107 protein-coding genes and 1 pseudogene (1 of these 108 running past the window's edge) are annotated in these 111,830 nt (G+C 66.9%); 64 read left to right on the top strand and 44 right to left on the bottom strand.

All coding sequences use genetic code 11. The features are described from left to right. A protein-coding gene (locus AC1DVA_RS06255; protein ID WP_476805379.1) for a sn-glycerol-3-phosphate import ATP-binding protein UgpC crosses the window boundary here: on the top strand, positions 1-790 show its 3' portion. It extends 290 nt beyond the left edge of the window; the window shows 790 of its 1,080 coding nt (coding positions 291-1,080); its start codon lies beyond the left edge, outside the window; the stop codon is at positions 788-790. Positions 791-979: 189 nt separating this feature from the next. On the opposite strand, the gene hemW is transcribed toward AC1DVA_RS06255, so the two are convergent. The 3 genes from hemW to rph form a co-directional block, all read right to left on the bottom strand. Then, positions 980-2,179 carry a radical SAM family heme chaperone HemW gene (gene hemW, locus AC1DVA_RS06250; protein WP_476805378.1) on the bottom strand — a complete coding sequence of 400 codons (1,200 nt, stop codon included), beginning with the start codon at positions 2,177-2,179 and terminating at the stop codon, positions 980-982. Next, positions 2,176-2,823: an RdgB/HAM1 family non-canonical purine NTP pyrophosphatase gene (gene rdgB / locus AC1DVA_RS06245; protein WP_476805377.1), complete on the bottom strand. Its 648-nt coding sequence runs from the start codon at positions 2,821-2,823 to the stop codon at positions 2,176-2,178. The genes hemW and rdgB overlap by 4 nt, the downstream gene beginning before the upstream one ends. Positions 2,824-2,968: 145 nt before the next feature. Beyond that, positions 2,969-3,685: a ribonuclease PH gene (gene rph, locus AC1DVA_RS06240; protein ID WP_265051117.1), complete on the bottom strand. Its 717-nt coding sequence runs from the start codon at positions 3,683-3,685 to the stop codon at positions 2,969-2,971. Between the two features lie 144 nt (positions 3,686-3,829). On the opposite strand from rph, the gene hrcA reads away from it, so the two are divergent. Further along, positions 3,830-4,915, top strand: a complete 1,086-nt coding sequence (hrcA, locus tag AC1DVA_RS06235) for a heat-inducible transcriptional repressor HrcA (protein ID WP_265051118.1) — start codon at positions 3,830-3,832, stop codon at positions 4,913-4,915. A gap of 203 nt (positions 4,916-5,118) precedes the next feature. Further along, positions 5,119-5,367 (top strand): DUF3297 family protein, encoded by a 249-nt coding sequence (locus AC1DVA_RS06230; protein ID WP_265051119.1) that lies wholly within the window; start codon positions 5,119-5,121, stop codon positions 5,365-5,367. 121 nt (positions 5,368-5,488) lie between these two features. Here the strand turns inward: AC1DVA_RS06230 and AC1DVA_RS06225 are convergent, their stop codons facing one another. Beyond that, on the bottom strand, positions 5,489-6,025 hold the full coding sequence (locus AC1DVA_RS06225) for a GNAT family N-acetyltransferase (RefSeq protein ID WP_476805376.1): 537 nt from the start codon (positions 6,023-6,025) through the stop codon (positions 5,489-5,491). Next, positions 6,022-6,573 carry a helix-turn-helix domain-containing protein gene (locus AC1DVA_RS06220; RefSeq protein WP_476805440.1) on the bottom strand — a complete coding sequence of 184 codons (552 nt, stop codon included), beginning with the start codon at positions 6,571-6,573 and terminating at the stop codon, positions 6,022-6,024. The genes AC1DVA_RS06225 and AC1DVA_RS06220 overlap by 4 nt, the downstream gene beginning before the upstream one ends. Positions 6,574-6,873: 300 nt before the next feature. On the opposite strand from AC1DVA_RS06220, the gene lepA reads away from it, so the two are divergent. After that, on the top strand, positions 6,874-8,679 hold the full coding sequence (gene lepA, locus AC1DVA_RS06215) for a translation elongation factor 4 (RefSeq protein WP_476805375.1): 1,806 nt from the start codon (positions 6,874-6,876) through the stop codon (positions 8,677-8,679). Between the two features lie 167 nt (positions 8,680-8,846). On the opposite strand, the gene AC1DVA_RS06210 is transcribed toward lepA, so the two are convergent. Further along, complete coding sequence (locus tag AC1DVA_RS06210; RefSeq protein ID WP_476805374.1) at positions 8,847-9,182, bottom strand: GIY-YIG nuclease family protein; 336 nt, start codon at positions 9,180-9,182, stop codon at positions 8,847-8,849. A gap of 159 nt (positions 9,183-9,341) precedes the next feature. Between AC1DVA_RS06210 and AC1DVA_RS06205 the strand changes: the two are divergent. From AC1DVA_RS06205 to AC1DVA_RS06190, 4 genes and pseudogenes are all read left to right on the top strand, one after another. Continuing rightward, positions 9,342-9,547: pseudogene (locus AC1DVA_RS06205) on the top strand (CsbD family protein). Positions 9,548-9,687: 140 nt separating this feature from the next. After that, positions 9,688-10,434, top strand: coding sequence for an SDR family NAD(P)-dependent oxidoreductase (locus tag AC1DVA_RS06200; RefSeq protein WP_476805373.1), 747 nt, complete (start codon positions 9,688-9,690; stop codon positions 10,432-10,434). Positions 10,435-10,441: 7 nt separating this feature from the next. Next, complete coding sequence (locus tag AC1DVA_RS06195; protein WP_476805372.1) at positions 10,442-11,659, top strand: acyl-CoA dehydrogenase family protein; 1,218 nt, start codon at positions 10,442-10,444, stop codon at positions 11,657-11,659. A 9-nt stretch (positions 11,660-11,668) separates the two neighbouring features. Continuing rightward, a complete protein-coding gene (locus AC1DVA_RS06190; protein ID WP_476805371.1) occupies positions 11,669-12,733 on the top strand; it encodes a phosphotransferase family protein in 1,065 nt (354 codons plus the stop codon). A gap of 71 nt (positions 12,734-12,804) precedes the next feature. Here AC1DVA_RS06190 and eutC read toward each other — a convergent pair whose 3' ends face one another. Together eutC and AC1DVA_RS06180 are read right to left on the bottom strand one after the other, a co-directional pair. Continuing rightward, complete coding sequence (gene eutC, locus AC1DVA_RS06185; RefSeq protein WP_476805370.1) at positions 12,805-13,572, bottom strand: ethanolamine ammonia-lyase subunit EutC; 768 nt, start codon at positions 13,570-13,572, stop codon at positions 12,805-12,807. After that, positions 13,569-14,957 carry an ethanolamine ammonia-lyase subunit EutB gene (locus tag AC1DVA_RS06180; RefSeq protein ID WP_476805369.1) on the bottom strand — a complete coding sequence of 463 codons (1,389 nt, stop codon included), beginning with the start codon at positions 14,955-14,957 and terminating at the stop codon, positions 13,569-13,571. The genes eutC and AC1DVA_RS06180 overlap by 4 nt, the downstream gene beginning before the upstream one ends. A gap of 299 nt (positions 14,958-15,256) precedes the next feature. Between AC1DVA_RS06180 and AC1DVA_RS06175 the strand changes: the two genes are divergently transcribed. From AC1DVA_RS06175 to tam, 5 genes are read left to right on the top strand one after another with little or no spacing between them, the layout of a single operon-like run. Then, complete coding sequence (locus AC1DVA_RS06175; RefSeq protein WP_476805368.1) at positions 15,257-16,390, top strand: ABC transporter substrate-binding protein; 1,134 nt, start codon at positions 15,257-15,259, stop codon at positions 16,388-16,390. Positions 16,391-16,405: 15 nt separating this feature from the next. Continuing rightward, entirely contained in the window at positions 16,406-17,467 is a 1,062-nt protein-coding gene (locus AC1DVA_RS06170) for a FecCD family ABC transporter permease (RefSeq protein WP_476805367.1), read from the top strand. A 2-nt stretch (positions 17,468-17,469) separates the two neighbouring features. Then, positions 17,470-18,255 carry an ABC transporter ATP-binding protein gene (locus tag AC1DVA_RS06165; RefSeq protein ID WP_476805366.1) on the top strand — a complete coding sequence of 262 codons (786 nt, stop codon included), beginning with the start codon at positions 17,470-17,472 and terminating at the stop codon, positions 18,253-18,255. A 3-nt stretch (positions 18,256-18,258) separates the two neighbouring features. After that, the gene (locus tag AC1DVA_RS06160) at positions 18,259-19,038 is read left to right on the top strand and encodes a class I SAM-dependent methyltransferase (protein WP_476805365.1); all 780 of its coding nucleotides are present in this window, start codon (positions 18,259-18,261) and stop codon (positions 19,036-19,038) included. Continuing rightward, positions 19,035-19,820, top strand: coding sequence for a trans-aconitate 2-methyltransferase (tam, locus tag AC1DVA_RS06155; RefSeq protein ID WP_476805364.1), 786 nt, complete (start codon positions 19,035-19,037; stop codon positions 19,818-19,820). The genes AC1DVA_RS06160 and tam overlap by 4 nt, the downstream gene beginning before the upstream one ends. Positions 19,821-19,832: 12 nt before the next feature. On the opposite strand, the gene AC1DVA_RS06150 is transcribed toward tam, so the two are convergent. From AC1DVA_RS06150 to AC1DVA_RS06125, 6 genes are all read right to left on the bottom strand, one after another. Then, a complete protein-coding gene (locus AC1DVA_RS06150; RefSeq protein WP_476805363.1) occupies positions 19,833-20,939 on the bottom strand; it encodes a DUF2218 domain-containing protein in 1,107 nt (368 codons plus the stop codon). 11 nt (positions 20,940-20,950) lie between these two features. Then, entirely contained in the window at positions 20,951-22,069 is a 1,119-nt protein-coding gene (locus AC1DVA_RS06145) for an ABC transporter substrate-binding protein (RefSeq protein ID WP_476805362.1), read from the bottom strand. After that, positions 22,066-22,860 (bottom strand): alpha/beta hydrolase, encoded by a 795-nt coding sequence (locus tag AC1DVA_RS06140; protein ID WP_476805361.1) that lies wholly within the window; start codon positions 22,858-22,860, stop codon positions 22,066-22,068. The genes AC1DVA_RS06145 and AC1DVA_RS06140 overlap by 4 nt, the downstream gene beginning before the upstream one ends. A gap of 50 nt (positions 22,861-22,910) precedes the next feature. Beyond that, on the bottom strand, positions 22,911-25,103 hold the full coding sequence (locus AC1DVA_RS06135) for a TonB-dependent siderophore receptor (RefSeq protein ID WP_476805360.1): 2,193 nt from the start codon (positions 25,101-25,103) through the stop codon (positions 22,911-22,913). A 164-nt stretch (positions 25,104-25,267) separates the two neighbouring features. Then, the gene (locus AC1DVA_RS06130; protein WP_265051139.1) at positions 25,268-26,131 is read right to left on the bottom strand and encodes a helix-turn-helix transcriptional regulator; all 864 of its coding nucleotides are present in this window, start codon (positions 26,129-26,131) and stop codon (positions 25,268-25,270) included. 134 nt (positions 26,132-26,265) lie between these two features. Next, entirely contained in the window at positions 26,266-26,844 is a 579-nt protein-coding gene (locus AC1DVA_RS06125; protein ID WP_265051140.1) for a cupin domain-containing protein, read from the bottom strand. Between the two features lie 326 nt (positions 26,845-27,170). Here AC1DVA_RS06125 and AC1DVA_RS06120 point away from each other — a divergent pair, with 326 nt between their 5' ends. The 7 genes from AC1DVA_RS06120 (at position 27,171) to AC1DVA_RS06090 (ending at position 34,803) form a co-directional block, all read left to right on the top strand. Further along, complete coding sequence (locus tag AC1DVA_RS06120) at positions 27,171-28,817, top strand: amidohydrolase (RefSeq protein ID WP_476805359.1); 1,647 nt, start codon at positions 27,171-27,173, stop codon at positions 28,815-28,817. A 13-nt stretch (positions 28,818-28,830) separates the two neighbouring features. Then, a complete protein-coding gene (locus AC1DVA_RS06115) occupies positions 28,831-29,772 on the top strand; it encodes an ABC transporter permease (protein ID WP_476805358.1) in 942 nt (313 codons plus the stop codon). After that, positions 29,772-30,683, top strand: coding sequence for an ABC transporter permease (locus AC1DVA_RS06110; protein ID WP_265051143.1), 912 nt, complete (start codon positions 29,772-29,774; stop codon positions 30,681-30,683). Before AC1DVA_RS06115 ends, AC1DVA_RS06110 begins: the two co-directional genes overlap by 1 nt. 46 nt (positions 30,684-30,729) lie before the next feature. Next, positions 30,730-32,316, top strand: a complete 1,587-nt coding sequence (locus AC1DVA_RS06105) for an ABC transporter substrate-binding protein (RefSeq protein ID WP_476805357.1) — start codon at positions 30,730-30,732, stop codon at positions 32,314-32,316. Between the two features lie 71 nt (positions 32,317-32,387). Then, positions 32,388-33,821, top strand: coding sequence for an amidohydrolase family protein (locus AC1DVA_RS06100; RefSeq protein WP_476805356.1), 1,434 nt, complete (start codon positions 32,388-32,390; stop codon positions 33,819-33,821). 107 nt (positions 33,822-33,928) lie between these two features. Beyond that, a complete protein-coding gene (locus AC1DVA_RS06095) occupies positions 33,929-34,105 on the top strand; it encodes a hypothetical protein (protein WP_265051146.1) in 177 nt (58 codons plus the stop codon). 101 nt (positions 34,106-34,206) lie between these two features. Continuing rightward, on the top strand, positions 34,207-34,803 hold the full coding sequence (locus AC1DVA_RS06090) for an SCO family protein (protein ID WP_476805355.1): 597 nt from the start codon (positions 34,207-34,209) through the stop codon (positions 34,801-34,803). Here AC1DVA_RS06090 and AC1DVA_RS06085 read toward each other — a convergent pair. From AC1DVA_RS06085 to AC1DVA_RS06075, 3 genes are all read right to left on the bottom strand, one after another. Continuing rightward, positions 34,748-36,661, bottom strand: a complete 1,914-nt coding sequence (locus tag AC1DVA_RS06085; protein WP_476805354.1) for a glycosyltransferase family 2 protein — start codon at positions 36,659-36,661, stop codon at positions 34,748-34,750. The genes AC1DVA_RS06090 and AC1DVA_RS06085 overlap by 56 nt on opposite strands. A gap of 123 nt (positions 36,662-36,784) precedes the next feature. Continuing rightward, a complete protein-coding gene (gene trpB, locus AC1DVA_RS06080; RefSeq protein WP_265051148.1) occupies positions 36,785-38,002 on the bottom strand; it encodes a tryptophan synthase subunit beta in 1,218 nt (405 codons plus the stop codon). After that, positions 37,999-38,682, bottom strand: coding sequence for a phosphoribosylanthranilate isomerase (locus AC1DVA_RS06075; protein ID WP_476805353.1), 684 nt, complete (start codon positions 38,680-38,682; stop codon positions 37,999-38,001). The genes trpB and AC1DVA_RS06075 overlap by 4 nt, the downstream gene beginning before the upstream one ends. A gap of 155 nt (positions 38,683-38,837) precedes the next feature. On the opposite strand from AC1DVA_RS06075, the gene AC1DVA_RS06070 reads away from it, so the two are divergent. The 9 genes from AC1DVA_RS06070 to AC1DVA_RS06030 all read left to right on the top strand — a co-directional run bounded on the left by AC1DVA_RS06070 (position 38,838) and on the right by AC1DVA_RS06030 (position 50,517). After that, positions 38,838-40,082 (top strand): TAXI family TRAP transporter solute-binding subunit, encoded by a 1,245-nt coding sequence (locus tag AC1DVA_RS06070; protein WP_476805352.1) that lies wholly within the window; start codon positions 38,838-38,840, stop codon positions 40,080-40,082. A 153-nt stretch (positions 40,083-40,235) separates the two neighbouring features. Further along, on the top strand, positions 40,236-42,059 hold the full coding sequence (typA, locus tag AC1DVA_RS06065; protein ID WP_476805351.1) for a translational GTPase TypA: 1,824 nt from the start codon (positions 40,236-40,238) through the stop codon (positions 42,057-42,059). A gap of 8 nt (positions 42,060-42,067) precedes the next feature. After that, positions 42,068-42,628 (top strand): ATP-binding protein, encoded by a 561-nt coding sequence (locus AC1DVA_RS06060; RefSeq protein WP_476805350.1) that lies wholly within the window; start codon positions 42,068-42,070, stop codon positions 42,626-42,628. A 118-nt stretch (positions 42,629-42,746) separates the two neighbouring features. Then, positions 42,747-43,685 (top strand): aldo/keto reductase, encoded by a 939-nt coding sequence (locus AC1DVA_RS06055; protein ID WP_476805349.1) that lies wholly within the window; start codon positions 42,747-42,749, stop codon positions 43,683-43,685. Between the two features lie 197 nt (positions 43,686-43,882). Continuing rightward, on the top strand, positions 43,883-46,924 hold the full coding sequence (gene polA / locus AC1DVA_RS06050) for a DNA polymerase I (protein ID WP_476805348.1): 3,042 nt from the start codon (positions 43,883-43,885) through the stop codon (positions 46,922-46,924). 141 nt (positions 46,925-47,065) lie between these two features. Next, entirely contained in the window at positions 47,066-48,142 is a 1,077-nt protein-coding gene (locus AC1DVA_RS06045) for an AI-2E family transporter (RefSeq protein WP_476805347.1), read from the top strand. 117 nt (positions 48,143-48,259) lie between these two features. Further along, positions 48,260-48,619, top strand: coding sequence for a DUF883 C-terminal domain-containing protein (locus AC1DVA_RS06040; RefSeq protein ID WP_265051156.1), 360 nt, complete (start codon positions 48,260-48,262; stop codon positions 48,617-48,619). Between the two features lie 2 nt (positions 48,620-48,621). Continuing rightward, the gene (locus AC1DVA_RS06035) at positions 48,622-49,047 is read left to right on the top strand and encodes a hypothetical protein (RefSeq protein ID WP_476805346.1); all 426 of its coding nucleotides are present in this window, start codon (positions 48,622-48,624) and stop codon (positions 49,045-49,047) included. Between the two features lie 78 nt (positions 49,048-49,125). After that, the gene (locus AC1DVA_RS06030) at positions 49,126-50,517 is read left to right on the top strand and encodes a sensor histidine kinase (protein ID WP_476805345.1); all 1,392 of its coding nucleotides are present in this window, start codon (positions 49,126-49,128) and stop codon (positions 50,515-50,517) included. 11 nt (positions 50,518-50,528) lie between these two features. Here AC1DVA_RS06030 and AC1DVA_RS06025 read toward each other — a convergent pair whose 3' ends face one another. After that, a complete protein-coding gene (locus tag AC1DVA_RS06025; protein ID WP_476805344.1) occupies positions 50,529-50,909 on the bottom strand; it encodes a response regulator in 381 nt (126 codons plus the stop codon). Between the two features lie 164 nt (positions 50,910-51,073). After that, on the bottom strand, positions 51,074-51,505 hold the full coding sequence (locus AC1DVA_RS06020) for a DUF992 domain-containing protein (protein ID WP_265051160.1): 432 nt from the start codon (positions 51,503-51,505) through the stop codon (positions 51,074-51,076). Positions 51,506-51,681: 176 nt separating this feature from the next. Here AC1DVA_RS06020 and AC1DVA_RS06015 point away from each other — a divergent pair, with 176 nt between their 5' ends. Continuing rightward, a complete protein-coding gene (locus AC1DVA_RS06015) occupies positions 51,682-51,915 on the top strand; it encodes a hypothetical protein (protein WP_476805343.1) in 234 nt (77 codons plus the stop codon). A 7-nt stretch (positions 51,916-51,922) separates the two neighbouring features. Here the strand turns inward: AC1DVA_RS06015 and AC1DVA_RS06010 are convergent, their stop codons facing one another. Together AC1DVA_RS06010 and AC1DVA_RS06005 are read right to left on the bottom strand one after the other, a co-directional pair. Beyond that, the gene (locus tag AC1DVA_RS06010) at positions 51,923-52,558 is read right to left on the bottom strand and encodes an extensin-like domain-containing protein (protein WP_476805342.1); all 636 of its coding nucleotides are present in this window, start codon (positions 52,556-52,558) and stop codon (positions 51,923-51,925) included. A gap of 469 nt (positions 52,559-53,027) precedes the next feature. Further along, a complete protein-coding gene (locus AC1DVA_RS06005) occupies positions 53,028-53,822 on the bottom strand; it encodes a response regulator (protein ID WP_476805341.1) in 795 nt (264 codons plus the stop codon). Positions 53,823-54,034: 212 nt separating this feature from the next. Between AC1DVA_RS06005 and AC1DVA_RS06000 the strand changes: the two genes are divergently transcribed. The 3 genes from AC1DVA_RS06000 to AC1DVA_RS05990 are packed head-to-tail and all read left to right on the top strand — an operon-like array spanning position 54,035 to position 56,485. Further along, positions 54,035-54,259, top strand: a complete 225-nt coding sequence (locus AC1DVA_RS06000) for a NepR family anti-sigma factor (protein ID WP_265051163.1) — start codon at positions 54,035-54,037, stop codon at positions 54,257-54,259. Continuing rightward, positions 54,246-54,833, top strand: a complete 588-nt coding sequence (locus AC1DVA_RS05995) for a sigma-70 family RNA polymerase sigma factor (RefSeq protein ID WP_265051164.1) — start codon at positions 54,246-54,248, stop codon at positions 54,831-54,833. The genes AC1DVA_RS06000 and AC1DVA_RS05995 overlap by 14 nt, the downstream gene beginning before the upstream one ends. Continuing rightward, the gene (locus AC1DVA_RS05990; RefSeq protein WP_476805340.1) at positions 54,833-56,485 is read left to right on the top strand and encodes a sensor histidine kinase; all 1,653 of its coding nucleotides are present in this window, start codon (positions 54,833-54,835) and stop codon (positions 56,483-56,485) included. Before AC1DVA_RS05995 ends, AC1DVA_RS05990 begins: the two co-directional genes overlap by 1 nt. 3 nt (positions 56,486-56,488) lie before the next feature. Here AC1DVA_RS05990 and AC1DVA_RS05985 read toward each other — a convergent pair whose 3' ends face one another. Both AC1DVA_RS05985 and AC1DVA_RS05980 read right to left on the bottom strand, forming a co-directional pair. Next, positions 56,489-57,370 carry a transglutaminase family protein gene (locus tag AC1DVA_RS05985; protein WP_476805339.1) on the bottom strand — a complete coding sequence of 294 codons (882 nt, stop codon included), beginning with the start codon at positions 57,368-57,370 and terminating at the stop codon, positions 56,489-56,491. A gap of 136 nt (positions 57,371-57,506) precedes the next feature. Next, on the bottom strand, positions 57,507-57,788 hold the full coding sequence (locus AC1DVA_RS05980; RefSeq protein WP_476805338.1) for a hypothetical protein: 282 nt from the start codon (positions 57,786-57,788) through the stop codon (positions 57,507-57,509). Positions 57,789-57,952: 164 nt separating this feature from the next. Between AC1DVA_RS05980 and AC1DVA_RS05975 the strand changes: the two genes are divergently transcribed. The 4 genes from AC1DVA_RS05975 to AC1DVA_RS05960 all read left to right on the top strand — a co-directional run bounded on the left by AC1DVA_RS05975 (position 57,953) and on the right by AC1DVA_RS05960 (position 61,986). Then, a complete protein-coding gene (locus AC1DVA_RS05975; RefSeq protein WP_476805337.1) occupies positions 57,953-58,708 on the top strand; it encodes a Crp/Fnr family transcriptional regulator in 756 nt (251 codons plus the stop codon). 228 nt (positions 58,709-58,936) lie between these two features. Then, complete coding sequence (locus AC1DVA_RS05970; RefSeq protein WP_476805336.1) at positions 58,937-59,632, top strand: class I SAM-dependent methyltransferase; 696 nt, start codon at positions 58,937-58,939, stop codon at positions 59,630-59,632. 145 nt (positions 59,633-59,777) lie between these two features. Next, complete coding sequence (locus AC1DVA_RS05965; protein ID WP_476805335.1) at positions 59,778-60,968, top strand: diguanylate cyclase domain-containing protein; 1,191 nt, start codon at positions 59,778-59,780, stop codon at positions 60,966-60,968. A gap of 88 nt (positions 60,969-61,056) precedes the next feature. Next, positions 61,057-61,986 carry a glutaminase gene (locus tag AC1DVA_RS05960; RefSeq protein WP_476805334.1) on the top strand — a complete coding sequence of 310 codons (930 nt, stop codon included), beginning with the start codon at positions 61,057-61,059 and terminating at the stop codon, positions 61,984-61,986. A 146-nt stretch (positions 61,987-62,132) separates the two neighbouring features. Here the strand turns inward: AC1DVA_RS05960 and AC1DVA_RS05955 are convergent, their stop codons facing one another. The 3 genes from AC1DVA_RS05955 to AC1DVA_RS05945 all read right to left on the bottom strand — a co-directional run bounded on the left by AC1DVA_RS05955 (position 62,133) and on the right by AC1DVA_RS05945 (position 65,772). Next, on the bottom strand, positions 62,133-63,755 hold the full coding sequence (locus AC1DVA_RS05955) for an ABC-F family ATP-binding cassette domain-containing protein (protein WP_476805333.1): 1,623 nt from the start codon (positions 63,753-63,755) through the stop codon (positions 62,133-62,135). Positions 63,756-63,984: 229 nt separating this feature from the next. After that, complete coding sequence (ybaK, locus tag AC1DVA_RS05950; RefSeq protein WP_476805332.1) at positions 63,985-64,461, bottom strand: Cys-tRNA(Pro) deacylase; 477 nt, start codon at positions 64,459-64,461, stop codon at positions 63,985-63,987. Between the two features lie 141 nt (positions 64,462-64,602). After that, entirely contained in the window at positions 64,603-65,772 is a 1,170-nt protein-coding gene (locus AC1DVA_RS05945; protein WP_476805331.1) for a SphA family protein, read from the bottom strand. 29 nt (positions 65,773-65,801) lie between these two features. Between AC1DVA_RS05945 and AC1DVA_RS05940 the strand changes: the two genes are divergently transcribed. The 16 genes from AC1DVA_RS05940 (at position 65,802) to AC1DVA_RS05865 (ending at position 79,419) form a co-directional block, all read left to right on the top strand. Beyond that, the gene (locus AC1DVA_RS05940) at positions 65,802-66,047 is read left to right on the top strand and encodes a hypothetical protein (protein ID WP_265051173.1); all 246 of its coding nucleotides are present in this window, start codon (positions 65,802-65,804) and stop codon (positions 66,045-66,047) included. Between the two features lie 191 nt (positions 66,048-66,238). Continuing rightward, the gene (locus AC1DVA_RS05935) at positions 66,239-67,006 is read left to right on the top strand and encodes a hypothetical protein (RefSeq protein WP_476805330.1); all 768 of its coding nucleotides are present in this window, start codon (positions 66,239-66,241) and stop codon (positions 67,004-67,006) included. Positions 67,007-67,117: 111 nt separating this feature from the next. Beyond that, positions 67,118-68,716 (top strand): arylsulfatase, encoded by a 1,599-nt coding sequence (locus AC1DVA_RS05930; protein WP_265051175.1) that lies wholly within the window; start codon positions 67,118-67,120, stop codon positions 68,714-68,716. A 273-nt stretch (positions 68,717-68,989) separates the two neighbouring features. Further along, positions 68,990-69,913: a polyphosphate kinase 2 family protein gene (locus AC1DVA_RS05925; protein ID WP_476805329.1), complete on the top strand. Its 924-nt coding sequence runs from the start codon at positions 68,990-68,992 to the stop codon at positions 69,911-69,913. Continuing rightward, positions 69,906-70,865 (top strand): formylglycine-generating enzyme family protein, encoded by a 960-nt coding sequence (locus AC1DVA_RS05920; protein ID WP_476805328.1) that lies wholly within the window; start codon positions 69,906-69,908, stop codon positions 70,863-70,865. Before AC1DVA_RS05925 ends, AC1DVA_RS05920 begins: the two co-directional genes overlap by 8 nt. Positions 70,866-70,927: 62 nt before the next feature. Then, positions 70,928-71,197 (top strand): hypothetical protein, encoded by a 270-nt coding sequence (locus tag AC1DVA_RS05915; RefSeq protein WP_476805327.1) that lies wholly within the window; start codon positions 70,928-70,930, stop codon positions 71,195-71,197. Positions 71,198-71,404: 207 nt separating this feature from the next. After that, the gene (locus tag AC1DVA_RS05910) at positions 71,405-72,385 is read left to right on the top strand and encodes an AAA family ATPase (protein WP_476805326.1); all 981 of its coding nucleotides are present in this window, start codon (positions 71,405-71,407) and stop codon (positions 72,383-72,385) included. 11 nt (positions 72,386-72,396) lie between these two features. Next, complete coding sequence (locus AC1DVA_RS05905; protein WP_265051180.1) at positions 72,397-73,398, top strand: DUF58 domain-containing protein; 1,002 nt, start codon at positions 72,397-72,399, stop codon at positions 73,396-73,398. Next, complete coding sequence (locus AC1DVA_RS05900) at positions 73,395-73,877, top strand: DUF4381 domain-containing protein (RefSeq protein ID WP_476805325.1); 483 nt, start codon at positions 73,395-73,397, stop codon at positions 73,875-73,877. The genes AC1DVA_RS05905 and AC1DVA_RS05900 overlap by 4 nt, the downstream gene beginning before the upstream one ends. A gap of 2 nt (positions 73,878-73,879) precedes the next feature. Beyond that, on the top strand, positions 73,880-74,896 hold the full coding sequence (locus AC1DVA_RS05895) for a VWA domain-containing protein (RefSeq protein WP_476805324.1): 1,017 nt from the start codon (positions 73,880-73,882) through the stop codon (positions 74,894-74,896). Further along, positions 74,893-75,810 (top strand): vWA domain-containing protein, encoded by a 918-nt coding sequence (locus AC1DVA_RS05890; RefSeq protein ID WP_476805323.1) that lies wholly within the window; start codon positions 74,893-74,895, stop codon positions 75,808-75,810. The genes AC1DVA_RS05895 and AC1DVA_RS05890 overlap by 4 nt, the downstream gene beginning before the upstream one ends. After that, positions 75,807-76,448 carry a tetratricopeptide repeat protein gene (locus AC1DVA_RS05885; protein WP_476805322.1) on the top strand — a complete coding sequence of 214 codons (642 nt, stop codon included), beginning with the start codon at positions 75,807-75,809 and terminating at the stop codon, positions 76,446-76,448. The genes AC1DVA_RS05890 and AC1DVA_RS05885 overlap by 4 nt, the downstream gene beginning before the upstream one ends. Then, positions 76,445-77,710 carry a BatD family protein gene (locus AC1DVA_RS05880; RefSeq protein ID WP_476805321.1) on the top strand — a complete coding sequence of 422 codons (1,266 nt, stop codon included), beginning with the start codon at positions 76,445-76,447 and terminating at the stop codon, positions 77,708-77,710. The genes AC1DVA_RS05885 and AC1DVA_RS05880 overlap by 4 nt, the downstream gene beginning before the upstream one ends. Before the next feature lie 28 nt (positions 77,711-77,738). Beyond that, positions 77,739-77,999, top strand: a complete 261-nt coding sequence (locus tag AC1DVA_RS05875; RefSeq protein ID WP_476805320.1) for a DUF3302 domain-containing protein — start codon at positions 77,739-77,741, stop codon at positions 77,997-77,999. Then, positions 77,996-78,937 carry an HlyD family secretion protein gene (locus AC1DVA_RS05870; RefSeq protein WP_476805319.1) on the top strand — a complete coding sequence of 314 codons (942 nt, stop codon included), beginning with the start codon at positions 77,996-77,998 and terminating at the stop codon, positions 78,935-78,937. Before AC1DVA_RS05875 ends, AC1DVA_RS05870 begins: the two co-directional genes overlap by 4 nt. 17 nt (positions 78,938-78,954) lie before the next feature. After that, complete coding sequence (locus AC1DVA_RS05865) at positions 78,955-79,419, top strand: hypothetical protein (protein WP_476805318.1); 465 nt, start codon at positions 78,955-78,957, stop codon at positions 79,417-79,419. 67 nt (positions 79,420-79,486) lie between these two features. Here AC1DVA_RS05865 and gyrB read toward each other — a convergent pair whose 3' ends face one another. From gyrB to mutM, 12 genes are all read right to left on the bottom strand, one after another. After that, on the bottom strand, positions 79,487-81,925 hold the full coding sequence (gene gyrB, locus AC1DVA_RS05860) for a DNA topoisomerase (ATP-hydrolyzing) subunit B (protein WP_476805317.1): 2,439 nt from the start codon (positions 81,923-81,925) through the stop codon (positions 79,487-79,489). Positions 81,926-82,049: 124 nt separating this feature from the next. Continuing rightward, positions 82,050-82,982: a sensor domain-containing diguanylate cyclase gene (locus tag AC1DVA_RS05855; protein ID WP_476805316.1), complete on the bottom strand. Its 933-nt coding sequence runs from the start codon at positions 82,980-82,982 to the stop codon at positions 82,050-82,052. 113 nt (positions 82,983-83,095) lie between these two features. Then, the gene (recQ, locus tag AC1DVA_RS05850) at positions 83,096-84,934 is read right to left on the bottom strand and encodes a DNA helicase RecQ (protein ID WP_476805315.1); all 1,839 of its coding nucleotides are present in this window, start codon (positions 84,932-84,934) and stop codon (positions 83,096-83,098) included. A 188-nt stretch (positions 84,935-85,122) separates the two neighbouring features. After that, a complete protein-coding gene (locus AC1DVA_RS05845; RefSeq protein ID WP_476805314.1) occupies positions 85,123-85,476 on the bottom strand; it encodes a hypothetical protein in 354 nt (117 codons plus the stop codon). A 6-nt stretch (positions 85,477-85,482) separates the two neighbouring features. Continuing rightward, the gene (locus AC1DVA_RS05840; protein WP_476805313.1) at positions 85,483-86,097 is read right to left on the bottom strand and encodes a LysE family translocator; all 615 of its coding nucleotides are present in this window, start codon (positions 86,095-86,097) and stop codon (positions 85,483-85,485) included. Between the two features lie 76 nt (positions 86,098-86,173). Then, the gene (recF, locus tag AC1DVA_RS05835; RefSeq protein WP_476805312.1) at positions 86,174-87,370 is read right to left on the bottom strand and encodes a DNA replication/repair protein RecF; all 1,197 of its coding nucleotides are present in this window, start codon (positions 87,368-87,370) and stop codon (positions 86,174-86,176) included. A gap of 177 nt (positions 87,371-87,547) precedes the next feature. Beyond that, positions 87,548-88,663 (bottom strand): DNA polymerase III subunit beta, encoded by a 1,116-nt coding sequence (dnaN, locus tag AC1DVA_RS05830; protein WP_265051195.1) that lies wholly within the window; start codon positions 88,661-88,663, stop codon positions 87,548-87,550. Positions 88,664-88,820: 157 nt separating this feature from the next. Further along, positions 88,821-90,338 carry a chromosomal replication initiator protein DnaA gene (gene dnaA / locus AC1DVA_RS05825; RefSeq protein ID WP_265051196.1) on the bottom strand — a complete coding sequence of 506 codons (1,518 nt, stop codon included), beginning with the start codon at positions 90,336-90,338 and terminating at the stop codon, positions 88,821-88,823. A 780-nt stretch (positions 90,339-91,118) separates the two neighbouring features. Further along, positions 91,119-91,385 (bottom strand): 30S ribosomal protein S20, encoded by a 267-nt coding sequence (rpsT, locus tag AC1DVA_RS05820; RefSeq protein ID WP_265051197.1) that lies wholly within the window; start codon positions 91,383-91,385, stop codon positions 91,119-91,121. A 179-nt stretch (positions 91,386-91,564) separates the two neighbouring features. Next, positions 91,565-92,566 carry a threo-3-hydroxy-L-aspartate ammonia-lyase gene (locus tag AC1DVA_RS05815; RefSeq protein ID WP_476805311.1) on the bottom strand — a complete coding sequence of 334 codons (1,002 nt, stop codon included), beginning with the start codon at positions 92,564-92,566 and terminating at the stop codon, positions 91,565-91,567. Between the two features lie 140 nt (positions 92,567-92,706). After that, on the bottom strand, positions 92,707-93,480 hold the full coding sequence (locus tag AC1DVA_RS05810; protein WP_265051199.1) for an enoyl-CoA hydratase: 774 nt from the start codon (positions 93,478-93,480) through the stop codon (positions 92,707-92,709). Positions 93,481-93,597: 117 nt separating this feature from the next. Next, positions 93,598-94,488 (bottom strand): bifunctional DNA-formamidopyrimidine glycosylase/DNA-(apurinic or apyrimidinic site) lyase, encoded by an 891-nt coding sequence (gene mutM / locus AC1DVA_RS05805; RefSeq protein ID WP_476805310.1) that lies wholly within the window; start codon positions 94,486-94,488, stop codon positions 93,598-93,600. Between the two features lie 114 nt (positions 94,489-94,602). Between mutM and ubiE the strand changes: the two genes are divergently transcribed. Together ubiE and ubiB are read left to right on the top strand one after the other, a co-directional pair. After that, on the top strand, positions 94,603-95,379 hold the full coding sequence (gene ubiE, locus AC1DVA_RS05800) for a bifunctional demethylmenaquinone methyltransferase/2-methoxy-6-polyprenyl-1,4-benzoquinol methylase UbiE (protein WP_476805309.1): 777 nt from the start codon (positions 94,603-94,605) through the stop codon (positions 95,377-95,379). A gap of 19 nt (positions 95,380-95,398) precedes the next feature. After that, a complete protein-coding gene (gene ubiB, locus AC1DVA_RS05795) occupies positions 95,399-96,955 on the top strand; it encodes a 2-polyprenylphenol 6-hydroxylase (protein WP_476805308.1) in 1,557 nt (518 codons plus the stop codon). Between the two features lie 130 nt (positions 96,956-97,085). Here ubiB and AC1DVA_RS05790 read toward each other — a convergent pair whose 3' ends face one another. Next, positions 97,086-98,540, bottom strand: coding sequence for an AMP nucleosidase (locus AC1DVA_RS05790; protein ID WP_476805307.1), 1,455 nt, complete (start codon positions 98,538-98,540; stop codon positions 97,086-97,088). Positions 98,541-98,763: 223 nt separating this feature from the next. Between AC1DVA_RS05790 and AC1DVA_RS05785 the strand changes: the two genes are divergently transcribed. The 4 genes from AC1DVA_RS05785 to AC1DVA_RS05770 are packed head-to-tail and all read left to right on the top strand — an operon-like array spanning position 98,764 to position 100,688. After that, on the top strand, positions 98,764-99,111 hold the full coding sequence (locus tag AC1DVA_RS05785) for an ArsR/SmtB family transcription factor (RefSeq protein WP_265051204.1): 348 nt from the start codon (positions 98,764-98,766) through the stop codon (positions 99,109-99,111). Between the two features lie 39 nt (positions 99,112-99,150). Continuing rightward, positions 99,151-99,696, top strand: coding sequence for an SRPBCC family protein (locus AC1DVA_RS05780; protein ID WP_476805306.1), 546 nt, complete (start codon positions 99,151-99,153; stop codon positions 99,694-99,696). A gap of 42 nt (positions 99,697-99,738) precedes the next feature. After that, entirely contained in the window at positions 99,739-100,221 is a 483-nt protein-coding gene (locus AC1DVA_RS05775) for a DUF1579 domain-containing protein (RefSeq protein ID WP_476805305.1), read from the top strand. A gap of 32 nt (positions 100,222-100,253) precedes the next feature. Then, positions 100,254-100,688, top strand: coding sequence for a VOC family protein (locus AC1DVA_RS05770; protein ID WP_265051207.1), 435 nt, complete (start codon positions 100,254-100,256; stop codon positions 100,686-100,688). A gap of 150 nt (positions 100,689-100,838) precedes the next feature. On the opposite strand, the gene AC1DVA_RS05765 is transcribed toward AC1DVA_RS05770, so the two are convergent. The 5 genes from AC1DVA_RS05765 to AC1DVA_RS05745 form a co-directional block, all read right to left on the bottom strand. Continuing rightward, complete coding sequence (locus AC1DVA_RS05765; protein ID WP_476805304.1) at positions 100,839-101,594, bottom strand: SDR family NAD(P)-dependent oxidoreductase; 756 nt, start codon at positions 101,592-101,594, stop codon at positions 100,839-100,841. Next, the gene (locus tag AC1DVA_RS05760) at positions 101,567-102,604 is read right to left on the bottom strand and encodes a ketopantoate reductase family protein (RefSeq protein ID WP_476805303.1); all 1,038 of its coding nucleotides are present in this window, start codon (positions 102,602-102,604) and stop codon (positions 101,567-101,569) included. The genes AC1DVA_RS05765 and AC1DVA_RS05760 overlap by 28 nt, the downstream gene beginning before the upstream one ends. 10 nt (positions 102,605-102,614) lie before the next feature. Next, on the bottom strand, positions 102,615-103,562 hold the full coding sequence (locus AC1DVA_RS05755) for an isoaspartyl peptidase/L-asparaginase family protein (protein WP_476805302.1): 948 nt from the start codon (positions 103,560-103,562) through the stop codon (positions 102,615-102,617). A gap of 152 nt (positions 103,563-103,714) precedes the next feature. Next, entirely contained in the window at positions 103,715-105,307 is a 1,593-nt protein-coding gene (locus tag AC1DVA_RS05750; RefSeq protein ID WP_476805301.1) for an ABC transporter substrate-binding protein, read from the bottom strand. After that, entirely contained in the window at positions 105,304-105,855 is a 552-nt protein-coding gene (locus AC1DVA_RS05745; RefSeq protein ID WP_265051212.1) for a MarR family winged helix-turn-helix transcriptional regulator, read from the bottom strand. The genes AC1DVA_RS05750 and AC1DVA_RS05745 overlap by 4 nt, the downstream gene beginning before the upstream one ends. Positions 105,856-106,025: 170 nt before the next feature. Here AC1DVA_RS05745 and AC1DVA_RS05740 point away from each other — a divergent pair, with 170 nt between their 5' ends. From AC1DVA_RS05740 to AC1DVA_RS05720, 5 genes are all read left to right on the top strand, one after another. Beyond that, positions 106,026-106,727, top strand: a complete 702-nt coding sequence (locus tag AC1DVA_RS05740) for a creatininase family protein (RefSeq protein WP_476805300.1) — start codon at positions 106,026-106,028, stop codon at positions 106,725-106,727. A gap of 22 nt (positions 106,728-106,749) precedes the next feature. Continuing rightward, complete coding sequence (locus AC1DVA_RS05735) at positions 106,750-107,724, top strand: ABC transporter permease (protein ID WP_265051214.1); 975 nt, start codon at positions 106,750-106,752, stop codon at positions 107,722-107,724. After that, positions 107,721-108,599 carry an ABC transporter permease gene (locus tag AC1DVA_RS05730; protein WP_265051215.1) on the top strand — a complete coding sequence of 293 codons (879 nt, stop codon included), beginning with the start codon at positions 107,721-107,723 and terminating at the stop codon, positions 108,597-108,599. Before AC1DVA_RS05735 ends, AC1DVA_RS05730 begins: the two co-directional genes overlap by 4 nt. After that, the gene (locus AC1DVA_RS05725; RefSeq protein ID WP_476805299.1) at positions 108,596-110,296 is read left to right on the top strand and encodes a dipeptide ABC transporter ATP-binding protein; all 1,701 of its coding nucleotides are present in this window, start codon (positions 108,596-108,598) and stop codon (positions 110,294-110,296) included. Before AC1DVA_RS05730 ends, AC1DVA_RS05725 begins: the two co-directional genes overlap by 4 nt. A gap of 179 nt (positions 110,297-110,475) precedes the next feature. Next, the gene (locus AC1DVA_RS05720; RefSeq protein ID WP_476805298.1) at positions 110,476-111,375 is read left to right on the top strand and encodes a polysaccharide deacetylase family protein; all 900 of its coding nucleotides are present in this window, start codon (positions 110,476-110,478) and stop codon (positions 111,373-111,375) included. Positions 111,376-111,830 lie beyond the last annotated feature (455 nt).

The raw sequence follows: 111,830 nt of genomic DNA, 5'->3' as shown, positions 1-111,830 counted from the left end.
GGCCTATGGCCTGCGCAACCGCGGCACGCCGAAGGACGAGATCGACAAGCGCGTGAAGGAAGCGGCGCGTATCCTGGCGATCGAGCCCTTCCTGGAGAGGCGGCCGCGCCAACTCTCCGGCGGCCAGCGCCAGCGCGTCGCCATGGGCCGCGCCATCGTGCGCAAGCCGCAGGTCTTCCTCTTCGACGAGCCGCTTTCGAACCTCGACGCCAAGCTGCGCGTGCAGATGCGCGTCGAGATCAAGAAGCTGCAGCGAGCGCTCGGCGTCACCTCGATCTACGTCACCCACGACCAGGTCGAGGCGATGACGCTTTCCGACAAGCTCGTGGTGATGAATGGCGGCCAGGTCGAGCAGATCGGCGTGCCGGCCGAGGTCTACCGCAAGCCGGCCAGCAAGTTCGTCGCGACCTTCATCGGCTCGCCGCCGATGAACATCCAGCCCGGCACAGTGGACGGCCCCGGCATCGTGGCGCTCGGCGACGCCATCATCGAGGTCCGGGACCTCCGCGAGGATCTGGCGGCGCAGACGCCGGTCGAGGTCGGCCTGCGGCCGGAGGATATCGAGATCGCCTCGGAAGGGCAGGCCGGATCGCTGCCCTTCGACGTGGAGTTCATCGAAGAACTCGGCGCGACCCAGCTCTTCCACGGCAAGCTCGCCGGCCATCCTTTCGTGATGCAGGCGGCGACGGGCGAGGTCGCGGCGCAGGAAGGCCGGCTCTGGATCACGGTCGATCCAGACAAGATCCATGTCTTCGATCCGAAGACGGGCGTGCGGCTGGGCAGGCGCTGAGCGGGTTTCGCATCCTCCACGTCATTCCGGGGCGGGCGAAGGCCCGAGCCCGGAACCCAGAACCAATAACGTCTGAGTAAAGAACGCCACGCTTGCGTCTCTCCAAGAAACGCATCGGTTCTGGGTTCCGGGCTCATCGCTGCGCGATGCCCCGGAATGACCGCGGAGGTTCCGGAGGCCGTAAACCGCTCAAGCCGCCAGATCGGCGACCAGCGCGTCGAGCAGCAGCGCGCCATCCGGCGTCGCGGCGAGACGGCCGCCGGGGCGGTGCATCAGCAGCTTTTCGTCGATCAGGCTCGCGACGCGCTTGGCATTGAGCTCGCGGCCGGCGAGCGCCTTGAAGACGGCCGGATCGATCCCCTCGACGAGGCGAAGCCCCATCAGCAGGTACTCGTCGCCCTGCGCTTCCGAATTCAACAGCTCGTCCTCGACCAGCGCGTGGCCTTCGGCCTCGACACGCTCAAGCCAGATTTCCGGTCGTTTCTCGGTCGAATGCGCCATGCGGCCCTGCGCCGTCACCAGGCGGCCATGCGCGCCGGGGCCGACGCCGGCATATTCGCCATAGTGCCAGTAGACCAGGTTGTGCCGGCATTCCGCGCCCGGCCGTGCGTGGTTCGAGATCTCGTAGACCGGCAGGCCGTGCCGGGCCGTGATCTCCTGCGTCGTCTCGTAAAGCGCCGCACCGGCATCATGATCGGGAATGGCGAGCTTGCCCGCCCGGAACAGCCGTTCGAAGGCGGTGCCGGGCTCGATCGTGAGCTGGTAGAGCGAGAGATGCTCGGCCGCATGGCTGATCGCGAGCTCCAGCTCGGCACGCCAGAGCGCAGGCGTTTGCAAGGGCGAGCGGGCATAGATCAGGTCGAAGGAGTAGCGCTCGAAATATTTGCGCGCGATCGCGACGGCCGCCAGCGCTTCCTCGGCCGAATGCATCCGGCCGAGCGCCTTCAGGTCGGCATCGTTCAGGGCCTGCACGCCGAGCGAGACGCGGTTGACGCCGGCCGCGCGGAAATCGCGGAAACGGCCGGCCTCGACGCTGGTCGGATTCGCCTCCAGCGAAACCTCGCAGTTCGGGTCGACGGCCCAGTGCTCGCCGATCGCGTCGAGGATCGCGCCGACGGTGCGGCCTTCCATCAGCGAGGGCGTGCCGCCGCCGAAGAAGATCGACGAAACGGTGCGGCCGGGCGCCAGCGCGGCGCGGTGGGCGATCTCGCGGCGGAAGGCGGCGATATAACGCTGCTGGTCGGGCGGTTGCAGCCGCACATGCGAGTTGAAGTCGCAATAGGGGCACTTGGCGAGGCAGAACGGCCAATGCACATAGACGGCGAAGCCCGCATCCGCGGTCGGATGCAAGACGCCGGGCCGCTCGATCAGGGCGGCCGAGGGGCTCACGCCGGCTTCCTCAGGCAGGTGGCGGCGAGCGCGTGGAAGGCGCGCGCACGATGCGACAGGCCGGGCGAGCCATCGGCGGGAATGCCGTGCTTCTCCTGTGCGGTCATCTCGCCGAAGGTCTTGTCGTGGCCATCAGGCAGGAAGATCGGGTCGTAGCCGAAGCCGCCTGCACCGCGGACGTCGTGAGTGACGGTGCCGAAGACGCGCCCCTCGAACAGCTCCTGATGCCCGTCCGGCCAGGCGATGACCAGCGCCGAGACGAAGTGAGCCTTGCGCTGCCCGGGCGTGGTCGCGCCGCGCTTCGCCAGCTCCATCTGCACGCGTGCGATCGCCGGGGCGAAATCCTTGCCCGGCCCGGCCCAGTTGGCCGAGAACAGGCCGGGCGCGCCGTCGAGCGCGTCGATGCAGACGCCGGAATCGTCGGAGAGCGCCGGCAGGCCGCTGGCTTTGGTCGCAGCGACCGCCTTGATCGCCGCATTCTCCGAGAACATGAACCCGTCCTCGACCGGCTCGGGCAGACCGAGCTCGCCGGCCGAGACGAGCTCGATGCCGTAGGGCGCCAGCAGCTCGCGCATTTCGCGCAGCTTGCCTTGGTTATGGGTCGCGATCACGACCTTGCCGGAGAGGAGGCGGTGGTTCGACATCGGTATCTCTCGTTACCCGCCTCGTCATCCCGGGCTTGACCCGGGATCCATCGAAGGGTGTCGCAACTCTACGATGGATTCCGGATCTGCGCTTCGCTGCGTCCGGAATGACGGTGTTGTTCGATTGCTTGTGCGATCGGCCGGATCAGGCGACCGCCGCCTTCTGCAGCGCGACGAGCTTGCTGACGCCACCTTTGGCCAGCTTGAGCAGCGCGAGCAACTCCTCTTCCGAGAACGGCGCGCCTTCCGCCGTGCCCTGCACCTCGACGAGGCCGCCCGTGCCGGTGATGACGAAATTCGCGTCGGTCTGGGCGCCGGAATCCTCGACATAGTCGAGATCGATCACCGGATTGCCGGCGACGATGCCGCAGGAGATGGCGGCGACATGGTCCTTGAGCGGGTTGGTGCCCTTGAGCAGGCTGCGCCCTTCCATCCATTTCAATGCGTCATGCAGCGCCACCCACGCGCCGGTGATCGAGGCCGTGCGGGTGCCGCCATCGGCCTGCAGCACGTCGCAATCGACAACGATCTGGCGCTCGCCGATCGCGGTGAGGTCGACGACCGCGCGCAGCGAGCGGCCGATCAGGCGTTGAATCTCCTGCGTGCGGCCGGAGGGCTTGCCGGAGGTGACCTCGCGGCGGGTGCGCTCATGAGTGGCGCGCGGCAGCATCGAATACTCGGCGGTGACCCAGCCCTTGCCGGTGCCGCGCAGCCACGGCGGCCCCTTTTCCTCGACGGTCGCGGCGCAGAGCACCTTGGTCTCGCCGAACGTCACCATGCAGGAACCCTCGGCATAGCGAACCACGCCGCGCTCGAGCGTGACCTTGCGCATCTCGTCTGCGGCGCGTTTGGAGGGTCGCATGAAATAATCCTGTCTTGCGGAGAAGTGGCGGCTTGTAGGCGCTCATGCCGCGCTCGGCAAGGCGCCGGCCCTGTTTCACCCCTTGATCCGCGCCTCCTGCATGACGACAATAGGGTTGGAACGACGGTTCGCCCGAACAGGTTCATGAGCGCCCATACGCCCCGCCCCGAGACGATGAGCGGCCTGGTCGAGACCGACCAGCGCTCGCGCGAGATTTTCCGCCAGATCGTCGACGGCTACCTCGCGACCGGGGAGCCGGTCGGCTCGCGCAATATTGCCCGCCTGCTGCCGATGGCGCTGTCGCCCGCGACGGTGCGCAACGTCATGACCGATCTGGAGCTGGCCGGGCTGATCTATGCGCCGCATACTTCCGCCGGGCGCCTGCCCACGGAACGGGGCCTGCGCTTCTTCGTCGACGCGATGATGGAGGTCGGCAACCTCACCTCGGACGAGCGGGCGCGCATCGAGGCGCAGATCCGGGCCGGGGCAGGCCATCGCAATCTCGACCAGACATTGACCGAGGCCTCGGCGCTGCTCTCCGGTCTCTCGCGCGGCGCCGGCGTGGTCGTGACGACCAAGGCCGATCCGCGACTCAAGCACATCGAATTCGTCCGGCTCGATCCGGCCCGCGCGCTCGTCGTCCTCGTCTCGGAGGACGGCGCGGTCGAGAACCGCCTGCTGGCGCTGCCGGTGGGTTTGCCCGCCTCGGCGCTGGTCGAGGCCGCGAACTTCCTCAACGCCCGCATCCTCGGCAAGACGCTGGCGGACCTGCGCGGCGAGATCGCGGGGCAGCGCGCGCTGATGGAGCGCGAGCTCGACGTGCTGACCGCGCGGCTGGTGGAGAGCGGCATCGCGACCCAGTCCGGCCCCGGCAGCGACCGGCATCTGATCGTGCGCGGCCAGGCCAACCTGCTCGAGGACCTCCGGGCGCAGGAGGACCTGGAACGAATCCGCATGCTCTTCGGCGATCTCGAGACGCAGACCGATGTCATCGATCTCCTCACCCGCGCCGAGCAGGGCGACGGGGTGCGCATCTTCATCGGTTCGGAGAACAAGCTGTTCTCGATGTCGGGTTCCTCGATGGTGGCGGCGCCGTTCCGCGATGCCGAGCAGCGCATCGTCGGCGTGGTCGGCATCATCGGCCCGACGCGGCTGAACTACGCCCGTATCGTCCCGATGGTCGACTACACCGCCAAGGTCGTCGGCCGCCTGCTCGACGGCGAGCGCTGAGGCGCCGGGCCATCGCCGTCATCCCGGGCTTGCCCCGGGATCCATCGCCGGGCGCGGCACTCTTCGATGGATTCCGGATCGGCGCGGCTTCGCCGCTTGTCCGGAATGACGACAGGTTTTCACTTGAAGAATTTGGCTTCCGGCGCGGATGCGGCTAGGTGTGCGCGAAAGCGACCCGTTTGCGAACACCCAAGGCCAGATCCATGTCAGACCAGCTTCCCGACCGTCTTTCCGTCAACCCGGACAGCCCCTTCTACAACGCCGACGTGCTGGCGCGTGACATCGGCATCCGCTTCAAGGGCGTCGAGAAGACCAATGTCGAGGAATATTGCGTCTCCGAAGGCTGGGTGAAGGTCGCGGCCGGCGCCGCCAAGGATCGCTTCGGCCGGCCGATGACGATCACGCTCAAGGGCCCGGTCGAGCCTTATATCCGCGGCAACGTCGAGAGCTGAAGCGCGCCATTCCCACCGCCGTCATTCTCGGGCTTGACCCGAGAATCCCAGGCAAGACGAAGCGCTGGAGCCTCCACCGGCAAGAGATGCTCGGGTCAAGCCCGAGCATGACGCCTGTCACTCAAGCGAGGCTCTTGTAGAAAAACGTCGAGCCGCAATCGGCACCATCAGGCATCAGCGCATAGCGCGGGATGGTACCCGCTTCCGTCCAGCCGAGCCGATTGTAGAGCCGCCGCGCCGCGCCGTGCTCGTCCGTATCGAGCACCAGCAGGTCACGGCGCTTCTCGCGCGCGATCGCCTCGGCCCGCTGCATCAGGGCCTCGCCGATGCCCTGCCGACGCGCGCGCGAATGCACCAGCACCTTGGCGATCTCGGCCCGGTGGGGCTGGTTCGGTTTGCCGATCAGGTGAAGTTGCGCCGTGCCGACGAGGCCGTCCGCCGCGCGCGCGCCCAGCAGGACAACCTGCCCGCCCGCGACGCCAGCCGCGACATCGCGCCAGAAGCGCTCATAGTCCGCCGTCGTGTTCCAGTTCATGAAGCCGACCGAGGCTCCGTTGGCGACGCAGTCGCGCAGGATTTCGGACAGCGCCGGAATGGCGGCCTCGGCAGCCCGGGCGTCGAAGACGTCGATGGCGACGGAGAAGCTGACCGCGTTCATGCGATATGTCCCGGAAAACTGCCGCGCCCGGCGGCGAGGATGACGACGTAGCGGACGGGCACGGCGCCCGGATTGCTGTAGATGATGGCGCCGCGCAGATGCATCTGCAGGCAGTCACCCTCGGAAAGCGCGTGGCCGGTCCCCTCGACCGTCAGGTCGAGCCTGCCTTGCAGCACCCAGACCTGCTGGTCGAGTGGAGGGGCACCCGTCGCGTTGTCGAGGCGGACCTCGGCGCCGCCCGGCAACTCGACCTCGACGATCTCGAAGCCCGATCCCGTGCCGCGCGGCGAGACGTTGCGGCGCAGATAGCCGCTCGCCGGATCGCGCCAGACCGGTTGGGCAGCGCGCTGCGCCAACGGCCCGGTTCCCGCTTCCTCCTCCAGCAGCGCCGAGAGCGACAGGCCGAGCCCGGAGCCGAGGCGGACCAGCAGCGCGGCGGTGGGGCTCGATTCGCCGCGCTCGACCCGCGAAATCATCGCCCGGCTGACGCCGCTGCGCTCGGCCAGCACATCGAGCGTCAGGCCATGGCGCTGGCGGGCCGATTTCAGGCGCTGCCCAGGCGCCGGTCGATTTCGGTGTCGCTCTCAAATTCCATATTGAGAGAATAATTCTTAGATAATGGAAATTGCAAGAGACAACGTTCAGGATGTCCGCGCTGAAGCCTCTGCCGTCATCCTGGGCGTGACCTGGGGTCCATCGGAAGGTGCCGGCGATCCACGATGGATCCCGGATCTGTGCTTCGCTCCGCCCGGGATGAGGCCGCGGCTCCAAAGCAAAACAGGCCTCCGGAAGGGTCTCTCGAGAGGCCGGCGCTTGGCGCGGCGCGGCATCACTGCTATGGCGCGCGCATGAGCACCCGCACCATCGACAATATCCGCAACTTCTCGATCGTCGCGCATATCGACCACGGCAAGTCGACGCTGGCCGATCGTCTGATCCAGCAGACCGGCACCGTCGCGGCCCGCGACATGAGCGAGCAGATCCTCGACTCGATGGATATCGAGAAGGAGCGCGGCATCACCATCAAGGCCCAGACGGTGCGGCTCGACTATCGGGCACAGGACGGCAAGGACTACGTCCTGAACCTGATGGACACCCCCGGCCACGTCGATTTCGCCTATGAGGTCTCGCGCTCGCTGGCGGCCTGCGAGGGCTCGCTCCTGGTCGTCGATGCCTCGCAGGGCGTCGAGGCGCAGACGCTCGCCAACGTCTATCAGGCTCTCGACGCCAACCACGAGATCGTCACCGTCCTCAACAAGATCGACCTGCCCGCCGCCGATCCCGAGCGGATCAAGCAGCAGATCGAGGATGTGATCGGGCTCGACGCCTCCGAGGCCGTGCCGATCTCGGCCAAGACCGGCATCAATATCGAGGGCGTGCTCGAAGCCATCGTCACCAAGCTGCCGGCGCCCAAGGGCGATCCCGACGCGCCGCTGAAATGCCTGCTGGTCGATAGCTGGTACGACGCCTATCTCGGCGTCGTCGTGCTCGTGCGCGTCATCGATGGCGTGCTCAAGAAGAACATGACCATCCGGATGATGCGGGCCAACGCCTCCTATGGCGTCGACCGCGTCGGCGTCTTCAAGCCCAAGATGCAGGAGGTCAAGGAACTCGGCCCCGGCGAAGTCGGCTTCTTCACCGCCTCGATCAAGGAGGTCGCCGATACCGCCGTCGGCGACACCATCACGGACGAGAAGCGCCAGACCCCGCAGGCGCTGCCGGGCTTCAAGCCGGTGCAGCCGGTGGTGTTCTGCGGCATCYTCCCGGTCGACGCCGCCGATTTCGAGGTGCTGCGCGCCGCGATGAGCCGGCTGCGGCTGAACGATGCGTCGTTCTCCTACGAGATGGAGACGTCGGCGGCGCTCGGCTTCGGCTTCCGCTGCGGCTTCCTCGGGCTCCTGCATCTGGAAATCATCCAGGAGCGGCTGGAGCGCGAGTTCAACCTCAACCTGATCTCGACCGCGCCTTCGGTGGTCTATCATCTCAAGCTGCGCGACGGCACCACGTTGGAGCTGCACAACCCGGCCGACATGCCGGACGTGATGAAGATCGAATTCATCGAGGAGCCCTGGATCAAGGCGACGATCTTCACGCCCGACGAGTATCTCGGCTCCGTCCTGAAGCTCTGCCAGGACCGCCGCGGTATCCAGACCGACCTGTCCTATGTCGGCTCACGCGCCAAGGTCGTCTACGACCTGCCGCTGAACGAGGTCGTGTTCGATTTCTACGACCGGCTGAAGTCGATCTCGAAGGGCTACGCCTCCTTCGACTACGCCATCACAGATTATCGCGAGGGCGACCTCGTGCGCATGTCGATCCTGGTCAATGCCGAGCCGGTCGATGCGCTCTCGATGCTGGTCCATCGCTCGCGCGCCGACGCTCGCGGCCGCGCCATGTGCGAGAAGCTCAAGGAGCTGATCCCGCCGCACATGTTCCAGATTCCGGTCCAGGCGGCTATTGGCGGCAAGATCATCGCCCGCGAGACCATCCGCGCGCTGCGCAAGGATGTGACCGCCAAGTGCTATGGCGGCGACGCCACCCGCAAGCGCAAGCTTCTGGAGAAGCAGAAGGAAGGCAAGAAGAAGATGCGGCAGTTCGGCAAGGTCGAAATCCCGCAGGAAGCCTTCATCGCCGCCCTCAAGATGGACGACTGAGCGGCTCCGGCCGCTCGCGAGCACCCGGCATTTCCGGAAGGGCGCCGTCATCCCGGACAAGCCGCGAAGCGGCGCCGATCCGGGATCCATCGAAAGGCACTTGCACTCTGTGATGGATCCCGGGGCAAGCCCGGGATGACGGTGCGGTTTCGACGAGAAATGACGTGTTAGATCGCCTCGGCACCGAGCTTCGCCTGCCAATGGGCGAGGCGCTCCTTCAGCACGCGATCCCGAACATAGACGATATCCTCGTCCTCCAGCCTGTCGAGCGCCTCGAACCGGAAGGCGTCCGGACCATGCGCGTTCCAAGCCGCCTGCAAGGAGCGCTGGCGATGGCTGCCATGGCGCAATGTGAAGCGCAGGCGGTTCTCGATCTTCGCGAGATCGGGTGCGCGGCCGACCCAGATCAGCCCGGCCGCCTCGCAGCGGAAGGCGAAGATGCCTGCCACCGTCTTCCGTTCCTTGTAGGCGGCTGTCGCCGCTCTCCTGTCCGCCATCTGCATCGGTTCAACCCATCCTGTCTGATGGGCGTTCAATAATACCCGGATTTTATTAACGCAACATTTTATCCGGGTATTTTACGCCGCGACTGCTTTTCGAATGAACAATCGCGCCGTCGGCGCGTTGTTTCCATGAATCCACACTCGCATGAGGACGTCCCGATGGACTGGAATCGCGTCGAAGGAAACTGGAAGCAGGTCAAGGGCAAGGTCAAGGAACAGTGGGGCAAGTGACCGATGACGATCTCGACGTCATCGCCGGCAAGCGCGACCAGCTCGAAGGCAAGATTCAGGAGCGTTACGGCCTCGCGAAGGACAAGGCGCGCACCGATATCGATGATTGGTACGGCCGCCAGACCTGGCAGTGATCGCGGCGGCCGCTGATCGGCCATCCGTAAGTCCAAGACGAAGCCCGGCGCATGCGTGCCGGGCTTTTTGCGTGGGACGGCGGCCTTGATCGCGGCCGGCAACCAGCCGAAGGTTGCGGGTGATCGAAGCGGGATGCCTGATGTTCGACGATCTCTCAGGGAAGCGCGCCCTTGTCACGGGCGCATCGGGCGGTCTGGGGCTGCATTTCGCGAAGCTGCTCGCGCGCCATGGCGCCGACGTCACCTTGGCGGCGCGACGTCCGGCCGCATTGGACGCTGCCTGCGCTGAGATCGCGGCCCGCGGCGGCAAGGCCAGCGGTTTGTCGCTCGATGTCGTCGATTCCGCTTCGATCAACGAAGCGCTTGCCGGCAGGTCTTTCGATATCCTGATCAACAATGCCGGCATCAGCGGCGCCGGGCGAGCGGCCGACCTCGGCGAAGCCGATTGGGACGCGGTGATCGACACCAATCTGAAGGGCGTCTTCCTCGTCGCACAGGCCGTCGCGCGGGGCATGCGCGAAACGGACCGAGGTGGCACCATCGTCAACATCGCCTCGATCCTCGGCCATCGCGTCGCCGGCGGGGTCAGCGCCTATGCCGCGTCGAAGGCCGGTGTGATCCAGCTCACCAAGGCGCTCGCGCTCGAATGGGCGCGCGACGGCATCCGCGTCAATGCGCTGTGTCCCGGCTATATCGAGACCGATATCAACCGCGATTTCTTCGCCAGCGAAGCCGGCCAGCAGCTCGTCAAGCGCATCCCGCAGCGCCGCCTCGGCCGGCCGGAGGAACTCGACGGCGCGCTTTTGCTGCTCGCCTCGGCCGCCGGAAGCTACATCACCGGCTCGACCATCGAGGTCGATGGCGGCCATCTCGTCTCGTCCCTGTGAGCGAACCATGAACTTCGAGATCACGCCCCGGATCGAAGATTATCGCGCGCGCATCGCCGCGTTCGTCGCGCGCGAAATCATCCCGCTCGAAGCGGACCAGGCGTCCTATGATCCGCATGGCAACATCGCGCTGCCATTGCTGGAGACGCTTCGCGCCAAGGCGCGTGCCGAAGGCCTCTGGTGCCTGCAGCTCAAGCCGGAGACGGGCGGAGCCGGGCTCGGCAAGATCGGCATGGCCGTCTGTTACGAGGAGATGAACCGCTCGATCTTCGGCCCCGTCGTCTTCAATTCAGCCGCGCCCGACGATGGCAACATGATGATGCTGGAAGCGCTCGGCACGCCCTATCAGAAGGAGCGCTGGCTCAAGCCGATCGTCGAGGGCCGGGTTCGTTCCGCCTTCGCCATGACCGAGCCGCATCCGGGCGGCGGTTCCGATCCCTCGATGATCCTGACCAAGGCCGAGCGGCGCGGCGACCGCTACGTCGTCAGCGGCCGCAAATGGTTCATCACCGGCGCGGAGGAGGCCAAGCACTTCACCCTCGTTGCCCGCACCTCCGACGATCCGCGCAACGGGCTCACCGCCTTCCTTTTCCATGCCGACCAGCCGGGCTGGCGCATCCTGCGCCGCATCGAGATCATGGGGCCCGAAGAGCATGGCGGCCATTGCGAGATCGAGTTCGACGGGCTCGAAATCCCCACCGAGGATGTGCTCGCCGGCGAGGGCAAGGGCATGAAGGTGACGCAGGTGCGGCTCGGCCCGGCCCGCCTGACCCATTGCATGCGCTGGCTCGGCCTCTCCAAGCGCTGCATCGAGATCGCGCAGGCCTATGCCGCCGAGCGCTACGGCTTCGGCCAACGCCTCGCCGACCGCGAGAGCATCCAGCTCAAGCTCGGCGACCTCGCCATGCGCATCGAGATCGGCCGCATGCTGGTGATGAAGGCGGCCTGGGAGCTTGAGCGCGGCGGCTTCGCCCGCAAGGAGGTCTCGATGGCCAAGGTCCAGGTCGCCAATGTCCTGCACGACGCGGCCGATGTCGCGATCCAGATCAACGGTGCACGCGGCTATTCCAAGGACACTGTGCTCGAATGGATCTACCGCTATGCCCGGCAGGCGCGGCTGGTCGACGGCGCCGACGAGGTCCACAAGATGGTGCTGAACCGCTTCCTGACCGAGGAGGGCCGCGATTTCTGGCGCTGGCCCGTCGCCGGGCAGGTGCAGGACTAAGTCCCGGCGATGGCGGGACATGGTGGCGAGGCCGCGAGCGGCAACCTGGATTTCGATCCTGCCGCGTTGGCAGGGTTCCTCCACGAGCGCTTCGGCACAGAGGAACTCGCCATCGAGCGCATCGGCGGCGGCCAGTCGAACCCGACCTATTTCGTCGATCATGGCGAGCGCCGCCTCGTGCTGCGCAAGCAGCCGGCCGGGCCGATCCTGCGCGGCGCGCATGCCATCGACCGGGAATATCGCGTTCTCGAAGCGCTGGGACCGACGAATGTCCCGGTGCCCCGCGCCGTGCTCTTTCACGCCGATCCCGAGCCGCTTGGCACGCCCTTCTACCTGATGGAGCGGTTGGAAGGCCGCGTCTTCCACGACTGTGCGCTGCCGGGATTGGAGCCGGCCGAGCGGCGCGGCATCTATCTCGGCATGGCCGGGGCGCTGGCGAAGCTCCATGCCGTCAGCCCGGATGCGGTCGGGCTTGGCGACTATGGCCGCCCCGGCAACTACTTCGAGCGCCAGATCGCCCGCTGGACCAGGCAGCTGCGCGAGTCGCCGGGCGAACGGATCGCGGAGCTGGAGACTGTCGCGGACTGGCTGCCGGCACATCTGCCCCCCGATGACGGCCAGGTCTCCATCGCCCATGGCGATTACAGGCTCGGCAATCTGCTGTTCCACCCGACGAGGCCCGAGGTGATCGGCATTCTCGACTGGGAACTCTCGACGCTCGGCCATCCGCTCGCCGATCTCGGCTATTGCGCCATGCCCTGGCATACCGCCCCGGACGAGTATGGCGGCATCCTCGGGCTCGACGGCGCCGCGCTCGGCATCCCCACCGAGGCCGAATTCCTCAGGCATTATTATGCGCATGCCGTGCCGACGGCTCCCTTGCTGCGCTTCCACCTCGTCTTCGCGCTGTTCCGTTTCGCCGTGATCTTCGTCGGCATCGCCGATCGTGTGCGGGCCGGATCGGCAGCAGGGACGAATGCTGCCGCATTGGCGCCGCTGGCACAGGGCTTCGCGCGGCGTGCCTTGGAGGCCGTGGAAGGGCAGGGCGTCTTTCTCGGGCGAAGCGAAGCGTAGACCCGGGAATCTCAGGCCAGAGCGGGCAAGTTTAAGAAACGGGCGGATCGAGCCCGCCTATGATGGCGCGTTCAAATCGCGTCGGTGGCGAGGCGGGGGCTCGTGTTACTCGCGCTCTCATCCTTCAGCGCCACGCCGGAAAGCCCGCGCGCAAAGGCCGCCTCGACCAGCCAGGCCACGCGCGCCGCGGCCTCGGACGGTGCCAGGCCCGCGCCATGGATATTGGAGACGCAGTTGCGCTCGCCGTCGTTGCGGCCCGGGCGCGGCGCGTGGGTGACATAGACCCCGAGGCTGTCGGGGCAGGAGAGTCCTGGCCGCTCGCCGATCAGCAGCAATGTCAGGCGCGCGCCGAGGAGTGCGCCGATCTCGTCGCCGATCGCGACCCTGCCTTGCGCGACGATAACGGCCGGCGACAGCGACCAGCCAAGCCGCCGCGCGAGAGGCAGGAAAGCTGCCACGAAGTTGACCGCGTGGGCCTGGACCGCGCTCGCCGAAAGACCATCGGCGATGACGAGCGCGATATCGCAGCCCGTGCCGGCGCGGCTTTCCAAAAGGGCCCGGCTTTCGGAAATAAGGCTGCGGCCGAGATCGGGCCGCAGCAGGTAGGAGGCACGCCCGGCCGCGCGGCTCGCCACCTGAAGGCTATCGAGCCCGGGCGTTGCCAGATTGGCCGCAAGTTTTCCGACATCGAGCTCTGCGTGGACGGCATCGCGCGCCTGTGCATGCGCAAGCGCGAAGCGCAGCGTCTCGCGCGTGCCGAGCCCCGAGCCGGCACGGCCGATGCCGATGCGCGCCGGCGTCAGTGCCGACAGCCTTGGCCAGGGATCGGGCACGCTCACGCCACCAGCTCCGCCAGCGAGGTAATCAGGCGCGGCGCGCCGGCCTGGGGCCGGAGGCGGCCATCGGTTCCGGTCAGGCCCTGCTCCTGCAGCCAGCGCTCGAATTCGGGCGCGCGCTTCAGCCCGAGCAGGTCGCGGATGTAGAGCTGATCGTGGAAGGAGGTCGACTGATAGTTCAGCATCACGTCGTCGGCGCCGGGCACGCCCATGACATAGGTGACGCCGGCGGCACCGAGCAGCGTCAGCAGCGCGTCCATGTCGTCCTGATCCGCTTCGGCGTGATTGGTGTAGCAGACGTCGCAACCCAGCGGCAGGCCCATCAGCTTGCCGCAGAAATGGTCTTCCAGCCCGGCGCGGGTGATCTGCTTGCCGTCATAGAGGTATTCCGGGCCGATGAAGCCGACGACAGTGTTGACCAGCAGCGGATCGAAGGCCCGGCAGACGGCATAGGCGCGCGCCTCCAGAGTCTGCTGGTCGACACCGTGATGTGCCTCCGCCGAGAGCGCCGAGCCCTGCCCCGTCTCGAAATACATCACGTTCTGTCCCAGCGTGCCGCGCTTGAGCGAGAGCCCGGCCTCGTAACCTTCGCGCAGCACCGCGAGATCGATGCCGAAGGAGCGGTTGGCGGCCTGCGTGCCGGCGACGGACTGGAAGACGAGATCGACCGGTGCGCCGCGCCCGATCAGCTCGATCGAGGAGGTGACATGGGTGAGCACGCAGCCCTGCGTCGGGATCTCGTAGCGTTGGATCACCTCGTCGAGCAGCTTGAGCAGGTCCGACAATACGCCCAGATTGTCCGACACCGGATTGATGCCGATGACGGCATCGCCGCAGCCATAGGACAGCCCGTCGATGATCGATGCAGCGATGCCGCGCGGGTCGTCGGCAGGGTGGTTCGGCTGCAGGCGCACGGCCATGGTGCCGGGCAGGCCGATCGTATTGCGGAAGCGGGTCACCACCCGGCATTTCCGCGCCACCGCGATGAGATCCTGCAGGCGCATGATCTTGGAGACGGCGGCCGCCATCTCCGGCGTGATACCCGGCGCCAGCCTCGTCAGCGCCTCGGTCGAGGCCTCGTCCGAGAGCAGCCAGTCGCGAAAGCCTCCGACCGTCAGGCTGGCGACGGGCGCGAAGGCTGCGGCATCATGGCTGTCGACGATCAGGCGGGTGACCTCGTCGGTCTCGTAGGGGACCAGCGCCTGCGACAGGAAGGTCGTGAGCGGCAGGTCGGCGAGGGCCATGCGGGCGGCCACGGCCTCTTCAGCAGATCGAGCCGCCAGCCCCGCGAGCTGGTCGCCGGAGCGCAGCGGCGTCGCCTTCGCCATGAGATCGCGCAGGTCGTCGAAGACATAGCTTCGCGAACCGATGACATGGCGATAGGCCATGCGCTTCACCTCTCTGCTGCCGGCGGGGCTGGTCGGCGTCCCCGCGCGATCGATCGCCCGATCTTCAGCATGAATCGTGCCGGCGGGCAAAAGCTGGGGGTTGGCCTGCTCCGCAACGGGATCGCGCCTCCGGGCAGCCTGACGAGCGATCCAAGGCCGGCGGCGAGACGATGCGTCGGGAGATTTCAGGAAATCACCAGTATTCACTAATTTAGAATGATTAAAAACAGAGCGATTTGCTTTGATGGACCCCGCAAGACTGTGTAAGCGCGGGGGAGTTCTCAATAAGGACGGTTGTCATGTTTGTTCTGCCCCGGCTGACCCGCCTGCTCTCGGTTGCCGCACTCGCTATTGCCGCCTTGTCAACTTCGGCGCGGGCCGAGACGATCGAGGTCACCGATCTCGCCGGGCGCGTCGTCAACGTCACGCGCGATCCATCGAAGATCGTGCTCAGCGAAGGCCGCCAGCTCTACACGCTGGCGATGCTGGACCGCGAGGATCCGTTCAAGCGCGTCGTCGGCTGGGGCAACGACCTGATCCAGAACGATCCGGGCGCCTGGGCGAAATATCTGGCGAAGTTCCCGAAGGCCAAGGACGTCGCCGATATGGGCAACCCTTTTGCGGCCGATGTCAGCATGGAGAAGATCGCCTCGCTCGGCACCGAGGTCTACATCCTCGACCTCTCCAACTACTTCAAGGCGCAGGAGACCGGCCTGCTCGGCAAGCTCGAGAAGGCTGGCATCGCCACGGTCTTCGTCGATTTCCGCCAGGATCCGACACAGAACGTGCTGCCGAGCGTGCAGTTGCTGGGCCGCGTGCTCGGCCGCGAGAAGGAGGCGAACGCCTTCGCCGACTACTACATGCAGCAGACCCGGCGCATCTATGCCCGCGTCGGCTCTATTCCCGACAAGAAGAAGCCGATGGTCTTCGTCGAGCGCGCGGCCGGCCTGCTGCCTTGCTGCGCCACCTTCGGCCCCTTCAATTTCGGCCGCTTCATCGAGGAGGCCGGTGGACGCAACTGGGGCAGCCAGTTCTTCTCGGCCTTCCAGGCCGAGGCTGCGCAGGAGAAGGTGCTCTCCGACAATCCCGACGTCTATTTCCTGACCGGCGCCAACTGGTACGGCAGCAATCCCGGCAGCACTGCCGTCAGCCTCGGCTACGACGCCACGCCTGAGAAGGTCCAGAAGGAGATGTCGGCGCTGATGCAGCGGCCCGGCTTCCAGCAGCTCAAGGCGGTGCAGGGCAAGAAGGTGATGGCCTTCTACCACCAGTTCTACGACGCGCCGTATTACTTCGTCGCCGAACTCGCCATGGCCAAAGAACTCTACCCGGACCTGTTCAAGGATCTCGATCCGGAGGTGGTGTTCAAGGAATTCCACGAGAAGTTCCTGCCGATCGCCTATTCCGGCGTGTTCTGGGCGAAGCTCCAGTGATCCCGGCCTGAGGCGATGACGGCTGTCCTGCCCGTGCCGGCGACCGCGACTGCGGACTATCGCAAGCGCAATACGAAGCGCCTGAGGCTCGTGCTTCTCGGCGTTGTCGCGCTCGTCCTCGCGGTGGCGCTCGATGTCTCGATCGGGCCGGGCAATCTGCCGCTCGCCGATGTACTGCGCACGCTGGCCGATCCGCAATCGGCCACGCCGCGGCTGTCCGTCATCGTCTGGGATCTGCGCCTGCCGATCGCGCTGATGGCGCTCGCCGTCGGCGCGATGCTCGGCCTGAGCGGGGCGGGCATGCAGACCATCCTCGCCAATCCGCTGGCCGACCCCTTCACGCTCGGTGTCTCGGCGGCCGCGACGGTCGGCGCCTCCGTCGCGATCGTCTTCGGCTGGAGCGTCATCCCCGGCGCCGGAGCGTTCATCGTCACGGCCAACGCCTTCGTCTTCGCGCTTGCCGCCTCGCTCGTCCTGTTCCTCATGACCAAGCTGCGCGGCGTCAGCGCCGAGACGATGATCCTCGTCGGCATCGCCCTGCTCTTCACCTGCAACGCCTTCACGGCGCTGCTGCAGTATCGCTCCAACGAGGTGCAGCTCACCCAGATCGTGTTCTGGACGCTGGGCAGCCTCGCCCGCGCCACCTGGACCAAGGTCGGCGTCGCCGCCGTGCTGATCGGGCTGGCCCTGCCGTTCTTCCTGATGCGTGGCTGGGCGCTCACCGCGCTCCGGCTCGGCGACGAGCGCGCGGAAAGCCTCGGCGTCCGCGTCGATCGCCTGCGATTGGAAATCCTGATCGCGACGTCGCTGCTGGCCGCGGTCTCGGTCTCCTTCGTCGGCGGCATCGGCTTCATCGGGCTCGTCGGCCCGCATATCGCGCGGCTTTTGGTCGGCGAGGACCAGCGCTTCTTCCTGCCCGTGGCGACGATCGCGAGCGCGGTGCTGCTCTCGCTGGCTTCCACCGTCTCGAAGGTGATTACGCCGGGGGTGATCTATCCGATCGGCATCATCACGGCGCTGATCGGCGTGCCGTTCTTCATCAGCCTGGTCATGTCGATCCGCAACAAGGCAGCCTGACGATGGCGCTCGCGATCCGCGATCTCGATTTCCGTTACGGTTCGACGCCGGTCCTGCGAGGGCTCGGCACCGGCGACCTGCCGCGCGGCGAACTGACGGCGCTCGTCGGCCCGAACGGCTCCGGCAAGTCGACGATGTTCCGCTGTGCTGCCGGCCTGCTGCGGCCGCAAGCCGGCCATGTCAGCCTCGACGGCCATGACCTGGCGGGGTTCTCGCTGCGAGAGCGGGCGCGCAAGGTGTTCTACCTGTCGCAGGATACCGAGGCACGCGTCGTGCTCTCGGTCTTCGACATCATCCTGCTCGCCCGCAAGAGCCTGCATCGCGGCTTCGCGCTCGCGGCTTCGGCCGACGACACACGCGCCGTCGAGGCGGTGATCGAGGAGCTCGGCCTCGGCCCCTTCGCCTCGCGCGATATCGCGACGCTCTCGGGCGGCCAGCGCCAGCTTGCGGCGATCGGCCAGGCGCTGGTGCGAGAGCCCGACGTGCTGCTGCTCGACGAGCCGACCAGCGCGCTGGACGTCCGCCGCCAGCTCGACGTCATGGCGACGATCCGCGACGCGACGCGCCGGCGCGGCATCGTCACCGTCGTGGCGATCCATGATCTGTCGCTCGCGGCCCGCTTCGCCGATCGTGTGCTGGTCATGAATGCCGGTCGGATCGCCCAGGCCGGTCAGCCTGAAAAGGTGCTTGCGCATCCGGCCGTTGCGGAGACATATGCGGTCGGCGTTCACCTTGAGCGCTCGGCCCGGGGCACCCTGCTGGTCGAGCCCTATATCCACGGTCAGTGAGCCATGTCCGCTCCCGCATCGCACGACAACTTCACCCTGAAGGAAGAGATCCGCGCCTATTGGTCGGTTCGCGCCGAGAGTTTCGATCTCTCCTTCGGCCATGCGATCAAGTCTGACCGGGAGCTCAAGGCGTTCCAGCGCCTGATCGGCGACTCCTTCGGCCCCGAGCCGCTGGACGTGCTCGACCTCGCCTGCGGCACCGGCGAGATCACGCGCGCGCTACTGTCGCTGGGCCACCGCGTCACGGCGCTCGACTTTTCCGAGGCGATGCTCGAACGCGCCCGCGCCAAGCATGGCAAGAACGCCCGCTTCCGGCTCGGCGACGCCGAGCATCTGCTCGACGAGGATGCGAGCTATGACGCGGCGATCACCCGCCATCTCGTCTGGACGCTGACCGACCCGGAGGCCGCCTTCGCCGAGTGGTTCCGTGTGTTGCGGCCCGGTGGCCGCCTCCTCGTCATCGATGGCGACTGGATCAACCGCAGCCGCTGGCAGGCGCTGGTCAACCGCTTCGGCAACTGGCTGCGCGACAAGCGCGGCGCGGCCGTCCACCAGATCGATGCCGACACCCATGCCTCGATCGCCCAGCGCTTCTATTTCAAGGACGGGCTGAGCCGGCAGCGTCTCGAGGACATGCTGAAGGCGGCTGGCTTCGTCGATATCGTGCCGGCCGACTACATTCAGGTCGTGCGTGAGCAGCAGCGCGCCGCGCCGCTGCATGATGCGATCCGGCTGTCATCCTCGACCCGTTTCGCCCTCCTCGCCCGGAAGCCCTCGGCATGACCGCGAAGCCGGACTGGGACGCCTCGCAATATCTGCGCTTCGAGGACGAGCGCACGCGTCCGCCTGCCGATCTCCTTGCCCGCGTGCCGCTGAGCGAGCCGAAGCGCTGCATCGATCTCGGCTGCGGCCCCGGCAACAGCACAGAGCTGGTCGCGGCGCGCTTCCCGCATGCCGTGACGGAGGGGCTCGATTCCTCGCCGGACATGCTGGAGAAGGCGCGCGAGCGCCTACCGGACCTGTCCTTCGTGCCGGGCGATGTCGCGACCTGGTCTGACGCCGCCGGCTACGACCTGATCTTCGCCAATGCCGTCCTGCAATGGCTGCCTGATCACGAGGCGCTGTTCCCGCGGCTCGCGCGCTCGCTGGCACCGGGCGGCTGCCTCGCCGTGCAGATGCCGAACAATCTCATGGAGCCTTCGCATGTCGCGATGCGGGAGGTCGCCGCTGAAGCGCCGTGGGCCGAGAAGCTCGCCACCGCCAAGGCGGAGCGGTCGGCGATCGGCTCCTTCGGCGATTACCGGCGCTGGCTCGCAGCCGCCGGCTGCCGGGTCGATATCTGGCAGACCACCTATGTGCACGCGCTGGCCGGAATCGAGGCCATCGCCGAATGGTTCAAGTCGACCGGGCTGAAGCCCTATCTCGACCGTTTGACGCCGGCGGAGCGCGAGATCTTCATCGAGCGCTATCTGGAGCATATCGCCCCCGGCTATCCGGTCGAGAGCGACGGGAAGGTGCTGCTGCGCTTCCCGCGCCTGTTCATCGTCGCCCTTCGCGAAGGCTGACCGCGGCCAGGCTCAGGCCTTGGCTGCCTCCGCCTTCTTGGCGGCGACATGTTCCTCGTCGGTCGCGCCGTTGCGCCAATAGCTGACGACGAGATGCTGGTCGCGCTCCGGCCGCAGCTTGCCGCGCGCCGCCGCCCGGATCTCCCGGAAACCGCCGTGCTCCATCGCGGCCCAGAGATAGGTGGCCGGCCCTTCCGCCGGCCAGTCGAGCGCCGCGAAAGCCTCCTGCAATAGCGGCAGGCTGCCGGGTGCAGCGTCGCCGCGATGCAACCAGGTCACGGCAATGCCCGCCGGATGGCGCAGCGGCTGCTCCTCGCCGGCATTGGCGACTTCGAAGAAGGCTTGCCCCATCGCCTCGGCGGGCAGGTTCTCCAGCATGCGCGCCGCCGCCGGAAGCCCTGTCTCGTCGGCAAGGAAGACGTAGCGCTCGGCGGTCTTGAGGCCGCGCCCGCCGGGCCCGCCCATCCCGACCAGATCGCCCGTCTTGGCCCGCATGGCGAAGGCCGAACCGGGACCGGCATCCTCGTGCAGGACGAAGTCGACCGCCAGCGTGCCGGCTGCCGGGTCGATCTCGCGGATCGTGTACTTCCGGACGATCGGGCGTGCTTGTGTGGACGGCTGCATAAGGAGACCGTCATCGCCGACCATGGGCCAGCTCGGCGCCGTCACGCCCTCGGGCGGGATGAACAGGCGCACATGCAGCGCATCGATCTTGTCGAAGCGGGCGAGATTCTCGCCGCGGAGGCGGATGCGGCGCATATGCGGCGTGATCGTCTCGACGTCGGTCACGGTCAGCACCCGGAAATCGGCCGGCAGCGCCGGACCCGTGCCGTCTCCTACCCAGCGCATTTCCGGCGCGTCGCCCTTCGGGGCGAATTCGATGACATGGCTGGCGATCGCGCGCTTCATCTCCTGCAGCGCCGCCACATCCGGTGCCTCGACCGTGACGTCGAGCGCAGCGGCCGAGAGGCCGATGCGCGCCCGGCTGGCATCGAGCAGGATCACCGTCGCGCCCTCCTGTTCGCTGATCACGGCCTCATGCTCGACGAGATGCGCGCAGAGCGGCCTCAGGACGCTTTCCGGATCGGCCAATGCGATCCGGGTCGAAGTAGCCAGCATGATGATCTCCGTCAGGGTTTGCCGGCTGCCGGGGCAGCGATCCACAGCGTCCCGTCGAGCGGGATGGCCGAGAAGCGTGCGCCCTCCGCAAGCGTAGCGGCCGGGTCGATGTCGCGAAAACGCTCGGGATGGAGCCATTTCGCCAGCGCCTCGATGGCGACGACATGCAGCGGCGTGTCGTTGAAGAGATGCCAGAAGCCGAAGGCGCGCCGCTTCTCGATAGCCGTGAGCGTCGACAGAGATGGTGTCGCGAGCAGCTTGGCGAAGCTCGCTTTCGCATCGGCTTCGCCAATGCCGAGGCCGAGCACCAGCCCGCCGAGCTTCGCCAGATGTGTGCCGCCGGTCGCGACATAGACGTCGGGGTCGGCGCTGATGAGCTGCTCCAGCCCGATCTGCCCGGTTGCGCCCGGCAGCATCGCGGCGGCGATGTTGCGGCCGCCCGCGGCATGGACGAATTCGTTGAAGGTGCCCTGGCCGGCCGTCATGCAGCAATCGTAGCCGCCGGCATGGGCGTGGATGAAGACGGAGGGCCGGGTTGTGCCTGCAACGCGGCTCGCGACGCGCTGCATCCGCTCCTCGTAGAACGCGATCAGCTTGTCCGCCTGTTCCTCGCGGCTGATGAGCCGTCCGAGCGCCCGCAGGCTCGGCACGGTGTCGCGCAGCGGCTCCAGGAAGAAGTCGACGACCACGACCGGAATGCCCGCGCCCTCCAGCTTCTCGACGAGATCGCCCGGACCGCGGCGGGTGCCGGCGAGCGAGCGGCTGAGTACGACGAGATCCGGCCCGAGCGCGATCGCCCGCTCCAGCGAGAAACCGTTCGCCGTTCCCCCGTCTCCGACGATGGGAAGCGCGTCGATCGCCGGAAACCGCGCCCGGTAGCGGGCGAGCGCATCTGCGTTCTGGCGTTCGAGATCGTTGCCCCAGCCGGCGAGAAGGCTGACCGGATCGGGGTGGAGCAGGCCGAGCGCATTGAGCTGCCGGCCTTGCGCCAGCACGATGCGCCTTGCCGGCGCAGCCAGCCTGACGGTGCGGCCGAGCACATCGGTCGCCGTGACCGGTTCGCTCGCCCTTGCGGACAGAACCGGCAGGGCCAGAGCGGCCAGAAGCAGTGCTCGCCTGTCGATCGTCATGCGGCTGTGACCTTGCCCTGTGCCGTCCCGGTCAACGCGAAGGCCACGGCCCGCGACAGCATCGCCGGGATCACCGAGACGTGGTTCTCGCCCGGGAATTCCACGAACTCGCAGGCCACCCGCCCGGAGGCTCTGAGGCGCTCGGCCATCTCCGCGGCGTTGTCGCGCATGCGGGCTCGCGCCAGTCGCTCGGCTCGCTGCGCGCCCACGGCGAGCCCCGGCCCTTGCTCCAGACCGCCTACTGTCATCAAGAGCCGTCCGGCGCGGGGCGTGTCGAAGCGGAAGGCCTCCTCGCTCGCCAGGATCGCGCGATCCTGCCACCAGATCGACGGGCTGCCGGCGACATGGGCTTCGAAGAGACCGGGCCTGTTGAAGCAGGCATGGAGCGCGAACAGCCCGCCATAGGAATGGCCGACCAGCGTGCGCCGGGCCCGGTCGAGCGGGGCGAGGCGCTCGACGAGGGGAAGGATTTCGCCCGCAATCATGTCGAGGAACCGGTCGGCGCCATCAGGCACGGGCAGCAGGTCGCGCTGGCGGCGCTCCGCATCGAAGGGCTGCCCGCCGGGATAGCCGATGCCGATGATCACGGCGGGGCTCACCCCCGTCGCTTCCGGCCTCAGCGCCTGCAGGTTTGCGGCGGCCAGGGCCGTCGCGAACAGAGCATGGCCGTCGACAAGTACCATCGCCGGAAAGCCGGTCGGCGGGGCGGGGCCGGCAGGTATCGAGATCAGCAGCCGATAGCGCGATCCGTCCGGGGCCTCGAAGTCACGCTGCCAAGCCTGCGGCAGCATGACCGGCTGAAGCTCCGCATCTGATCCGTTCGGCTGCTGCACGCTCGACCTCACCAGCGATAGGACAGCGTCGCCAGGACGGTGCGGCGCAGGCCGAAGGAGCACTGCACGGCGGCGTAGCAGCCGGCGATGTACTCCTTGTCGAAGAGGTTCTGGGCGTTCACCTGCAGCTTCCAGGCCTTCATCGACGGGTTCAAGGCGCCGAAATCATAGCTGATCATCGCATCGAACAGCGTGTAGTCGGGGGTGAAGAAGGTGTTGCCGGGATCACCGGCGCCTTCGCCGACATAGCGCACGCCGCCGCCGAAGCCGAGGCCGGCCAGAGGCCCGGTCTTGAAGTTGTAGAGCGCCCAGAGCGAGGCCATGTGGCGCGGCACCACCGTCGGGCGCTTGCCCAGGTCGACGCCGTTGCTCCTGGTCACCTCGGCATCGGTATAGGCATAGGCGGCCACGAGGTCGAAATTGTCGAACAGCGTGGCGCGTGCCTCGACCTCGACGCCGCGGGCGCGAACCTCGCCGGTCTGGATCTGGAAGCCGACATTGTTCGGGTCGGTGGTGGCGACGTTGGTCTGGGTGAGCTGATAGACCGCGGCCTGGAAGGAGGCGTTCCAGCCGGTGGGCTCGTATTTGAAGCCGGCCTCGTACTGCTCGCCTTCGGTCGGCTTGAAGGCCTGGCCGCCGAAGGTGGTGCCGGCCACCGGCTCGAAGGAGGTCGAATAGCTCGCATAGGGCGCGAAGCCATTGTCGAAATTATACATCAGCGCGACGCGGCCGGTGCGGGCCGTATCGTCCTGCTTCGTCAGGACGCCCGTGTTGACGGCGCGGGTGCGCGCTTCGGCCCGGTCGAACCGGCCGCCGACCAGCAGGGAGAGCCGGTCGAGCTTGATCTGGTCCTGAAGGTAGACGCCGTACTGCTCGGTCGTCTGCTTGGTCAGCGGCGTGGCCGGCAGCGCGAAGGGCACGCGTCCGTAGACCGGGTTGGTGAAGTCGAGCGTCTGCACGGTGCCGCCCGCTCCGGTGCGGGCCGAGCCGTCCATCCAGTAGCCGTCGACGCCGAAGAGCAGCTTGTGGGTCAGCGGTCCCGTGCGGAAATCGGCCTGGAGCTGGTTGTCGATGCCGGCGGTCCGGGCATTCTCGTTCGACACGGTGACACGGCGGTTCAGCGTCTTCTGGTCGGCGGCGATGCTCGCGACCGCGACGGTCCGGAACCGCGATTCGAGGTCGGAGAGCCGGACATTCTGGCGGAAGGTGAAGACGTCGTTGAAGCGGTGCTCGAACTCGTAGCCGGCGTTGAGCTGGTTGCGGCTATAGCCCTCGAAACGCGGCTCACCCGGGAAGAACTCGCTGCGGATGCGGCCGGCGCGGCTCGGCAGCACGGTGCCGACGGCCGGGATGAAGCCGTAGAACCCGGTTTCGGGGTCGCGCTGGAACGAGGTCAGCAGCGTGAAGGAGGTCGCCCCGTTCGGCCGGTAGGTCAGCGAGGGCGCGATGAAGATGCGTTCCTCGCGAGTGTAGTCGACCTGGGTGTCGGCGGCGCGGCCCAAGCCGACGACGCGATAGGTCCAGGTCTTGTCGGGGGTGACGGGGCCGCCGAAATCGAAGGCCATCTGCGCCCGTTCATAGCTGCCGAACTGGAGTTGGACCTCGCCATGGGCCTCCTCCTTCGGCTTCTTGCTGACCATGTTGACGATGCCGCCGGGCTTGACCTGCCCGAAGACCACCGAGGAAGGCCCGCGCAGAACCTCGACCCGCTCCAGCCCCCAGGGCTCGTAGGCCGGCACGAGGAAGTTGACGCCGCGCTGGTAGCGCAGCCCGTCGAGATTGTTGATGAAGCCGGCGCCACCGCCGCTGCCGCCGAAGCCGCGGATGAAGGCGCTGTCGTAGCGACCCGAGGACAGGCGGGTCTCGGCGAGCACGCTGGCGGTGTAGCGCAGGGCCTGGCCGACGCTCTGCGCGCTCTGGTCGTCCATCTGCTGGCGCGTGACCACGGTGACGGACTGCGGGGTCTCGATCAGCGGCGTATCGGTCTTGGTGGCGGTGTCGCTGCGCCGGGCGACATAGCCGTTCACCGGGCCGCCGGCCTGCTCGCCCTGAACCTGGATGGTGTCGAGGCTGATTGCGTTGCCGTTCTGTGTCGGCGCGCCGCTCTGCCCGAAGGCTGCGCCCGACCAGCCGGCGACGATGGCCGCCACTGCGACGCCGGCCCGTCTCGCCGCGCGATTGCCGATGATGATCCCGGTCATGCCCATATTCCTGCCCCGGGCGCCAGTTGCGCCCCATACCGGGGTTCTTTCAGGAAGCCGGCCATACCGGCAACGCAGCTGACTTTCGATCGCGGCAGTATTTCTTTCGGTCGCGTTTCGAACGCATCCAAGCAGGAAAAGCAGCTCCGGCGCATCGCGTCTGCTCAGCGCAGGGCGCTGGGCGCGATACCGAACCGCTTCCGGAAAAGCCCGGAAAAATGAGCGGGGCTGTAGCCGACGCGGAAAGCGGCGACGGCGACGTTCGCCTCGCCGCTCGCGATCATGGCATAGGCCTGCTGGAGCCTGTGCTCCTGCAGATATTCGAAGACGCTGGTGCCGAACTCGGCCCGGAAGGCGGCCGTGAGCTTGGTCGGGTTGAGGCCGCTCAATCGTGCGAGCTCCGCCAGGCTCGGCGGCTCCTGAACCGCTTCGAGCAGCAGGTCGCGCACGGTATGGACCTGCTCGCGCAGGCGTGGATTGAGTCGTGCGGGGCGCGGCGGCCGCTCGCCGAGCATGCGGTCCAGCACCAGCGCGCCGAGTTCGAGCGCCTTGCCGGCGAGATAGAGCGGACGCAGGGCTTCGCCCACCGGGCAGTCGGCCATCTGGAGCGCCAGGGCGCGGACCGGCGCATCCGCAGGGCGCACCCAGAACCCGGCATCGCCGGCGCAGGCCTGCCGTGCAGCCTTCGCGACGGCCTCGCCGAATTCGCGCGCGACGAAGTCGAAATCGAACTGCATCAGCGCATAGCGCAGCTCGCCATCGGCTAGCCCGGTGCGCTGCTGCACGTGATCGCCGCCATTCGCGGCGACGAGGACCGCCGGGCCGTCGAGCACCACGGCCGGGCGGTCGTCCAGCTCAAGTGCCTGCCGACCCTCCAGCATCACGGCAACCTTCAGCCCCGGTCGCATCGGCCCCGTGACGCGCTCGCCCTCATGGATGAAGAACGAGCCGGCGGAGAGCGAGAGATTGCGCGAGAACAGCTCCAGGCTTGCGGAAGGCAATCGTGCGGAACTGGAACGGACGGACATCGCGACCCCTGGGAAGATCGCTCCAGCTTAGGGTATCAGGGAAAGAAAATCAATAAAATCAATACTTTAAATAGATTCTAAGGTTCGGATGGCCCCTACGGGAGCGGGAGCCGCGCAGCAATGCGGGCTCGCGCCTAGAGATAGGGCGGGGTGCAGGCGCTGACGACGATGCAGCGGTTCGTCCCGATATTGCGGAAACGATGCGGGATGCGGCTGTCGAAGAGATAGGCGTCGCCCGGGGTCAGCACCTTGATCTGGTCGCCGACCGTGACTTCGAGTTCGCCGGAAAGGACGACCCCGCCTTCGTGGGAATCGTGCTTCAGCATCGCGATCCCGGTGTCGGCGCCCGGCTCGTAGGATTCGTGCAGGATCTGCAGGTTGTGCGCCTGGGCATCGCCGACCTGGCGGAAGGACATCTGCCCCTGGCTTTCGCCGCCATTGACCTGGTGCAGGCGGGACGTCAGGTCGAGCAGGTCGGGCGCCTCGAAGAACACCTTGTCCTTGGGGGTTCTGTCTTCGTCAAAAAAATTCACCATGCTCATGGGAATGCCGTCGAGAATCTTGCGGAGCGAAGCGACCGACGGACTGTTCCGATTCTGCTCGATCAGCGAGATCAGGCTATGCGTCACGCCGGAGCGCGCGGCGAGTTCGCGCTGGGAAAGTCCCGCGGTGAGCCTGATTTCCTTCAACCTGCCGCCGACATCAAAGCTCATGGCCGTCCTCCGTCCCCATTCTCAGCGCCTTTTTCATTTCTGCGCATGATCCAAGAGGCGCCTGCGCGGCAGCCCTTGCCTTGCTCAATATTCTGAGCAATGCTGCACGGAAGCCAATAAGAAAATAGTGTCTTGGGGAACAGGCGAAGTGGATTAGTTTTCGCGATCAAAGCGCACCGTTCAGATAAAAAATCCAGTCCTGTCCGACAGGGCCGCGCGGAGGCGAGCTTTCGTTCCGCGCGACGGTAGATGCTTGTCCGAATACTAGGCACTCGCCAATGCCTGCGACGAGAATTCAACAGCGAAAGCAGGGGTAAGCAGGGTCAATGACGCAAGCCGAGACCGTTTTGTTGAATGGCCGCATCTTCTGCGGCTTGGCGGAAGGCTTCGCCGAGGCATTGGCGATCGGAGACGGCAAGGTGCTGGCCGCGGGTTCGGCCGCCGAGATCGCCGCGCTCCAGGGCGCCGGAACGAAAATCGTCGATCTCGCCGGCCGCATCGCCATCCCCGGCCTCAACGATGCGCATATGCACCTGCTGCCGCTTGGCCTCGCCATGAGCGAGGTCAATCTGCGCCCCGAGGAAGGCGTCAACAGCATCGACGAAATCCTGCGCCGCGTCGCGGTTGCCGCCAAGGGCAGGAAGCCCGGCGAATGGGTCACCGGCCGCGGCTATGATCACAACGAGCTCGCCGAGGGGCGCCATCCCACGGCTGAGGAACTGGATCGCGTCGCGCCGGACAATCCCGTCTACATCAAGCGCACCTGCGGCCATGTGGGCGTCGTCAACAGCCGCGCCATGGCGGCGGCGGGCATTGGCCACAACACGCCCAGCCCCGACGGCGGCCTGATCGAGCGTCGCGACAACAAGTTGACGGGCCTGCTGGCCGAAAGCGCGATGCGCCTGATCGTCGAGGCGATGCCGCGGCCGAGCGCTGCCGAATTGAAGGCCGCGATCGAGAAGGCCGGGCACTATATGCTGTCGCAGGGCTTCACCAGCGTGATGGATGCCGGCGTCGGCATGCTCGCCGGCATGGCCGAGATCGAGGCCTATGAGGAGGTCGCCCGCGCCGGCACGCTTCCGGTGCGCACCTGGGTCTGCATTTACGGCAATTCCGACGGCATCGGCGACGAGGCCCACGCCGCCGGCTACCGCTTCGGCCGCGAGACCGGCCTGCTGCGCTACGGCGCGATGAAGGTCTTCGGGGACGGCAGCGCCGGCGGCCTGACGGCGGCGATGAGCGAGGCCTATCTGGTCGGCGATCCCGAGAACCGCGGCATCTTCATTTATTCCGACAAGGATATGCACGGCTATCTCGCGCATTATCACAAGCTCGGCTACCAGCTCGCCATCCATGCGATCGGCGATGCCGCGATCGAGCAGGTGCTGTCCGGCATCGAGAAGGCCGACAGCGCCGAGCATCCGATCCGCGGGCGCCGCCATCGCATCGAGCATTGCGGCTTCCTGACCGACGGGCAGCTCGCGCGCATGGCCGCCGCCGGCATCGATCCCGTGCCGCAGCCGGCCTTCATCTACGAGTTCGGCGATCTCTACGTGATCAATCTCGGCCAGAGCCGCGCCGATGCCTCCTACCCCATGCGCAAATGGCTCGATGCCGGCCTCCATGCCGCGGCGAGCTCTGACGCCCCGGTCTGCGCCACCGACCCGTTCAAGAACCTTTTCACGATGGTCACTCGCCAGACCAAGCGCCATACCGAGATCGGCGGCGCCGAGCGGCTGAGCATGGAAGAGGCGGTGCATGCCTATACGGCGCTCGGCGCCTACACCCAGTTCGCCGAGGAGAAGCTCGGCCGGCTGGTGCCGGGCCAACTCGCCGATATCGCCGTGCTCTCGCACGATATTTTCGCGGTCCCGGTCGAAGCGGTCGAGAACGAGGTTCGCTGCGACCTGACCCTGCTCGGTGGTGAGGTCGTGTTCGATCGTCACGGCCAGCTCGCAGCCGCCGCGCAATAAGGGAGGCGTCTTCATGCTGCGGCACACGCTGCAAAGGCTGCTGCTCGTCCTGCCGGTTCTGCTCGGCGTGCTGCTGATCGGCTTCCTGCTGATGCAGGTGGTGCCGACCGATCCGGCGCAGGTCCGCGCCGGCCCGACCGCGACCCAGGACGTGGTCGAGGCCATTCGCCAGGAACTCGGGCTGAACCAGCCGCTCTGGAAGCAGTTCCTGATCTATATCGGCCGCCTCGCTCAGGGCGATCTCGGCGTCTCCATCATCAACAACGTCCCCGTCGTGCAGGAGCTCGGCAACACCATCGGGCCGACGCTGGAGCTGATGTTCGCCTCGCTGATCTGGGCCATCCCACTCGGCATGCTGCTGGGCACGGCCGGCGCCTATTTCCGCGGCTCGCTGCTCGACCGCGCGATCATGGCGGTCTCGGTTGCCGGCGTTTCGCTGCCGGTTTTCTTTCTCGGCCTCGGCCTGATCTGGCTCTTCGGCTTCAAGTATCCGATCCTGCCCTTCACCGGCCGTACCGGCCCGCTCTGGACCTGGGAAGGCATCCAGGGCGTCATCCTGCCGGCCATCACGCTCGGCGGCGTCTTCGTCGGCCCGGTCGCCCGCATGACTCGGACTTCCGTGCTCGACGAGCTTGGCGCCGACCATGTCCGCACCGCCCGCGCCAAGGGGTTGGCCGAGGTCGTCGTCCTGGTCAGACACACGCTGCGCAACGCGCTAGTGCCGGTCGTCACCCTGATCGGCCTGCAGATCGGCTTCCTGCTCGGTGGCGCCGTCGTCACGGAGACGGTGTTCAGCTGGCCCGGCATCGGCCGGCTCGCGGTCGGCGCCATCCTGTCGAGCGATCTGCCGATGGCGCAGGGCACGATCATCGTGCTCTCGCTCGGCTTCATCCTGGTCAATCTCACGGTGGACGTTCTCTATGCCGTGCTCGATCCGAGAGTGAGGGGCGCCTGATGAGTTCCGCTATCAGCCCGCTCCAGCCCGGCGCCAGCGCGGTGGAAGCCGCCGTCAGCGTCGCTGCCGCCACGCCCGTCCGCCGCAAGACGGTGCTCAGGATGCTGCTCTCCGATGTCGGCGCCTGCATCGCGCTCGCGCTCGTCGTTCTCGCCATCCTCGGCGCTGTGTTCGCGCCCTGGCTCGCGCCGACCGACCCCTATGGCAACGACCTCGCCAACACGCTGAAGCCGCCGGGCGAAGCCGGCCTGCTCGGCACCGATGGCCAGGGCCGCGACATGATCACCCGTCTGCTCTACGGCCTGCGGACGACGCTGCTCATGGGCGTGGCTTCCGTCGCCTTCGGCTGCATCATCGGCGGCGTCATAGGCTTCGCGGCGGCCTATTACCCGAAGCTGTCCGGCCTCCTGATGCGCTTGATGGACGTGCTCCTGTCCTTCCCGGCCATCCTGTTCGGCCTCGCCATCGCGGCGATCTTCGGCCCCGGTCTGACGGCGGTCATCATCGCGCTCTCGATCGCGACCGTGCCGCTGATGGCCCGCGTCGTGCGCGGCTCGGCGCTGGTGGTGCTGCAGCAGGGCTATATCGAGGCGGCCCGCTCGCTCGGCCTGAGCGATCTGCGCATCATCCTGCGCTACGTGCTGCCGAACTGCCTGTCGGCGATGTTCGTTTTCGTCACCCTGCGCTTCGGCCAGGTCATCCTGCTCGGCGCCGCCCTCTCCTTCCTCGGGCTCGGAGCCCAGCCGCCGACCGCCGAGCTCGGCGCCATGGCCGCCGACGGCCGCAACTTCCTGTTCTTCGCGCCGCATGTCTCGGTCCTGCCGAGCCTCGCGATCTTTGCGGTCGTGCTCGCCTTCAACGTCCTCGGCGATGCGCTGCGGGACGCCCTCGATCCCAAGCTGCGGAAATAGCAGCCGACATCAACCAAGAAGCGTCAAAAAGGGGACCTGCTCGATGATGAAACTATCCACTCTGCTTCTCGCCGGCGCCGCCGCCGCGACACTTGCCGCTGCGCCGGCCGTGGCGCAGCAGAAGGCGCCGCTCTCGATCCTGCGCGTCATCGACGCCGACAACTACGACCCGATCCGCACCACCGCGACGGCCGCCGCCGAGGTGCTCTACATGCTGGCCGACACGCTGGTGACGGTCGACTTCGACATGAAGACGATCAAGCCCGGCCTCGCGAACAGCTGGACGGTCTCGCCTGATGGTACGACCTACACCTTCAAGCTGCGCAACGACGTCAAGTTCTGCGACGGCCGGCCGATGACGATCGACGACGTCGTCTATTCGCTGAAGCGCTGGACCGACCCGGCCAACAAGTCGCCGGTCTCCTTCCGCGGTGGCCCGGTCAAGGATATCCGCGCCGAGGGCGATTCCACGCTGATCTACGAGCTGAAGGAGCCCTATAGCGATCTGCTGTTCCAGATGGCGCTGTCATTCGCCTCGGTGGTTGACAAAAACACGGTCGAGAAGCTCGGCCAGAATTTCGGCGTGCAGGGCTTCAACGCCACCGGCCCCTATTGCTGGTCGAAATGGACCCCGCGCCAGGAACTCGTCATCAAGAAGAACCCGCACTACAACTGGGGTCCGTCGATCTACAAGGACCCGAAGCCGCAGGTCGACGAGATCGTCTGGAAGGTCATCCCTGAGTCGAACACGCTGATGGCCGCGATCCAGGCCAAGCAGGCCGACGTGACCTATTACATGCCCTATATCGCGCTCGACACGATGCAGCGCATCCCGGGCATGACGGTGCAGCGCCAGGAAAACTACATCTACGACATCTTCATGGGCTTCAAGGTCGACAAGCCCGTCTCGAAGGATCCGGCGATCCGCGAGGCCGTGAACATGGCGGTCGACAAGCAGGCGATCGCCAAGGCGATCTTCTTCGGCAAGGGCACGGCGCTGCCCTCGCTGCTGAACCCGGCCGTGCTCGACTACGACAAGGATTCCGCCGGCAAGATGCCGAAGCATGACGCCGCCGGCGCCATCAAGCTGCTGGAAGCGGCCGGCTGGAAGCCGGGTTCCGACGGCATCCGCGAGAAGGACGGCCAGAAGGCGACCTTCATCGTCTACGGCATCCGCAACGACGTGAACCCGCGCATCTCCGAGGCGATGCAGGCCGACCTGCGCAAGGTCGGCATCGACCTCAAGATCCAGCTCTGGGACGCCACCGTCGCCTGGGGCAAGCTCGCGACGCAGGAATTCGACGCCTTCTACATGGCCTACCCCTATGTGACGGCAACCGAGGCGCTGAACCTCTATTTCGCCAGCCGGCAGGTGCCGACGCCGAACCGGATGAACTGGAAGGACCCGAAGACCGACGAGCTGCTCAAGGCTGCGGCGACCGCCGTCGATGCCGACAAGCGCAAGCAGGCGATCGGCGCGGTCCAGACCCAGCTCACCGAGGCGAATGTCTGGGTGCCGCTGGCCTCGCAGCCGCTCTGGGTGGTCGCGGGCGACCGTGTCGAGGGCGTCCGCGCCCACGGCATCTACGGCGCCGGCCTCTACAAGGGCCTCGACATCAAGCTGAAGCGCTGAGCGTCTTCGGCGCCGCGCGGTGAGAACCGCGCGGCGCTTTTTCTATGTCTGGTCGCTAGGGAGGAAATGTCATGACGATCACGGTCATCAAGAACGCCGAAGTCGTTGTCGCCTGGGATGCGGAAGCCTCCCGGCATGTCTACCTGCACGGTGCCGACGTCGCCTTCGAGGAGGGCACCCTGCGCTATGTGGGCCCGCGCTATGAAGGGCAGGCCGACGAGACCGTCGACGGAAGCGGCCGCATGGTCATGCCCGGCCTCGTCAACATCCACTCGCACCCCTCCAGCGAGGCGCTGAACAAGGGCTTCCTCGACGAGCTCGGTTCGCCCGCGCTGTATAATTCCTCGCTCTACGAGTTCATGCCGATCCTGCGGCCGGATGCCGAGGCGGTGCCCGACTGCGTGCAGGTCGCCTATTCCGAGCTGCTGCTATCCGGCGTCACCACCGTAGCCGATCTCTCGGTCGCCCATCCCGGCTGGCTCGATCTTGCCGCCGATAGCGGGTTGCGCGTCTGCCTGTCCCCGATGTTCCGCTCGGCCCGCTGGTACACCAAGAACGGCTATATCGTCGAATATGAGTGGGACGAGAAGGCCGGCGCCGAAGCCATGGCAACGGCGTTCGACGTCATCGAGAAGGCGCAGTCGCATCCTTCCGGCCGCCTGTTCGGCATGGTCTGCCCGGCCCAGATCGACACCTGCAGCGAGGGGCTGATCAAGGACAGCCATGCCGAGGCCGGGCGCCGCGGCCTGCGCTGGCAGATCCACGCCGCGCAGTCGACGGTCGAGTTCCACGAGATCACCCGCCGCCACGGCGTCTCGCCGATCCAGTGGCTGGAAAAGCTCGGTGTCCTCGGCGACACCAGCATCGTCGGCCACGGCATCTTCCTCGACGACTACCCGCGCGTCGCCTGGCATAGCCGGCGCGATCTTGCGCTGCTGGCGGAGACCGGCACGACGGTCGCCCACTGCCCGACCGTGTTCATGCGCCGCGGCATCGCGCTCGACGATTTCGGGCGCTATCGCCGTGCCGGCGTCAGGATCGGCCTGGGCACCGACACCTATCCGCACAACATGCTCGAGGAGATGCGCCACGCCGGCTATGTCGCCCGGCTGATGGCGGAGAACCCGCGCACCCTGACCACGACTGACATTTTCGAGGCCGCGACAACGGCCGGCGCCGCCGCGCTCGGCCGCGACGACATCGGCCGGCTGGAGGCGGGCTGCAAGGCCGACCTCGTGATGGTCGATCTCGCCCATCCGATGATGCAGCCGCGCCGCGATCCCGTGCGCAGCCTGGTCTATGCCGCTGCCGAGCGCGCCGTCGACCGCGTCTATGTCGATGGCAAGCTTGTGGTGCGCGACGGCACGGTGCTGACGATGGATTATCCCGCCGCGGCGCTGCGCCTGCACGAGGCGCAGAAGCGGACCGAGGCCGCGGCGCCGCAGAACGACTGGGCGAAGCGGCCGGTGACGGACTACTCCCCGCTCACCTTCCCGGTGAAGTAGAGCGCAAGCACGCAGCGGGCGGTCTAGCCGCTCGCATCGCCGCATCGTGAGCCCCTGCGTCACGCCGCCCGCTTCCGGACGGCGCGCGCCGGCGATAGGGTGTGCCCATGGTGCAGGTGGATCCGACAGCGCAAGCCGAAGCGGGCTCTTCGAGCCGCACAGGGCTTTTGTTGCTCGGCGGCGGCTTCTTCGGCCTGCTGCTCGCCGGCCTGTTGCTGTGGTGGCGCGAGGGAGACCGGCTCTTCACCGACGGGCTCATCGCCGCCATCGTCGCTTGTTTCTAAGTATCGGCCCGAAAAGTGGGAACCGGTTTTCGGAAACGCCGATACACGATCAAAAACCTACAACGTAGCGGCCTGTCTGCCGCCCTTCCGGGAAGCTCTCCGTGAATCGCCGTATCGTCCTGCCTCTCGTCGTCTTCCTTGCGGGCGCACTCGCGCTGGCCGCCGCCGCCATCATCACTTTCGCCCCGGGCCGTCAGGGTGGCGGTAGCGGCACGGCGAGCGTCGGCGGTCCCTTCACGTTGACGACGCAGGACGGCAAGCTGCTCTCCGATACGGACCTGAAGGGCTCGCCCTTCCTGGTCTTCTTCGGCTTCACCCATTGCCCGGATATCTGCCCGACCAAGCTCTTCGAGATTTCCGAGGCGTTGCGCGCCGCTGGTGAGGGCGACAAGGCCAGGAAGCTGAAGGCGCTGTTCATCACCGTCGATCCCGAGCGCGACACGCCGGAGACGATGAAGAGCTATCTCGGCTCCTTCGATTCCCGCATCATCGGCCTGAGCGGCGACCGGCCGGCGATCGACGCCGCGATCAAGGCCTATCGCGCCTATGCCAAGAAGGTGCCCCTCAAGGATGGCGACTACACGATGGACCACACCGCGCTGGTCTATCTGATGGGGAAGGATGGCAGCTTCATCGGCGCCTTCAATATCGAGCAGACTCCGGCGCAGGCCGCAGCGGAATGGCTGCGCCACTCTTAGCCGCCTCGACCGGTGCGCGCTGTCGCGCCAGCCCGTGCTCCGTCTTGTTCCAGGCGAAACGCCGCGTGAAATACTCGTAGAGAGCCATCCAGGCCGCGACCGAGACCAGCGCATAGTAGAGCGGTAGCAGGGGCAAGAGCAGGAGCAGCCCGGGCGAGCCCCGGCGCAAGGCGCCGACGGCCGGCGGCACAAAGAGCGCGATGCTGCCGAGAAGCCAGACCGCGAGCGCGATGGTCGATGTCAGGGTGGCGAGCGTGCCGACCGGTTGGAACAGCGAGCCGTCCCAGCAGGCGAGCAGCGCCGCGATGGCGAAGGCGGGATAGCCCAGCGCCGTCGCGACCGTGCCGAAAGTCAGCGACAGGAACGCGAATGTCGCGGCGAGACCGGCTTCGCGCAGMAGGCTCAGCGGCGCCCGCGAATGCGTAACCAGCGTTTGGATATAGCCCTTGATCCAGCGCGAGCGCTGCTTGAGCCAGGCCGGGATGGTGACGGGAGCCTCCTCGCGCGTGTTCGACGGCAGGTCGCCGATGCGATAGCCGGCGCGCACCAGCCGCAGGCCCAGATCGGCATCCTCCGTCACGTTCCAGGCGTCCCAGCCGCCGAGCTTGCGCAGCGTCTCGGTGCGGAAATGGTTCGACGTGCCGCCGAGCATGATCGGCAGCTGGAACAGCAGCAGTCCCGGGTTCAGGACCTCGAAAAGCCCGGCATATTCGAGCGCGAAGAGCCCGGGGAGCGTCCCTTCCGCGGCATGGTCGATCACGAGCCGTGCCTGCAGGCAGGCGAGCTCCGGCGGCCCGCCGAGAAAGCGCGCCGCCGCCATGCGCAGTTGCTGCGGATCGGGAATATCCTCGGCGTCGAAGATGGTGAACAACGAGCCGCGCGCCTCGAGCAGGGCGAGATTGAGCGCGCGCGGCTTGGTGCGCGGCGCGCCGGGCGGCACGATCGTCACGGTGAAATGCGCCGGCAGCGCCATCTTCGCCAGTGCCGTCCGCATGCCCGCGTCGTCGGCCTCGATCAGCAGGCGGATGTCGAGCTTGGCCGGCGGATAGTCGAGGGCGCAGAGCGCATTCGTCAGCTGGCGCAGGACCGCCTCCTCGCGGTACATCGGCACGGCGACGGTGTAGACGGGCAGGCGCGCATCGTCGATGCGCCAGCGATGGCTCTGCCAGAGATCGGGGGCCGAGCGCTCGATGGCCGTAGCCAGACGCAGCAGGATGAGGCCGAGGAAGAGCGGGCCGAGCAGCAGGGCGAGCGCGAAGAAGGTTTCGAGCGGGGCGAGGACGCTGCCGATCGCGGCAGCCGCGAGGCTGGTGATAGCTGCGATCATTTGCCCCCGGCTGGCGCCGGAGCGCGCGCTGTCGCGGGCAAGGCCGGTCTCGTCGAGACTGGCAGCATGGCGGGCCAGCTCAGTGGCGTTCGAACGGCGCAGCGCCTCGGCGAAGCGGCGCGGCGTCGTCACCGCTATATCGCGGCGCTGTGGACCGGCCTCGATCATCCGGCGCAGTGCTGGCCCTTCGGGGGCGAGCACGAAGCGAAGCGGCGCCACTTCCTGTGTGGGCACGATGCCCTGCCGCAGGATCGCGTCATATCTGCCGCCTGGCTGTACCGGTGGGCAGACGGAGTGGAATGGCAGATCCATCTCGGCCGCGAACGCCCGGTAGAAGGTGGCCTCGTCCAGCACGCCCAGCGCGATCGCTTCGCGGACCGGGTCGGTCCGATGGCGGCCGGCGCGCTCGGCTGCGTGCGTGAGCGCCGCGGGCGCAATGCCATGACGCGTCAGAAATGCGAGTTCGACGGGCAGTCCGGCAGGCGCCGGCCCGGGCACGCTCGAAAGGCTGTCGTTACCGCTGCCCCCCAAGGCGCCGGCCCCGCTCCACGCAACAGCGCCGGCGCGGTTGCGCCGAAGCAACCCATGGTTGCTGTTGACGTAACGAGGGCCGAGAGGCGACCGCGTAAAACTTTGGGCGAGTCCCGGAGGCAGCTAGCGCGCCGCCAGGATCTCAGCCACCTGCGGGATGTCCTTGTCGCCTCGGCCGGAGAGGTTGACGACCATCAGATGGTCCTTCGGCTTCTGCGGGGCGAGCTCGGCGACGCGGGCGAGCGCATGCGCGGATTCCAGCGCTGGGATGATGCCTTCCAGCCGCGAGATGAGCTGGAACGCCTCCAGCGCCTCCTCGTCGGTGGCGGAGAGGTATTTCACCCGGCCGACATCGTGCAGCCAGGAATGCTCCGGCCCGATGCCGGGATAGTCGAGCCCGGCCGAGATCGAGTGGGCATCCTTGATCTGCCCGTCATCGTCCATCAGCAGGAAGGTGCGGTTGCCGTGCAGCACGCCGGGGCGTCCGCCGGAGAGCGAGGCGGCGTGCAGCCCGCTCGGGATGCCGTGGCCGGCAGCCTCGACGCCGTAGATCTCGACGCTTGCGTCGTCGAGGAAGGGATGGAACAGCCCCATCGCGTTGGAGCCGCCGCCGATGCAGGCGATCAGCGAATCCGGCAGGCGGCCTTCGGCCTCCTGCATCTGCTCGCGGGTCTCCTTGCCGATGATCGACTGGAAATCCCGGACCATCGCCGGATAGGGATGCGGCCCGGCGACCGTGCCGATGCAGTAGAACGTCGTCGCGACATTGGTCACCCAGTCGCGCAGCGCCTCGTTCATCGCATCCTTGAGCGTCTTGGTGCCGGACTCGACGGGGACGACGGTGGCGCCGAGCATCTGCATGCGGAAGACGTTGGGCGCCTGCCGGGCGACGTCGACCGCGCCCATATAGACGATGCATTCGAGGCCATAGCGGGCGCAGAGCGTTGCGGTCGCGACGCCGTGCTGGCCGGCGCCGGTCTCGGCGATGATCCGCTTCTTACCCATGCGCCGCGCCAGCAGGATCTGGCCGAGCACGTTGTTCACCTTGTGGGAGCCGGTGTGGTTCAGCTCCTCGCGCTTCAGATAGACCTTCGCCCCCGCGAAATGCTCGGTCAGGCGCTCGGCGAAATAGAGCGGCGAGGGCCGGCCGACATAATGCTTCAGCCCGCTGGTCATTTCGGCGTGATAGGCCGGGTCGGCCTTGGCGGCCTTGTAGGCCTCCTCCAGTTCGAGGATCAGCGGCATCAGCGTCTCCGCGACGAAGCGGCCGCCGAACAGGCCGAAGCGGCCGTTCTCGTCCGGACCGTTGCGGTAGCTGTTCGGGGTCGAGGGGGCGTTCATGCCGTCAAGCCTTCCTGCACTGCCGCCGCGGCCTTGCGGGCCGCCGCGATGAATTCCACGATCCGGGCCGGGTCCTTGACGCCCACAGCGCTTTCGACGCCGGATGATACGTCGACGCCCGCAGGGCGGTTCACGCGGATCGCCTCCGCGACATTCGCCGGATCGAGCCCGCCCCCTAGCATGAAGGGCAAGCCGGGGTCGAGGTCGGCGAGCACCGTCCAGTCGAAGGGCCGGCCGTGTCCGCCGGGGAAGGCGGCATCCTTCGGCGGCTTTGCATCGAGCAGGATGCGGTCGGCCACGTCGCGATAGGCGGCAATGGCGGCGAGGTCCCCGGCTTCGGCGACGCCCAGCGCCTTCACCACCCGCCGGCCGGAGGCGCGGCGCAGCGCGGCGGTCTGCTCCGGCGTCTCGCGGCCGTGGAGCTGCAGCCAATCCGGGTTCAGGGCTTCGACCAGCTCGGTCGTCTGCTTCTCGGTCCAGTCGACGGTCAGCGCGACGATCTCGGCCTTGCCGCGCGCGATCGCTGCGAGTTGGACGGCCCGCTCCAGCGTGATGAAACGCGGGCTCCTTGGATGGAACACGAGGCCGATCATGTCCGCGCCGCCATCGAGGGCCGCGCGCAGCGTCTCGGGGGTGGAGAGCCCGCAGATCTTGACCAGGAAAGGTGGAGCGATCGACATGGCCGGGCCTTTAACATGGCTTGGTCGTCGGCGCATGCCGTACTTGCGACATGATGGCGAAGGAAGCCATGGTGAAGAGGCGAAGAAGGGGTCGACGGTTGATCCGGCTCGGCTTGGGCAGACGCGGTCTGGCGGTTCTGGCGGCTCTTCTCGCCATGTCCGGCCTTGCCGCCATGGTGTTCTACTACCTCAGCCAGCCGCGCACGCTGCGCGTCGCGGTCGGGCCGCTTGGCTCCGAGGATGCGCGCATGGCCGCCGCCTTCGTCCAGGGCCTCAATCGCGACAAGGCTGCGATCCGCTTGCGGCTGGTGCTGACAGAAGGGTCCGAGGACAGCGCCAGGAAGATCGATGCCGGCCAGGCCGATCTCGCCATGCTGCGTGCGGACATCGCCATGCCTTCGACCGCCGACACCGTGCTGGTCACGCGCCGGACCTATCCCTTCTTCATCACGACCAGGGAAACCGCCATCGGCCGCATCGCGGATCTGCGCGGCCGCAAGGTCGGCGTCATCCGCAACCCCGCCGGCAATCTGACGCTGCTGAAGCGCGTCCTGACCCAATACGAAGTGCGCGCCGAAGAGCTCGAGATCGTCGATCTGGCCCCGGACGAGGTGGTGCAGGCGGCCAAGGAGAAGCGCATCGACGCCTTCTTCTCGATCAATGCGATCGGCTCGCACACCAATAATGACGGCTTGCGCCGCCTGCGCGCCGCCTGGGGCGAGGACCCGGTGCTGATCCCGATCCGCGAGGCCGACGCGCTGGCGGTGCATTATCGGGCCATCGAATCCGGCGAGATCGTACGCGGCGCTCTGGGCGGCGATCCGCCCCGGCCAGCGGAAAGCCTCCAGACCATCTCGATCACCTCCCGCCTCGTCGCGTCGCAGAGCCTCGACGACAATCTGGTCGGTGAGCTGACCAAGGAGATTCTCGGGCTTCGCCTGACGCTTGCGGCCGAGCTGCCGGCCGTGCAGGCGCTGGAGACGCCCTCCACCGACAAGGACGCGCCGCTGCCGGTCCATTCCGGCGCGGCCGCCTATATCGACGGCGAGCAGGAGACGTTCTTCGACCGCTATGGCGACTGGTTCTATATCGGCGCCATGGCGCTCTCGGCGGTCGGCACCGGCGGGGCGGCGCTGCTCGGCCGCGAGAGCGCCAATCGGCGCAGGCGGGCCATGGCCGGTCTCGACGAGCTGCTGGCGCTGCTGGCAACGATCCGCGCCTGTAAGGACGAGGCCGAACTGGGCCGGCTCGGCCGCGAAGCCGACCAGATTCTGACCCGCGTTCTCGCCGATTATGCGAAGGGCGATCTCGATACGGCGGCACTCGCGGCCTATCGGCTCGCGATCGATCAGGTCGGACGTGCCGTCACCGAACGGCAGCTCGCGCTGGCCGAAAGCTGAGGCGCATTCACCTTTTGACGGTGTCTGCGGTTGCCCAAACGCCCTCCAGCGTTTATGTGCAGCGCAACGAATTCCAGATTCACGAGAAATGGGCTGCGCCGGCAGGGCTTCGAACCTGACCGGCTCGTGGCCTTGAAAGCAAGGCCCTCACGCATGTCCATGCGCAACATCGCCATCATCGCGCACGTCGACCACGGCAAAACCACCCTCGTCGACAAGCTGCTGCAGCAGTCCGGCACCTACCGCGACAACCAGCGCGTCATCGAGCGCGTGATGGACTCCAACGACCTGGAGAAGGAGCGCGGCATCACCATCCTGGCCAAGGCGACCTCGGTCGTCTGGAAGGATACGCGCATCAACATCGTCGACACCCCCGGCCACGCCGATTTCGGCGGCGAGGTCGAGCGCATCCTGAACATGGTCGACTCGGCCATCGTGCTGGTCGACGCGGCCGAAGGCCCGATGCCGCAGACCAAGTTCGTGGTCTCCAAGGCGCTGAAGCTCGGCCTTCGTCCGATCGTCGCGATCAACAAGGTCGACAAGCCCGACGCGCGCGTCACCGAAGTCATCAACGAGGTCTTCGACCTCTTCGCCGCGCTCGACGCCACCGACGAGCAGCTCGATTTCCCGATCCTCTACGGTTCGGGCAAGCAGGGCTGGATGGCCCATTCGCCGGAAGGCCCACAGGACCAGGGCCTCGCTCCGATGTACGACCTCATTCTCTCGCATGTGCCGGAGCCGACCGTCGAGGAAGGCCCGTTCCGCATGATCGGCACGCTGCTGGAGGCGAACCCCTATCTCGGCCGCATCATCACCGGCCGCGTCACTTCGGGCACGGCCAAGCCGAACCAGACCGTCAAGGTGCTCTCGGGCGACGGCTCGGTCGTCGAGACCGGTCGCATCTCGAAGATTCTCGCTTTCCGCGGGTTGGAGCGTCAGCCGATCGAGGAGGCCGTCGCCGGCGACATCGTCTCGATCGCGGGCCTGGTAAAGGGCTCCGTCGCCGACACCTTCTGCGACCCTAGCGTCGAGACCCCGATCAAGGCGCAGCCGATCGATCCGCCGACGGTGTCGATGACCTTCATGGTCAACGATTCCCCGCTGGCCGGCACCGAAGGCGACAAGGTCACGACCCGCGTCATCCGCGACCGCCTGTTCAAGGAGGCCGAGGGCAACGTCGCGCTGAAGATCGAGGAAGCTTCCGACAAGGACAGCTACGTCGTCTCCGGCCGCGGTGAACTGCAGCTCGCCATCCTGATCGAGACGATGCGCCGCGAGGGCTTCGAGCTCGGCGTGTCCCGTCCCCGCGTCGTGCTGAAGCGCGGCGAGGACGGCCAGCTTCTGGAGCCGATCGAAGAGGTCGTCATCGACGTCGACGAGGAGCATTCCGGCGTCGTCGTGCAGAAGATGTCGGAGCGCAAGGCCGACATGCTGGAGATGCGTCCGTCGGGCGGCAATCGCCTGCGGCTCGTCTTCCACGCTCCGACCCGCGGCCTGATCGGCTACCAGGGCGAGCTGCTGACCGACACGCGCGGCACCGCGATCATGAACCGGCTGTTCCATGACTACCTGCCCTACAAGGGCGAGATCGGCGGCCGTCGCAACGGCGTGCTGATCGCGATGGAGACCGGCGAGGCCGTCGCCTACGCGCTCTGGAACCTCGAAGACCGCGGCCCGATGATGATCGAGCCCGGTTGGAAGGTCTATCAGGGCATGATCGTCGGCGAGCACACCCGCGAGAACGATCTCGAGGTGAACGTGCTCAAGGGCAAGAAGCTCACCAACATCCGCACGACGTCGAAGGACGAGGCGGTCCGGCTTACCCCGCCGATCCGCATGACGCTGGAGCGTTCGCTGGCCTGGATCGACGACGACGAGCTCGTCGAGGTCACGCCGAAGTCGATCCGCCTGCGCAAGGGCATCCTCGACCCGAACGAGCGCAAGCGCTCGCAGAAGCAGAAGGCCGAAGTGGCCTGATCGCCAGTTTGGTCGATGCTCCGGTCGAGATTCTACTGATCACCGGTCCGGCCGGTGTCGGCAAATCGACGCTGTGCTGGGAAATGGGCGATCTGTTGGCCGCGGCCGGCATCGCCTATGCCGCGATCGAGACCGACGAGCTCGATCGCGTCTTCCCGAAGCCCAGTGCCGAGGATCTGGCGCCGCTGGCGCTCGGCGCCCGCGATGTCAGCCAGCTCAACCTGGCCGCCCTTTGGGGCGCCTATCGCGCCCTTGGGCACCGGCGCCTGCTGATGTCGGGCGTCATGCTCCATGTCGATTTCGACAAGCGCTGGATTCGCGCCGCTGTCCCCGAGGCGCAGATCACGGTCGTGCGCCTGCGTGCCGGCAATGAGACCCTGCTCGCGCGCCTCGACCGACGCGAGCAGGGGGCTGGTCGCGATGCCCAGATCGAGCGCAGCTTGCGTCAGGCCAGCCGCATGGCGAGCGAAGCTGTAGACGGCTATTTCATCATCGACACGGACGGGCATTCGCCGACCGAACTTGCCCGCCTCGTCCTCGCGCGGACGGGCTGGCTGACGCCTGCCTGATCTGGCTGCGGCGGGAAACCGTCCGTTCGGCTGCTGCGTGTCCGCCCTGCATCGGGCGCCATTGTCTCTCCCCGCCCGCTCTGGTCCTCTGCCCGCCTCTCAGGGAAGGACCTTCACCATGCAATTCCGCAATCTCGGCCGCTCGGGCCTGCGCGTCTCGCTCGTCGGGCTCGGCTGCAACAATTTCGGCGGGCGCATCGATCTCGACGCGACCCGCAAGGTCGTCGATGCCGCGATCGAGCATGGCATCACCCTGTTCGACACCGCCGACATCTATGGCGAGCGTGGTGGATCGGAGACGGCGCTGGGCGAGGTGCTGGGCGCGCGGCGCAAGCAGATCGTGCTCGCCACCAAGTTCGGCATGGAGATGGATGCCGAGGGCGTGATGAAGGGCGGCTCGCGCCGCTACATCATGAACGCCGTCGAGGATTCGCTGCGGCGCCTGAAGACCGACTGGATCGATCTCTACCAGCTCCACCGGCCCGATCCGCTGACCCCGATCGAGGAGACGCTGCGCGCGCTCGACGATCTCGTCCGCCAGGGCAAGGTTCGCTATGTCGGCTGCTCGAACGTCGTCGCCTGGCAGGTCGCCGATGCGCATTGGACGGCGCGCGACATCGGCATTCCCGGCTTCGCCTCGGCGCAGGACGAGTACAGCCTGCTGAAGCGCGGAGCCGAAGCCGATCTGATACCTGCCATTGCCCATTACGGCATGGGGCTGCTGCCCTATTTCCCGCTCGCCAACGGCGCGTTGACCGGCAAGTACAAGCGCGGCGCGGCGATGCCGGAAGGCGCGCGCCTGACCAAGCTGCCGCAGCGCGCCGACGAGATCTTCAGCGAGGACAACTGGCGCCGCATCGAGGGGCTGACCGCCTTCGCCGAGGCGCGCGGCCATTCGCTGGTGGAGCTGGCCTTCTCCTGGCTCGCGGCGCAGCCCGTCGTATCGAGCGTCATCGCCGGCGCGACCAAGCCCGAGCAGGTCGCGGCGAACGTCAAGGCTGCGGACTGGGCGCTGACGGCAGAGGATCTGGCGGAGATCGATGCGATCGTGAAGTAAGGCGCGTCATTCTCGGGCCGCGCCTCGCGCGGACCCGAGAATCTCTTGCCGGAAGAGGCTCGCAGGTCTCCTCGTCCTGAGATGCTCGGGTCAAGCCCGAGCATGACGGCTTGGGCGCTGCCATTCCTGACAGCTTCGTGCACAACGACGCGCTGCCGCCATGGACCGCCAGCGCAGGCCCGCTTATGGTCCGCGCCATGAGCGAGACAGCCACGACCGCCCCTGCCCTGAAGCCCGGCGACCACCTCTTCCTGGTCGACGGCTCGAACTTCATCTTCCGGGCCTATTTCCAGTCGATCAACCAGGACCGGAAATACAATGCCCGCTCGGACGGGCTGCCCTCAGGCGCGGTCCGGCTCTTCGCCACCAAGCTTTTCCAGTTCGTGCGCGAGGGCGTGCTCGGCGTCAGGCCGACGCACCTCGCCATCGTCTTCGACAAGTCGGAGAACTCCTTCCGCAAGGCGATCTACCCGGCCTACAAGGGCAACCGCTCCGAGCCCCCTGCCGATCTCATCCCGCAATTCCCGCTGATGCGCGAGGCTGTCCGCGCCTTCGGATTGATCCCGGTCGAGCAGGATGTCTACGAGGCCGACGACCTGATCGCGACCTATGCCAAGCAGGCGCGCGAGGCCGGCGCCGAGGTGCTGATCGTCTCGGCCGACAAGGACCTGATGCAGCTCGTGGGGCCGGGCGTCGCGATGTACGACCCTGCCTCCGGCGACCAGAAGAAGGGCGCGGGCTTCCGGGCCGAGCGTCGCATCGGCGAGCCCGAGGTCGTCGAGTATTTCGGCGTCACGCCCGACAAGGTCACGGATGTGCAGGCGCTGGCCGGCGATGCCACCGACAACGTGCCTGGCGCGCCCGGCATCGGCATCAAGACGGCCGCTCAGCTCATCGGCGAATACGGCGATCTCGAAACCCTGCTGGCGCGCGCCGGCGAGATCAAGCAGCCCAAGCGCCGGGAAACGCTGACCAACCCCGAGGTGGTCGAGAAGGTCCGCATCTCGCACAAGCTGGTCACGCTGGTCGACGACGTGAAGGTCGAGACCCCGCTGGAAAACCTGACGCTGGAGCAGCCTGATCCGGCGAAGCTCGTCGCCTTCCTCAAGGCGATGGAATTCACCACCATCACCAAGCGCGTCGCCGAGGCCTATGAGGCCGATATCGGCGCGATCGACGCCGACCCGGCGCTGGCCCCGGGCGGCTCGCGTGCTGCCGAACTCAAGGCGCTCTATGTCGGCGCCGATGCGATCGAGGATGCCGTTTCGGCCGTGACGACGGCGACGCCGTCCGCCTCTGCGACCCTGCCCGAGGCTACCGGCGGCGAAGCCGGCTGGATGAAGCCGGCCGATCTCGCCGCCACGCGCAAGAACGAGGCGATCGCGGCGAAGATCGACCGCTCAACCTATGAATGCGTGCGCACGCTTGCCGATCTCGAACGCTGGATCGGCTGGGCCTATGAGGCCGGCCATGTCGCGCTCGACACCGAGACCAATTCGCTCGACGCGATGCAGGCCGATCTCATCGGCATCTCGCTCGCGGTCGCGCCCGGCCGCGCCTGCTACATCCCGCTCCAGCATCGCGGCGGCGATGGCGGCCTGTTCGACGAAGGGCTGCTCGCCGATCAAATCCCGCTGGCGCAGGCGGTCGCGGCGCTGAAGCCCCTGCTGGCCGATGCAGGCGTGCTCAAGATCGGCCAGAACCTGAAATACGATCTGCTGATTCTGGAGCGCCACGGTCTCACCGTGTTCCCGGTCGAGGACACGATGCTGATCTCCTATGCGCTCGATGCCGGCATCAACAGCCATGGCATGGACAAGCTCTCGGAGATTCATCTCGGTCACGAGACGATCCCGTATTCGCAGGTCGCCGGCACCGGCAAGGCTCAGGTCACCTTCGACAAGGTGCCGCTCGACCGCGCGACGGACTACGCCGCCGAGGATGCCGACGTCACGCTCAGGCTCTGGCTCGCGCTGAAGCCGCGCCTCGCCGCCGAGAAGAAGACCGCGGTCTACGAGGTGCTGGAGCGGCCGATGGTCGCCGTACTCGCCAATATGGAGAAGCGCGGCATCGCCATCGACCGGCAGATCCTGTCGCGGCTTTCCGGCGATTTCGCGCAGGGGCTGGCCCGGCTCGAGGACGAGATCTACGAGCTCGCTGGCGAGAAGTTCACCATTGGCAGCCCCAAGCAGCTCGGCGACATCCTGTTCGGCCGGATGGGGCTGGCAGGCGCCAAGAAGACCGCGACCGGCCAATGGGCGACCGGCGCCGGCGTGCTGGAGGAACTCGCCGAGCAGGGCCATCCGCTGCCTTCCAAGATTCTGGAGTGGCGCCAGCTCGCCAAGCTGAAATCGACCTATACCGACTCGCTGCCGGCCTATGTGAACCCGCAGACCAACCGGGTCCACACCTCCTATGCGCTGGCGGCGACGACGACGGGCCGGCTCTCCTCCTCCGAGCCCAACCTGCAGAACATCCCGATCCGCACCGAGGCCGGGCGCAAGATCAGGACCGCCTTCGTGCCGGAGAAGGGTTTCAAGCTCGTCTCGGCCGATTACAGCCAGATCGAATTGCGCCTGCTCGCCCATATCGCCGAGATCCCGCAGCTGCGGCAGGCCTTCGCCGATGGCATCGACATCCATGCGATGACCGCATCCGAGATGTTCAGCGTGCCGGTAGAGGGCATGCCGAGCGAGGTGCGCCGTCGCGCCAAAGCGATCAATTTCGGTATCATCTACGGCATCTCGGCCTTCGGCCTCGCCAACCAGCTCGGCATCGGCCGCGAGGAGGCGAGCGCCTATATCCGCAAGTATTTCGAGCGCTTCCCCGGCATCCGCGACTACATGGACCAGACGAAGACCCATGTGCGCGCCCATGGCCAGGTCACGACCATCTTCGGACGCGTCTGCCATTTCCCGGCGGTCTCCTCGAAGAACCCGTCGGAGCGCGCTTTCGTCGAGCGTCAGGCGATCAACGCGCCGATCCAGGGCTCGGCCGCCGATATCATCCGCCGTGCCATGACGCGTATGGATTCGGCCCTGACCGCGAACCGGCTCAACGCCCGCATGCTCTTGCAGGTCCATGACGAACTCGTCTTCGAGGTGCCGGAGGAAGAGGTCGAGAAGACCCTGCCGATCATCGAGAAGGTGATGGTCGACGCGCCGCATCCCGCCGTGCAATTGCGCGTGCCGCTCGCCGTCGAGGCCCGCGCCGCCGGCAACTGGGATGAGGCCCACTGAGCCGGCCGGAACCGGGCTGACCATTCCCGCGTTAACATTCCCGGCGCGCCAGGGGGGCGCGGGTCGCGCGTTGGAAGCAGGATCATGCTCAGCTCATCGGCCTGGAGGCCGTTTCCGCGTTACATGGCGGAGACGGAACCGGTGGACGAGACCGAAGAGGTCACACCCTACGAGCATGACCTCATCGTCCGCTACGCCATCGTCGGCATCTTCGTCATCCTGGCGACGGCCTCGCTCGCGCTGACCAAGGTCATCGCCATGCCGGTCATCGCCGGGGTGATCTTCGGGCTGGTCCTCGGGCCTCTGGTCGACTGGATGGTCCGGCACAATGTGCCGCAACAGGCGGCCGCGGCGCTGGTGATGCTGCTCTTCGTCGGCCTGCTTCTCGGCGGGATCGGCATCCTTGCGGTACCCGTGGCGGGCTGGAGCGACCAGGCGCCGGCCATGATGGCGGCGCTGCAGGCCAAGCTCGCCGGCGTCTTCGCCTTCATGGACGAGTTCAAGCGCGGCGTCGCATCGATCACCGGCAAGGGTGCCGAGCTCAGCGTTTCCCAGGGCAATCCCCTGTTCGACATCGCCATGTCGTCCTCGGCGGCCGCCGGCGGCATGCTGATCTTCGTCGCGACCGTCTATTTCTGGCTGGCGACGCGCCGCCATCTCAAGGCGCGCGTGCTCCGGCTCTGCCTCGGCCGCGGCGCGCGCCGGTCCGCGGGCTCTTTCTTCGAGGAGATCGAGGAGCGGGTGGCGCGCTATTTCGGCCTGGTGACGATCATCAATCTCGGCATGGGCTTCCTGACCATGACCATCGCCTGGATCGCCGGCTTGCCGTTTCCGCTGTTCTGGGGCGCGCTCGCCTTCATGCTCAATTACCTCGCCTTCATCGGGCCCATCTTCGTCGCGGTCCTGCTGCTGGCGGGCGCATTGTTGGACGCTCCGTCGCTCCTTGCCGCGCTCTGGCCGGCTGCGGCCTATTACGTCCTCCATCTGTTCGAGGGTAACGCGATCACCCCGGTCTTCGTCGGCAGCCGGCTGACGATCTCGCCCTTCCTCGTCTTCATCTCCTTCATCTTCTGGCTCTGGCTATGGGGACCGATCGGTGCCGTGCTTTCGACCCCGATCGTCATCGTGGCCATGGTGGCGCAGGAAGAATTCACGCGTTACCGCCGCGAGAAGGCCAAGGCCGACGCAGAAGAGAAGCCGGAGGCACAGGCCGCCTGAGTGCCGCGGCCCGGAACAGAACCGGAGTGGACGCGTTGCGACACAGGCAGTGCCCCTTGCGGCGGCGACGTTGCATCGGCACCATTCCCTATTCAACAGCGACAGGAACTCATCGTCATGGCAACCACGACATCCGCAAAACGTCAGGCGGCTGCTGCCGCCAAGCGAGCCAAGGCAGAGGTCGAAGGCGGCGCCGAGGATGTCGCTGCGGAGGCACGCAGCGCCGGAGCACGCGCCAAGCGCCAGGCGAGCGCGCTGGAAGACACGCTTACGCGCAGCGCGGAGGATATCGCCGCGACCGTCGGCGAACGCCTGCGCGCCGTTGGCGTGGATACCGACAAGATGGTCGACATCGCCAAGGAGCAGGCGACCGAGCTGCAAAAGCTGATCGAGGACGAGATCCGCGAGCGGCCGCTGCGCGCGCTTGGGCTGGCGGCGGCAGTCGGGCTGTTCGTCGGCTTCCTGTCGGCGCGCTGATCATGTTCGGGGGGATCGGATCTTTCATCGCTTCGGAAATCTCCGGCGCGGTGAAGCGCAATGTCATCGTCTACGGCCTGTTCGGCCTGGCGGCGCTGCTGGTGCTCTGCGCCGGCGGCTACGCGCTCAACGCCCTGCACACGATGCTGGCGCTTCGCTACGGGGGGGTCGCCGCAAGCCTCTGGATCGCTGGCGGCTTGTTTGCGACGGCACTCCTCGCCTTCTGCATCGCGCTTTACGTCAAGGGCCGACGCAGGCCGCCTCGTCCGGCCGCGACGGCTGCGCTCGCCGCCGCCCCCCTCGCCGCAAAGCTGATCGGTTCGCGCATGAGCTGGCGCTTGGCCCTGGCTGGCGGAATCGTCGTCCTTGGCGCAATTCTCGGCCGTCAGATCGTGGCCGGCGGGGCAGAGGACGACGAAGAGGCTTGATCCGAGGCGCCCATGGCGGTGGATGGGCCGTGTCATTTTACATAGGGATGTCGGCATGCGTCCTTTAACAAGGCTGGCATGTCCGATCAGGTGAGGCCCCGTAGCCGCTTCTCGCTTCCGGCCCTTCCGGCCTTCAGCACACGGCTCCGCTCGGCAACGACGACGATCATCTCGATCGGTGTCGTCGCCGTGGCGGTGATCGTGGCTGCGTTGATCAATCAGCAGGCCCGGCGCACGGCGGATCTTGTCTCGCATGCGATCGAGATCCGCGAACGCGCGGAGCGCTTTCTCGGCCGCCTCCGCGATGCGGAGACGGGTCAGCGTGGATTTCTCCTGACCGGCCAGCCGAGCTATCTCGAGCCTTTCACCGAAGGGCGGGCGACGGCTGGCCCCGAGCTCGACATCCTGGCTGCGCTTGTCGATGCCGATCCGGCCCAGAAGGCGCAGGTGGCGAAGCTGCGTCAGGATATGGGCATCAAGTTCGAGGAACTCGATCGCACGATCACGCTGGAGCGGGCCGGACGCCGTGAGGAGGCGATCGCGCTCGTCCGCGATGCCGGCGGCATTGCGGCGATGGACCGGCTGCGCGACACGGTGCAGGAGATCCAGCAGGCCGAGAACACCCGTCTCCTCTCGCTCTATCGACGTGAGGAGCGCAGGCGGCTCTGGAGCAGCACGGGCATCGTCGTCGCGCTCGCCGGGCTCGCCTTCGCGGCCTGGCAGCAGCTACGCCGGCGCCAGCGCCGCACCGCCGCGCTGGCGGTCAGCAATGCCGAGCTCGAACAGATCGTCGGCGAGCGCACCCGCCAGCTCGAGAGCGAGCGCATGCGGATCGAGGCGCTGCTGCGCGACGTCAATCACCGCGTCGRCAACAACCTGGCCATGGTCTCGGCCCTGCTCAATGTTCAAAGCCGGCAGACGCGGCAGCCCGCGGTCAAGGCCGCGTTGGCGCAGGCGCAGTCCCGCATCCAGGCGATCGCGGCCGGCCAGCGCCGCCTGCGCCTCGACATCGAGACGGACGAGATCGATGCGCGTCCCTATATGGAGGACCTGCTGGCCGAGATCGGCAAGGCGGCGGAAGGTCGCCCGATCCGGATCGATCTCGACATGGAGTCGATCCGCCTTCCCGGGCGCGACGCGGTGTCCTTCGTCGTCATCGTCAACGAATTGGTGACCAACGCGATCAAGCACGCCTTTCCCGACGGCATGTCGGGATGCATCACCATCCGGCTTGCCCAGGATGAGGTGGAAGGCGTGCCGGTCCTGGCCATGACGATCGAGGATGACGGCGTCGGTTTTCCGGCCGAGGTTCAGAACAAGGGGCTTGGGCAGACGGTGATCGCGAGCCTGCTGCGCAGCATGCGGGCGAGCATGATGAGCCGGCCGCTGCATGCGGAATCAGGAGAACGTCCGGGAACACGGATCAGGGTGATCTTTCCGAAGCGGGAGACCCCGCCAACCTCGGCCTGACGCGGCTGGCGCTAACCCTGAACGGCCTCGTCGGGAGCGGGCTCTATCGCGCTCACGACGAAAGCGGCGACTTCCCGGATCGAGAAGGGCTTGCGCAGGAAGCGGGCGTTCCGCAGCGGCGCCGGCACCTCATGCGGAGCCGAACCCGACACGAACGCGAACGGCGTTCCTGTCTGCTGGAGCGCGCTCGCGACCTCGAAAGTCTTCCCCCCGACGACATCGATGTCGAGCAGGGCACAGGAAAGCTGGCGAGACGCGGCACGCCTCGCCTCTGCGACGGATTCGACCACGATCAGCTCGGCATCGGCACCGAGCTGTTCTGCGACGGCACTTTCGATGTCCATCGCGATAAACGGGTCATCTTCGACGATCAGAACGCGGATATCAGCCATTGACCGGCTTCTCACTCACTGCAATCCCAGCACGGCTCGATAACGTCATAGGATTGGCGATGTTCCTGCTCTCGCTCAGTATGGCCCGAAAAGCCTCGATTTTGAATCGAATTTGCCAAGTCAGGGTTAGCAAAACGTAATCTTGGGTCTTTTTTGCCTCCAGCTTAGCGCCGCCGGCCGGGAGCGACGAGCGTCAGCTCGAAGCTGGTGACGCCGACAGCGACATTGATGCCGCGATTGCCCTGGAAAGGCAGCGGCTGCAGGGTCACCGCGTTGTTGTCGCCGCCCACGAGGGTGTTGCCTCCCGCTCCGGGCGTTGCGCCTGTCGCCTTGTACTGGCCCGCGAGCGCTCCCAGCGGCGCACGCGCATAGGGGCCGTAGACGCGCCAGGCCAGCGCGGCGCTGCGGACGGAGGCGAGGTCGAGCCCGAAGCTCCGGACGATGCCGGTATAGTGCTGCAGGGGTCCGCGACGGGGGCGGAAACGGCACTCCATCGGCTTCTGCGCCGTCACGACCGGCGCCAGGCCGCCGCTGACTGTGCAGGACAGCCGGCCTGTCGGCGGTTCGCTCGACTGGGCCAGCGCAGGGGTGGACATGCTTGCCAGGCCAGCGAGGGCGGCAAGGGCAAGGAGGAGACGGGGTTGCCCAAAAGTCATCGCGTAGGCTCCTGGCGAGGTGACGGACGGAACGCCTCAAGAATCCCACAGTTCCGGCTTAGAGGAACCAAAGGAAGCTTGTTGCGTTGGCGCTTCATCTTGGCATGGGAACGTCGATGTCCGTGAGTCGCCCGCTGGGAGAAATCCCAATAATTCACGATCCGGTTCCGGACGCGGCCCTGCCGCCGTTCTGGGAGCTTGAGGATTTGATCGCGACCGGGCTCGATTGCGATGCGGCGCTGGCGGTGATGGCAGCGCGGCGCGCCGGCCCGAGACTCGTCGATGTCGACGACGCCGATGATTCCCCGGAGCGGCAATCGTTCCTCATGCGGTTCGACATCTCGGAATAGGCTCCGTTCACTGGCAGAAGCGTGATGCGCGCGAGCGCCGCGCCTGGATGTCGACGTGAAGGTGATTGGCGTGTGCGGCGTCTGAGCCGGGTCCCAGCGCCGTCATGAAGGCTCCGCAAGCCGATTGACGCACTCCATCGAGGAAGCGGTTCTGCGCAAGTCCCGAAGGCTTCTCGACCGAGATCACTTCCGATTTGCCGCCTTCCGCCAGCTTGAAGGCGAAGATGTCCAGAGCCTGACCCGTTGCGTGTTCGCTGATCGGGCCGGCCGAAGCGCGGTTGCGCCTTCGGCATTCCTGCCCTCCGCCGACACGCACCCCCGTCAATCCCATAGCGAAATGTCCCTGCGCAAGCGGCTGAACGCTGGTGTCGAGCCAATCGGCGACGGCTGATGCCATCGCGCAGCTGACGAGCGGCGCCGGATCGAACGTGACCGTGAGCGCTGCCTTGTTTCCGCGGAGGGCGAGGGCGTGGAGGCGAACCGGCTCTTCGACGCGACAGGCCGCGTCGGCTTGCCCGAGCTCCGACACGGCCGGCTCGATCCGGTTGCCGGGAATGGCCGCCAGCCTGGACAGGCATGTCGATGCGCTCGATGGCGTCGGCTCGGCCGGCGCCGGCTGCTCCGCTTGCGGCGGCTTGACCACGTTCCGCTCGACGGGTGCACGCGGCAGAAGCTCCGCAGGGCGCGGCGGGGGCAGGGGGCTGGCGGCAGCAGAAGGAGCGGGTTTTGCCTGTGCCGACGCGACACACGGACAGACCCAGACGGCCATCGCGATCAGTGCGGCTTGGACGTGGCCGGAGCGTATCGCAGAACTCAACCGTCGAGGGCCGCGGCGCCGGCGACGGCGAGGCTCGTCAAGGCTGCAAGTGCCAGCGACAAAACCTCCCCGCTCAGCGCTCCAGGCGCCACCGCTCCCGAAAACAACGCTGTCGCGATCGAACTCGCCGCGATTGCTGCTGACAAGCAGGTCATCGCCATGGCCCACGCCCTCCCGAACCGGATACCAAACCGACATCGTGACGCGAACGCTCGATGACGGGGCTTGTTCCCGAGCCCGCGACAAAAAAAGCCCGCGGTCGCGCCGCGGGCTTCGACGGTGGGAAAACGCCGGTTCAGGCGGCCTTGCGACCCGCGCGCCGGTCGAAGAACAGCGCCTGGCTGATCGCCGCCTTCACCGCTTCCGGCTGGAAAGGCTTGGTGATCAGGAAGGCGGGCTCGGGCCGGTCGCCGGTGAGCAAACGCTCGGGATAGGCGGTGATGAAGATCACCGGCACGTCGATCGACGACAGGATTTCGTTCACGGCATCGAGACCCGAGCTGCCATCGGCGAGCTGGATATCGGCCAGCACGAGCCCTGGCCGCTTCTTCGCGACGAGAGCGATGGCTTCGCGCTGGGTGCGGGCGACGCCGGTGACGGTATGGCCGAGCTCCTCGACCATCGTCTCGATGTCGAGCGCGATGATCGGCTCGTCCTCGATGATGAGCACGTCGGTTGCAACCTGCTCCGCGATCTCCTGGCCGGCGGTCTGGACCAGCGTGGCGGCATCGCCCGGGTTGATGCCCATGATCGTCGCGACCTCCTCGATGGAAAAGCCCTCGACTGTCCGCAGCAGGAAGGCCTGCCGCGGTCGCGGCGTCAGCGCTTCGAGATTGCGTTCGGCCGGAGCCCGCGTGAGCTCGACGATCGGCTCGCGCGTATCAACGCTGGCCGAGGACCAGAGCTTCAGAAAGGCTTGATAGAGGCCGATTCGCGGGTCGATCCCGCGGGGAAAGCCGGAAGGATCAGCCACCAGCGCTTCCAGCATCGCTACGACATAAGCGTCGCCGCTGGTTTGCGTGCCGGTGAGCGCGCGGGCAAACCGGCGCAGGTAAGGAAGATGAGGCGCAATTTCTTTGGCGATCGACATGAACGCATCCCTTTTATCGTGCCGAAATAATGGCTTAGGATGGGCCGCTGACAAGGAATTTATTTTTTGTCGGATGCGGAACTTTTTGGAATCTAGGCTGTTATTACGGCGCATTGGTGTCGCCACCGCCACTGGGCTTTGGTTTCGCCGACGAAGAAACGGAATGCGGGACTTGCTGGAAAAGCAGGCTCGGTTGTGGCGCGAGGGCTGATATGAGCAATCTGGATGCAGCGATGTCCGAACCCGACGGAGGCGATAGTGACGACTTCGAACTGGTTCTGGACCCGAAGGTGCAGGAATCCATCGGTCGCTCGCTGAAGGCCCATTACGACGACATCGTGAACGCGCCCGTGCCGGACAAGTTCCTCGTCCTGCTGGCGCAGCTTGAAGCCACCGAACAGCGCGCAGCCGGAGCGTCGTCCGATGAGCGCAAGTGATGCCAGGACCGCTGCCCAAGCCAACGAGTTCAAGGATGGCTTGATCCGCGAGATTCCCAATCTGCGTGCCTTCGCGGCTTCCCTGTCCGGCTCGATGCAGCTGGCGGACGACCTGGTGCAGGATACGCTGCTCAAGGCCTGGGGCAATTCCGACAAGTTCGAACCGGGCACGAGCTTGCGCGCCTGGCTGTTCACGATCCTGCGCAACACCTACTACTCCCTCTACCGCAAGCGCGGCCGCGAGGTGCAGGACAGCGAGGGCACCTATGCCGAGCGCATGGCGACCCATGGCAACCAGGAGAGCCATCTCGACCTCGCCGATTTCCGCAAGGCGCTGGCGAAGCTCCCCGAGGAGCAGCGGGAAGTCCTGATCATGGTCGGTGCGACCGGCCTGTCCTACGAAGAGGCTGCCGACATCTGCGGCGTGGCCATCGGCACCATCAAGAGCCGGGTCAATCGGGCGCGGACCAAGCTCGCCGAACTGCTCTCGATAGGCGGGGTCGACGATCTCGGGCCGGACCGCACCAGTGCGGCAGCGATGCAAAGGGTCGGTTCCGAACCTGTTGGTTCCTGATGCGTCTGGCGAGAATCAGCACCGTTCGCGGGCGCCTTCTGGCCCTGCTGATCGCCATTGCGGTGCCGGTCGGATGTGCCTCCGCATTCGCAGCCTATGCAACCTACCGGGCCGCCATAGCGACGATCGAAACCGCACAGGCCCGGGCCGTCGATGACTTCGCGGTGCGGACACGGGTCTGGTATCGCGGCGCTTCACGGGCTTTGCTCGCCTTCGGCACGGTGGCGATCGATGCGCGCCTCGACGGCGCTGTTTGCGAAGAGGCCGCGCTGGGGGCGTTGAAACGGGCGAGCGGCTTCCGTGCGTTCTTCCTGCGCAGCGCCGACGGACGCGTTTGCGCGGGCTCTCTCGACGCAGGTCTATCAAGCGAGATGATGAGCAACGTCGCCCGGCAACTTGCCGGGCTTTCTTCTGTCGCGACCTGGAACGGAGCCGATCTCGGCAGGCTTCGCTACGATCAGGTCACGCTCGCGGGTCGTCGTTACCTCGCCGTTCTGATGGCGGACGAACAGGCCTCGGGCGGGGGGCTGCAGGAGGCCCTTCTCCTGACGACTCCGGATCTGCTGGAGAACGTGTTCGACCTCGGCGATGGCGGCCGGGATATGAATGTCGCCTTGATCGGCCGTGGTGGCGCTGTTGTGGCCAGCCGCGGCGAGGATGCCGACATGTCATGGCTGCCGCAGCAGGATCGCCTCCCGACCGGGCGCGAGCGCTGGACGGCACCAAGCCGGTCAGGTCCAGGCCGCATTTATACGGCCCGGATGGTCGCCGAGCCGGACTTCTACGTCATAGCCAGCTTCGACGACGGACCTGCCAAAGCCGCGCGCGTGCAGTTCATGGTGCTTCTGCTGGCGCCGCTCATCACGCTTGGCTTGCTCTGCCTCGTCTATCTGCGGGCGATCGACAAGCACTGCGTTCGCTGGCTGCGCGGCATCGAGGCGGCCGCACGGGCCCGGGCTTCCCTAGGGCGGACGAGAGCGGCGATCGCCGACGACATGCCGAGCGACATCCGCAGTGTGGCGGAAGCCTTCAACGCCATGGTCGACGAGCAGGAGGTGCGTCAGCGCCGGCTCCAGACCGCGCTCGACGACAACCGCTTTCTGGTGCGTGAGCTGCATCATCGGGTGAAGAACAGCCTGCAGGTCGTCCAGAGCTATATCGGCCTGAGCAAGCGCGATTATCGCAACGAGGCCCGGCTGGCGCTCGCCGATGCCGAGTGCCGTGTCCATGTGCTCTCTGCCGCCTATCGCTTCACCCTGGCCGACGGCGAGATGCAACCGGTCCGCGTCGACCTGTTCCTCGACGATGTCGTCACCATGATCTCGAACCTGATCCGCAGCCGCGACCAGTGGGTCACGAGCCGGATCGATACCACGGCGACACTCTCGGTCGACCGCATCATCCCATTGGGGTTCCTGGTGGCGGATGTCGCTTCACGCGCGCTGCGCAGCACGCCCGAAGTGCGGATCACGGTCAGCGTCGTCGATATCGATGAAGCCACGATCGAAGTCGGCCTCGACGCCGACCGCGAGATCAGCCATGGCGCCCCGCCGCGCATCTTCGCCGGCCTCATCGCCCAGATCGAGGCCGTTCAGACGGCCGATCCCCAGAGCCATTCGCTCGGCCGCTGGCGCGTCAGGCACGCCGTCTGAGCGCTATGGCTGCGCGGCCTGCGCCGGCTCGATCGCAACGCCGACGCTGAGCCCCAGGAAGGAGCCGGCCGGCCCGACGAAGCTACCTGCGACGGCCGAGGCATCCTCCGGTACGCGCGCTACAGCGACACGCAGGAGCTGCCGGTCGGCGACGAGATCGTTGGTCGGGTCGAACTCGACCCAGCCATCGCCGGGGATGAAGACGTCGGCCCAGGCATGGGTCAGCCCGACGGCGCTGATCAGCGACGATGCCTCCAGGCTCCGGTCATGGATGTAGCCGGTGACGAAGCGCGCGGCGAAACCCATGCGCCGGGCGAGCTCGATGAACAGCCAGGCATAGTCGCGGCACGAGCCGCTGGAGTTTTCCAGCGTATCGACGGGATGCTGCGTCCCCTCGTCGAAGCGCACGGCATAGGAAAGCGCATCGTGGATCGCATGGGCCAGATCGCGCAGAAGATGGCCCGAGCCCTGGCCGATCCGGGCTCTGAAATCTGCGAGCCAGCGATCGAGATGCTTGTCGGGGTCGGCGCTGGCGAGCATCAGGAAAGGCTGGAGAACCGCTCGCTCGTTTTCGCTGTAGACCACGCCTGTGAGCGCGGCCCCGGGCTTGATTTCGGTCCGGGGCAGGGCCGAGCCGAAGCGCTGGAGCGTCAGGATGCTGACRATCTCGAGCGTATCGGCCTCGGCTTCGAAATTCGCGATGGCGACGGGGTTGCCGTAGGCGTCATGCATCCAGGTGAGATGGGCGTGCGGCGAGATCGAGAGCGCGGTGTCGAAGACACGCAGGTCGAAGCTGTCGCGCGGCCGCAGCATCAGCCGGTGCGGACCGAAGGCCACGGGCTGGGCATAGCGGTAGGTCGTTGCGTGCCGAATGCGCAGCAGCATGGGGTTTCCGCCTGCAAGAAGCCAAAAAATAAGCCGCCAGAGGCGGCTTTGAAGTGCGACGCGAGGATGCGTCGCGCATGTAACGCGGGAAATCCCGTCAGGTTCCGCTGCTACGCATTTTTAGATCCTCACGTGCTCAGCGTACAATGTGCGTGACGAGCCCGCCCGCCATCGCCTGCTGCGAAGGCGAGGCGATCGCACGCTTCGCGGTGCTCTGCGCGCGGTCCGAGCGATCGACCGCGGCGAACCGGAGATCGGCAGCCTGATCACGCTCGCCCTTGGCCAGCGCGACGGTCGTCGAACTCTGGTCCGTCGGCGCCTGCAATTGTGCTCCGAGCGTCAGGCCGGTGACGGCTGCGCCCATGAATCCAAAGAAGAAGAGGGCTCGTGCAGCCGGGGCAAGACTGGCTTTCGGCATATCTGTCTCCCAACGCTTTCCGACGCCAAACGTCGGGTTTCAGCAGGAAAACGCGACGGAAGCCCTGATGGTTCCCTTGGTCCCGGCAGGGAACGCGTGGCCGCCTGTCTGCGTTGGGCGATTGCCGGCGCTTTCCGCATCGGCCTCGGGGGATCGATCCGCTCATGAACATCGTCAGTAGGCAGGGACGGTTGGGCACGCCCTGCCTTGCCTGCCCGCTGCGGCTGAAACCCGCTTTCAAGGACAAGACCGACGACGAAATCCGATTCATCCAGGCGATGAAGATCGATCATCGCGCGCTGCCGGCAGGCGCCGACATCATCCACCCCGGACAGGAGGATGCGGAACTCTATACGCTCTATTCGGGCTGGGCCTTCCGCTACAAATCCCTGCCGGATGGGCGCCGCCAGATCCTGAATTTCCTGCTGCCGGGCGACCTCGTCGGGCTGCAGGCCACTCTGCTCAGCGCTTCCGAGCACGGCATCGAGGCGCTCACCGAGGTCGAGCTTTGTGTCTTCTCGCGCAGGCGGATCTGGGATCTGTTCGTGAAAATGCCGTCGCTGGCCTATGAGCTGGCGTGGCTGGGCTCGCGCGAGGAGAGTCTGATCGACGACAATCTGACGTCGGTGGGCCAGCGCAACGCAGGCGAGCGCGTGGCGGCGCTGGTGATCTCGCTCTATCACCGGGCCGATGCGCTTGGCCTGGTGAGCAACGACAGCTTCGCCTTTCCGCTCTCGCAGCAGCAGCTTGCCGATGCACTCGGCCTCTCGCTCGTCCACACCAGCAAGACCTGGTCGCGCCTGCGCAAGGCTGGCCTGTTCTCGCTGTCGGGAGGGCGCCTGACATTGCTCAATCCCCGCCTCACGGCGCGTATGGCCTCGGTCTACGAGCAGAATTCGACGCCCAGGCCGCTGATCTGAAGCATTTGTCCGATGGTTGTTGGCTGGAAAGCGGAAAAGAGCTTGGCGGGCGGCCGCTCTTGACCCCATATGCCGCACAGGTAACGTTCGTCCGCGTCAGACGCGTCGTCTCTGCGGCGATCAAGGGGTGCCATGTCTTCGACGGTTCGTCATCGTCCGCGCGCTACGTCGCTTGCCGCTCGCCTCGGGCAGTCCCGTGTAGCGTCGCGGATCGAAGGCGAAATGCGGGTGACGGCCGCCGACCTCGTCGACAGCGTCGCCGAAGCCAAGCTCAAGGTGGCGGCTGTCCGCTACAAGGTCGAGAGCGAGGTCCGCAGCACCGCCGAGAAGTTCAAGAGCCGCGTCAGCGAGGCCAAGGCGAAGCTTGGCGATGAGGCCCGCTTCATCAAATCCTGGATCGACGATCCACGCCGCACGGGTTCGGTGACGCCGTCGAGCCCGGCGCTCGCGCGGCGGATGGCATCCTTCGTCGATCCGGAACAACCCGGCCCGGTCATCGAGATCGGCCCCGGCACCGGCCCCGTCACCGAGGCGCTGATCGAGCGCGGCATCGACGAAAGCCGTCTGATCCTCGTCGAATTCAGCCCGGAGTTCTGCGAGCTCCTGCGTCGGCGCTTTCCACGCGCCACCGTTGTGGAGGGCGATGCCTATGCGCTCGCCGCCACGCTTTCCGGCCATCTGCACGAGAAGGCGATCGCGCTCGTCTCGAGCCTGCCGCTGTTCAACCGCCCCCCGGCCACGCGCTCGGCGCTGGCTCGCGAGGCGTTCCCCCTGCTCGTCCAGGGCGCGCCCTTCATCCAGTTCACCTATTCGGTGATCTCGCCGATCCCGCGCAAGGGCTCGGGCCTCAAGGCGTTCGTCTCGGACTGGGTGCTGCGCAACATCCCGCCCGCACGCGTCTGGGTTTATCGTCAAAATCGCTGAAGATATGAGCTTTCGGCATCCCTGCGTTGCAGGCCGGGCGTGATTCGCGCGGCTTTCCTCACCGAATCGTAATACCTCGCTGTTACGCAGCCCTTTGCGACCGGCTGCCCCGCTGGCCTGTTCGCCAGAGGAGCCGGTTCAGCCGATGAGTGCCCCAGTCCTCCGTTTCAGCCTGCCGCGCTGGCGCGTGACGCGCTGGCTTGCGGATGCTGGTCCGGATGTTCCGCCGGAGATCCGGGTCGCGCTGGTGGGCAGCCTCTACGGCACGCTGCCGATCTTCGCAGGCGGCGTGATCAATTCGCTGGCGGTCTCGTTTCTGATCACGCTGCGCATTCCGACCCTGCCGTTCATGCTCTGGTGCGCCTTCGAGGTCATCTGCTGTTTCGTGCGCCTGCTCGTCCTGGTGAGCGCACGCCGTCGCGCGGCCCGTGGCGACTCGACACCGACGGATCTCTATCTCCTGCTCGGCATCGCCTGGGCGGCCGGCATCGGGGCCGGGACCTTCCTCAGCCTGACGAGCGGCGACTGGGTGGCGGCGGCGCTCGCCTGCCTGTCCGCCGCCGCGATGGTCGGCGGCATCTGCTTCCGCAATTTCGCCGCGCCGCGCATGGCCGGCGTGATGATCGTGCTGACGCTCGGGCCCTGCGTGCTGGCGGCGCCGTTCCTCTCCGAGCCGATCATGCTGATCACCTTCATGCAGATCCCGTTCTATCTCTTCAGCATGACGGTCGCGGCCTACAAGCTGAACGCGATGCTGATCTCGACGATGCGGGCGGAGCGCGAGAACGCCTTCCACGCGCGGCATGACATGCTGACGGGGCTGTCGAACCGGGCCGGGCTGGCGACAGYCTTCACCAGCCGGTTCGAGAGCGAGGCGGCGCCGCGCGGGCTTGCCCTGGTCTATCTCGACCTCGACGGCTTCAAGGCCGTCAACGACAGCTACGGGCACATGGCCGGCGATGCCCTGCTCCAGCTCGTGGCCGAGCGTCTGCGCGGCCTCGTCCGCGCTTCCGACATTGCAGCCCGTATCGGCGGCGATGAGTTCGTCGTCCTCTCCGAGCAGACCGAGCGCGTCCAGCTCCAGCGCTTCGGCGAGCGGATCGTGCGCGAGATCTCCGAGCCCTATGAGCTCGACAGCGGGCACAAGCTTCACATCGGCGCCTCGATCGGCATTGCGCTCGCCCCCGAGCATGGCCGCGACATGAACAGTCTGATGACGGCGGCCGATGCCGCGCTCTATCAGGCGAAGTCGCGCGGCAAGTCGCTCTGCATCATCGCCGCCCAACGCCCCGCGATCGACGGTGGCCCGTCAGGTGGGGCGCTCCGCCTCCATTGACGATTGATGCCCGTCGCCTGTTCCGCCGGGCTTGACCCGCCGGCCCGGCTCGGGCTTGCCTGAAGCGCGCAACAGCCGGGATCGCAGCGTGACGGATATCGGGCGGCTCGTCCGCGACATTGCCGACGAGATGCGCGACGCCGGCGAGCGCGGCGAGGCCGCGACCTATATCCCGCCGCTCGCCCGCATCGATCCCCACCAGTTCGGGCTCTGCGTCGTCACCGCGGATGGCGAGGTTCACGCTGCCGGCGACAGCGACGAGCCCTTCTCGATCCAGAGCGTCTCCAAGGTCTTCGCCCTGACCCAGGCGCTCGGCAAGGTCGGCGACACGCTCTGGCGTCGCGTCGGGCGCGAGCCCTCCGGCACGCCGTTCAATTCGATCGTCCAGCTCGAGCGCGAGCAGGGCGTGCCGCGCAATCCCTTCATCAATGCCGGTGCGCTGGTCGTCGCCGACGTCAATCTCGCCGGCCATGAGCCGCGCGTCGCCATCGGCGAACTGCTGCGCTTCGTCCGCTATCTCGCCGACGACGACGCGGTCATCATCGACGAGGCCGTGGCGCGGGCCGAGCAGGCCACCGGCTTCCGCAACATCGCGCTCGCCAACTACATGAAGGCCTTCGGCAACATCACCCATGCGCCGGAGCTGACGCTCGGCGTCTATTTCCACCAATGCGCCATAGCTATGAGCTGCCGCCAGCTCGCCATGGCAGGGCGCTTCCTGATGCATGGCGGGCTCTACGAGCCGGGTGGCTCACGCGTGGTATCGGCCCAGCGCGCGCGCCGCATCAACGCGTTGATGCTGACCTGCGGCCATTACGACGCCTCGGGCGATTTCGCCTTCCGCGTCGGCCTGCCCGGCAAGTCCGGCGTCGGCGGCGGCATCCTCGCCATCGCGCCGGGCAAGGCCGCGATCGCGGTCTGGTCGCCTGGCCTCAACGCCAACGGCAATTCGCTGCTCGGCACGCTGGCGCTGGAACGACTGGCGGACGCCACCGGCTGGTCGGTCTTCGCGCGGTAGGAGGCCCCACTCCAGAACCTCGCCGTCATTCCGGACAAGCGGCGAAGCCGCGCCGATCCGGAATCCATCGAAGGACGCTGCGCTCTACGATGGATTCCGGGTCAAGCCCGGAATGACGGTGTGGTTCTGGGTGAACTCAGCACGCTCTAGCTCCGCAATCCCGGCGCTTCCTGCCCGGTGCGGGCGACGTATTCCGTGTAGCCGCCGCCATAGGCGTGGACGCCCTCCGGCGTCAGTTCCAGCAGACGGTTCGACAGCGCGGCCAGGAAATGGCGGTCGTGCGAGACGAACAGCATCGTGCCCTCATATTGCGAGAGCGCGGTGATCAGCATCTCCTTGGTCGCGATGTCCAGATGGTTGGTCGGCTCGTCCAGCACGAGGAAGTTCGGCGGGTCGTAGAGCATCATCGCCATGACCAGGCGCGCCTTCTCGCCGCCGGAGAGCACGCGGCAGCGCTTCTCGACATCGTCGCCGGAGAAGCCGAAGCAGCCGGCCAGCGACCTGAGCGAACCCTGCCCGGCTTGGGGAAAACGGTCCTCCAGCGCCTCGAACACCGTGCGCTCGCCGTCGAGCACCTCCATGGCATGCTGGGCGAAATAGCCGAGCTTGACGCTGGCGCCGATGTTGACGATGCCGGTATCGGGCTCGGCCGTGCCGGTGACGAGCTTCAGCAGCGTCGACTTGCCGGCCCCGTTGACGCCGAGCACGCACCAGCGCTCCTTGCGCTGGATCTGGAAGTTCAGCCCGTCATAGATGCTCCGGCTGCCATAGGCCTTGTGCACGTTCTTGAGGCTGACGACGTCGTCGCCTGAGCGCGGCGCCGGCTGGAATTCGAAGGCGACGGTCTGGCGCCGCCGCGGCGGCTCGACGCGCTCGATCTTGTCCAGCTTCTTGACGCGGCTCTGCACCTGCGCGGCATGGGAGGCGCGCGCCTTGAAGCGCTCGATGAAGGCGATCTCCTTGGCGAGCATCGCCTGCTGGCGCTCGAACTGCGCCTGCATCTGCTTCTCGGCCAGCGCCCGCTGCTGCTGGTAGAACTCGTAATCGCCCGAGTAGCTGGTCAGCGCGCCGCCATCGATCTCGACGATCTTGCCGACGATGCGGTTCATGAACTCGCGGTCATGCGAGGTCATCAGCAGGGCGCCGTCATAGCCCTTGAGAAAAGATTCCAGCCAGATCAGGCTTTCGAGGTCGAGATGGTTCGAGGGCTCGTCGAGCAGCATCGCGTCGGGCCGCATCAGCAGGATGCGGGCGAGCGCGACGCGCATCTTCCAGCCGCCGGAGAGCGCGCCGACATCGCCCTCCATCATCTCCTCGCTGAAGCCCAGCCCCGCCAGAACCTCGCGCGCCCGGCCGTCGAGCGCATAGCCGTCGAGTTCCTCGAACCGGCCCTGCACCTCGCCATAGCGGGTGATGATCTCCTCCATCTCGTCGGCCCGGTCGGGATCGACCATCGCCGCTTCGAGCTCGGCGAGCTCGGCCGCGACCGTGCTGACCGGGCCGGCGCCGTCCATCACCTCGGCGACCGCGCTGCGGCCGGCCATCTCGCCGACATCCTGGCTGAAATAGCCGATGGTGGTGCCGCGATCGATCGAGACCACCCCTTCGTCGGGCGCCTCCTCGCCGGTGATCATCCGGAAGAGCGTGGTCTTGCCGGCGCCGTTGGGGCCGACCAGCCCGACCTTCTCGCCCTTCAGCAGCCCGGCCGAGGCCTCGATGAAGACGATCTGCTTTCCGTTCTGCTTGCTGATGTTCTCGAGGCGAATCATGGAGTTGGGAACCTTGGCAGGGGAACGCCCATCACCGGCGTGAGTCGGCGAGGGGTGGAACCGCGCCGTCATCCCGGGCTTGACCCGGGATCCATCGAAGGGCGCCGGAGCTCTACGATGGATCCCGGATCGGCGCCGCTTCGCGGCTTGTCCGGGATGACGGGGAATGAGCGAATTGATCGGAGAGCGCTCTACGCGATGAAGACGACAAGGGGAAGGCTGTCGGCTGTCATCCGACGCAAATCGCCGCGCTGCGGGCATTGGCCGCGCTCAGGAGATCGGCGGGCGCAAGCGCGATCTGCAGGCCACGCTGTCCGCCATTGACGTAGACCAGCGTCTCGCCCGAGGCGGCTTCGTCCACGATCGTCGGCAGCTTGCGCTTCTGGCCGAAGGGGCTGACCCCGCCGACCTTGTAGCCGGTCAGCCTCTCGGCATCCGGCACCGGCATCATCGCCGCCGCCTTGCCGCCGAAAGCCGCCGCGACCTTCTTCATGCTGGCCTCGCGGTCGGAAGCGAGCACGATGCAGACCGGCTTGCCGTCGACCCGCGCGATCAGCGTCTTGAGCACGCGCTGCGGCGGCTCGCCCAGCGCCTCCGCCGCCTGCAGCCCGACGCGCTCCGCGTTGGGATCGTAGGCATAGCTGCGCAGTTCGAACGCGATGCCGAGTTGCTTCAGCGCCAATGTGGCGGGTGTCGTCTGGGCCATTATCTCGCGGCTATCGAGGCTTCCGGCAAAACCGGCGCGGCGGTCGCTGCCGTCGCCATGGGAGCCTGATAGCCATTCGCCGGCCGCCCGAAAAGAGCAGTGCTTCGTGCTTCTGCCGATGGAGTCGAGCTCTGGGGACAGTTAGTACTTCACCACGCGGGCGCCGGGGACGGGTTCCGGAGGTGGCGCCGCCTGCGCGACATGGCCGAGCGGGAAGGCGACGCTGACCAGCCCGATCGTCCCCTGCGGCCGATTTTCGACGCTGACTTCGCGCAGGATCTTGAGGCGCGTCGAGACAGGCGTCCCGGCGACGACGAAGGTATAGCCGATCGAGCCGCCGATCGCCGTGGTGCGCCCCTTGTAGGGCCCGAGGGAGGCGCCGGCGCCGCTATCCGCCGTGACCTGCTGATAATGCGAGACCTGGGCGCCGACCGTCAGCTCCTTGGTGAGCGAATAGGTGACGGCGAGGTCGCCATGGACGGCATTGCCGCTCTTGTAGTCGGTATCGTCGTTCTTGCCGTTGATCTCGAAGCCGACGGCGCCCGAGATGTCGAGGCCGATTTTCGGATCGAACCAGGTTGCCGCCGCATAGAGATCGCCGATCCAGCGATTGAACGACAGGTTGGACAGCTGGCCATCCTGATAGGTGCCGGAAGGAATGTTGACGGCGGCGCCGACCTGCCAATGGAAGTTGCCGGCATGCCAGCCGACGAAGCTCGTCATGACGGGATCGCCGAACAGGAATTCCGAATCCCGCAGCTTCACGCCGAACCCGCGGCCGAGACGAGGCGCGGCGATCAGCGCTCCCGCGCTGACGCGCGGCTGGCCGAAAGGCAGGGTGACGGCGAAGGCCAGGTTGCCGCCGAGAATCTCGACAGGCGTGACCCAGGTCGGCGTGGCGAAGTTGACGCGCGCCTGGACCTTGACATTGGTGAGGACGGAGCCGCCAATCTGCGTCTGCGTGCTTGCCGAAAGGCGTCCTGAGTACGAATAGAAGTCGTTCTCGAAGTAGAAGCCGGGTGGCGGGACGATGCCGGCGCCGGGGCCGCGAAGTCCCGGAACGAAAAGGCTGGCGCCGCTTTCGGTGGCGAAGACCGCATCGGGAACGGCACCGACAGCAACCCATGCCGTTGCTGCGAAGACAGCCGTACCTATACGCCGCGTGATCGATGTCCCTGACCCCTCGTGCGGACGCTGGACCGATTTGCTGGGGTCGTCAAGGCGAGCGGCCTGACGATTGCTGCAGGCGAAAACAGGATTGTTACGGTTACATGGTGTCCCGACGGCGAGGACTGGAGTCACACTATTCATGTGCCCGTTCGTCTGATGAAAGCGTGGCGATGGAAAACGCGCAAAGACGCGGCCTGGCTCGCCTGATGCTCCGGTGGCCACAAAAGCGCCCAGCGCTCAAGGCTCGGTTCGGCAGCGATGCGCGGCTTGCGGAGTTGTGCGAAGCCTATGAAGTCGCCTGCGAGGCGGCTTCCTACTGGGACAAGTCCCCGTCGCCCGCTGCCCCCGAACGGGCGCAAGAGTATCGCTCGCTGATGGTCGCGACAGAGCAAGATATCCTGAAGCGGATTTCTTAAGGTCGTCGGGAATCGCGAGTGTGCCATGCGTCTTCAGGCTTGCTGACACGGCCAACTGCACGTCATACTTGGAACAGTACATTATATCGACGTGGTTTCGGTCCAGCGGCGAGGACGAAGCGATGGGCGAGAGCTTGAACAGCAGGCGGGAACCACCGGGGGCCGAACAGGTCTTCGGAGCTCTCGAACGATTGCTGACTTCCGATGAACTGCGTCTTTCGGAGCGCAACCGGCGCTTCCTGTCCTTCGTGGTCACGCAGGCCATCAGAGGCACGGCGGATCGCATCAAGGCTTATACGATCGGCGTCGATGTCTTCGGGCGCGATGAAGCCTTCGATCCGGCGACGGATCCGATCGTCAGGATCGAGGCGACACGCTTGAGAGCGGCCCTCGCATCCTATTACGAGCAGGTGGGATCTGAAGCGGCGGTCAGGATTTCGCTTCCCAAGGGCAGTTACGTGCCGGCATTCGACTGGGCTGCCTTGGCGCACGGCGCGGAAGCCGGCGGGGATCTCGTCGAGAAGAGGGCCGGCATGCCGCCGCTCTCGGCGCAGGTGATCGTTCAGGATCATACCGGGCGGGGCAATGAAGACATGGCGGCACGCGCCGAGCTCTTCGTCGATGCGCTCGCGATGACGCTGCAGAAGGCTTCCTTCACCGTCCATGTCGTGCCGCCGGAGGAGCGCCGTGCCGCCGCCGACGCGATCCAGGCCATCTACTGTGCGCCGCATGAGGCGCTTTCGCTCGATATCGCCGTTCGCCCCGTCGATGCCAAGATGCGTTACTCCTGGCGCCTGGGCGATCTCGCAACAGGCGAGGTCCTGGCCACCAGCTTCCGCGACTACGTGGTCGCGAGCGCATCCGGCTATGAGGGCGTCGACGATCTCGCCGCCGACGCGACCAGCGCCATATCCGCGGCCATCGGCCTGCGCCGGCGCGCACAAGGCCGGGTTCCGTAACCGTTACAGGCTTAAGCCCCAAATTGGTCCATGCAATGCTCAGGTGCGTGCGCGGACGAACGCTGTGTCAGCTATGTCTCCACGGTTGCAATGTGAAACCAGGAGCATTTCATGGAACGCCATAAATTCCTGGCCGCGGCAGCACTGGCTGCCGTCCTGGGTCTCTCGGGGGGCGCGGCGAAGGCTCAGCAACCTGCGCCTGCATCGGCGCCCAGCCGGCCGAACATCCTCGTGATCTTCGGCGACGACATCGGCCAGTCGAACATCAGTGCCTACACGCAGGGGTTGGTTGGCTACAGAACGCCGAACATCGACCGGATCGCCAAGGAAGGCATGATGTTCACCGACTATTACGCGGAGAACAGCTGCACGGCGGGACGCTCTTCCTTCATCACGGGGCAGACGCCCAAGCGCACCGGTCTCACCAAGGTCGGCATTCCCGGCGCGCCGGTCGGCCTGCAGGACCGCGACATCACCATTGCCCAGGCGCTCAAGGCCCGCGGCTACGCGACCGGGCAGTTCGGCAAGAACCATCTCGGTGACCGCGATGAATATCTGCCGACCCGGCACGGCTTCGACGAGTTCTTCGGCAACCTCTACCATCTCAATGCCGAGGAGGAGCCCGAGCGGCCGTACTGGCCCAAGCAGGACACGGCCTATGTCAAGGCCAACTCGCCGCGCGGCGTGCTCAAGGCCTCTGCCGACGGCAAGATCGAGGATACCGGCCCGCTGACCAAGAAGCGGATGGAGACGATCGACGACGAGACGACCGCGGGCGCGATCGATTTCATGCAGCGTCAGGTCCGGGCCAACAAGCCGTTCTTCACCTGGATGAACACGACGCGCATGCACGTGTTCACGCATATTCGCGAAGCCAACAAGGGCAAGAGCGGCATGCCCGGCAACGACTATGCCGACGGCATGCTCGAGCACGACGAGGATGTCGGCAAGCTGCTGAAGGCGGTCGACGATCTCGGCATCGCCAGCAACACCATCGTTATTTACGCCACGGATAACGGTCCGAACCGCTTCTCCTGGCCGGATGCGGCGACCTCGCCGTTCCGCAACGAGAAGGATTCGAACTGGGAAGGCGCCTTCCGCGTGCCGGCCATGGTCCGCTGGCCTGGAAAGATCAAGCCGGGCGAGGTCTCCAACGAGATGTTTTCAGGCCTCGACTGGTTCCCGACCCTGCTCGCTGCGGCCGGCGACACGGACGTCAAGGAGCGCCTGCTCAAGGGTACGAGCGTCGAGAACAAGACCTTCAAGGTCCATCTCGACGGCTACAACCAGCTGCCCTACCTGACCGGCCAGCAGCCGAAGGGCAACCGCACCGACTTCGCCTATTTCAACGATGACGGCGTGCTCGTCGCCTATCGCCACGAGAACTGGAAGGCCGTGTTCTGCGAGATGAAGTATCCCGGCGGCTTCGACGTCTGGAAGGAGCCCTTCGTCTGCCTGCGCGTGCCGAAGATCTTCAACCTGCGCATGGACCCCTTCGAGCGCGCCGACATCGTCTCGGACCAGTACAATGCCTGGCTGGTCGACAACGTCTATCTGGCCGGCTGGCTGGTGACCAAGGCGGCCGGTTTCCTCGAAACCTTCATCGAATATCCGCCGAGCCAGGAAGCGCCGAGCTTCTCGATCGATCAGGTGGCGCGCGACGTGGAGGCGAAGATCAAGGCCAATGCCGCCAAGGCTGCTCCCAAGTAACGAGACGCACAAACCCGGTCGGCGCACTCCGCCGACCGGGCCCTTGCCCGAATTGGCCTCGTTTACCGACGGGTGCTCCGTTGGCTCATGACGTTTCTCCTCCGGATGTCGCGGCTTTTCCTGAGGGGYCATCGCCCAAGCTGAAGCCGGATCGAAGAGCTTCTTTTTCTGCACGGGAAGGTGGAAGATCGGAGATGCTCAGCCGGAAGATGTCGAGCGGGATGCCGACGCATTGCAACGATTGCCGGAACCCTGGATTGGAAGGCTCCCGCGATGCGGCCGGATGACATCATCGAGCGCTTCCGGGTGACCGACGGAGACGGCTTCCGCCTGAAGCGTTTCGACCCCGCCGATACCTGCGGGCTCGATATCGACAAGGACGCGGCGAAGCAGTTGCTGCAGGACGGCGTGAGACGACTGCACGAGTTGCAGGAGCGGCTCTACGCCGGCAGGCGCTGGTCCGTGCTCATCGTGCTGCAGGCGATCGACACCGCCGGCAAGGACGGCACGATCGAGCACGTCATGTCCGGCGTGAACCCGCAGGGCTGCCGGGTCACCTCCTTCAAGGCGCCGAGCCAGCTGGAGCTGAGCCATAACTTCCTCTGGCGCGCCACCTGCGCGCTGCCGGGGCGCGGCGAGATCGGTATCTTCAACCGGTCCTATTACGAGGAGGTCCTCGTCGTCCGCGTCCATCCCGAGCTGCTGAAGAAACAGGGGCTGGCGCCGAAGCTGATCGGCAAGGACGTCTGGCAGCAGCGTTTCAAGAGCATCCGCGAGTTCGAGCACCACCTGACGCGAAACGGGACCATCATCCTGAAATTCTTCCTTCATCTCTCGAAGGACGAGCAGCGCCGCCGCCTGCTGGAGCGGATCGACCAGCCCGACAAGAACTGGAAGTTCGATCCCGCCGATATCGCCGAGCGCCGCCACTGGGACGCCTATCAGGCAAGTTATGAGGAGGCCATCGCCAGTACCGCGACCAAGACGGCGCCCTGGCATGTTGTTCCCGCCGACAACAAGTGGTTCACTCGGCTGTTCGTCGCCGCCGCGATCGTGGATTGTCTGGAAAAGTGCAAGCTCAAATTCCCGAAGGTCGATGACGACGCGCGCGAGGCGATGGCGCAGGCCCGGAAAGAACTTCTGGCCGAGGGCGATCTCGGCGGGAGCCGCCTGACGAAAGGCCGAGACGATGGTTGACGCTGCGATTCTGGACGTGCCCGCTGCGACCGAGGGGATGATCCGCATTGCCGGCGGCACCTTCCATATGGGGTCGGACAAGCATTATCCGGAGGAGGCGCCGAGCCATCGCGTCAGCGTCGACCCGTTCTGGATCGATGCGACGCCGGTGACGAACCGGCAGTTCCGCTCCTTCGTCGAGGCGACCGGCCATGTGACCTTCGCCGAGATCGCGCCGGACCCGAAGGATTACCCGGGCGCCCTCCCGCATATGCTGCGGGCGGGATCGCTGATGTTCGATCCGCCGTCGCATCCCGTCGATCTGCGCAACTGGGCGCAGTGGTGGGCGTTCAAGTTCGGCGCGACCTGGCGCAAGCCCTACGGTTCGGGATCCTCGATCAAGGGCATGGACGACCATCCCGTCGTCCATGTCGCCTATCGCGACGCGGAGGCCTATGCGGCGTGGGCCGGCAAATCGCTGCCGACCGAGGCGGAGTGGGAATTCGCCGCCTGGGGCGGGCGAGAAGACGCCGAATTCGCCTGGGGCGACGAGCTCGTGCCGGCCGGCCGTCACATGGCGAATATCTGGCAGGGGAATTTCCCCAGCGAGAACACCAAGGATGACGGCTGGGCCCGCACCTCGCCGGTCAAGGCGTTCCCGGCGAACGGCTACGACCTCTACGACATGATCGGCAATGTCTGGGAGTGGACATCCGATTTCTGGTCGGTGCGCCATCAGGCAGACGCACCCAAGGCCTGTTGCGTGCCGCAGAACCCGCGCGGGGGGCCGGAGGCCGAGAGCTACGATCCCCGCCAGCCGACGATCCACATTCCCCGCAAGGTACTGAAGGGCGGCTCCCATTTGTGCGCGCCGAGTTACTGCCGGCGCTACCGGCCGGCGGCGCGCCATGCCGAGCCCGTCGACACCTCCACCAGCCATGTCGGTTTTCGCTGCGTGGTCCGCGAGCGCTGATGTCTCGGAAGTCGATCACCAACCACGGACAGCGAAGAGGACGGCGCAAGCCGAAGGCCGCAATGACCCAGATCAGCAAGACGAAACGCTTCGCCCTGCTCGTGCTCATGGTCCCCGCATTCGTGCTGGGCGCCTGCACGACGCAGGATGCGGCCTCGCCGCCGCCGGAAACGCAGCGGATCGTGACGTCTACGCCTACCCAGCGCAGCTATCTCGATGCCGGCCCGGCGCCGGCACGGGGTGGTGGCCCGAACTATGTGCAGGCTGGTCAGAACAGTTTCGCGCGCCAGACGGACAGCTTCGGCAACGATGTCGTTCCCAGGAGTCCGTGAGGGCCCTCGCATCCGTGTGCCAGCACGCGTGGCGCCTCTGTAGGCGTTTACGGTTACGCGCTTGACGAGGACGGAGAGGGCGCGCATCGCCGGCTTGCCATGAGATGGCCTGCCCAGCTCCCGTCCTCACGGCCGTAACGGTTACAAGGCTGACTTGATCCGGGGTTCCGTCACACTCCGATCCCAGCCACAGTCGAGGGTGGGGCAATGGATGCAGCGGGGCAGGCCGCGCGCGATGCAGTGAAAGAGCTGCAGAGCCGGATGAACCAGGACATCATCGGGCAGGAGCGTGTGGTCGAGCGCATCGTCATCGCGTTGCTCGCCAACGGCAATGTGCTGCTGGAAGGCCTGCCCGGCCTTGCCAAGACGCGGGCGATCAAGAGCCTGTCGCAGAATCTGGAATCGGATTTCAGCCGTATCCAGTTCACGCCGGACCTGCTGCCCTCGGACGTGACGGGCGGCGAGATCCTGCGCGCCGACGGGCAGTTCGAATTCCGCAAGGGCCCGGTCTTCGGCAATCTCGTCCTGGCCGACGAGATCAACCGTGCCCCGCCCAAGGTTCAGTCGGCCCTCCTCGAGGCGATGGAGGAGCGCCACGTCACCGTGGCCGGCAAGCGCTACGACCTGCCGCCGCTCTTCATGGTCCTCGCGACGCAGAACCCGATCGAGCAGGAGGGCACTTATCCATTGCCCGAGGCGCAGATGGACCGCTTCCTGATGCATGTGCGCATCGATTATCCCTCCGATGCCGACGAGGTGAAGGTGATGCGGCTGGTTCGCGCGGAAAGCGTCACGGCCGGCAGCCCCGCCGCGGCTCCCGTGCTGATCCCGCAGCAGGTGGTCTTCGACGCGCGCACGGAAATCGATCGCGTGACGACGAAGGATGTCGTGGAGACCTACATGGTCGGGCTCGTCGCAGCGACGCGGCGGCCGGCCGAATTTGGTGATCGTCTCAAGAACTGGATCGCGGTCGGCGCCAGCCCGCGAGGCTCGCTCGCGCTCGATAAATGCGCCCGCACCTATGCCTGGCTGCAGGGGCGCGATTATGTCACGCCGGAGGATGTGCAGGCCGTCGCGCATGACTGCCTGCGGCACCGGATTTCGCTCGGCTACGAGGCGGGCGCCGAGGGCGTCAGCGCCGATGCGGTTCTCGACGAGGTGCTGAAACAGGTCGCCGTTGCGGCGTAGCGAGGCGCGTCATGGCGTTGATGCGGGAAAGAGCGAGGACGGAAGGGCCGGCTCCGGCTGCGGGCGCCCGCGCTTTCGCCACGCTCGACGACCTCCTTCGTCTCAAGCATCGCGCCCGCGGCTTCAGCTTCCTGCCGCGCCAGCCGGTGCACAGCCTCCTCGCTGGGCGCCACGCCTCGCGTCTGCGCGGGCGCGGCCTGAATTTCGAGGAGCTGCGGCACTATTTCGAGGGCGACGACACCCGCACGATCGATTGGCGCGCGACGGCGCGGCTCGGCAGCCCGCATGTCCGGGTCTATTCCGAGGAGCGCGACCGGCCCGTCATCCTGCTCGTCGACCAGCGCAGCACGATGTTCTTCGGCAGCCGGCGCGCGATGAAATCGGTTGCGGCTGCGGAGGCTGCCGCGCTTGCCGCCTGGCGGGTCACCTCGCTTGGCGATCGTGTCGGGGCCGTGGTCTTCAACGATGATGGGGTGGTGACGGTCAAGCCGCAGGCGCGCGACCAGGGCGTCGTGCGCGTTCTGAGCGAGGTCGTCAGGCAGAATGCGGCGCTGGAACACGCGCCGGTCTCCGATCAAGGGGCAGGCCGGCTCAACGAGGCCCTGAGCGCGGCCGCGCGCATGGTGGCGCATGACGGCCTGATCTGCATTATCTCCGACCTCGATGGCGAGAATGACGAGACCCGCCGGCTGGTGACCCGGCTCTGCGCCCATAACGACGTCCTCGCCGTCTTCATCCAGGACCCGCTGGAGCAGCAGCTTCCGGATGTCGGGCGGGCAACGTTTAGCTCTGGGCAGGCGCAGATCGAGGTCGACGCCTCCGGCGCATCCCTGCGGCAACGCTTCTCCGATGAAAGGGCAGCATGGCGCGCCCGGTTGGCGGAGCTCTCCCGCAGCCGCGCCATCCCGGTGCTGGCGATCTCGCCCGACCGTGACGTGGCCGATCAAATGCGCGAGCTGATCGGCCGGCGCCAGGCACAAAAGCTCGCGAGCGCCAGCGGGAGGGCGCCATGAGCGCCGATCCCGGCGACCTCGCCAATCTCGCCGATCTGACGCTGCCTCCGGCGATATCCTTCTGGCCGCCGGCCGCCGGCATCTGGATCTTGGGCGGTGCGACTGCTGCCGCGCTGGCGGTGGCAGGCTGGCGTGCATGGCAGCGCTATCGCGCCGACGCCTATCTCCGTCGTGCCGCCGCGGAAATCGAAGCGGCGGCGCTGGCTGGCAATGCGCCCGGCGCCGTTTCGGCCGTGCTGAAGCGCGCCGCGATGGTCACCTATGGGCGGGAGCATGTGGCGTCCCTGACGGGACCGGCCTGGACGAGTTTCATCGTCGAAAAAGCGCCCGCCGACGAAACGATGACAGACCTGACCAGCAGCCTGCATGGGCTGTTTTCGGCAAACGCTTCTTCATCCGCACAGGACCCTGCTGCATTGGCTGCTCAAGCCAAGGTCTGGCTGCGGGGCCAGCGCGGCCGCGTTTCAGGGCGGAGGTGACGATGCTCTCCTTCGCTCATCCGTGGGTCGTTCTGCTCGCTCCGCTCCCGCTGCTCGTCTGGTTCGCGCTGCCGGCCCATGCGGAGCGGCGCGCCGGTCTGCGCGTGCCCTTCTTCGACAGGCTGGCAAGGCTGAGCGGGCAGCAGCCCTATTCCGGTGGCGTCGTCGCGCGGCGCCATCTCGGCCGTCTGCTGGTCCTTGCGCTGGTCTGGCTGATGACCCTGGCGGCGCTGTCCCGGCCGCAATGGATCGAGCCGCCTCTGCATCGCGACGTGCCCACCCGTGACCTGCTGGTCCTCGTCGATCTCTCCGGCTCGATGGACACCAAGGATTTCGTCGATGCCTCCGGCAAGACCGTGGACCGCCTGACGGCTGTGAAGCAGGTGCTCGACGACTTCCTCTCGCGCCGCAAGGGCGATCGCGTCGGCGTCGTCGTCTTCGGCGATGCGCCTTTCGCGCTGGTGCCCTTCACCACCGACCTGGAGCTGTGCCGCGCGATGTTGCGCGACACCGATGTCGGCATGGCCGGGCCGCGCACGGCCTTCGGTGACGCCATCGGCCTCGGCATCGGGCTGTTCGCCAAGAGCACGGTCAAGGCCAAGACGATCATCGCCCTGACCGATGGCAACGACACCATGAGCAAGGTCCCGCCCGCGGAGGCCGCGCGCGTCGCCAAGGACAAGGGCATCGTGATCCATACCGTCGCGGTCGGCGATCCGCAGGCGGCTGGCGAGGACAAGCTCGACGAGGCCGCGCTGAAGGAGGTCGCGGACACGACCGGCGGCGGCTTCTTCCGCGCGCTCGACCGCACCCAGCTCGCCGACATCTATCGCCGCCTCGATGAGATCGAGACCCGCCATATCGATACGGTGAGTTTCCGCCCGCGCCGCGACATCTTCTGGGTGCCCATCGCCGCGATTCTGGTGCTCACCATGCTCGCGCAGTCATTGTTCATCTGGCGCCGGCATAGGCGCAGCCCAGCCCCGGAACCGCAGGCGATTGCGGGAGCGCCGCGATGATGGGCGCGCTCGCCGCTTTCCATTTCGAGCGGCCGCTCTGGCTGCTGGCGCTGCTTCCTGCGGCCGCGCTCTGGATGATCGAGCGCCGCCACTCCGACACGCTGCAGCAATGGCGGCGCGTGATCGACCCGGCACTGCTGTCCTATCTCATCGTCGGGACCGACCAGCATAGGCGCGTGACGCCGGCGGACGGGCTGTTCCTGGGCTGGATCATCGCGGCAATCGCCGTCGCCGGCCCGGCCTGGCAGCGCGAGCCATCGCCTTTCGCCGACGCCAAGCCCGCCGTCGCGGTCGTGCTGAAGGTCACGCCTTCCATGCTGACCGGGGACCTCGCCCCGACGCGGCTCGACCGCGCGCGGCAGAAGCTCGCCGATATCCTGGCCGCGCGCGAAGGCGCTTCGACGGCGCTCGTCGCCTATGCCGGCTCGGCGCATCTCGTCCTACCGGCGACGCCGGACAGCGCTGCGGTGCTCGACCTCGCCAAGGCCCTCTCGCCGCGCATCATGCCGAAGGAGGGGGAGGATCTTGCCGGGGCGCTGGCGCTGGCGAGGCGTGCGCTCGCAGGCAGTGCCGATGGCGGCTCGATCCTGGTCATGGCGGATACGATCGCACCCGAGGTGGTCGCCGATCTGGCGCGGACAAAAGGTCCCGGCGTGACGTTGCTCGCATTGGTAGCGCCGGGGATCGATACGAGCGGCGTGGCGGAGGCTGCGCGGGCGATCGGGGCCGTGACGATCGCGACGACGCCGGACCAGACGGACGTCACCGCCGTCGTGCGCCGCCTCGACAGCCGTGATGTGGCAGCGAGCATCGCGGGGGAAGGGGAGCATTGGCGCGAGGCCGGCTACTGGCTGGTCCCGTTCCTCGCTCTGCTGTCCCTGTTGTGGTTCCGGCGCGGATGGGTGCTGGCATGAGAAGCGCCCGCCCGCTGCTGTTATCCCCCTACATCCTCATCGCCGTTGCGACGGTCCTGGCATTGCTGGCCGCGGGTTACCGACTCGGCTGGCGCGATCTCTGGCTGACGCCGGATCAGCGCGGCCGGATGCTGCTGGGTGAGAAACAGCCGGCCGATGCGGCGCGGGCCTTCCGCGATCCGCTCTGGCGGGGCATCGCGCTGTTCCGCGCCGGGGATTTCAAGGAGGCCGCCCAGGCCTTCGCGGCCCGCGACACGGCCGAAGGCGCTTTCGACCAGGGCAATGCGCTGGTGATGCTCGGCCAGTACGACGATGCGATGAAGCGCTACGACCGGGCGCTCGCCTTGCGGCCAGGCTGGCCGATGGCGCTCAACAACCGCGAGATCGCGCGCATTCGTGCCGAGCGGAAGAAGACGGAGGGTGGCGATACCGGCAATACCGACACGAAGGCCGATGAGATCGTCTTCGACAAGACGAAGAAGGGCGGAGAGGATTCGACGGTCGAGGGCGAGAAGCCGATGTCCGACGAACAGGTCCGCGCCCTCTGGCTGAAGCGCGTCCAGACGCAGCCAGCCGATTTCCTGCGCGCCAAGTTCGCCTATCAGCTGCAGGCGCAGCCGGGCGGGACGGCGCCATGAGGGTGGTCCTGGCGCTCCTGCTCGTTCTTCTCCCGGCCCTCGCGCAGGCGCAGGCTCCCGCAGGCGAGCCGGTCATCCGCACCATGCTTGATCCTGCGCAGGGCGCCGTCATCGGCCAGCCGGTGCGGCTGAATGTCGAGGCTCTCTTCCCCGGCGAGATGCTTCACCCGCCGCGCGTCACCGTTCCCGAGGCCGCCGGTGCGCAGATCCTGCGTTTCGAGACGCAGGCGACGACGATGCGCGAGCGGATCGGCGAGCAGGACTATGTCGGCCAGAGCTTCGAATTCGTGCTGTTCCCGCGCCGCGGCGGAGCGATCGCCGTTCCCGCGCCGAATGTGACGCTGCTCGATCGCAGCGGCGAGCCGGCGGGTTCCGCGAAAGGCGAACCGACGCGCATCGACGTGACCGTGCCGCCCGGCATCGACCCGTCCGGCCCGGTGCTCGCTGCCGACCGCGTCGATGTCGAGCAGAGCTGGTCGCCCGATCCCGCGACGGCGCAATTCAAGCCGGGCAGCGCACTGGTGCGGCTGATCCGGCGGCAGGCCGATGGCGTGCCCGCGCTCGGGATGGCCGAGTTCCGCTTCGCCGCTCCCGAGGGCGTGCGTATCTATGCCGATCCGCCCGTGGCGGAGGATCGCAGCAATCGCGGCAATGTCGAAGGGCACCGCACGGACAAGGTCACCTATGTCTTCGAGAGGGCCGGAAGCTATGAGCTCCCGGCGCTCTCCCAGCCCTGGTGGAACCTGTCGGACAAGCAGGCGCGGATGGAGACCTTGCCGGGTGTCGCGGTGACGGTCGCTGCGGCCCCCGCTGCCGGCCGGCCGGATGCGCAGAAGCGGTGGCCCGGGCTGGCCTGGCTCGCCGCTGCCCTCGTGCTCGCCATTCTGGCCGCTGTTCTTATTGTCCTTCGCCCGAAGCTTTCGGCTCTCTGGCAGCAGGCGGTAATGCGCCATCGATCGTCCGAGGCTGCGGCGCGCCGCGAATTGCTGCGGACAGCCAGGGCCGGGGATGCCTCGACAACCTATCAGGCGTTCTCGCACTGGCTCCGCCGCCTGCCACCCGACGAGCGGCAGCGCGTGCGGTCGAGCGCCTTGGCTCCCGTCTTGGCCCGGCTCGAACGCGCTTTGTTCGGCGCGGGCCCGGCCTGGGACCGGGCGGCGGGAGCCGCCTTCGCCAGCGCCGTGACCACCTTCCATCGTCAGAATCGATCGCCGCCTCATCGGGTGGTCGAGCCGCTGCCGCCGCTCAATCCGATCGCCTGAAGGGCGTGCAGGGACAATAGGGGATGACATGTCCGGTCTCGATATCTTCGCATGGATCGTTCTGGTGGTCCTCGCCTCCAGCACGGTCTTTGTCGTCGTCTTCATGGCGATGTGGCCAGGCATGGTCGCGCGGCGGCGCAATCATCCCTGGGCCGAGGCGGTTTCGATCGGTGGCTGGGTCACGCTCTTCCTGGGCTGCGTGCTCTGGCCGGCCGTGCTGATCTGGGCCTATGTAGATGTGCCGGCGAGGCCGGGCCACTCGTCCTCCGGGACGGAGGCGGCGCGATGATCGTCGTTCTGCTCAATGTCTATCTCGCCCTGCTCTTCATCCTGGTGAAACTCAGGGTCGTGCCCTTCAATATGTTCTGGAAGGTTTCGCCGGTCCTCGTCCTCCTGCTGCTACTCATTGGCCTGTTCATCCCGATGAACTGGGGCGCCCCTCAGGGCAGCGTGCTGGTGGTGCGCAACTCGGTCGCGATCGTGCCCGACGTCGCCGGCGAGGTGATCGAGGTTCCGGTCCAGGCCAACCAGCCATTGAAGACCGGGGATGTGCTCTTCCGGATCGATCCGACGCCGTTCCAGGCCCAGGTCGATGCGATCCAGGCGCAGCTCAAGCTTCAGGAGACGCGTCTCTCCCAGATGACCCAGCTGCAGACCCAGGGCACCGGCCGGGCTTTCGACGTCGAGGAACGTCAGGCTTCCGTCGATCAGCTGCGGGCCCAGCTCGAAGGCGCCAGGTGGAATCTGGAAAAGACGACGGTGCGCGCGCCCGCCGACGGCTATGTCACCAATGTCGCGCTTCGCAAGGGCGCGCGCGTCGCCAGCCTGCCGCTCTCGCCGGTCATGGCCTTCATCGACACGGCCGATACGATCGTCGGTGTCGAGATCAACCAGACCGATGCGCGTTATCTCGCGCCGGGACAGCCGGTGGAGCTGACCTTCAAGATGACGCCGGGAACGGTGCAGACCGGCAAGGTGGAGAGCATCCTGCAGGCGGTCTCCACCGGGCAGGTCCATACCTCGGGGGCAGCGGTGACGCCGGGCGCCATCCAGGCGGCTCCCCTCGTGGTGCGCGTGAGAATCGACGATGCCGCCTTCGCCCGGTCCCTGCCGGCGGGCAGCAGCGGCGCCGCCGCGATCTTCACCGACCGGGTGAAGGCCGCTCATGTCATCCGGAAGGTCCTCCTCCGGCAGATCGCCATCACCAACTACATCAACCCCTTCTGAGGAGCGAAGCAGCCATGATGAAGCAGATTGCAAAGACCGCTACCCTGGCAAAGGCCGGTATCATGCTTGCGGCGACGCTGATGCTGGCTGGGCCGGTCAGAGCGCAGCAGAGCAATCTCGGGCCGGCGACGGGGAAGGTCCGAATCCAGCAGGTCCAGGTCGCTTTCATCGGCTCGGGCCAGGTGGGCGGCGGTACGCTCACCTTTCGTGGCCGGAACTATGGCCTCACCGTCGGAGGGCTCGGCTTCGGCGGGATCGGCGCCTCGCGCCTGACCGCAAACGGGACGGTCTACGGGCTGACGCGGCGCGAGGATTTCGCCGGAGCCTATGTCCAGCTGCGCGAGGGCTGGGCCCTTGGCGACCAGGGAAGCGGTACGCTCTGGCTGCGCAACACAAACGGTGTGACCATGAAGCTGGCGACGCGCCGCAAAGGGTTGCAGCTGTCGCTCGGCGCCGACGGCGTGCTGATCGGCTTCAAGTAATGGCAAAGCCCGCGCAGACACTGTCTGCGCGGGCTTTGAAACGCCGTGCCGGCTTCGGCGCCCGGGGTCAGATATCGACCGTCGCGTTGAGCGCGTTGGTCTGGATGAACTCGCGCCGCGGCTCGACGACATCGCCCATCAGCTTGACGAAGAGATCGTCGGCCTCATCGTTCTGGTCGTTCTTGACGCGCAGCAGCGTGCGGACGTCGCGGTCGAGCGTCGTCTCCCAGAGCTGGTCGGGGTTCATCTCGCCCAGCCCTTTGTAGCGCTGCAGCGCGACGCCCTTCTTGCCGATGGCCGAGACCGCATCGAACAGGTCGGTGGGGCCGTTGATCGGGAAGGAATCGCCTTTGCGGGCGAGCATTGCCGGCTTGGCATAGGCTTCCTGCAGGGAAATCGCCGCGGCATCGAGCTTGCGGGCTTCCGCGCTGGCGAGCAGCCCGGCATCGATCGTCGCCGCCTGCTTCACGCCGCGGATCATGCGCGAGAACACGAAGCCGCCATCGACGATCTTGCCTTCCCAGCCGCGTTCCAACTCGTCCGAGATCGCATCGAGCCGTTTCGCGATCGCGGCCGCCGCTTCGTTCGCCTGCGCTTCGTTGTCCTCGCTCAGCGGGTGAAGCACTCCTGCGATCGCCATCTGCTCGACGACGCGCCGGTCGTAGCGCGAATGGAGCTGGGCGAGCGCATTGCGGACGCTGCGGGCCTCCTCGATCAGCGCGCGCAGATCGGTTCCGCCGCGCTCGACGCCCTCGCTGGTGCGGAAGGTCGCCCCCTCCAGCGTCGAGTCGATCAGGTATTGCTCCAGCGCCCGCTCGTCCTTGAGATAGACGTGGCTCTTGCCGCGCGCTGCCTTGTAGAGCGGCGGCTGGGCGATGAAGAGATGGCCGGCATCGATCAGTTCCGGCATCTGCCGATAGAAGAACGTCAGCAGCAGCGTGCGGATATGGGCGCCGTCGACGTCGGCGTCGGTCATGATGATGATCTTGTGGTAGCGCAGCTTCGCCAGGTTGAAGCCGCCTTGGTCGGCCTCGGCCCGGCCGATACCGGCGCCGAGCGCCGTGATCAGCGTGCCGACCTGGTCGGAGGAGAGCATCTTGTCGAAGCGGGCACGCTCGACGTTGAGGATCTTGCCGCGCAGCGGCAGCACGGCCTGGTATTCGCGCGCACGGCCCTGCTTGGCGGAGCCGCCGGCCGAGTCACCCTCGACGATGAACAGCTCAGACTTGGCCGGATCGCGTTCCTGGCAGTCGGCGAGCTTGCCCGGGAGCGAGGCGATATCGAGTGCGCCCTTGCGGCGGGTCAGGTCGCGCGCCTTGCGCGCGGCTTCGCGCGCGGCAGCGGCTTCCGCCACCTTGCCGACGATGGTCTTGGCTTCGTTGGGATGCTCTTCGAGCCACTCGGACAGGGCCTGGTTGACGACGTTCTCGACGACCGGACGCACCTCGGAGGAGACCAGCTTGTCTTTCGTCTGCGAGGAGAACTTCGGATCGGGCACCTTGACCGAGACGATCGCGGTCAGGCCTTCGCGGCAATCGTCGCCGGTGAGCGAGATCTTCTCCTTCTTCGAGATGCCCGAGCTTTCGGCATAGCCGGTGATCTGGCGCGTCAGCGCGGCACGGAAGCCGGCGAGATGGGTGCCGCCATCGCGCTGCGGGATGTTGTTTGTGAAGCAGAGCACGTTCTCGTGGTAGCTGTCGTTCCACCACAGCGCGACGTCGACGGTGATGCCGTCCTTCTCCGAGCTCAGCATGATCGGCTTCTCGATCACCGCTGTCTTGGCGCGGTCGAGATAGCGCACGAAGGCCTCGACGCCGCCGTCGTACATCAGCTCTTCCCGGACGATTTCGGCATGGCGAGCATCGGTCAGCACGATGCGCACTCCGGAGTTCAGGAAGGCGAGCTCGCGCAGCCGGTGCTCCAGCGTCTTGTAGTCGAACTCCACCATGGTGAAGGTCTCTTGTGACGGCAGGAAGGTGACCTCCGTACCGCGCTTGTCGCCCTGCGGACCGACCACCGCGAGCGGTGCCACCGCATCGCCATGGCGGAACTCCATGAAGTGTTCGTGGCCGCCGCGCCAGATGCGCAGCTTGAGCGAGACCGAGAGCGCGTTGACGACGGAGACGCCGACGCCGTGCAGGCCGCCAGAGACCTTGTAGGAGTTCTGGTCGAACTTACCGCCGGCATGGAGCTGGGTCATGATGACCTCGGCGGCTGAGATGCCTTCCTCGCTGTGGATATCGGAGGGAATGCCGCGGCCGTTGTCGGTCACGGTGACCGATCCCTCGGCGTTCAGCGTCACCGTGACGAGGTTGGCGTGGCCGGCAAGCGCCTCGTCGATGGCGTTGTCGACGACTTCATAGACCATGTGGTGCAGGCCCGAGCCGTCATCGGTGTCGCCGATATACATGCCCGGCCGCTTGCGTACTGCATCCAAGCCCTTGAGAACCTTGATAGAATCGGCGCCGTAATCGTCGGGCTGAGCGCTGAGCGCGGCATCGGTCATGAAATGGTCCCTGAACGGGCGAGCGGGCGCCCGCGATGATCCTGATTCGAAACTGCAATATAGGGACTGACGATGGCTTTTTCACGCGCCTACGCGTGCGTGTACGCGGGAGGGCGCGATCTCGTCAGGGTCGCCCCGCGAGAGGCAGTGCCTCCATGCTGAGCTGCACCCTGTCGCGGCCGTCCGTCTTGGCACGGTAGAGGGCGCGGTCGGCGCGGCCATAGATCGTGGCCGCGGTATCGCCGGGCTGGTAGGTGGCGACACCGGCCGAGCAGGTATAGCTTACCGCTGGCCGATCGGGCAGGGGATGTGCCGTGCGGGCCTGCGCCAGCAGATGCTGGACGAAGACCACCGAGTTCTCGGCCGGCGATCCCGGCATGACCAGCATGAACTCCTCGCCGCCGATCCGGCCGAAGCAATCGGTCCGCCGGATCACGCCATGCACGAGATTGGTGAAATGGCGCAGCACCATGTCACCGCCCTGATGGCCGAAGCGGTCGTTGATGCTCTTGAACAGGTCGATGTCGAACAGGCAGACGCTGAGCGCGCTGTCCGGCACGAGCGCAGCGGCATTGATCAGCGCTTCCAGCCGGCCGAAGACGAAGCGGCGATTGGCGGTGCTGGTCAGCTCGTCGGTCTGGGCCGCGCGCATCGCCAGGTCGCGATCCTGCCGGAGCAGCCTTTCCTCCCGGCGCAGATCGCTGATCTCGCTCGCGATGCAGAGCATCCAGCCATTGGGCCGGACGGTTTCGGTCATCCACAGCCAGCGCCCGTCGACGAGATCGGTCTCATAGGCCCGGAACGGCGTCTTGCCGCGCCGCGACTGGGTCGAGGTCAGCCAGGCTTCGAGATCGCTGGCCTGGATCGCCGTGCCTTTGAAGGCGGTGTGGTTGCGGCGCATGATCTCGGTCCAGGTCGGAGTTTCGCCGGGCGCGAGATGGAAGGTCCGCCGGAAGGCGTCGTTGGCAAGGCGCAGGCGATCGGTCTCGTCATAGACCGCGAGCAGGACGTCCGAATGTTCGACCAGATCGGCGAACTGTTCGTGGGTTTTGTCCATGGACCGTTCGGCTTGCGGGGACGCCGCCGTAGCGCCCTGCGCGATCAGGATGCCCCATCCGGAGGCGCGATCCAACCCCGGCTTGGGATGCTGGTGAAGCGTGGTTACCGGTGTCAGCCGGAAAAGCCCGCGATCGCCTCGATAAAGGCCTCGCCATATTGCGCGAGCTTGCGTTCGCCGACCCCTTCGATGCCGCGCATCTCCTCCAGTCCGAGCGGCCGCTCGCGCGCCATCGCGATCAGCGTGCGGTCGGTGAAGATGATGTAGGCCGCCACGCCCTCCTCGCGGGCCATCTGGAGCCGGAGCTTCCGCAGATGCTCGAACAGCGCGGCGGTGCCCTCGTCGAGCCCGTCGGCGCGGGCGGCGTCGCGCTCGGAGCGCCGTGAACGACGTTCCGCGAAGGCGTCGGCCCTGAGCGCGATGCTCTCACGCCCGAACAGGATGTCCTCGCCCCTCGGCGTCAGCCTGAAGCCGCCATGCTCGACACTGGCCTCGGCCAGCGCGCCGGCAGCGAAGAGCTTGCGCGTCAGTCCTGCCCAAGCCGCTTTCGGTTTGTCGGAGCCGACGCCGAACGTCTTGAGCCCGTCATGGTTCTGGCGGCGGATCGCTTCCGTCGTCGTGCCGGTGAGGATGTCGGCGAGATGCGCGGCGCCGAAGCGTTCGCCCGAGCGTATCACGGCCGAGAGGAGCTTGCGCGCATCGAGCGTCGCATCGGCAAGTGTCGGAGCCTCGGTGCCGCAGAGATCGCAGCGGAACGCGGCCTGCCCGTGCCGGCAGGGCGGCGTCTCCTCGCCGAAATAGGCGAGCAGCGCGCTGCGCCGGCAGAGCGCGTTCTCGCACAGGTCGATCATCGCGTTGAGCCGCTTGTGCTCGATGCGCTTGCGCTCCTCGTCGACCGGCTTCTCGTCGATCTGGCGGCGGCGCAACGCCATGTCTTCGACGCCGTAGAGCGTCAGCGTGTCCGCCGGCAGCCCGTCGCGCCCGGCGCGGCCGATCTCCTGATAATAGCTCTCGATCGAACCGGGCATGTCGGCATGGACGACGAAGCGGACGTCAGGCTTGTTGATGCCCATGCCGAAGGCGATGGTGGCGCAGACGACGACGCCGTCTTCCTGCAGGAAGACATCCTGGTTGCGGTTGCGCTCGGCCTGCTCGAGGCCGGCATGGTAGGCGAGCGCGTTCCAGCCCTTCTCACGCAGGCCCGCGGCGAGCCGCTCGGTCTTGCTGCGCGAGGAGCAGTAGACGATGCCGGAGCCGTTGCGGTGCCGGCGCAGGAAGTCGTCGATCTGCCGGCGCGGCTGGTCCTTCGGCGCGAAGGCGAGCTTGAGGTTCGGCCGGTCGAAGGAATGCACCACCATCTGCGGCGGCTGCGGGAAGAGCTGCTGGGCGATGTCGGCCTGCGTCTGCCGGTCGGCCGTGGCGGTCAGCGCGGTCACCGGCACACCGCCGAGCGCCTCGCGCGTCTTGGCGAGCAGGCGGTATTCCGGGCGGAAGTCATGGCCCCATTGCGAGACGCAATGCGCCTCGTCGATGGCGAGCCTGGTCACGCCGACGCGCTTCAGGCGCGAAACCAGCCCTTCGCCGGCCAATCGTTCGGGCGAGACGAAGAGCAGCCGCAGCTCTCCGGCATTGAGCTGGTCCCAGGCTTGCGCCGCCTCGCTCTCGCTGTTCATCGAATTGAGCGAGGCGGCGGAAACGCCGGCCCGCAGCAACTGGCCGACCTGGTCGCGCATCAGCGCGATCAGCGGCGAGACGACGAGGGTGAGCCCGCCTGCGACCAGTGCCGGCAGCTGATAGCACATCGATTTGCCGGAGCCGGTCGGCATCACCGCGAAGACGTCGCGGCCGGACAGCGCGGCTTCGATCACCTCCCATTGTCCGGGGCGGAAATCGTCGTAGCCGAACACCGATTTGAGGATCGCGCGGGCGTCTGATTCGCGGGATTGCGACATGATGAAGGGGTGTGCCGCAGCCGGGCGCGCTTGGCCAGTCTTTCGGCTTCCAAAGCTGTGTCGATAGCGCGGAATCGCGCGTCATCCCGGGCTTGGCCGGGAATCCATAGAAAGGCGCCGCGCTCTGCGATGGATCCCGCATCTCCGCGTTGCTCGGTCCGGGATGACGGCGTGAAGGTTGGCGAGCTTCAGCCTTTGACTGCCAGCAGATGGATCACGGTTGTCAGCGCGAAGATGGCGGTGATCAGCTTCGAGGGCCAGGGCTTGAGATCGAACCAGACGAATTGCAGGGCAAGCCGCAGGCCCCAGAAGGCGCCGCCCGCGAGCGGCAACAGCGGATGCACATTTGCTTGCCCGGATTGCCAGATCAGCGTCGCGCCATAGGCGAGGAAGACGAAGATCAGCATCACGTTGAGCGTCTGCGTGATCGCGGTGTTCAGGCTGCCGGAGGGCGCGAGCCGCTCCGGCCAGCCGAAGAGACGCCGAAAAGCGGCGTGGAACAGCGCGAAGCCGAAATCGAGCAGCCCGGCCGCGAGCAGCAAGGCCGGTCAGCCCCGCGCCGCGATCGCCGCGGCCGCGCCCGCCATCACCCCGCCGGTCGCCCGGTTGATCCAGCGCATCGCCCGCCCGCTGGCGACGAGGCGCCGCGCCCTGTCGGCCGCATAGGCATAGGCCAGCATCGTTCCGCCGATGATCGGCATCGTCAGCGCCGTGACCTCGACAAAGGCCAGCGGGGTGAGCGCATTCAGGTCGATCACCAGCGGCAGGATGGACATGAAGAACACCATGACCTTCGGATTGCCGAGCGTCAGCGCGATGCCGCCGAGGAACAGGCGCCAGCCCTCGCCGCGTGCGGCGGCGGAGGGCTTCGGCGCCTCGGCCGGGGCCGTCCAGAGCTTCCAGGCGAGATAGATGAGATAGGCGCAGCCCGCATATTTGATCGCGACGAAGACGCCGTGGAAGCTCTGCATCAGCACGCTCAGGCCCAGCGCCGTCAGCGTGAACCAGATGAGATCGCCCGCCGCGATGCCGGCGGCGAAGGGCAGCGAGCGCCGGAACCCGCTCGACAGCGAGCGCGCGACCAGCGCCGCGACCGCCGGACCCGGCGAGGCGACCGCGAGGAAATAAACCCCGGCGAACAAGGCGAGGCTGGCGAATTCCATGGTTTCCTCCCGATCTTTTGCCCAATGCTACCAGCAAAGCGCCGGGTCGTCGCATCGGGAAGGGTGGTGCGATCGATCAGTCGATCGGATCGATCCGCCCCGGCGTGACCGCGAGGCGCTGCGCGCCGGCCGGCAGATCGCCGAACAGGGCCGCATCCGCGCCGGTCATCCAGACCTGGCAGCCGAGACCGGTCAGGCCCTCATAGAGCGCCGCGCGCCGGCGGGGATCGAGATGGGCGGCGACTTCGTCGAGCAGTACCAGCGGCGGCAGCCCGCTCATCGCCGCGACGAGCCGGGCATGGGCGAGCACGAGGCCGATCAGCAGCGCCTTCTGCTCGCCGGTCGAGCCTTGTCCCGCGGGGATGTCCTTCGGCCCATGTCGGACCTCGAGGTCGGAAGCCTGTGGCCCGGCAAGGGTGCGCCCGGCCGCGCGGTCGCGATGGCGGCCCTGTCGCAGCAGGCCGCGATAGGCGTCCTCGGCATCGACGGCCGGCAGGCGCGTGACGAGATCGTCGACCTCGCCGGTGAGCGCGATCACGGCATGCGGGAAGGGCGAAGCGTCATCGCGCGTCTCGGCTATGATGGCGGAGAGCCGGGCCACCGTCTCGGCGCGGGCGGCCGCGACCGCGATGCCGAGCTCGGCGATCTCGCGCTCGACGGCGTCGAGCCATTGGCCCTGCCCGGGGCTCTCCTCGAGGATGCGGTTGCGCGAGCGCAGCGCCCGCTCCAGCGCGTTCGAGCGGGTGGCGTGGCTCGGGTCGATCGCCAGCACGAGACGGTCGAGGAAGCGGCGGCGGTCGCCGGCCGCGCCGCGGAACAGCCCGTCGAGATCGGGCGTCAGCCAGACCAGGCGCAGATAGTCGCTGAAGGCGAGCGCCGAGCCGACGGAGGCGCCGTCGATCCGGGCAAGCCGCGGCCGTCGTCCTTCGCTGTCGAGAGGCTCGAGCCCGATGCCGAGCCGGCCCGCGTCGTCGCCTAGGGTGATCGAAGCGGCAAAGGAGCCGTCGCCGCCCTGCCGCGCCATCGTCGCTAGTTCGACCCGGCGAAGGCCGCGTCCCGGCGTGAACAGCGAGAGCGCTTCGAGGATATTGGTCTTGCCGGCTCCGTTCTCGCCGATGAGCGCAACGATTTGGCCCTCGACCGGAAGATCGAGGGCCTCATAGGAACGGAAATCCTGCAGGATCAGGCGCGCAACGGCCGTCACGGAACGGACAACTCCTCCGGGCGATTCGGCCCGAGAACGGGATGTTTTCGGCGGACCCTCCGCCGTCATTCCGGGGCAAGCGCGCAGCGCTTGAGCCCGGAACCCAGAGCCGCCGAGGCTCGCTAAAAACCTGTGAAGCCAGGAGCCTGCCTGCCCAAGCGCATCGATTCTGGGTTCCGGGCTCGGGCCTCCGGCCCGCCCCGGAATGACGGCAGTGGTTCCGTCCTAAAGAGACATGCGCGGCGGTCAGACGCGCATCGGCATCAGCACATAGAGCGCGGAAGCGCCTTCGCGGTCCTGGATCACGGTCGGCGAACCGGGGTCGGCGAGCTTGAGCAGCGCGGTGTCGCCGTCGAGCTGGGCGGCGATGTCCATGAGGTAGCGGGCATTGAAACCGATATCGAGCGGGCTCGCCTCGTAGTCGACCTCGACCTCTTCGGTCGCCGAGCCGGAATCGGGGTTGGTGACCGAGAGCGTCATCCGCCCGTCCGCCATCGAAAGCTTCACCGCCCGGCCACGCTCGGACGAGATGGTCGAGACGCGGTCGACGCTAGCCGCGAAATCGCCCCTGTCGACGGTCAAACGCTTGTCGTTGCCGCTCGGGATGACGCGCTGGTAGTCGGGGAAGGTGCCGTCGATCAGCTTCGAGGTCAGCACCACGCTGGCGGTGGCGACGCGGATCTTCGAGGCGGACAGCTCGACCGCGACCTCGCTCTCGCCGTCCTCCAGCAGCTTCTGGATCTCGGCGACGGCCTTGCGCGGCACGATCACGCCGGGCATCCCGACCGACCCTTGCGGGGCTGCGGTATCGACGCGGGCGAGGCGGTGGCCGTCGGTCGCCACGGCGCGCAGGACGGGGCGGCCGTCGACATCGATGGTGTGGAGATAGATGCCGTTCAGATAGTAGCGCGTCTCTTCGGTCGAGATCGCGAACTGGGTCTTGTCGATCAGGCGCTTCAGCTCGCCGGCCGGCAGCACGAAGCGATGGGCCATCTCGCCGGCGGTGATGTCGGGGAAATCGCTTTCCGGCAGCGTCTGGAGCTGGAAGCGCGAGCGGCCCGAGCGCAGCACGAGGCCGCTATCGCCGGTCGTCTCCAGCGAGACCTGCGCACCATCGGGCAATTTGCGGACGATGTCGTAGAGGGTGTGGGCCGGGACGGTCGTGGCGCCGGGCTCGGCTGCGTCGGCCGCGATCGTCTCCACCACTTCGATATCGAGATCGGTCGCCTTGAGGCGCAGGCCGCTCTCGTCGGCGCTGAGCAGCAGGTTCGACAGGATCGGGATCGTGTTGCGGCGCTCCACCACGCGATGGACGTGGCCGAGCGACTTGAGCAGCGTGGAACGTTCGACCGTGACCTTCATGATTGTCTAGTCTTCTGACGCTAGCCGCCCAGGCATGGCTGCCTGGGCCCGAATGAGTGGCCAGCGACATTGCCGGACGGCAGCCGGGCGCGCAAGAGCCGTGCGTCCCGGCAACCACAGCCATTTGACGGGGCGGGCGCAGGCCAGTCGCGCCGGCTCACTCCTGCAGCATGCGCTTCAGCAGATCGACCTCTTCGTGCAGCGAACGATCCTCGCTGATCGCCTTCTCGATCTTGCGCACGGCATGCAGCACGGTGGTGTGATCGCGCCCGCCGAAGCGGCGTCCGATCTCGGGCAGCGAGCGCGGCGTCAGGGCCTTGGAGAGATACATCGCGATCTGGCGCGGCTTCACCACGGCGGCCGTGCGGCGCTCCGAGAGGATGTCGGCGCGGCTGACATTGTAGCGGGTCGCGACGAGCTTCTGGATGTCCTCGATCTTGACGCGACGCGGCTCGCGCGTCCGCACGAGATCGCGGATCGCGGCTTCCGCCGTCTCCAGCGTCACGAGCTGGCCCGACAGCGTCGCATGGGCGAGCAGCCGGTTGGCGGCACCGTCGAGGTCGCGGCCGTTGGTCGTCACGACGCGGGCGACATAGGCCACGACGTCAGGGCTGACCTGGAAGTTCGGATGGGCGGTCTGCAGCGCTTCCATCCGGGTGCCCAGGATCTTGGCGCGCAGCACCTCGTCGAGCTCGCCGACCTCGACGACGAGACCGCCGCCGAGCCGCGAGCGGATGCGCTCGTCGAGAGCTTCGAGCTCACCGGCGAGACGGTCGCCGGCGACGACGATCTGCTTGCCGGCATCGATCAGCGCGTTGATCGTGTGGCCGAACTCCTGCTGGATCGACTTGCCCTGGATGAACTGCACGTCGTCGACGACGAGCAGGTCGATGCCGCGAAGCTTCTCCTTGAAGGCGAGCGCCGTCTGCGATTTCAGCGCCGCGACGAAGCCGTACATGAAGCGGTCGGCGGTGAAATAGGCGACGCGCTTGCCCTGGCGACGCGCCTCCTGCGCGATCGCCTGTAGCAGATGCGTCTTGCCCAGGCCGACGCCGGCATGGAGATAAAGCGGGTTGTAGGGGCTCTGGCCCGCCGGGGCGGCGGCGATGCGTTCGGCCGCGGCGAAGGCGAGCTGGTTCGATTTGCCGACGACGAAGCTCAAGAAGCTCATGCGCTTGTCGAGCGCGGTGCCGCAGGCATCGACGAGGTCGGCTTCACAAGCTTGGGGGGCGGCAGCTGCGGCCTTGCCGGTTTCCACGAGAACGGCAGCGGCGGGCGTGGGCCGGCTGCGCGGCATGGCGTCAGGCCGTGCCGGGATGGATGCGTCGCGCGAGACCTGGCGCACCGAGAGCAGCACGCCGTTCGGCGCCGGCAGCTCGGCTATGCAGTTCACCCGCAGGCGCTCGGCGTAATGCGCCTCGAGCCAGCTTTTCAGGAAGCGGGTGGGGACGGTGAGATAGGCCACGCCCTCGACGATGCCGGCGAGTTCGAGCCGTCCGAACCAGCTCGAGAACACGTCCTCGCCGAGCTCGGCGCGCAGGCGCCGGCGGACGCGCTCCCAGGCTTCCTGAACCGAAACCTCTTCCAGCTGAACCCCTGCGGTTTCCTCCGCCGCGATCGTCACCACCACCGACGCCGTCTCGACCGTCTCCAGGAATTCTTGCCGCTCGAACATCAATGGCCCCATTCTTTGAAATGCACGCACCTTGGGGTGGCGACCGCATGGCGGATACCTTCCCGGCGCTGTTGTCCGGTCAAAAGGGTTTTCGAGCCCGACGGAGGCATGGCGCCCGTCCGGTTCCGATCCCGCTCTATCGATTTACGCTTGGAAGGCTCGCCGAGAGACGATGCCGCCCTTCATCTCAACATTGAAAGACAAAGAGCTACATCCTCCAACCTCCATGGTCGCGAGCCAAAAACGCTTGTCATCTCTGGAAATCCCGCGGCGGTCATTGCTGTCCGCCCGGCGATGAAGGGACCTTACAAGGCGCTCTCGACGGGCTGCAACATCCCTTTCAGCCGGCTTCGGAGAGTCTCACCGCGAGGGGGTGTTGCGGAGTGATGGCGGGAACCTGCAATTGGTTGGGGAACTTAAGATTTTCTTCATGCTCGGCCTCCTGGTTTTCCCGAATCTTTTTTTTCAAGTGCCCGGGAAAGGCTACCGCAGAGTCGCCGCGATTCCGCTGCCCAAAATGCTTTGCCCGCTAAGATGATGATAAATCAGGTCTTTTTGTGAGCGGCAGGAAGCGGCGTCAGGCCCGGTTTCGGGCCTTGAAGCGTGCCCGAGAGTCAAGTCCGCAAAGGCGTGGAAAGCTTGCGGAAATGCCTTGCGGGAGCGTTTTTTTTCTTCGCTCGAAGCCTGTGGCTGAGTCGCCACAGAAGGGATGTGAGCCAACGAAAAAGCCCGGCCGTGAGGCCGGGCTTTTCGCCGTCGAAACGATCGATTTGTCAGGCTTCAGGAAGCCAGCGCGCCGACGCGATGAGCGAGGCGGGAAACCTTGCGCGAGGCGGTGTTCTTGTGAACGACGCCCTTCTGCGCGGCCCGCATGATCTCCGGCTGGGCAGCCTTGAGAGCCTCGGCGGCGGCGGACTTGTCGCCGGAGGCGATCGCCTCCTCGACCTTGCGCAGGAAGGTGCGCATCCGCGAGCGGCGCCCCTTGTTGACCTCGGTGCGCCGCACGATCTTGCGTGCAGCCTTCTTGGCCGACGTCGTATTGGCCATCGAAACGTCCTCGTCTTCATCGCTGCCGGACGCCTGGCATTATTGCCGGCGGGCCTGGCCGCTACCTTGCTGGAAAAACGTGAGCGGCGGCCGAGCTTGCGCGGGCCGTCGCGAGTTGGGTGGCTATAATCGCTTGCGCGCCCCTCGTCAACGCCGGAATCGGGTGCGCGCCGCTTCCATCAGGCGGAGGGTGCGATGAAGCGGGCGAAGCTCGCCAGATCGACATTGCCGCCGCTGATGATGATGCCGACGCGCTTGCCCTCGACCGGCACCTTGCCGGTGAGCACGGCCGCCGAGGCAAGGCAGCCGGTCGGCTCGACCACGAGCTTCATCCGCTCGGCGAAGAAGCGCATCGTATCAACGAGCTCGGCGTCGCTGACGGTGACGATGTCCTCGACCAGCGCCTGGATGATCGGGAAGGTGAGATCGCCGAGGAAGGCGGTCTGCGCCCCGTCCGCAATGGTCTTGGGCACGCCGATCTTGACGATCTTGCCGGAGCGCAGCGACTGCTGGCCGTCATTGCCGGCCTCCGGCTCGACGCCGAAGATGCGGCAGTCGGGGTTGAGCGCCTTGGCGGCCAGCGCCGCGCCCGCGAGCAGCCCGCCGCCGCCGAGGCAGACGAAGAGCATGTCGAAGGGGCCGGCATCCTCGATCAGTTCCTTGGTCGCCGTGCCCTGGCCGGCGATCACCTCGGCATGGTCATAGGGCGGAATCAGCGTCAGCCCGCGCTCGGCGGCGATCTGGTCGCCGATCACCAGCCGGTCCTGGGTGTAGCGGTCGTAGCGGACGATCTCGCCGCCATAGCCCTGGGTCGCCTCGACCTTCGCCTTCGGCGCATCCTCGGGCATGATGATGGTGGTCGGCACGCCCAGCAGCTTGCCGGCATAGGCGATGGCCTGGGCATGGTTGCCGGACGAGAAGGTCAGCACGCCCGCCTTCTTCTGCGCCGGCGACAGGGCGGAGATGGCATTGTAGCCCCCGCGGAACTTGAAGGCGCCCATCCGCTGCAGGTTCTCGGCCTTGAAGACGAGGCTCGCACCCGTCCGCCGGTTGGCCGTGGCCGAGCTCAGCGCCGGGGTGTGATGCGCCACGCCCTTCAGGCGCTCGGCGGCGCGCTCGACATCGGCATAGGTCGGGAGTGTCAGGCCCTCGGGGGCGGCGATGTGGGCTGCGGCGGTCATGATCGTTGTCCTGCTGATGAGGGCGCATCGTGTCAGCAGGCGCAGGCCGGGTTCAAGTCAAAGATCGACGCCCCGGCCATGCGTGGGAGTAATCGGTCGCGCGGGATGCGGGGTTAACGCAGGCGCCGCGCGAGCTTGCGTCAGGCGTTCTTGAAGTCCGGCTTCCGCTTTTCGATGAAGGCGGACATGCCCTCCTTCTGGTCGGCGGTGGCGAAAAGCGCGGAGAAGACGCGGCGCTCGAAGCGCAGCCCCTCGTTCAGCGTCACCTCGAAGGCGCGGTTGACCGTCTCCTTCGCCATCAGCACCGAGGGCAGCGACTTCGCGGCGATGGCGTCGGCTGCCTTCAGCGTCTCCGTCAGCAGGTCGGCGAGCGGCACGATCCGCGCGACGAGCCCGGCACGCTCGGCCTCCTGGACATCCATGAGTCGCCCGGTGAGGCAGAGATCCATGGCCTTGGCCTTGCCTATGGCCCTGGTCAGGCGCTGCGTGCCGCCGGCGCCGGGGATGACACCGAGATTGATCTCGGGCTGGCCGAATTTCGCATTGTCCGCGGCGATGATGAAATCGCACATCATGGCGAGCTCGCAGCCGCCGCCGAGCGCGAAGCCCGCCACCGCCGCGATGATCGGCTTGTTCCGCTGGCCGATGCGGTCCCAGGGCACGAACCTGTCGTCGAGATAGGTCCCGGGGAAGGTGCGGCCCTGCATCTCCTTGATGTCGGCGCCGGCGGCGAAGGCCTTCTCCGAGCCGGTGAGAACGATGCAGCCGATGCCGGCATCTCTCTCGAAGCCGTCGAGCGCCGTGTTGATCTCGTCGATGAGCTGGCCGTTCAGCGCGTTCAGCGCCTGCGGGCGATTGAGGGTGATGAGCCCGACCTTGCCCTTCGTTTCGACGAGAATGGTCTCATAAGCCATGACGGCCTCCCGGATGATGCTGTTGCGTCAGCTTTACCGGGCGCCAAGGCGGGAAGTCCATGCGCGCAACGCGCATCCGCGCATTCGCGGCATCACACTCGCACCGCGGAGCAGGCATCAGCGCCGCGGCTGGCAGCTCTCGCAATAAAACGTCGAGCGGCCTGACTGCACCAGCCGCTTCACCAGCTTACCGCAGCCCGGCGTGACGCAGGTCTCGCCCTCGCGATCATAGACCTTGAAGCGGTGCTGGAAATAGCCGAGCGAGCCGTCGGCATGGGCGAAATCGCGCAAGGTCGAGCCGCCTGCCGCGACCGCCTCCTCCAGCACCTCGCGGATGATGCGGGCTAGCTCGTGCGCCTTCTCGCGCGGCCGGCCGGTCGGGGTCGCCAGCGTTCCCGCCTCGGCCTCCGGGTGAAGCCCGGCGCGGAACAGCGCCTCGCAGACATAGATGTTGCCGAGGCCCGCCACGAGCCGCTGGTCGAGCAGCGCAGCCTTCAAGGGCGCGATCTTGCCAGAAAACAGCTTCGCCAGCGTCTCGCCGGACAGTTCGTTGCCGAGCGGCTCGATGCCCATGCCCGCGAAATGCCTGGAGGTCGCGAGCTCGGCGCGCGGAACGAGGTCCATGAAGCCGAAACGGCGCACGTCGTTATAGGTGACGCGCGCGCCAGACCCCATCTCGAACACGACATGGTCGTGGATCAGGTGCCGGCCGATCTCATTGTAGTAGGAGCCGGGCTCGGTCGGCTTCGTGCCGGGCGCCTCCACGATGAAGCGCCCGCTCATGCCCAGATGCATGATCAGCGCCTGGCCGTCGTCGAGATCGGCGATCAGATACTTGGCCCGCCGCGACAGCGCCTCGATCCGCCGCCCGGTCAGGCGCTCGGAGAACCGCTCGGGCAAGGGAAAGCGCAGATCGGGCCGGCGCTGCTCGATTCGGGCGAAGCGCTCGCCCAGCATGGCGGACTCCAGCCCGCGCCGGACGGTTTCGACCTCGGGTAGCTCGGGCATCCCTGAACTCTCTTGTAAAGCCTGCGTCGAGACGGGCCGCGACAAGCCCGCTGCCTTTGGCTATTCATCGGCTCAGGCGAAAACAAGACAGATTTGCACAAGGCCGGCCCGACCGTGACAGCAGCCCAGAATACCGGACGCGAGGACACCACCCATTTCGGCTTCGAGACGGTGAAGATCGCCGAGAAGCAGGCCAAGGTCGACGACGTCTTCCACAAGGTCGCAGACCGCTACGACCTGATGAACGACATGATGTCGGCGGGGCTGCATCGGGCCTGGAAGAGCGCGCTGCTCACCGCGATCAACCCGCAGAAGGACCGCCCCTTCCATCATCTCGATGTCGCCGGCGGCACGGGCGATGTCGCCTTTTCCGTGCTCGAGGCGGGGGGCCCCGCAACCGACGTCACCGTCCTCGACATCAATGCCGACATGCTCCGCGTCGGGCGCGAGCGCGCCGACAAGCGTTTTCCCGGGGATGACCGCATCCGCTTCGTCCAGGGCAATGCCGAGGAGCTCGGCCTGCCGGACAACCATTTCGACTGCCATACGATCGCCTTCGGCATCCGCAACGTGCCGCGCATCGACAGGGCGCTGGCCGAGGCCTACCGCGTGCTGAAGCGCGGCGGGCGCTTTCTCTGCCTCGAATTCAGCCATGTCGACGTGCCGCTGCTCGACAAGGTCTACGAGGCCTATTCCTTCAACCTGATCCCGCCGATGGGCCGGCTCGTCACCGGCGATGCCGAGCCCTATCGGTATCTCGTCGAATCGATCCGCAAGTTCCCGAAGCCGCAGAACTTCGCCGGCATGATCGAGGATGCCGGATTCCGCCGGGCGAAGTTCACGGCCATGACGGGCGGTGTCGTGGCGCTGCATTCCGGCTGGAAGCTGTGATGCACCATACGGCCTGCCGATGATCTCCTCCCTCTTCCACCTCGCTCGCGGTGCCCGCGTCGGCTTCGTGCTGGCGCGCGAGGGCGCGTTGGGGCTGGTCGACCCGTCCGTCCTGCCGCCTCTGGCGCGCGGGCTCATCCGTGTCGGCCGGTTGATCGAGCGGCGGGGTGCCGGCTCCTCTGCGACGCGGCTTGCCGCGGCGCTGACCCGGCTTGGGCCCTCCTACGTCAAGTTCGGCCAGTTCCTGGCGACGCGGCCCGATGTCGTCGGCATGAGGATCGCGCAGGACCTTTCGGCCCTGCAGGACCGGATGCCGGCCTTTCCGATGGCGCAGGCGCGCGCCATCGTCGAGGCCGCGCATGGCGTTCCGCTGGAGACGCTGTTCCCGGAATTCAGCGAGCCGGTCGCCGCCGCCTCGATCGCGCAGGTCCACCGTGCGCGCCTGAAGGATGGGCGCGAGGTCGCCGTGAAGATCCTGCGGCCGGGCATTCGCGACCGCTTCAACCGCGATCTCGCCGCGATGCGCTTCGGCGCCGAAATGGCCGAGATGCGCTCGGCCGAGGCCCGGCGCCTGCGCTTCACCGGCGTGGTCGAGACGCTGGCGCGCTCGGTCGCCATGGAGATGGATCTGCGGCTCGAGGCCGCCGCCCTCTCCGAATTCGCCGAGAATACCAAGGCAGACACCGATTTCCGCGTGCCTGAGCCGGACTGGCAGCTGACGGCCCGCGAGATGCTGGTCGACGAGTGGATCGACGGCGTGCGTCTCTCGGATGTCGAGGGCTTGCGCGCCGCTGGCCACGACCTGCCGGAGCTTGCTCGCAACATCATCCAGTCCTTCCTGAAGCATGCGATCCGCGACGGCTTCTTCCATGCCGACATGCATCCCGGGAACCTGTTCGTCGATGCTGAAGGCCGGCTCGTCGCGGTCGATGGCGGCATCATGGGCCGGCTCGGCCTGAAGGAGCGGCGCTTCCTCGCCGAGATCCTGCTCGGCTTCATCACCCGCGACTATCGCCGCGTGGCGCAGGTGCATTTCGAGGCCGGCTACGTGCCGGCCCATCACGACGTCGAGGATTTCGCGCAGGCGATCCGCGCCGTCGGCGAGCCTATCCATGACAAGCGCGCCGACCAGATCTCGATGGCGAAGGTCCTGACCCTGCTCTTCGAGATCACCGGCATGTTCGACATGGCGACCCGTACCGAGCTCGTCATGCTGCAGAAAACCATGGTGGTGGTCGAGGGCGTGGCCCGCTCGATGGACCCGCATCTCGACATGTGGGGCACGGCCGATCCGGTCGTGCGCAGCTGGATCACCCATAATCTCGGGCCGATCGGCCGGCTGGAGGAGGTCGGGCGCGGCGCCCGCTCGCTGCTGGGTTCGCTCGCGGCCCTGCCGGAAACCATCGGCCGCGCCGAGCGCGTGCTCGGCCAGCTCGAGGACGCCTCGCGCCACGGCTTCTCGCTGGACGAGCGCAGCGTCGAGGCGATCGGGCGTGCCGAAGCCCGGCGCAATCGCTGGGGTACGGCCGCGCTCTGGGTGATCGCGGCCCTGGTCGCCTATGGGGTGTTCGGCTGAGGATCATTATCGGGCGCGGCCATGCCGTCATTCTCGGGCGAAGCGCAGCTTCGACCCGAGAATCTCGTGCAGGATAAGGCGCCCTTTTGTCCTGAGATGCCCGGGTCAAGCCCGAGCATGACGAGCCCCTTTACCGAAACGGCGGCTCGTCGAAGCTCCTGAGCTTGCGCGAATGGATGGCCGAGCCGGCCTCCTTCAGCTTCTCCAGTGCCGCGAGCCCGATGCGCAGATGCTCGCCCACGGCCCGCTCGTAGAAGGCATTGGCGGCGCCGGGCAGCTTGATCTCGCCATGCAGGGGCTTGTCGGAAACGCAGAGCAGCGTGCCGTAGGGAACGCGCAGCCGGTAGCCCTGGGCGGCGATGGTGCCGGATTCCATGTCGACCGCGATGGCGCGCGACAGGTTGATGCGCCGCCGCTCCTTGGTCCATTGCAGCTCCCAGTTGCGGTCGTCCTGCGTCACCACGGTGCCGGTGCGCAGGCGCTGCTTCAGCCGGTCGCCCTTCTCGCCGGTGATCTCGGCGGCAGCCTGCTGTAGCGCGACCTGGACTTCGGCCAGCGCGGGGATCGGGATTTCCGGCGGCACCAATTCGTCGAGGATGTGGTCCTGCCGGAGATAGGCGTGGGCCAGCACGTAGTCGCCGATGATCTGCGTCTGGCGCAGGCCGCCGCAATGGCCGACCATCAGCCAGCAATTGGGCCTGAGCACCGCGAGATGGTCGGTGATGTTCTTCGCGTTCGAGGGGCCGACGCCGATATTCACCAGCGTCACGCCCTCGCCGGTCTTCCGGATCAGGTGATAGGCCGGCATCTGGAAGCGGTGCCAGGGCGCCGACATCACGCGCTCGGCCGCCGAGACATCGACGCCGTCGCGGTCGATGCGGATGCCGCCCGGCGCGATCAGCGCCTCGGCGGTGCCGGCCTCGATCTCGGCGATGCCGAGCCGGACGAACTGATCGACATAGCGATGGTAGTTGGTCAGCAGCACCCAGGGCTGCACGGCCCGCCAGTCGGTACCCGTATAGTGCATCAGGCGCCGCAGCGAATAATCGACCCTGACGGCGTCGAACAGCGAGAGCGGGCGCGGTTCGCCATCGATCAGGTCATAGGTCCCATCGGCGATCTCGTCGCCGACCAGCGAGAGCAGCGGCGTCGGAAAATAGCGCGCGAGCTCGGCGGCGGTGATCTTCCCGCGCCCCAATTCGTCGCCGCCTTCCAGCGCGTAGGGATAGGGGATTTCCTGCGTGCTGATGCCGGTTTCGATCGTCGCGCCATATTCCGCGACGAGCGGCCTGAGCTGATCGAGCAGATAGGCCCTGAATTCGCCGGGCTGCGTCACCGTGGTCGAATAGATGCCGGGCGCCGCGAATTTCGCATAGCCGCGCCGCGTCGCGGTCGGCAGCTTCGACGGCTCGTAGGTGACGCGTAGCAGGGGGTAACGATAGCGCTGCCGATCCTCCGGTGTCGGCGCCTCGCCGGTATCGAAGAAGCGCTGCAGATCGGCGCGCAGCGCCGAGCGGGCCTCGTCATAGAGCTGCTCGAGCCGGTCGATGGCGGCTTCTGGGGTCGCTGCGGTCTCGAAGCTCATGGGTGGATCGATCCTCCTTCATTTCCGGTTCTAGAGCATTTTCAAGCGAAGGGGACACCAGTTCGCGTGAAGAAAATGCGCCGAAACGAAGAGGCTCGGCCGCGTCTCCGCTCCTGACAGCAATCGGCGGTAGCCGAGGCCAATCTGTTCCTGAAGACGCTTGACAGGCTGAAGGCATGAAGATACTAAACCGATCAGTTAATTAACTGATCGGTTTCATACGATGTCGACGGACCCGCTCAGCCTGACCTTCGCCGCTCTCGCCGACCCGACGCGCCGCGCCATCCTGGCAAGGCTGTCGCAAGGCGAAAGCTCGGTGAAGGAACTGGCCGAGCCCTTCGCGATGAGCCTTCCGGCCGTCTCCAAGCATCTGAAGGTGCTGGAGCGGGCCGGGCTGATCACGCGGGGGCGGGAAGCCCAGTGGCGCCCCTGCCGGCTCGACCCCGGCCCGCTTCAGGACGTTTCGGAATGGCTGGAGCATTACAGCCGTTTCTGGGACCAGAGCCTGAGCCGGCTGGACGAGGTCCTTCGCGAGATCAAGGTGAAACCACCCGATAAGCAGGGCGTTTGACGCCAAAGCCTTTGAAATCAGCCCGTGAGGTTTCCCATCATGCTCAAGACTGTTCTTCTCAGCCTGTCCGGCGTCGTCGTGGTCGGTATCGCCGTCGTGCTGATCCTGGCCGCCCGCAAGCCCGACACCTTCCAGGTGACGCGCACGGTCACGATCAATGCACCGCCGGAGCGCGTCTATCCGCTGATCGCCGACTTCAAGGCCTGGGGTGCCTGGTCGCCCTGGGAGAAGAAGGACCCGGCGATGAAGCGCACCTATAGTGGCTCTGAAACCGGCGTCGGCGCGACCTATGCCTGGGCCGGCGACAAGAATGTCGGCGAGGGCAGCATGCGCATCGTCGAGGCCAAGGCGCCGGGCCATCTCGGGCTCAAGCTCGATTTCCTCAAGCCATTCGAAGCCCATAACGACGTGGTCTTCGCCCTGGCGCCGCAGGGGCCGGGAACGACCGTGACCTGGACGATGACCGGCCCGACGCCGTTCATGGGCAAGATCATGCATGTCTTCATGGATATGGACCGCATGGTCGGCGGCGATTTCGAATCCGGCCTGGCCGCCATGAAGGCCGCCGCCGAGCGCGCGGCCTGACGACCTCAATCAGAAAAACATCCAAGGGAGAGGAGACGGCCCATGCAGGTCGAAGTGCGGAAGGAACATGAGTGGCTGCATCAGCTCGTCGGTGACTGGACCGCGGAGATGACGGCCTCGATGGAGCCGGGCCAGCCGCCCAGCACCACGCAGGGCACGGAAAGCGTGCGCTCGCTCGGCGGGCTCTGGACCCTCGGCGAGGGGCAGGGCGCGTGCCCGGACGGTTCCCCTGTCACCAGCCTGATGACGCTCGGCTTCGACCCGGCCAAGGGGCGCTTCGTCGGCAGCTTCATCGCCTCGATGATGTCGATGATCTGGCACTATGACGGAGCGCTCGCCGCCGACGGCAAGTCGCTGGTCCTCGATACGGAAGGGCCGAGCATGGCCGGTGACGGCTCGATGGCGAAGTATCAGGACGTCATCACCTTCCTGTCGTCCGATCACCGCACCCTGACCTCGCGCGCCCTTGGCCCGGACGGCCAGTGGACCGAGTTCATGTCCGCCGATTACCGCCGCAAGATCTGATCGCCTTCAGATCACAACCAGGAGGAAATGCGATGAAACTCTCGACGTATCTGCTGTTCGACGGCAATTGCCGCGAAGCCTTCACCCATTACGAGAAGGTGCTCGGCGGCAAGATCCAGGCGATGATGGATCACAAGGGCACCCCGGCCGAGGAGCATGTCTCACCCGAATGGCGCGACAAGATCCTGCACGCCTGCCTCGAGATCGAGGGGCAGATGCTGATGGCCTCCGATGCCCCGCCGGACCGCAGCGACGGCCCGATGCGTTCGGTTTCGGTCAGCGTCGGCGTGAAGACGCCGGAGGAAGCGGAGCGCATCTTCGCCGGATTGTCCGAGGGCGGCGCCAAGATCACCATGCCGCTCGCCGAGACTTTCTGGTCGCCGCGCTTCGGCATGCTGGTCGACCGGTTCGGAACGAACTGGATGGTCGGCGCCGAGCAGCCGGCCGACAAGATGGATTGCGGCTAGACTCTGCCGATTTCCCGAGGAAGCACGCCGTCATCCCGGGCTTGCCCCGGGATCCATCGTAAGGCTCGTCGCTCTAGGATGGATCCCGGATCTACGCGGCTTCGCCGCTTGTCCGGGATGACAGCGCGGGTCCGGGAAAGTCAGCCGCCTCTACGAGCGCCCCCCATCCACGGACAGCACCTGCCCGCTGATCCAGCCGGCCTGCTCGCTCAGGAAGAACAGCGCCGCATTGGCGACGTCCTCCGGCGTGCCGAGGCGGCGGGTGTGGATGCTCTCGACGAGGCGCTTCTGGCCCTCCGCTCCGTAGCTCTGCCATTGCCGCTCGGTCGCGGGGTTGGAGCGCACGAAGCCCGGCGCCACCGAATTCACGGTGATGCCGTGCGGCCCGAATTCCCAGGCGAGCTGCTTGGTCAGCCCGACCAGCGCGTGCTTGGCGCTGGCATAGGCCTGGATGCCGGTGAGACTTGGCCGCAATCCCGCGCCCGACGAGATGGTGACGATCCGGCCATAGCCGGCTTGCTTCATCACCGGCGCCGCTGCCTGCGCCAGGAAGAAGGCGGTATCGACGTTGGCGGCGAAGATCACTCGCCAATCCCCTTCGGAAATGTCCTCGATCGCCCGGCCGACCTGCCCGCGCACGCCGCCGGCGGCGTGGACAAGCAGATCGAGCCGGCCATCGGCGCCGACGATGTCGCGGATGAGTGCCTGCGCCGCTTCGGCCGAGCCGAGATCGGCGGCATGACCGGTAGCACCGATCTCCTGCGCCGCCGCCTTCACGCCGGCAGCATCTATATCGGCGAGATGGACGCGGGCACCGGCTTCCGCCAGCGCGGCCGCAATGGCGCGCCCGATTCCCTGCGCCGCGCCGGTGACGAGGGCTACGCGGCCGTCGAAGCGGATCTGCATCGGTCGATCAATACCTTCAGCGTCTCGAAGGCCATTGGACGGCGGCCTTCCTCGATGTCGTGGATGAGGGCGACCAGCGTCTCCAGTGCCGGCGTCGCGATGCCGACCTCGCGACCGAGCGTCGCGATGACGCCGATCTGCGGATCGACCTCGGTCCTGCGCTTGCGCACGGCAAGGTCGCGCCAGATGCCAGAATGGGTCTTCGCCGTCTGCGAGGTGTAATCGGCAAGCCAGCGGATCGTCTCGATCTGCGGTCCCTCCGGCTTGCCGGGCGCGAAGACCATCGGGTTGAACGCGCCGAAGCCGAGCGAGGTCACGCCACGCTTGGCTGCCACTGCCCCAACCTCGCGGCCGAGCGCGAGCCAGACTGGCAGCCGTTCCAGATCGGCGAAATTCGCCGACATCGAATCGTCGGTCAGGGCCGTTGCGAACAGCATCGCGCCATAGGCGAGCTTGCCCCAGAGATAGCCGAAGATGTTATCGGTCAGGATCGCGTCGGGCTCGAGGAGCTCGAGCAGGCGGTGCATCTCGGCCGCGCGCTCGCTGATCGAGCCGTCCAGTTCGCCCACCACCACGGCGCCGCGATTGCCGTAGAGAATCTCGCCCGGCCCGAGCCAGTCCGCCCCGAAATTGACGAAGCAACCCATGGTCCGCCGCTCGCCGACCGCCTTGGCGATGGCGAGCTCGTTGAGTCCGTTCTGGGCGGAGAGGACGAAGCCATCCTCGGCCAGATGCGGAACCAGAGCCGCGAGCGCCGCCTCAGTGGCTCCGGCCTTCACCGCGAGAACGATGCGGCTGTAGCGGCCGGTCAGCTCGGCCGGCGTCGCGGCCGGAACGACCTTCGTGAATTCCTCGACCGGGCCGGAGACGGCGAGGCCGTTGGTCCGGCAGGCTTCGACATGCTCCGCGACGATGTCGACCAGCAGCACGGGCACCCCGGCGCGCGCCCAGTAGGCGCCGAGCGTGCCGCCGATGGCTCCCGCGCCCCAGATCAGGATCGGTTCGCTCATGCCGGCCGCCTCACGCCTGCCCGGCCATCTCGACATCGCCGTGGGTGGCGACATGGATCAGCCCGTCCGGGGTCACCCATCCCCGATACATGCCTGCGGTGTTGTAGGGCGCGACGACCGTGCCGTCCGCACCGACCGCGACCAGCCCGGCGCCGATCTTGTGCTCGGAAAGCTCGGCGATGACGGCCTGCGTCGCCGCCTCGAGCGAGAGGCCCTTATAGGCGATCAGCGATGCGATCTCATGCCCGACGCAGTAGCGCATGAAGTACTCGCCCTTGCCGGTGCCGGAGACGGCGCAGCGGCCGTCGCGGGCATAGGTGCCGGCGCCGATGATCGGGGAATCGCCGACGCGCCCGGCCGGCTTGTTGGTGTAGCCGCCGGTCGAGGTTGCGGCGGCGAGATGCCCTTGCGCATCGCAGGCCACGGCGCCGACCGTGCCGTGCTTCTCCGCCTCGCTCGCCTCGGCGGCGGTACCGACGATCTCGCGGATCTTCATCGAGGCGAGGTTCTTGCGACGTCGCTCGGTCGAGAAATGCTCGTTCTCGACGGTGTCGATGCCTTCATGCTCGGCGAAGTCGTCGGCCGCCGGGCCGGCCAGCAGAAGCGGGTCGCCGCGCAGCATCAGCGCCTTGGCGGCTGTGATGGGATTGCGAATGCGCTTGGCGGCGCAGATCGCGCCGGCGGCCAGCGTCGCCCCGTCCATGATCGAGGCGTCAAGCTCGTGCTCGCCATCGATGTTGAAGGCGGAGCCATGGCCGGCATTGAAATGCGGTGAATTCTCCATCACCCGCACCGCAGCCTCGACGGCATCGACCGCAGCCCCGCCCTTGACCAGGATCGCCCAGCCGGCCCGCAGCGCGGAGGCGAGGTCGGCGCGGGCCTGGGCCCATTCGGCCTCGGTCATCTCGATCTTCGGCAGCGTGCCGCAGCCGCCATGGATGGCTAGCGCGAGGGTCATATGATTGTTCCGATCGGTGGTCGTTTGCGAGGCGGGCCGTCCGTCATGCTCGCCCTTGTGGCGAGCATCCACGTCTTGAACACCGAACCTGGTCATCAAGCGAAGACGTGGATGGCCGGGACAAGCCCAACCATGACGCGAAGGCGATCGCGTTACTTCTTGGCGGGCTTGATGTCCATCGCCAGCGTGTCCTCGTCGACGCGCGGGCTGATCGTCACCTTGTCCTTCTGCATCGCCCAGGCCGAGCCGACGGCGGTGATCGGCAGGCGCGGCCGGTCCTTGGCGACGATCGCCGCGACATCGGACAGCATCTGGTTGCGCTTGGCCTCGTCCATCTCGATGCCGGCGTCCTCGATCAGCTTGTCGACCTGGGGATTGGCGTAGTTCTGTACGTTGAAGGCGCCGAGCTTCTTGGCCGGATCGTTGGAATGCACCAGCGAGGAGAGGGTGTAGTTCGCCTCGCCCGTCAGGGTGCCCCAGCCGGACATCGACATCGAGAAGTCGCCGCGCAGGCGGGCCGGGAAGAACACCGCGCCCGGCTGGGCGTTGGCGTTCACCTCGACGCCAATGCGCGCCAGCATCTGCGCGATCGAGGTGCCGACCTGCCGGTCCCCCGGCAGGCGGTCATTGGTGAAGGAGAAGGTGATCTTGAAGCCGTTGGGGTAACCGGCCTCCTCCATCAGCTTCTTCGCCTTGGCGATGTCGGGCTTGGTCGCCGGCAGGCTCTTGTTGAAGCCGGCGATGGTCGGCGTCACCAGCTGGTTCGCCGGCGAACCGAGGCCCTCCATCGCGATCTCGGCCAGCGCCGGCCGGTCGATGGCGATGTCGATCGCCTCGCGGACCTTCACATCCTGCAGGGGGTTTTTGGGCAGGGCCGAGCCGTCCTTGGCGCTGATCTGCGGGGACTTGTCCCGCATGTCGAGCTCCATGTTGAAAAGATAGACGCTCTCGACCGTGGCGACGTTGAGCTTGGCGTCGCGCTTCAGCGTCGGCACGTCGGAGGCCGGCGCGCGCACGATGATGTCGACCTGGCCGGCCTTGAGCTGCGCGACGCGGGCGGCGTCGTTCGGCAGCTCCTTGCGCACGACCTTGGCCCAGGGCTCCTTTGGGCCCCAGTAGCCGTCGAAACGATCCAGAACCATCTGGTCCTTCGGCGTCCAGGAGACGAATTTGTAGGGGCCGGTTCCAACAGCCGCCTTGCCGGAGTTGAACGCCTCGTTGGCATTGTCCTTGGTCAGGCCGGCGGCGGCCTTGTGCGAGACGATGAAGAGCCGGATGAAGTCGTTGGGCAGGTTCGGAGCCGGCCCGTCCGTGACGATATGGACGGTCAGCGGATCGACGATCTTCACCTCCTTGACGCGGCGGACATAGATCGTCGTCGGGTTCGGCCCGGCGACGACCGGGATGCGCTCGATCGAGAATTTCACGTCCTCGGCGGTGAAGTCCGAGCCGTCATGGAACTTGACGCCCGGGCGCAGCTTGAACTCCCACACCGTCGGCTCGATCGTCTTCCAGCTCAGCGCGAGGCGCGGCTCGATCTGCAACTGGTCGCCGGACCAGGTCAACGTGTCGAAGACATGCTTCAGCGCTTCGGCATGGGTGCCGGTCGCGGTGAAATGCGGGTCGATCGATTCCGGCCCGGCGCGCACGCCGATCGTCAACGTCTGGGCGAGCGCTCCGGTGGAGACGGTGGCGCCGAGCAGGGCGGCGAAGGCCGCGAGGCGGAAGGTGCGGGCCAGCTTCATGATGAGGTCCCCTCTTGTTCGAGTTCGTTGGGCCATGCAGGAGAGGCGATGACGAGCTTGTCCATCAGCATGCAAAGCTGTTGCTGCTCGTCCTCGCTGAGGCCGGAGAGCATCGTGCTCTGGTGCTGCACCATCAGCGGCATGGTCTCGTCGAAGATCTTGCGGCCAGCGGCCGTGAGGTGAAGCACGTAGCTCCGCAGATCCTTCGGATCGGATTCACGCTTGAGCAGCCGCCTCTGCAGCAGCTTCTGCACGGCGCGCGACAGCGTGTTCTTCGGCAGGCCAGAGGAGGCCACGATGTTCTTGGCCGCGACGCCCTCCCGCAATCCGACGGCATAGAGCGCGACGAATTCCGGGCGCACCAGGCCATAGCGGGTCTCGATCCAGCGATAGACCGGATCGTTGAAGCGGAAGGCGACGAAGTTCAGCCGGAAGGAGAGCCAGCAGGGATTGTCCCAGAGCTTCGTCACGGTCAGGGGATCGAGCTCGGCGAACGCGGCCTCGCGCTCCGGGTCGACACGCGAAAGAGAGGTGGGCGAGCGCGGCATGGGAAATATCCCCCGGTCAATTTAGTTCCAAATGGAACTTGACGCTCTCGAATGCCAGAGTCAAGGATGGCTTCGGCCTCTGGCCGCAAGGTTTCCTGGCTCGCCGCAGCGACGCGGGATCGCTTGCTCCGACTCTCTACCGCTTGAACGAACGAAGCAAGGATTGCGCCGTGCGTGTCGCCGATTTGAACTGGATGCAGATCGAGGCCCAGGCTCGGCGTGACGACCGTTGCGTTCTGCCGCTCGGCAGCGTCGAGCAGCACGCCTATCTCAGCCTCGCGACCGACGTGATCCTGTCCGAGCGGGTGGCGCTGGAGGCGGCCGAACCGCTCGGCATCCCCGTCTTCCCGGTTCTGGCCTATGGCATGACGCCCGGCTTCCTCGATTTTCCAGGCAGCATCTCGCTCAGGCTGAGCACCTATACGGCGCTGCTCGGCGATCTCTTCGATGGGTTCTATCGCTCGGGTTTTCGCCGGATCGTGCTGGTCAATGGCCACGGTGGCAACTCGCCGGCGCTGAATTTCGCGACCGAATGGCTCGGTCAGCATCCGGACGCGAGCGTGCGGGTGCACAACTGGTGGGCGGCGCCGCAGTTTCAGGCGGCGGTCAAGGCGGTCGATCCGGCCGCCTCCCACGCATCCTGGATGGAGAACTTCCCCTGGACGCGCCTTGCTGGCGTCGCGATGCCCGATACGGCGAAGCCGCCCTTCAATCCGGCTCAATATCAGGCCGCAGCCCCGGCGAAGCGGCGCGAAATCCTCGGCGACGGCAACTTCCACGGTCTCTACCAGCGGCCGGACGAGGAGATGCTGAAGCTCTGGCAGGTCGGCGTCGAGGAGACGCGCGCGGCGATGGTGGAGGACTGGCCGTGAGGCCGCGCCGAAGGCTTCACCCATGCTAGGCCATGTCGCCGTCCGCCTCGCCCAGGCGCTCGTCGTCATGCTCGTCATGTCGGTGTTGGTCTTCGTCGGCGTCTATGCGATCGGCAACCCGATCGATGTACTGATCGGCCCCGACGTCAGTCAGGAACTGCGCCTCCAGACCATCGCCCATTACGGGCTCGACCGGCCGCTCTGGGAACAGTACCTCACCTTCCTCGGCCGCGTGCTGCATGGCGATTTCGGCCGCTCCTTCGTTTTCGGCATGCCGGTGATGGACCTGATCCTGTCGCGCCTGCCGGCGACGCTGGAGCTCACGCTTGCCGCGGTCTGCGGCGCCGCGCTGATCGGCATACCCGCGGGAATCTATGCCGGCTACAGACCGGACAGCGTGGCCTCGAAGCTGATCATGACCGTCTCGATCCTCGGGTTCTCCGTGCCGACCTTCTGGATCGGCCTGGTGCTGATCATGGCTTTCGCGGTCGAGCTGCAATGGCTGCCGGCCGGCGGGCGCGGAGAGACCGTCTCGATCTTTGGCGTTGAATGGAGCTTCCTGACCCTGAACGGGCTCAGCCATTTGCTGCTGCCGGCGCTCAACCTTGCCTTCTTCAAGCTCGCCTTGATGACGCGCCTCGCCCGCGCCGGAACCCGCGAGACCATGCTCTCGGATACGGTGAAGTTCGCCCGCGCGGCCGGTCTCTCGGAATGGACGGTCCTGCGCCGGCATGTGCTCAGGCTGATCGCAATCCCGCTCGTCACCGTCTTCGGCCTCGAATTCGGCTCGACGCTCGCCTTCGCCGTCGTCACGGAGACGATCTTCTCCTGGCCCGGCATCGGCAAGCTGATCATTGACTCCATCCAGTCGCTCGACCGGCCGGTGATGGTCGCCTATCTCATGCTCGTCGCCTTCGTCTTCATCACCATCAACTTCCTCGTCGACCTCGCCTATGTCGGGCTCGATCCGCGGCTGCGGAAAGGAGGCGCGCGATGAAGGACGCGTCTCCCGCCGCCCGCTTCTGGGCCGAGTTCCGCGAGAGCAAGGCCGCGGTCGCAGCGCTCGCCGTGGTCGTGCTGATGGTCGGCATCGCCGTACTGGCACCGCTCGTCGCGCCGCAGGACCCCTACGACCTCGCCAACCTCACCCTCTCCGATGCGCGCCGCCCGCCCGGGTATGTCGGCGAAGGCGGCTACACCCATTGGCTCGGCACGGATGCGCAGGGGCGCGACCTGCTTTCGGCGATCCTCTACGGCCTGCGCATCTCCCTGCAGATGGGGCTGGTCGCCGGCGGGCTCGCCTTCGTGCTCGGCGTATCGCTCGGTATCGGCGCGGCTTATGTCGGCGGGCGCTGGGAGGCCTTCATCATGCGCGTCATCGACCTGCAACTGGCCTTCCCGGCGATCCTGCTGGCGCTGGTGCTCTCCGCGCTGCTCGGTCAGGGCAAGATGCAACTCATCGCCGCGCTGGCCGCCGCGCAATACGCCTATTTCGCCCGAACGGCCCATGGCGCGGCCTCCGCCGAACGCGGCAAGGATTATGTCGAAGCGGTGCTGTCGACGCCGCTGCCGGGCTGGCGCGTGATCCTGCGTCACATCTTCCCGAACTGCCTGCCGCCGCTGATCGTGGTCGCGACCGTGCAGGTGGCCAATGCCATCGCGCTGGAGGCGACGCTGTCCTTCCTCGGCGTCGGCCTGCCGGTGACGGAGCCCTCGCTCGGCATGCTCATCGCGAACGGCTTCCAGTACATGCTGTCCGGCCGCTACTGGATCTCGATCTATCCCGGCATCGCCCTGATCGTCCTGATCGTCGCCATCAATCTCGTCGGTGACCGCATCCGCGACCAGGTCAATCCGAGGCTGAAGCGATGAGCGAAGCGCCTCTCCTTCAGGTCAGCGATCTCGCCACCCAGTTCCACACCCGGGCCGGCGTGGTGAAGGCGGTCGATGGCGTCTCCTTCGCGCTGAAGCGTGGCGAGGTGATGGGTCTCGTCGGCGAGTCCGGCTCCGGCAAGAGCATCACCGGCTTCTCGATCATCGGGCTGATCGACCCGCCCGGCCGCGTCGAGGGCGGCTCGGTGAAGCTCGAGGGGCGCGAACTCGTCGGGCTGTCTCCTTCGGAGCTGCGCAAGATCCGCGGCAAGCAGATCTCGATGGTCTTCCAGGACCCGATGATGACGCTGAACCCGATGCTGACCATCGGCACGCAGATCAGGCTCGCTCTGGAAGCGCATGAGGCGGTCTCGGGAGGCGAGGCGCGCCGTCGCGCGGTGGCCGCACTGGCGCAGGTCCGCATTCCCGATGCCGAGGGCAAGGTCGATTTCTATCCGCACCAGTTTTCCGGCGGCATGCGCCAGCGCGTCGCCATCGCGATTGCGCTGCTGCACCGGCCGAAGCTGATCATTTGCGACGAGCCGACCACCGCGCTCGATGTCTCCGTCCAGGCGGAAATCCTCGCGGAGATGAAGGAGCTGGTCGCCGAGCTCGGCACGGCGCTGATCTGGATCAGCCACGACCTCGCCGTCGTCGCCTCGCTCGCCGACCATGTCTGCGTCATGCGCCACGGCAGGATCGTCGAGGCCGGCCCGACGCTCGACGTGCTAACCCACCCACAGCATCCCTATACGCGGGGGCTGCTCGACGCGCTGCCCTCCCGCTCCGAGCCCGGCGCGCTGCTGGCCGGCGGTGCCGGTTCCGACGTAGCTCCGCCGCCGCGCATGGCGAAGGATGCAGCGCCGGCGGCGAGGGACGCGGCGCATTATGTTAGCATCGAGCATGTCGCCAAGCGCTTCGAGCAGACGCCCGGGCTGTTCCGCAAGCTGGCGCAGAAGGCCGGCCTCTCCAGGGCACCTGTCGCGGTGCAGGCGGTCGACGACGTCACGCTGGTCCTGAGGCGTGGCGAGGCGCTCGGCCTCGTCGGCGAATCCGGCTCCGGCAAGTCGACACTTGGGCGCGTGGCGGCCGGCATCTATGCGCCCGATACCGGCCGCGTTGCGATCGACGATGCTCCGGTGATGAGCGCGGGCACGCATCCTCACAAGATCACGACGCGCGTCCAGACCATCTTTCAGGACCCTTTCGCCTCGCTCAATCCGCGCATGACGGTCGGCGATTCCATTGCCGAGGGGCCGTTGACGCATGGGTTGATCGGGCGCGGGCAGGCCAAGGAGTATGTCCGTCAGTGGTTGGCGGCGGTCGGGCTCGATCCGGCCTTCGCCGTCCGCTACCCGCACCAGTTCTCGGGCGGCCAGCGCCAGCGCGTCGCCATCGCCCGCGCGCTTGCCATGCAGCCGGACGTCGTGGTCTGCGACGAGCCGGTCGCCTCGCTCGACGTTTCCATCCAGGCGCAGATCATCAACCTGCTGATACGGCTCAGGCAGGAACTCGACCTGACGCTGATCTTCATCTCGCACGACCTCTCGGTCGTCCGCCATCTCTGCGACCGCGTCGCGATCATGTACCGCGGCAAGATCGTCGAGAGCGGTCCGGCCGGCGAGGTCTACGACAACCCGCAGCACGATTATACGAAGAGGCTGTTGGCGGCTGTGCCGGTGCTGCCGGTGGCGTGAGCCGTCGTCGTTTCGGAAATACGCGCCGTCATCCCGGACAAGCGGCGTAGCCGCGCAGATCCGGGATCCATCGCAGGGCGTCGGAGCCCTATGATGGATCCCGGCGCTACGCTTCGCTTCGGCCAGGATGACGGCGCAAATGTCATTGTCCGTCGAGAGAATTTGAGAAGGAGCGATCCATGTCCGAATCCGAACTCCTGCCCTGGCAATGGCCGGAAGAGGTCTGGCGCGGCAAGGTCGAGCGCGTGCGCGCCGGCCGCAACCTCAAGCCCGCCAGATGGAAGAACGGCGCCCGCTGCGCGGTAGCGCTCTCCTTCGACGTCGACCACGAGACCAACGAACTGCGCGACGGCGGCAAGTCGGTCGGGCGTCTCTCCTGGGGGCAATACGGCAATCGGGTCGGCATCCCGCGCATTCTGGACCTGCTGAAGAAGCAGGACATTCAGGCGAGCTTCTTCGTCCCGGCCGTGACGGCGCTGCTCTATCCCGACGAGCAGCGCCGCATCGTCGGCGAAGGCCATGAGATCGGCCTCCATGGCTGGATTCACGAGGTCAACACGGCGGTGCCGCCGGCGGATGAGCGCGAACTGCACCTGCGCTCGGCCGACACGCTGGAGAAGATCACCGGCGTCAGGCCGGTCGGCATGCGCACGCCCTCCTGGGATTTCTCGGAGGTGACGCTCGCCGTCGAGCGTGAGCTTGGCCTGCTCTACGATTCCTCGCTCTTCGCAGACGACGATCCCTACGAGATCGTCGAGAAGGGCGAGGCGACCGGCATGGTCGAATTGCCGGTCGAGTGGATTCGCGACGACGCGGTCTACTTCAACATGAACCGCTTTCAGGCGCTCCGGCCCTATACGCCGCCCGAAGCGGTCTTCGACATCTTCCGCCGCGAATTCGAAGGCGCGTATGAGGATGGCGGGCTCTTTCTGCTGACCATGCATCCGCATGTCATCACCTATCGCTCGCGCCTCTGGATCCTCGAGGAGCTGATCCGGCTCGCCAGGGCGAAGGGCGATTGCTGGTTCGCGAGCCATGCCGAGATCGCGGCCTATGTGAAGGCGCAGGCTGGTCTCTGAGGCCTGCAAGGCCGGAACCATTGCCCGATTCTCGCCGTTTTCGCTTCATCGCGGGTTCAGGCCGCCAACGGCCTGATACCCCCAAGTTGAAACGAATGACGGGAATTGTAATGCGCACGAAAAGCTGGTTGCTGGTCGGGACCGTCCTGCCTGCCCTCGTCCTTTCGCAGGCCGGACAAGCCTTCGCTCAAGCCGGGCTGCAACTCGTCCAGGCCCCGGCTCCCGGCGACGAAGAGCCCGGGCGCGGGCCGCGCCAGCGGCCGCAGGAGCCGCGTCCACCGGGAGCGCAGCCGGGCCAGCGCGGGCCGGAGCGCCCAGCGGTTCCCGGCGCGCCTCAAGCGCCGCGCCCGCCGCAGCCGCCCGCCATCCCCGCGCCGCCGCCACCCGCCGCTCCCCAGCCGCGCGCCGAGCCGCCGGCCGCCCGTCCGCAGCCGCAACGCCCGGCCATGCCGAGC

Source organism: Allobosea sp. P4_C6 (genome assembly GCF_056402015.1).
Note: the sequence above shows the minus strand (reverse complement) of the source record. Positions and strands in the feature narration are given on the sequence as shown.

Excerpts from the sequence above, each read along its gene's own strand:
- ybaK (WP_476805332.1), bottom strand. The coding sequence starts at position 64,461 with ATGGCCCAGACGACACCCGCCACATTGGCGCTGAAGCAACTCGGCATC.
- dnaA (WP_265051196.1), bottom strand. The coding sequence starts at position 90,338 with ATGTTCGAGCGGCAAGAATTCCTGGAGACGGTCGAGACGGCGTCGGTG.
- AC1DVA_RS06055 (WP_476805349.1), top strand. The coding sequence starts at position 42,747 with ATGCAATTCCGCAATCTCGGCCGCTCGGGCCTGCGCGTCTCGCTCGTC.
- AC1DVA_RS05910 (WP_476805326.1), top strand. The coding sequence starts at position 71,405 with ATGGATGCAGCGGGGCAGGCCGCGCGCGATGCAGTGAAAGAGCTGCAG.
- AC1DVA_RS05755 (WP_476805302.1), bottom strand. The coding sequence starts at position 103,562 with ATGACCCTCGCGCTAGCCATCCATGGCGGCTGCGGCACGCTGCCGAAG.
- rdgB (WP_476805377.1), bottom strand. The coding sequence starts at position 2,823 with ATGTCGAACCACCGCCTCCTCTCCGGCAAGGTCGTGATCGCGACCCAT.
- AC1DVA_RS05775 (WP_476805305.1), top strand. The coding sequence starts at position 99,739 with ATGCAGGTCGAAGTGCGGAAGGAACATGAGTGGCTGCATCAGCTCGTC.
- AC1DVA_RS05865 (WP_476805318.1), top strand. The coding sequence starts at position 78,955 with ATGAAGCAGATTGCAAAGACCGCTACCCTGGCAAAGGCCGGTATCATG.
- recF (WP_476805312.1), bottom strand. The coding sequence starts at position 87,370 with ATGACGGCGGAGGGTCCGCCGAAAACATCCCGTTCTCGGGCCGAATCG.
- AC1DVA_RS05870 (WP_476805319.1), top strand. The coding sequence starts at position 77,996 with ATGATCGTCGTTCTGCTCAATGTCTATCTCGCCCTGCTCTTCATCCTG.
- ubiB (WP_476805308.1), top strand. The coding sequence starts at position 95,399 with ATGATCTCCTCCCTCTTCCACCTCGCTCGCGGTGCCCGCGTCGGCTTC.
- AC1DVA_RS06075 (WP_476805353.1), bottom strand. The coding sequence starts at position 38,682 with ATGTCGATCGCTCCACCTTTCCTGGTCAAGATCTGCGGGCTCTCCACC.
- AC1DVA_RS06025 (WP_476805344.1), bottom strand. The coding sequence starts at position 50,909 with ATGGCTGATATCCGCGTTCTGATCGTCGAAGATGACCCGTTTATCGCG.
- AC1DVA_RS06175 (WP_476805368.1), top strand. The coding sequence starts at position 15,257 with ATGTTTGTTCTGCCCCGGCTGACCCGCCTGCTCTCGGTTGCCGCACTC.
- recQ (WP_476805315.1), bottom strand. The coding sequence starts at position 84,934 with ATGTCGCAATCCCGCGAATCAGACGCCCGCGCGATCCTCAAATCGGTG.
- AC1DVA_RS06015 (WP_476805343.1), top strand. The coding sequence starts at position 51,682 with ATGTCCGTGAGTCGCCCGCTGGGAGAAATCCCAATAATTCACGATCCG.
- AC1DVA_RS06140 (WP_476805361.1), bottom strand. The coding sequence starts at position 22,860 with ATGCTGCCGCAGGCTTGGCAGCGTGACTTCGAGGCCCCGGACGGATCG.
- AC1DVA_RS06070 (WP_476805352.1), top strand. The coding sequence starts at position 38,838 with ATGTCCGGCCTTGCCGCCATGGTGTTCTACTACCTCAGCCAGCCGCGC.
- rpsT (WP_265051197.1), bottom strand. The coding sequence starts at position 91,385 with ATGGCCAATACGACGTCGGCCAAGAAGGCTGCACGCAAGATCGTGCGG.
- tam (WP_476805364.1), top strand. The coding sequence starts at position 19,035 with ATGACCGCGAAGCCGGACTGGGACGCCTCGCAATATCTGCGCTTCGAG.
- AC1DVA_RS05980 (WP_476805338.1), bottom strand. The coding sequence starts at position 57,788 with ATGCCGAAAGCCAGTCTTGCCCCGGCTGCACGAGCCCTCTTCTTCTTT.
- AC1DVA_RS06190 (WP_476805371.1), top strand. The coding sequence starts at position 11,669 with ATGGCGGGACATGGTGGCGAGGCCGCGAGCGGCAACCTGGATTTCGAT.
- AC1DVA_RS06005 (WP_476805341.1), bottom strand. The coding sequence starts at position 53,822 with ATGTCGATCGCCAAAGAAATTGCGCCTCATCTTCCTTACCTGCGCCGG.
- AC1DVA_RS06165 (WP_476805366.1), top strand. The coding sequence starts at position 17,470 with ATGGCGCTCGCGATCCGCGATCTCGATTTCCGTTACGGTTCGACGCCG.
- AC1DVA_RS06035 (WP_476805346.1), top strand. The coding sequence starts at position 48,622 with ATGTTCGGGGGGATCGGATCTTTCATCGCTTCGGAAATCTCCGGCGCG.
- AC1DVA_RS06095 (WP_265051146.1), top strand. The coding sequence starts at position 33,929 with ATGGTGCAGGTGGATCCGACAGCGCAAGCCGAAGCGGGCTCTTCGAGC.
- AC1DVA_RS06180 (WP_476805369.1), bottom strand. The coding sequence starts at position 14,957 with ATGGCCTATCGCCATGTCATCGGTTCGCGAAGCTATGTCTTCGACGAC.
- AC1DVA_RS05765 (WP_476805304.1), bottom strand. The coding sequence starts at position 101,594 with ATGCAGATCCGCTTCGACGGCCGCGTAGCCCTCGTCACCGGCGCGGCG.
- AC1DVA_RS06000 (WP_265051163.1), top strand. The coding sequence starts at position 54,035 with ATGAGCAATCTGGATGCAGCGATGTCCGAACCCGACGGAGGCGATAGT.
- AC1DVA_RS06195 (WP_476805372.1), top strand. The coding sequence starts at position 10,442 with ATGAACTTCGAGATCACGCCCCGGATCGAAGATTATCGCGCGCGCATC.
- AC1DVA_RS05785 (WP_265051204.1), top strand. The coding sequence starts at position 98,764 with ATGTCGACGGACCCGCTCAGCCTGACCTTCGCCGCTCTCGCCGACCCG.
- AC1DVA_RS05890 (WP_476805323.1), top strand. The coding sequence starts at position 74,893 with ATGATGGGCGCGCTCGCCGCTTTCCATTTCGAGCGGCCGCTCTGGCTG.
- AC1DVA_RS06130 (WP_265051139.1), bottom strand. The coding sequence starts at position 26,131 with ATGTCCGTCCGTTCCAGTTCCGCACGATTGCCTTCCGCAAGCCTGGAG.
- hrcA (WP_265051118.1), top strand. The coding sequence starts at position 3,830 with ATGAGCGCCCATACGCCCCGCCCCGAGACGATGAGCGGCCTGGTCGAG.
- AC1DVA_RS06020 (WP_265051160.1), bottom strand. The coding sequence starts at position 51,505 with ATGTCCACCCCTGCGCTGGCCCAGTCGAGCGAACCGCCGACAGGCCGG.
- AC1DVA_RS05940 (WP_265051173.1), top strand. The coding sequence starts at position 65,802 with ATGGAAAACGCGCAAAGACGCGGCCTGGCTCGCCTGATGCTCCGGTGG.
- AC1DVA_RS05990 (WP_476805340.1), top strand. The coding sequence starts at position 54,833 with ATGCGTCTGGCGAGAATCAGCACCGTTCGCGGGCGCCTTCTGGCCCTG.
- AC1DVA_RS05945 (WP_476805331.1), bottom strand. The coding sequence starts at position 65,772 with ATGAATAGTGTGACTCCAGTCCTCGCCGTCGGGACACCATGTAACCGT.
- AC1DVA_RS05770 (WP_265051207.1), top strand. The coding sequence starts at position 100,254 with ATGAAACTCTCGACGTATCTGCTGTTCGACGGCAATTGCCGCGAAGCC.
- AC1DVA_RS05750 (WP_476805301.1), bottom strand. The coding sequence starts at position 105,307 with ATGAAGCTGGCCCGCACCTTCCGCCTCGCGGCCTTCGCCGCCCTGCTC.
- AC1DVA_RS05930 (WP_265051175.1), top strand. The coding sequence starts at position 67,118 with ATGGAACGCCATAAATTCCTGGCCGCGGCAGCACTGGCTGCCGTCCTG.
- AC1DVA_RS06145 (WP_476805362.1), bottom strand. The coding sequence starts at position 22,069 with ATGACGATCGACAGGCGAGCACTGCTTCTGGCCGCTCTGGCCCTGCCG.
- AC1DVA_RS06125 (WP_265051140.1), bottom strand. The coding sequence starts at position 26,844 with ATGAGCTTTGATGTCGGCGGCAGGTTGAAGGAAATCAGGCTCACCGCG.
- AC1DVA_RS05885 (WP_476805322.1), top strand. The coding sequence starts at position 75,807 with ATGAGAAGCGCCCGCCCGCTGCTGTTATCCCCCTACATCCTCATCGCC.
- AC1DVA_RS06230 (WP_265051119.1), top strand. The coding sequence starts at position 5,119 with ATGTCAGACCAGCTTCCCGACCGTCTTTCCGTCAACCCGGACAGCCCC.
- AC1DVA_RS05780 (WP_476805306.1), top strand. The coding sequence starts at position 99,151 with ATGCTCAAGACTGTTCTTCTCAGCCTGTCCGGCGTCGTCGTGGTCGGT.
- AC1DVA_RS05815 (WP_476805311.1), bottom strand. The coding sequence starts at position 92,566 with ATGACCGCCGCAGCCCACATCGCCGCCCCCGAGGGCCTGACACTCCCG.
- trpB (WP_265051148.1), bottom strand. The coding sequence starts at position 38,002 with ATGAACGCCCCCTCGACCCCGAACAGCTACCGCAACGGTCCGGACGAG.
- AC1DVA_RS05735 (WP_265051214.1), top strand. The coding sequence starts at position 106,750 with ATGCTAGGCCATGTCGCCGTCCGCCTCGCCCAGGCGCTCGTCGTCATG.
- AC1DVA_RS05875 (WP_476805320.1), top strand. The coding sequence starts at position 77,739 with ATGTCCGGTCTCGATATCTTCGCATGGATCGTTCTGGTGGTCCTCGCC.
- AC1DVA_RS06120 (WP_476805359.1), top strand. The coding sequence starts at position 27,171 with ATGACGCAAGCCGAGACCGTTTTGTTGAATGGCCGCATCTTCTGCGGC.
- AC1DVA_RS05975 (WP_476805337.1), top strand. The coding sequence starts at position 57,953 with ATGAACATCGTCAGTAGGCAGGGACGGTTGGGCACGCCCTGCCTTGCC.
- AC1DVA_RS05745 (WP_265051212.1), bottom strand. The coding sequence starts at position 105,855 with ATGCCGCGCTCGCCCACCTCTCTTTCGCGTGTCGACCCGGAGCGCGAG.
- AC1DVA_RS06160 (WP_476805365.1), top strand. The coding sequence starts at position 18,259 with ATGTCCGCTCCCGCATCGCACGACAACTTCACCCTGAAGGAAGAGATC.
- AC1DVA_RS05880 (WP_476805321.1), top strand. The coding sequence starts at position 76,445 with ATGAGGGTGGTCCTGGCGCTCCTGCTCGTTCTTCTCCCGGCCCTCGCG.
- AC1DVA_RS06135 (WP_476805360.1), bottom strand. The coding sequence starts at position 25,103 with ATGACCGGGATCATCATCGGCAATCGCGCGGCGAGACGGGCCGGCGTC.
- AC1DVA_RS06115 (WP_476805358.1), top strand. The coding sequence starts at position 28,831 with ATGCTGCGGCACACGCTGCAAAGGCTGCTGCTCGTCCTGCCGGTTCTG.
- AC1DVA_RS06170 (WP_476805367.1), top strand. The coding sequence starts at position 16,406 with ATGACGGCTGTCCTGCCCGTGCCGGCGACCGCGACTGCGGACTATCGC.
- AC1DVA_RS05810 (WP_265051199.1), bottom strand. The coding sequence starts at position 93,480 with ATGGCTTATGAGACCATTCTCGTCGAAACGAAGGGCAAGGTCGGGCTC.
- AC1DVA_RS05995 (WP_265051164.1), top strand. The coding sequence starts at position 54,246 with ATGAGCGCAAGTGATGCCAGGACCGCTGCCCAAGCCAACGAGTTCAAG.
- AC1DVA_RS05855 (WP_476805316.1), bottom strand. The coding sequence starts at position 82,982 with ATGGACAAAACCCACGAACAGTTCGCCGATCTGGTCGAACATTCGGAC.
- dnaN (WP_265051195.1), bottom strand. The coding sequence starts at position 88,663 with ATGAAGGTCACGGTCGAACGTTCCACGCTGCTCAAGTCGCTCGGCCAC.
- AC1DVA_RS05955 (WP_476805333.1), bottom strand. The coding sequence starts at position 63,755 with ATGATTCGCCTCGAGAACATCAGCAAGCAGAACGGAAAGCAGATCGTC.
- AC1DVA_RS05840 (WP_476805313.1), bottom strand. The coding sequence starts at position 86,097 with ATGGAATTCGCCAGCCTCGCCTTGTTCGCCGGGGTTTATTTCCTCGCG.
- AC1DVA_RS06225 (WP_476805376.1), bottom strand. The coding sequence starts at position 6,025 with ATGAACGCGGTCAGCTTCTCCGTCGCCATCGACGTCTTCGACGCCCGG.
- AC1DVA_RS05895 (WP_476805324.1), top strand. The coding sequence starts at position 73,880 with ATGCTCTCCTTCGCTCATCCGTGGGTCGTTCTGCTCGCTCCGCTCCCG.
- gyrB (WP_476805317.1), bottom strand. The coding sequence starts at position 81,925 with ATGACCGATGCCGCGCTCAGCGCTCAGCCCGACGATTACGGCGCCGAT.
- polA (WP_476805348.1), top strand. The coding sequence starts at position 43,883 with ATGAGCGAGACAGCCACGACCGCCCCTGCCCTGAAGCCCGGCGACCAC.
- AC1DVA_RS06105 (WP_476805357.1), top strand. The coding sequence starts at position 30,730 with ATGAAACTATCCACTCTGCTTCTCGCCGGCGCCGCCGCCGCGACACTT.
- mutM (WP_476805310.1), bottom strand. The coding sequence starts at position 94,488 with ATGCCCGAGCTACCCGAGGTCGAAACCGTCCGGCGCGGGCTGGAGTCC.
- AC1DVA_RS06210 (WP_476805374.1), bottom strand. The coding sequence starts at position 9,182 with ATGCAGATGGCGGACAGGAGAGCGGCGACAGCCGCCTACAAGGAACGG.
- typA (WP_476805351.1), top strand. The coding sequence starts at position 40,236 with ATGTCCATGCGCAACATCGCCATCATCGCGCACGTCGACCACGGCAAA.
- AC1DVA_RS05900 (WP_476805325.1), top strand. The coding sequence starts at position 73,395 with ATGAGCGCCGATCCCGGCGACCTCGCCAATCTCGCCGATCTGACGCTG.
- AC1DVA_RS05915 (WP_476805327.1), top strand. The coding sequence starts at position 70,928 with ATGACCCAGATCAGCAAGACGAAACGCTTCGCCCTGCTCGTGCTCATG.
- AC1DVA_RS05905 (WP_265051180.1), top strand. The coding sequence starts at position 72,397 with ATGGCGTTGATGCGGGAAAGAGCGAGGACGGAAGGGCCGGCTCCGGCT.
- AC1DVA_RS05760 (WP_476805303.1), bottom strand. The coding sequence starts at position 102,604 with ATGAGCGAACCGATCCTGATCTGGGGCGCGGGAGCCATCGGCGGCACG.
- AC1DVA_RS06200 (WP_476805373.1), top strand. The coding sequence starts at position 9,688 with ATGTTCGACGATCTCTCAGGGAAGCGCGCCCTTGTCACGGGCGCATCG.
- AC1DVA_RS05920 (WP_476805328.1), top strand. The coding sequence starts at position 69,906 with ATGGTTGACGCTGCGATTCTGGACGTGCCCGCTGCGACCGAGGGGATG.
- AC1DVA_RS05725 (WP_476805299.1), top strand. The coding sequence starts at position 108,596 with ATGAGCGAAGCGCCTCTCCTTCAGGTCAGCGATCTCGCCACCCAGTTC.
- AC1DVA_RS06040 (WP_265051156.1), top strand. The coding sequence starts at position 48,260 with ATGGCAACCACGACATCCGCAAAACGTCAGGCGGCTGCTGCCGCCAAG.
- AC1DVA_RS06150 (WP_476805363.1), bottom strand. The coding sequence starts at position 20,939 with ATGCTGGCTACTTCGACCCGGATCGCATTGGCCGATCCGGAAAGCGTC.
- AC1DVA_RS05790 (WP_476805307.1), bottom strand. The coding sequence starts at position 98,540 with ATGAGCTTCGAGACCGCAGCGACCCCAGAAGCCGCCATCGACCGGCTC.
- AC1DVA_RS05925 (WP_476805329.1), top strand. The coding sequence starts at position 68,990 with ATGCGGCCGGATGACATCATCGAGCGCTTCCGGGTGACCGACGGAGAC.
- AC1DVA_RS06100 (WP_476805356.1), top strand. The coding sequence starts at position 32,388 with ATGACGATCACGGTCATCAAGAACGCCGAAGTCGTTGTCGCCTGGGAT.
- AC1DVA_RS06110 (WP_265051143.1), top strand. The coding sequence starts at position 29,772 with ATGAGTTCCGCTATCAGCCCGCTCCAGCCCGGCGCCAGCGCGGTGGAA.
- AC1DVA_RS05720 (WP_476805298.1), top strand. The coding sequence starts at position 110,476 with ATGTCCGAATCCGAACTCCTGCCCTGGCAATGGCCGGAAGAGGTCTGG.
- AC1DVA_RS05730 (WP_265051215.1), top strand. The coding sequence starts at position 107,721 with ATGAAGGACGCGTCTCCCGCCGCCCGCTTCTGGGCCGAGTTCCGCGAG.
- rph (WP_265051117.1), bottom strand. The coding sequence starts at position 3,685 with ATGCGACCCTCCAAACGCGCCGCAGACGAGATGCGCAAGGTCACGCTC.